Annotated in this window: 89 protein-coding genes and 1 pseudogene; 35 read left to right on the top strand and 55 right to left on the bottom strand. The window is 63.9% G+C overall.

The genetic code is table 11. The features are described 5' to 3' along the window. Nucleotides 1-742 precede the first annotated feature (742 nt). Both HMPREF2581_RS30990 and HMPREF2581_RS30995 read right to left on the bottom strand, forming a co-directional pair. A complete protein-coding gene (locus HMPREF2581_RS30990; RefSeq protein WP_004883050.1) occupies nucleotides 743-2,809 on the bottom strand; it encodes a ParB/RepB/Spo0J family partition protein in 2,067 nt (688 codons plus the stop codon). Nucleotides 2,810-2,889: 80 nt separating this feature from the next. Next, nucleotides 2,890-3,720 carry a DUF932 domain-containing protein gene (locus tag HMPREF2581_RS30995; RefSeq protein WP_004883049.1) on the bottom strand — a complete coding sequence of 277 codons (831 nt, stop codon included), beginning with the start codon at nucleotides 3,718-3,720 and terminating at the stop codon, nucleotides 2,890-2,892. 679 nt (nucleotides 3,721-4,399) lie between these two features. Between HMPREF2581_RS30995 and HMPREF2581_RS32775 the strand changes: the two genes are divergently transcribed. The 5 genes from HMPREF2581_RS32775 (at nucleotide 4,400) to HMPREF2581_RS31015 (ending at nucleotide 11,644) form a co-directional block, all read left to right on the top strand. Next, entirely contained in the window at nucleotides 4,400-4,591 is a 192-nt protein-coding gene (locus HMPREF2581_RS32775; RefSeq protein ID WP_004883046.1) for a type II toxin-antitoxin system RelB/DinJ family antitoxin, read from the top strand. Between the two features lie 61 nt (nucleotides 4,592-4,652). Beyond that, nucleotides 4,653-6,062, top strand: coding sequence for a Shedu immune nuclease family protein (locus HMPREF2581_RS32780; RefSeq protein WP_004883043.1), 1,410 nt, complete (start codon nucleotides 4,653-4,655; stop codon nucleotides 6,060-6,062). Between the two features lie 105 nt (nucleotides 6,063-6,167). Then, nucleotides 6,168-8,306, top strand: coding sequence for an AAA family ATPase (locus tag HMPREF2581_RS31005; protein ID WP_004883041.1), 2,139 nt, complete (start codon nucleotides 6,168-6,170; stop codon nucleotides 8,304-8,306). 2 nt (nucleotides 8,307-8,308) lie between these two features. After that, nucleotides 8,309-10,108 (top strand): UvrD-helicase domain-containing protein, encoded by a 1,800-nt coding sequence (locus tag HMPREF2581_RS31010; protein ID WP_004883039.1) that lies wholly within the window; start codon nucleotides 8,309-8,311, stop codon nucleotides 10,106-10,108. Nucleotides 10,109-10,396: 288 nt separating this feature from the next. Then, on the top strand, nucleotides 10,397-11,644 hold the full coding sequence (locus HMPREF2581_RS31015) for a hypothetical protein (RefSeq protein ID WP_004883036.1): 1,248 nt from the start codon (nucleotides 10,397-10,399) through the stop codon (nucleotides 11,642-11,644). Nucleotides 11,645-11,883: 239 nt separating this feature from the next. Here the strand turns inward: HMPREF2581_RS31015 and HMPREF2581_RS31020 are convergent, their stop codons facing one another. The 4 genes from HMPREF2581_RS31020 to HMPREF2581_RS31035 form a co-directional block, all read right to left on the bottom strand. Next, complete coding sequence (locus HMPREF2581_RS31020; protein ID WP_004883035.1) at nucleotides 11,884-12,951, bottom strand: PDDEXK nuclease domain-containing protein; 1,068 nt, start codon at nucleotides 12,949-12,951, stop codon at nucleotides 11,884-11,886. Next, on the bottom strand, nucleotides 12,948-14,147 hold the full coding sequence (locus HMPREF2581_RS31025; protein WP_004883034.1) for a tyrosine-type recombinase/integrase: 1,200 nt from the start codon (nucleotides 14,145-14,147) through the stop codon (nucleotides 12,948-12,950). The genes HMPREF2581_RS31020 and HMPREF2581_RS31025 overlap by 4 nt, the downstream gene beginning before the upstream one ends. A gap of 227 nt (nucleotides 14,148-14,374) precedes the next feature. Further along, nucleotides 14,375-15,403 carry an energy transducer TonB1 gene (gene tonB1, locus HMPREF2581_RS31030; protein WP_003142155.1) on the bottom strand — a complete coding sequence of 343 codons (1,029 nt, stop codon included), beginning with the start codon at nucleotides 15,401-15,403 and terminating at the stop codon, nucleotides 14,375-14,377. Between the two features lie 92 nt (nucleotides 15,404-15,495). Next, nucleotides 15,496-16,464, bottom strand: coding sequence for a CobW family GTP-binding protein (locus HMPREF2581_RS31035; RefSeq protein ID WP_003142156.1), 969 nt, complete (start codon nucleotides 16,462-16,464; stop codon nucleotides 15,496-15,498). 102 nt (nucleotides 16,465-16,566) lie between these two features. Between HMPREF2581_RS31035 and HMPREF2581_RS31040 the strand changes: the two genes are divergently transcribed. Further along, nucleotides 16,567-16,935 carry a hypothetical protein gene (locus HMPREF2581_RS31040; protein ID WP_003097081.1) on the top strand — a complete coding sequence of 123 codons (369 nt, stop codon included), beginning with the start codon at nucleotides 16,567-16,569 and terminating at the stop codon, nucleotides 16,933-16,935. A 152-nt stretch (nucleotides 16,936-17,087) separates the two neighbouring features. On the opposite strand, the gene HMPREF2581_RS31045 is transcribed toward HMPREF2581_RS31040, so the two are convergent. The 3 genes from HMPREF2581_RS31045 to dksA are packed head-to-tail and all read right to left on the bottom strand — an operon-like array spanning nucleotide 17,088 to nucleotide 19,347. Next, nucleotides 17,088-17,729 (bottom strand): DUF1826 domain-containing protein, encoded by a 642-nt coding sequence (locus tag HMPREF2581_RS31045; protein ID WP_003142157.1) that lies wholly within the window; start codon nucleotides 17,727-17,729, stop codon nucleotides 17,088-17,090. Further along, nucleotides 17,726-18,928: a zinc metallochaperone GTPase ZigA gene (zigA, locus tag HMPREF2581_RS31050; protein ID WP_003097084.1), complete on the bottom strand. Its 1,203-nt coding sequence runs from the start codon at nucleotides 18,926-18,928 to the stop codon at nucleotides 17,726-17,728. Before zigA ends, HMPREF2581_RS31045 begins: the two co-directional genes overlap by 4 nt. A gap of 14 nt (nucleotides 18,929-18,942) precedes the next feature. Continuing rightward, nucleotides 18,943-19,347 carry an RNA polymerase-binding protein DksA gene (gene dksA, locus HMPREF2581_RS31055; protein ID WP_003097086.1) on the bottom strand — a complete coding sequence of 135 codons (405 nt, stop codon included), beginning with the start codon at nucleotides 19,345-19,347 and terminating at the stop codon, nucleotides 18,943-18,945. Nucleotides 19,348-19,459: 112 nt separating this feature from the next. On the opposite strand from dksA, the gene HMPREF2581_RS31060 reads away from it, so the two are divergent. Then, nucleotides 19,460-19,876: a hypothetical protein gene (locus HMPREF2581_RS31060; RefSeq protein ID WP_003142158.1), complete on the top strand. Its 417-nt coding sequence runs from the start codon at nucleotides 19,460-19,462 to the stop codon at nucleotides 19,874-19,876. Here HMPREF2581_RS31060 and HMPREF2581_RS31065 read toward each other — a convergent pair. Then, nucleotides 19,854-21,047: an N-acetylmuramoyl-L-alanine amidase gene (locus HMPREF2581_RS31065; RefSeq protein WP_003097089.1), complete on the bottom strand. Its 1,194-nt coding sequence runs from the start codon at nucleotides 21,045-21,047 to the stop codon at nucleotides 19,854-19,856. The two genes, HMPREF2581_RS31060 and HMPREF2581_RS31065, sit on opposite strands and share 23 nt — an antisense overlap. Before the next feature lie 99 nt (nucleotides 21,048-21,146). On the opposite strand from HMPREF2581_RS31065, the gene folE2 reads away from it, so the two are divergent. The 3 genes from folE2 to HMPREF2581_RS31080 are packed head-to-tail and all read left to right on the top strand — an operon-like array spanning nucleotide 21,147 to nucleotide 23,940. Then, complete coding sequence (gene folE2, locus HMPREF2581_RS31070; protein ID WP_003142159.1) at nucleotides 21,147-22,043, top strand: GTP cyclohydrolase FolE2; 897 nt, start codon at nucleotides 21,147-21,149, stop codon at nucleotides 22,041-22,043. Then, on the top strand, nucleotides 22,040-22,600 hold the full coding sequence (locus HMPREF2581_RS31075; protein WP_003099663.1) for a gamma carbonic anhydrase family protein: 561 nt from the start codon (nucleotides 22,040-22,042) through the stop codon (nucleotides 22,598-22,600). Before folE2 ends, HMPREF2581_RS31075 begins: the two co-directional genes overlap by 4 nt. A gap of 2 nt (nucleotides 22,601-22,602) precedes the next feature. Continuing rightward, the gene (locus tag HMPREF2581_RS31080; protein WP_003142161.1) at nucleotides 22,603-23,940 is read left to right on the top strand and encodes a dihydroorotase; all 1,338 of its coding nucleotides are present in this window, start codon (nucleotides 22,603-22,605) and stop codon (nucleotides 23,938-23,940) included. A 44-nt stretch (nucleotides 23,941-23,984) separates the two neighbouring features. Here the strand turns inward: HMPREF2581_RS31080 and HMPREF2581_RS31085 are convergent, their stop codons facing one another. The 5 genes from HMPREF2581_RS31085 to cfaB form a co-directional block, all read right to left on the bottom strand. Continuing rightward, the gene (locus tag HMPREF2581_RS31085; RefSeq protein ID WP_003142163.1) at nucleotides 23,985-25,229 is read right to left on the bottom strand and encodes a serine hydrolase domain-containing protein; all 1,245 of its coding nucleotides are present in this window, start codon (nucleotides 25,227-25,229) and stop codon (nucleotides 23,985-23,987) included. A gap of 86 nt (nucleotides 25,230-25,315) precedes the next feature. Continuing rightward, nucleotides 25,316-25,714 (bottom strand): DUF1850 domain-containing protein, encoded by a 399-nt coding sequence (locus HMPREF2581_RS31090; protein WP_003142164.1) that lies wholly within the window; start codon nucleotides 25,712-25,714, stop codon nucleotides 25,316-25,318. Beyond that, nucleotides 25,711-27,735, bottom strand: coding sequence for a TRAP transporter permease (locus HMPREF2581_RS31095; RefSeq protein WP_003142167.1), 2,025 nt, complete (start codon nucleotides 27,733-27,735; stop codon nucleotides 25,711-25,713). Before HMPREF2581_RS31095 ends, HMPREF2581_RS31090 begins: the two co-directional genes overlap by 4 nt. A 74-nt stretch (nucleotides 27,736-27,809) precedes the next feature. Continuing rightward, the gene (locus HMPREF2581_RS31100; protein WP_003142168.1) at nucleotides 27,810-28,769 is read right to left on the bottom strand and encodes a TAXI family TRAP transporter solute-binding subunit; all 960 of its coding nucleotides are present in this window, start codon (nucleotides 28,767-28,769) and stop codon (nucleotides 27,810-27,812) included. 163 nt (nucleotides 28,770-28,932) lie between these two features. After that, complete coding sequence (cfaB, locus tag HMPREF2581_RS31105) at nucleotides 28,933-30,117, bottom strand: C17 cyclopropane fatty acid synthase CfaB (protein ID WP_003109143.1); 1,185 nt, start codon at nucleotides 30,115-30,117, stop codon at nucleotides 28,933-28,935. A 237-nt stretch (nucleotides 30,118-30,354) separates the two neighbouring features. On the opposite strand from cfaB, the gene HMPREF2581_RS31110 reads away from it, so the two are divergent. Together HMPREF2581_RS31110 and HMPREF2581_RS31115 are read left to right on the top strand one after the other, a co-directional pair. After that, on the top strand, nucleotides 30,355-30,978 hold the full coding sequence (locus HMPREF2581_RS31110) for an HAD-IB family phosphatase (RefSeq protein ID WP_003097106.1): 624 nt from the start codon (nucleotides 30,355-30,357) through the stop codon (nucleotides 30,976-30,978). Between the two features lie 359 nt (nucleotides 30,979-31,337). Further along, the gene (locus HMPREF2581_RS31115; RefSeq protein ID WP_011666796.1) at nucleotides 31,338-32,543 is read left to right on the top strand and encodes an MFS transporter; all 1,206 of its coding nucleotides are present in this window, start codon (nucleotides 31,338-31,340) and stop codon (nucleotides 32,541-32,543) included. A gap of 63 nt (nucleotides 32,544-32,606) precedes the next feature. Here HMPREF2581_RS31115 and glmS read toward each other — a convergent pair whose 3' ends face one another. From glmS to rpmH, 22 genes are all read right to left on the bottom strand, one after another. Beyond that, nucleotides 32,607-34,442: a glutamine--fructose-6-phosphate transaminase (isomerizing) gene (gene glmS, locus HMPREF2581_RS31120; protein WP_003097120.1), complete on the bottom strand. Its 1,836-nt coding sequence runs from the start codon at nucleotides 34,440-34,442 to the stop codon at nucleotides 32,607-32,609. A 15-nt stretch (nucleotides 34,443-34,457) separates the two neighbouring features. Continuing rightward, on the bottom strand, nucleotides 34,458-35,231 hold the full coding sequence (locus HMPREF2581_RS31125) for a DeoR/GlpR family DNA-binding transcription regulator (RefSeq protein WP_003097123.1): 774 nt from the start codon (nucleotides 35,229-35,231) through the stop codon (nucleotides 34,458-34,460). 67 nt (nucleotides 35,232-35,298) lie between these two features. Further along, nucleotides 35,299-35,808 carry a M23 family metallopeptidase gene (locus HMPREF2581_RS31130; protein WP_003097125.1) on the bottom strand — a complete coding sequence of 170 codons (510 nt, stop codon included), beginning with the start codon at nucleotides 35,806-35,808 and terminating at the stop codon, nucleotides 35,299-35,301. 13 nt (nucleotides 35,809-35,821) lie between these two features. Beyond that, nucleotides 35,822-37,186 carry a bifunctional UDP-N-acetylglucosamine diphosphorylase/glucosamine-1-phosphate N-acetyltransferase GlmU gene (glmU, locus tag HMPREF2581_RS31135; protein ID WP_003109147.1) on the bottom strand — a complete coding sequence of 455 codons (1,365 nt, stop codon included), beginning with the start codon at nucleotides 37,184-37,186 and terminating at the stop codon, nucleotides 35,822-35,824. Nucleotides 37,187-37,306: 120 nt separating this feature from the next. Then, nucleotides 37,307-37,732, bottom strand: coding sequence for a F0F1 ATP synthase subunit epsilon (locus tag HMPREF2581_RS31140; RefSeq protein ID WP_003097128.1), 426 nt, complete (start codon nucleotides 37,730-37,732; stop codon nucleotides 37,307-37,309). 41 nt (nucleotides 37,733-37,773) lie between these two features. After that, a complete protein-coding gene (gene atpD / locus HMPREF2581_RS31145) occupies nucleotides 37,774-39,150 on the bottom strand; it encodes a F0F1 ATP synthase subunit beta (protein WP_003097130.1) in 1,377 nt (458 codons plus the stop codon). 30 nt (nucleotides 39,151-39,180) lie between these two features. Then, complete coding sequence (gene atpG / locus HMPREF2581_RS31150; protein ID WP_003097132.1) at nucleotides 39,181-40,041, bottom strand: F0F1 ATP synthase subunit gamma; 861 nt, start codon at nucleotides 40,039-40,041, stop codon at nucleotides 39,181-39,183. Nucleotides 40,042-40,091: 50 nt separating this feature from the next. Further along, nucleotides 40,092-41,636, bottom strand: a complete 1,545-nt coding sequence (gene atpA / locus HMPREF2581_RS31155) for a F0F1 ATP synthase subunit alpha (RefSeq protein ID WP_003097134.1) — start codon at nucleotides 41,634-41,636, stop codon at nucleotides 40,092-40,094. 18 nt (nucleotides 41,637-41,654) lie between these two features. Continuing rightward, a complete protein-coding gene (locus HMPREF2581_RS31160) occupies nucleotides 41,655-42,191 on the bottom strand; it encodes a F0F1 ATP synthase subunit delta (RefSeq protein ID WP_003097135.1) in 537 nt (178 codons plus the stop codon). A gap of 11 nt (nucleotides 42,192-42,202) precedes the next feature. Further along, entirely contained in the window at nucleotides 42,203-42,673 is a 471-nt protein-coding gene (locus tag HMPREF2581_RS31165) for a F0F1 ATP synthase subunit B (RefSeq protein ID WP_003100235.1), read from the bottom strand. A 57-nt stretch (nucleotides 42,674-42,730) separates the two neighbouring features. Further along, complete coding sequence (gene atpE / locus HMPREF2581_RS31170) at nucleotides 42,731-42,988, bottom strand: F0F1 ATP synthase subunit C (protein ID WP_003097235.1); 258 nt, start codon at nucleotides 42,986-42,988, stop codon at nucleotides 42,731-42,733. Between the two features lie 49 nt (nucleotides 42,989-43,037). After that, complete coding sequence (gene atpB, locus HMPREF2581_RS31175; protein ID WP_003100237.1) at nucleotides 43,038-43,907, bottom strand: F0F1 ATP synthase subunit A; 870 nt, start codon at nucleotides 43,905-43,907, stop codon at nucleotides 43,038-43,040. 16 nt (nucleotides 43,908-43,923) lie between these two features. Beyond that, a complete protein-coding gene (locus HMPREF2581_RS31180) occupies nucleotides 43,924-44,304 on the bottom strand; it encodes a F0F1 ATP synthase subunit I (protein ID WP_003142186.1) in 381 nt (126 codons plus the stop codon). Nucleotides 44,305-44,467: 163 nt separating this feature from the next. Then, nucleotides 44,468-45,340 carry a ParB/RepB/Spo0J family partition protein gene (locus tag HMPREF2581_RS31185; protein WP_003142189.1) on the bottom strand — a complete coding sequence of 291 codons (873 nt, stop codon included), beginning with the start codon at nucleotides 45,338-45,340 and terminating at the stop codon, nucleotides 44,468-44,470. A 9-nt stretch (nucleotides 45,341-45,349) separates the two neighbouring features. Further along, a complete protein-coding gene (gene soj / locus HMPREF2581_RS31190; protein WP_003097243.1) occupies nucleotides 45,350-46,138 on the bottom strand; it encodes a chromosome partitioning protein Soj in 789 nt (262 codons plus the stop codon). 18 nt (nucleotides 46,139-46,156) lie between these two features. Beyond that, nucleotides 46,157-46,801, bottom strand: a complete 645-nt coding sequence (rsmG, locus tag HMPREF2581_RS31195) for a 16S rRNA (guanine(527)-N(7))-methyltransferase RsmG (RefSeq protein ID WP_003142190.1) — start codon at nucleotides 46,799-46,801, stop codon at nucleotides 46,157-46,159. Continuing rightward, entirely contained in the window at nucleotides 46,801-48,693 is a 1,893-nt protein-coding gene (mnmG, locus tag HMPREF2581_RS31200; RefSeq protein WP_003100244.1) for a tRNA uridine-5-carboxymethylaminomethyl(34) synthesis enzyme MnmG, read from the bottom strand. The genes rsmG and mnmG overlap by 1 nt, the downstream gene beginning before the upstream one ends. Nucleotides 48,694-49,166: 473 nt before the next feature. Beyond that, nucleotides 49,167-49,391: a hypothetical protein gene (locus HMPREF2581_RS33385; protein ID WP_003097251.1), complete on the bottom strand. Its 225-nt coding sequence runs from the start codon at nucleotides 49,389-49,391 to the stop codon at nucleotides 49,167-49,169. Between the two features lie 482 nt (nucleotides 49,392-49,873). After that, nucleotides 49,874-51,241 carry a tRNA uridine-5-carboxymethylaminomethyl(34) synthesis GTPase MnmE gene (gene mnmE / locus HMPREF2581_RS31210; RefSeq protein ID WP_003142192.1) on the bottom strand — a complete coding sequence of 456 codons (1,368 nt, stop codon included), beginning with the start codon at nucleotides 51,239-51,241 and terminating at the stop codon, nucleotides 49,874-49,876. A gap of 70 nt (nucleotides 51,242-51,311) precedes the next feature. Further along, nucleotides 51,312-53,048 carry a membrane protein insertase YidC gene (gene yidC, locus HMPREF2581_RS31215; RefSeq protein WP_003097255.1) on the bottom strand — a complete coding sequence of 579 codons (1,737 nt, stop codon included), beginning with the start codon at nucleotides 53,046-53,048 and terminating at the stop codon, nucleotides 51,312-51,314. Between the two features lie 240 nt (nucleotides 53,049-53,288). Further along, entirely contained in the window at nucleotides 53,289-53,696 is a 408-nt protein-coding gene (rnpA, locus tag HMPREF2581_RS31220) for a ribonuclease P protein component (RefSeq protein WP_003100251.1), read from the bottom strand. A gap of 14 nt (nucleotides 53,697-53,710) precedes the next feature. After that, nucleotides 53,711-53,845 carry a 50S ribosomal protein L34 gene (gene rpmH / locus HMPREF2581_RS31225; protein ID WP_003100258.1) on the bottom strand — a complete coding sequence of 45 codons (135 nt, stop codon included), beginning with the start codon at nucleotides 53,843-53,845 and terminating at the stop codon, nucleotides 53,711-53,713. Between the two features lie 525 nt (nucleotides 53,846-54,370). Between rpmH and dnaA the strand changes: the two genes are divergently transcribed. The 4 genes and pseudogenes from dnaA (at nucleotide 54,371) to gyrB (ending at nucleotide 60,583) form a co-directional block, all read left to right on the top strand. After that, nucleotides 54,371-55,915, top strand: a complete 1,545-nt coding sequence (gene dnaA, locus HMPREF2581_RS31230; RefSeq protein ID WP_003109151.1) for a chromosomal replication initiator protein DnaA — start codon at nucleotides 54,371-54,373, stop codon at nucleotides 55,913-55,915. A 28-nt stretch (nucleotides 55,916-55,943) separates the two neighbouring features. Further along, nucleotides 55,944-57,047, top strand: a complete 1,104-nt coding sequence (dnaN, locus tag HMPREF2581_RS31235; protein ID WP_003097262.1) for a DNA polymerase III subunit beta — start codon at nucleotides 55,944-55,946, stop codon at nucleotides 57,045-57,047. A gap of 9 nt (nucleotides 57,048-57,056) precedes the next feature. Beyond that, nucleotides 57,057-58,159 (top strand): annotated as a pseudogene (recF, locus tag HMPREF2581_RS31240) (DNA replication/repair protein RecF). Between the two features lie 3 nt (nucleotides 58,160-58,162). Further along, a complete protein-coding gene (gyrB, locus tag HMPREF2581_RS31245) occupies nucleotides 58,163-60,583 on the top strand; it encodes a DNA topoisomerase (ATP-hydrolyzing) subunit B (RefSeq protein WP_003097268.1) in 2,421 nt (806 codons plus the stop codon). Between the two features lie 322 nt (nucleotides 60,584-60,905). On the opposite strand, the gene HMPREF2581_RS31250 is transcribed toward gyrB, so the two are convergent. Together HMPREF2581_RS31250 and gmhB are read right to left on the bottom strand one after the other, a co-directional pair. Further along, a complete protein-coding gene (locus HMPREF2581_RS31250) occupies nucleotides 60,906-61,679 on the bottom strand; it encodes a lysophospholipid acyltransferase family protein (protein ID WP_003100265.1) in 774 nt (257 codons plus the stop codon). An 11-nt stretch (nucleotides 61,680-61,690) separates the two neighbouring features. Further along, the gene (gene gmhB, locus HMPREF2581_RS31255; protein WP_003142196.1) at nucleotides 61,691-62,227 is read right to left on the bottom strand and encodes a D-glycero-beta-D-manno-heptose 1,7-bisphosphate 7-phosphatase; all 537 of its coding nucleotides are present in this window, start codon (nucleotides 62,225-62,227) and stop codon (nucleotides 61,691-61,693) included. A gap of 331 nt (nucleotides 62,228-62,558) precedes the next feature. Here gmhB and HMPREF2581_RS31260 point away from each other — a divergent pair, with 331 nt between their 5' ends. Next, a complete protein-coding gene (locus HMPREF2581_RS31260) occupies nucleotides 62,559-64,265 on the top strand; it encodes a di-heme-cytochrome C peroxidase (RefSeq protein WP_003142198.1) in 1,707 nt (568 codons plus the stop codon). 56 nt (nucleotides 64,266-64,321) lie between these two features. On the opposite strand, the gene glyS is transcribed toward HMPREF2581_RS31260, so the two are convergent. Both glyS and glyQ read right to left on the bottom strand, forming a co-directional pair. Continuing rightward, nucleotides 64,322-66,376, bottom strand: coding sequence for a glycine--tRNA ligase subunit beta (glyS, locus tag HMPREF2581_RS31265; RefSeq protein WP_003100271.1), 2,055 nt, complete (start codon nucleotides 66,374-66,376; stop codon nucleotides 64,322-64,324). Then, nucleotides 66,376-67,323 carry a glycine--tRNA ligase subunit alpha gene (glyQ, locus tag HMPREF2581_RS31270; protein ID WP_003097276.1) on the bottom strand — a complete coding sequence of 316 codons (948 nt, stop codon included), beginning with the start codon at nucleotides 67,321-67,323 and terminating at the stop codon, nucleotides 66,376-66,378. The genes glyS and glyQ overlap by 1 nt, the downstream gene beginning before the upstream one ends. Before the next feature lie 104 nt (nucleotides 67,324-67,427). Between glyQ and HMPREF2581_RS31275 the strand changes: the two genes are divergently transcribed. From HMPREF2581_RS31275 to HMPREF2581_RS31290, 4 genes are all read left to right on the top strand, one after another. After that, nucleotides 67,428-67,979, top strand: coding sequence for a DNA-3-methyladenine glycosylase I (locus HMPREF2581_RS31275; protein ID WP_003097280.1), 552 nt, complete (start codon nucleotides 67,428-67,430; stop codon nucleotides 67,977-67,979). Nucleotides 67,980-68,123: 144 nt separating this feature from the next. After that, a complete protein-coding gene (locus tag HMPREF2581_RS31280) occupies nucleotides 68,124-69,011 on the top strand; it encodes a lysophospholipid acyltransferase (protein WP_003097282.1) in 888 nt (295 codons plus the stop codon). Between the two features lie 84 nt (nucleotides 69,012-69,095). After that, entirely contained in the window at nucleotides 69,096-69,362 is a 267-nt protein-coding gene (locus HMPREF2581_RS31285; protein ID WP_003114645.1) for a PilZ domain-containing protein, read from the top strand. A gap of 146 nt (nucleotides 69,363-69,508) precedes the next feature. Continuing rightward, nucleotides 69,509-70,162 carry a 7-cyano-7-deazaguanine/7-aminomethyl-7-deazaguanine transporter gene (locus HMPREF2581_RS31290; RefSeq protein WP_003142200.1) on the top strand — a complete coding sequence of 218 codons (654 nt, stop codon included), beginning with the start codon at nucleotides 69,509-69,511 and terminating at the stop codon, nucleotides 70,160-70,162. 61 nt (nucleotides 70,163-70,223) lie between these two features. On the opposite strand, the gene HMPREF2581_RS31295 is transcribed toward HMPREF2581_RS31290, so the two are convergent. The 6 genes from HMPREF2581_RS31295 to def form a co-directional block, all read right to left on the bottom strand. Further along, nucleotides 70,224-70,496 carry a hypothetical protein gene (locus tag HMPREF2581_RS31295; protein WP_003142201.1) on the bottom strand — a complete coding sequence of 91 codons (273 nt, stop codon included), beginning with the start codon at nucleotides 70,494-70,496 and terminating at the stop codon, nucleotides 70,224-70,226. A 314-nt stretch (nucleotides 70,497-70,810) separates the two neighbouring features. Then, nucleotides 70,811-71,128, bottom strand: a complete 318-nt coding sequence (locus tag HMPREF2581_RS31300) for a tetratricopeptide repeat protein (protein WP_003142202.1) — start codon at nucleotides 71,126-71,128, stop codon at nucleotides 70,811-70,813. A 148-nt stretch (nucleotides 71,129-71,276) separates the two neighbouring features. Further along, the gene (gene trkA / locus HMPREF2581_RS31305) at nucleotides 71,277-72,650 is read right to left on the bottom strand and encodes a Trk system potassium transporter TrkA (protein WP_003111375.1); all 1,374 of its coding nucleotides are present in this window, start codon (nucleotides 72,648-72,650) and stop codon (nucleotides 71,277-71,279) included. Between the two features lie 26 nt (nucleotides 72,651-72,676). Next, nucleotides 72,677-73,981 (bottom strand): 16S rRNA (cytosine(967)-C(5))-methyltransferase RsmB, encoded by a 1,305-nt coding sequence (gene rsmB / locus HMPREF2581_RS31310; RefSeq protein WP_003142203.1) that lies wholly within the window; start codon nucleotides 73,979-73,981, stop codon nucleotides 72,677-72,679. Next, complete coding sequence (gene fmt / locus HMPREF2581_RS31315; protein WP_003142204.1) at nucleotides 73,978-74,922, bottom strand: methionyl-tRNA formyltransferase; 945 nt, start codon at nucleotides 74,920-74,922, stop codon at nucleotides 73,978-73,980. The genes rsmB and fmt overlap by 4 nt, the downstream gene beginning before the upstream one ends. A 53-nt stretch (nucleotides 74,923-74,975) precedes the next feature. Next, nucleotides 74,976-75,482 (bottom strand): peptide deformylase, encoded by a 507-nt coding sequence (def, locus tag HMPREF2581_RS31320; protein ID WP_003097293.1) that lies wholly within the window; start codon nucleotides 75,480-75,482, stop codon nucleotides 74,976-74,978. A 138-nt stretch (nucleotides 75,483-75,620) separates the two neighbouring features. On the opposite strand from def, the gene HMPREF2581_RS31325 reads away from it, so the two are divergent. The 3 genes from HMPREF2581_RS31325 (at nucleotide 75,621) to HMPREF2581_RS31335 (ending at nucleotide 78,467) form a co-directional block, all read left to right on the top strand. Then, the gene (locus tag HMPREF2581_RS31325; RefSeq protein WP_003097294.1) at nucleotides 75,621-76,646 is read left to right on the top strand and encodes a LysM peptidoglycan-binding domain-containing protein; all 1,026 of its coding nucleotides are present in this window, start codon (nucleotides 75,621-75,623) and stop codon (nucleotides 76,644-76,646) included. A 134-nt stretch (nucleotides 76,647-76,780) separates the two neighbouring features. Continuing rightward, nucleotides 76,781-77,869, top strand: a complete 1,089-nt coding sequence (dprA, locus tag HMPREF2581_RS31330; protein WP_003142205.1) for a DNA-processing protein DprA — start codon at nucleotides 76,781-76,783, stop codon at nucleotides 77,867-77,869. A gap of 40 nt (nucleotides 77,870-77,909) precedes the next feature. Beyond that, nucleotides 77,910-78,467 carry an L-threonylcarbamoyladenylate synthase type 1 TsaC gene (locus HMPREF2581_RS31335; RefSeq protein ID WP_003097300.1) on the top strand — a complete coding sequence of 186 codons (558 nt, stop codon included), beginning with the start codon at nucleotides 77,910-77,912 and terminating at the stop codon, nucleotides 78,465-78,467. A gap of 9 nt (nucleotides 78,468-78,476) precedes the next feature. Here HMPREF2581_RS31335 and HMPREF2581_RS31340 read toward each other — a convergent pair whose 3' ends face one another. Beyond that, a complete protein-coding gene (locus tag HMPREF2581_RS31340) occupies nucleotides 78,477-79,454 on the bottom strand; it encodes an NADPH:quinone reductase (protein WP_003097303.1) in 978 nt (325 codons plus the stop codon). Between the two features lie 190 nt (nucleotides 79,455-79,644). On the opposite strand from HMPREF2581_RS31340, the gene hemF reads away from it, so the two are divergent. From hemF to HMPREF2581_RS31365, 5 genes are all read left to right on the top strand, one after another. Continuing rightward, a complete protein-coding gene (hemF, locus tag HMPREF2581_RS31345; protein ID WP_003097311.1) occupies nucleotides 79,645-80,562 on the top strand; it encodes an oxygen-dependent coproporphyrinogen oxidase in 918 nt (305 codons plus the stop codon). 57 nt (nucleotides 80,563-80,619) lie between these two features. Continuing rightward, entirely contained in the window at nucleotides 80,620-81,444 is an 825-nt protein-coding gene (gene aroE / locus HMPREF2581_RS31350) for a shikimate dehydrogenase (RefSeq protein WP_003097314.1), read from the top strand. Between the two features lie 110 nt (nucleotides 81,445-81,554). Further along, entirely contained in the window at nucleotides 81,555-82,541 is a 987-nt protein-coding gene (locus tag HMPREF2581_RS31355; RefSeq protein ID WP_003097316.1) for a phospholipase C/P1 nuclease family protein, read from the top strand. Continuing rightward, entirely contained in the window at nucleotides 82,522-83,808 is a 1,287-nt protein-coding gene (locus tag HMPREF2581_RS31360) for a peptidylprolyl isomerase (protein WP_003142206.1), read from the top strand. Before HMPREF2581_RS31355 ends, HMPREF2581_RS31360 begins: the two co-directional genes overlap by 20 nt. Then, the gene (locus HMPREF2581_RS31365) at nucleotides 83,805-84,407 is read left to right on the top strand and encodes a hypothetical protein (protein ID WP_003131389.1); all 603 of its coding nucleotides are present in this window, start codon (nucleotides 83,805-83,807) and stop codon (nucleotides 84,405-84,407) included. Before HMPREF2581_RS31360 ends, HMPREF2581_RS31365 begins: the two co-directional genes overlap by 4 nt. A gap of 3 nt (nucleotides 84,408-84,410) precedes the next feature. Here HMPREF2581_RS31365 and HMPREF2581_RS31370 read toward each other — a convergent pair whose 3' ends face one another. Genes HMPREF2581_RS31370 through betC form a run of 3 tightly spaced genes read right to left on the bottom strand, consistent with a single transcriptional unit; the run spans nucleotide 84,411 to nucleotide 88,420 of the window. Beyond that, on the bottom strand, nucleotides 84,411-85,964 hold the full coding sequence (locus HMPREF2581_RS31370) for a SulP family inorganic anion transporter (RefSeq protein ID WP_003097320.1): 1,554 nt from the start codon (nucleotides 85,962-85,964) through the stop codon (nucleotides 84,411-84,413). Between the two features lie 4 nt (nucleotides 85,965-85,968). After that, entirely contained in the window at nucleotides 85,969-86,892 is a 924-nt protein-coding gene (locus HMPREF2581_RS31375; protein ID WP_003097322.1) for a choline ABC transporter substrate-binding protein, read from the bottom strand. A gap of 16 nt (nucleotides 86,893-86,908) precedes the next feature. Beyond that, a complete protein-coding gene (gene betC / locus HMPREF2581_RS31380; protein WP_003142209.1) occupies nucleotides 86,909-88,420 on the bottom strand; it encodes a choline-sulfatase in 1,512 nt (503 codons plus the stop codon). A 112-nt stretch (nucleotides 88,421-88,532) separates the two neighbouring features. On the opposite strand from betC, the gene HMPREF2581_RS31385 reads away from it, so the two are divergent. Then, nucleotides 88,533-89,447 (top strand): choline sulfate utilization transcriptional regulator, encoded by a 915-nt coding sequence (locus tag HMPREF2581_RS31385; protein WP_003111194.1) that lies wholly within the window; start codon nucleotides 88,533-88,535, stop codon nucleotides 89,445-89,447. A gap of 10 nt (nucleotides 89,448-89,457) precedes the next feature. Then, nucleotides 89,458-89,835, top strand: a complete 378-nt coding sequence (locus HMPREF2581_RS31390) for a DOPA 4,5-dioxygenase family protein (RefSeq protein WP_003097328.1) — start codon at nucleotides 89,458-89,460, stop codon at nucleotides 89,833-89,835. On the opposite strand, the gene HMPREF2581_RS31395 is transcribed toward HMPREF2581_RS31390, so the two are convergent. The 4 genes from HMPREF2581_RS31395 to trpB form a co-directional block, all read right to left on the bottom strand. Continuing rightward, a complete protein-coding gene (locus HMPREF2581_RS31395) occupies nucleotides 89,814-90,179 on the bottom strand; it encodes an Hpt domain-containing protein (RefSeq protein WP_003097330.1) in 366 nt (121 codons plus the stop codon). The genes HMPREF2581_RS31390 and HMPREF2581_RS31395 overlap by 22 nt on opposite strands. 7 nt (nucleotides 90,180-90,186) lie before the next feature. Next, on the bottom strand, nucleotides 90,187-90,810 hold the full coding sequence (locus HMPREF2581_RS31400; RefSeq protein WP_003111192.1) for a response regulator transcription factor: 624 nt from the start codon (nucleotides 90,808-90,810) through the stop codon (nucleotides 90,187-90,189). Nucleotides 90,811-90,995: 185 nt separating this feature from the next. Continuing rightward, a complete protein-coding gene (trpA, locus tag HMPREF2581_RS31405) occupies nucleotides 90,996-91,802 on the bottom strand; it encodes a tryptophan synthase subunit alpha (RefSeq protein WP_003097337.1) in 807 nt (268 codons plus the stop codon). Beyond that, nucleotides 91,799-93,007 carry a tryptophan synthase subunit beta gene (trpB, locus tag HMPREF2581_RS31410; RefSeq protein WP_003142212.1) on the bottom strand — a complete coding sequence of 403 codons (1,209 nt, stop codon included), beginning with the start codon at nucleotides 93,005-93,007 and terminating at the stop codon, nucleotides 91,799-91,801. The genes trpA and trpB overlap by 4 nt, the downstream gene beginning before the upstream one ends. A gap of 103 nt (nucleotides 93,008-93,110) precedes the next feature. On the opposite strand from trpB, the gene trpI reads away from it, so the two are divergent. From trpI to HMPREF2581_RS33910, 4 genes are all read left to right on the top strand, one after another. Continuing rightward, on the top strand, nucleotides 93,111-93,998 hold the full coding sequence (gene trpI, locus HMPREF2581_RS31415) for a trpBA operon transcriptional activator TrpI (protein WP_003142214.1): 888 nt from the start codon (nucleotides 93,111-93,113) through the stop codon (nucleotides 93,996-93,998). A 100-nt stretch (nucleotides 93,999-94,098) separates the two neighbouring features. Further along, nucleotides 94,099-94,314 (top strand): dodecin, encoded by a 216-nt coding sequence (locus HMPREF2581_RS31420; protein ID WP_003097345.1) that lies wholly within the window; start codon nucleotides 94,099-94,101, stop codon nucleotides 94,312-94,314. 183 nt (nucleotides 94,315-94,497) lie between these two features. Then, nucleotides 94,498-94,725, top strand: coding sequence for a DUF1161 domain-containing protein (locus HMPREF2581_RS31425; RefSeq protein WP_003097347.1), 228 nt, complete (start codon nucleotides 94,498-94,500; stop codon nucleotides 94,723-94,725). A 295-nt stretch (nucleotides 94,726-95,020) separates the two neighbouring features. Further along, nucleotides 95,021-95,102 (top strand): hypothetical protein (locus HMPREF2581_RS33910; RefSeq protein ID WP_371859460.1); only part of this gene is annotated, 82 nt, incomplete at its 3' end.

Raw genomic sequence — 95,102 nt, forward strand, 5'->3', positions numbered from 1 at the left:
GATGGGCTGGCCGCACCGCGCAGCGGTCGCAACACCGTGGAGAACCTGGAAGCGAAAAGAATTTGTCCCGCGAGGAATGCGCGCAGCGCAGGGGGAATTGTTTTCGCTGGAAGGTTGCGGCCATGAAGCCCAGCCACCGCCAGGATTCACAACAACACAAGGACGTACTGGCCGCCCGCTCCCGAATGGAGGCATGGCCGACTCGGCATCCCCGCGCGACGGCTTCACCGGCCTGCGCCCTGACACGGGCAAGGACAATGCCCAGCGACAAGGTGAAAGCGTTCCTACCGCTGCTTGCGGCCCTTTGCGTGAGGCGTGGCGTGGAAGCTCCATTGCAAGGCCGGGCGGCGTGTCGGTGAACCGTCCTTCGTGACGTACAGGCGACGAACCGCCAGCGTCGAGGACGGCACGCTTTCGTGCAACCTGCGGCAGCAAGCCGGGGCGTAGCCCCACACGCCCGTCCATTGCGGTGGGGCGCGTTCGGAATGTCGTCGGCGCTGTGCGCCGACGCACTTATGGGCTTCGAGGGTTTCCCGCGCACAAGGTCACTTGTGCGCCGCCCCTTCGCCGTCCGCCCGAAGGCGGCGAAGGGGCGTTCTGGCTTTGGGCTTGGAAACCGGGCGCGGCCACCGCCGCGCCCGGATTTTTGACCATCGGCACCAGGGCGGAACGGCCTGGGGCCGATGCTGATGGAACAGCGAAGCGCCCCGGCCGAAACCGGGGCGCTCGGTGGTGGTGAAGGTCAGGCGGCGAGTGCGTGGGCCTGCTGCTCGTCGTCGTTGTCGATGGCTTCCGGCTCGTCGTTCGTCACCGCCTGCGGCGCATCCTGCGCCGTGGTGTCGTCGGTGCCTTCGGCCTTGAAGATGGCAGGCATCCAGCCGGTGCCATCGGCCAGCCGCTCGGCTTCGCTGGCAATGTCGGCCTTCTTCAACTTCGCCAGCCGGGTGACGTGCGCCGGGGCGTACTGCTCCACGGCTTCCAGAATCGCGGCCTTCGGCACATGCCGGAAATAACCCTCATTGGTGGGCTTCCACCATGCGGCCATGTCCAAGCCGACAGCCTGCGCCAGTTCCGCGCCCGGTTGCTGCGGCGTGGCGCGGGGTGTCACCACGTCCACCGTGACGGCCACGGATATCGCCAGCAGCCGCACCAGTTCATCTTGCGACTTCGCTAGCAGCACGGCGAACAGTTCGGCGCTGTCCTCCGGCAAGCCTTCGCCTGCTACCTGCTGCAACTCGCGCAGCGCCACGGCGGCGGGCGAATCCGGTATATCCGGGGCGATGCCTTCCAGCCGGTCTTGCGCTTTCAGGCTCACGCCCAGCGGCAAGTCGTGGCCGTAGTGGCTGCCCTGCAAGACGGTCTGCACCATGCCATGCACCAGCGCGGCCAGCGCCACTTGCGGATGCCGGGCGACTTCGATTTGCAGCGCGGCGGTGCGGTGGGCGCTCAACCGCTGCGCCAGCTTGTCGGACATGGCGGCGGTCTTGGGCTGCTCGTCGTCCTCGCCTTCGTCGTCGTTCCCGGCTTCGCTTTCGCTGCCGAAACCTTGGCGCAGGCGTTCCAGTGTGCGCAGCGCCTTGGCCTCGGCCTCGCGCATCAACCCGCGATGAATCACTGCCTGCCCGTTGCGGTCGATGGTGACGATGGCACCGGCTGCGGCCTTCACGGTCGTGCCGTAGTCCTGCAAGCCATCTTCCAGCGCCTGCAACTGCTCGCCCACGGCTTCGCCTTCTTCCTGCAAGGCATCGGCCTTTTCCTCGTCCTCGGTATCAAGCGCGTCATCCACGGCGGCGGCCAGTTCGTGCATCTTGGTTTGCAGCTTCTCGATGCGCTGCGCTTCGCGCTTGTTCGGTTCGCGGCGCTCCCTCGGCGCACGCTGGAAGGCGTGCAGGTCGGCATGGGTCACGGCGGGGGTGGCATCCACCCACGCCCAGCCTTCGTCCTTCACCTCGGCGGCGATACCTGCCAGCTTGTCTTGCGCCAGCCGTTCCAGCAGCGCGGCATCGGTCAGATACACGCCCGCGTCACCTTCCGCGAACAGGTCACGGCGCACACCACCGCCTGCGGCTCCGTAGGTATCCAGCCCCACGAAACGCACCAGCGGATGCCGGTATGCGTCAATCTCGCGCTCGGTGAGGCGGTCGCGCAATTGGGAAGGGTTGCGCTGCCACGTCGGCGCGTCGTAGAACGCGGTTTCCTGCGCGGCGTGGTCGTCGGTGATGGCAAGGGCCATCAACTGATCGAGCGTCACGGCTTCGGCGCGGTAGTCGGCCAGCAGCCGGGGCGAGACGTTCGCCAGCTTCAAGCGGCGCTGCACCACCAGCGGCGTGACGCTGAAATCGGCGGCTATGTCCTCGATGGGTCGGCCTTCGGCCACCAGCGCGGCGAATGCCTCGAACTGGTCGGCGGGGTGCATGGCTTCGCGCTGCACGTTCTCGGTGAGGCTGGCCGTGCGGGCGGTGCCATCGGCCACCAACAGGCAAGGCACTTCCCATTCCTTGCTGATGCGGCGCTTCTTCGCCAGCAGCTTCAACGCGGCCAGCCTGCGGCCACCGGCCACGACTTCGTAATGCTCGCCATCGGCGGCGGCAATGACGATGAGGTTTTGCAGCAGGCCGACACGCTGAATGCTCGCGGCGAGTTCGGGAATGGACATGCGCGGGGTCTTGCGCACGTTGCGGCCAGCAGGACGCGACACCAGCCGCGACAGCGGAACCAAAATCAGGTTCTTGGTCGGGTCGGCGGCTTCCAGCGGGATAGCGGCGGCGGTGTTGAGGGCGCGGGCTTCGGTTTGGGTAATGGCGTTCATGGTGATAACTCCTATCGGTTCAGGGATGCAGCAGCGAAGAAAGCGGCAAGGGCTGCTGCCTGCCCCTGCCGCGTGGGGAATCAGGCCTTCAACTGGCGCAGGCCATCGGCCAACATCCAGAGGGCGCGATTGAGGCGCACATCGGAATCAATGCCCTGCACGGGGCGGGTCTGCTGGCGGCGTCCGTTGGCGCTGCGGCCATGCAATCCGCCTTTGGTCAGGTTTTCTTGGGTGCGGTTGAACACGCTCCACAAGTCCGGGCGGCGGTCGTCGAACCGGCGCGGCATCAGGATTTGGCTTTCCGTGATGGGCGCGGGCTTGTTATCGGTGGGGTCGTACTTGAGGGCCAGCGCGGAACGGGCGAACACTTCGGCTTCGCCTTCGTCCAGCGTGATAGCGCGCATCAGGTCGCGGGATTCCTTCACGCGTTCGAAGCCGCTCAACACCTCGAAAGCGCCTTCGATGACAGAACCGGCCACGTCGCCCTTGTGCGGCACGCGCACATCGGCCACGGTATCGCCGCACACAAGGCCATTGCTGCAAACGAACCGGAACATTCCGGCCAGCATCTGATAGCTGCTGGTGCCGTCGTGCGAGTTCAGCAGCACGATTTCATTGGCTTCCGCGCCGTTGATCTGACTGGCATGGCGCAGGCGAATCATGTGTTTGGTGTAGTCGCGGCGGTCGTCGTGCCGCACGCGGGTTTGCGCTGCCATGAAGGGTTCAAACCCTTCCTTGCGCAGTTCCGCCAGCACGGCGGCGGTGGGAATGTAGGCGTACCGTTCGGAGCGGCTATCGTGCGGGGCCTCCGCGAAGATGGACGGGGCTACGCGGCGGATTTGGTCGTCGGACAGCGGGTAGTCACTGCGCAGCGTCGGGGAATGGGAAGCGAATCGAGATGCGAGTTGCATGGTTTTCTCCAATGAGTTGCTGTGGTTTCAAAGCTGACCGGATTCCAAGATTCGGAGCCCGTTGTGGCTTCGGTTGGTTCGGCGCAGAGACCTGGGCCGGTCCTGTTTGCCGCCGTCTTTCCTGAGTTCATCGCCCGCGAAAAACCGGGCCAGCGAGGGACTGGCCGTCAAGGGAGAAGCGCAGGGTTGGTGCGGCCCGCAGCGCAGCGAGGACTCGGCCCTGCGCGCCTTGACGGCCAGGCACCGCGGGCTACGGTCGCGGGAAAAAGCGATGAACTTGGGGAAAGACGAACAGCGGCCAATGGGCCAGGGGGTGCGCTGAAACCAACGCCGCGCGGCGAGCGCCCCTGCGTGCCAGCGGCACGCCTAGCTGGATGGCTGTTGGTCGATCAGGTGCAACCTGTTCGGTGCATGCGAGGGGCGCCAAGCAAGGCGCGGCGGGGATGGGCTGTCCAGCCGATCCCCTGGAGGGCAAGCGCCGCGCGCAGGCCAGGAGCGAAGAGACGGCCGGAGGCATCAGGGATCAAAGCCGCATGGCCGCGACTCGGCACGAGGCGCGGGGCAACGCCCGCGAGCCCGACGGCGGCACGCCGGGATGCTCTACTGTTCACAACAAAATGTAAGTGACGCAATAGTACTTATGAGCCACAATGTAGCTACATCTATTGTGAGCGCAACAATGGCAAGTAACGACGTCGTTCGTGCCCGGATTGACGGGCAGATTAAAGAAGCCGCAACTGTTGTTCTGGCTGAAATGGGGTTATCAATTTCGGATGCGATTCGGATGCTGCTGACCCGAATCGCGGCAGATAAGGCACTCCCCTTTGACATCAATCGTGTGTCGTCCGATTCTGATCGGAAGGCACCATAAGGTTGCGCTGAGGCAAGGCCCGCAAATCGTTTCTCTGAACAGTAGGGATCAAGAATAGTTCATGGCATCTATCAGACCTTCAGCATTCAATCAACGTGAGCGTTTGGACGGCGGCCCCTTCCTTGTCATTGAAGCAGCCGAACCGGAAGAGGAAGGCATTAACGTTTTCTTCACTGATATTCCCGCAGCGGAGCGCAAGCCGGATTCGCCAATAGCGAGACTGCTCAATGTGTGTCCAGACAGATTGACCATTTGGCCTCTTAATATTCGAGAAGATCGCGACGATTACCTGCAACCTAAATACGGCACCCTTGAACGCATCGTCGTCGCTCGGCCTGTTATCGAGCCCTACATACTGCCAGAGACTACTGACGATGTCGTTGGGCTTCTTGAGCAGTTGCCGGATGGGTTTGCCAAAGATTTTCGATTCGGTTTGGGGCTTCTGTGGGAATATCGGCAAATTTGCGAAACAGCCGCCAGCTTAGAAAACGTAAGCATACTCATTGTCCACAAAGGAAATGACGCGAAAATTGATTCGCCATTCTTTATTCTCGGAATAAGAAGATTTCATGAATTAAGAAAAGAATTAAATCGCATAGCCTCTCGCCACCAGAGAGACGCGCGCAAGGACAAGCAATTTCATGTCTACCAGACCTTATTACATGCTGCCGATTCAGCACAATTTCCCGCTCTAAAGAAGAGCGTAAGACCTGATGCACTAACGGAAATGACCGATGGTGGGCGGCAGCATGTGACGCTTTCCAAGCGTGATCGGCGCGCCGCTGTTCGCATGGTTCAAGACAATATAGAAGCACTGGCGGAATCTGAGCCGCGCTCGCTGCTGGCATTAAAGAATGATATTGAGCTCATCACACTGAATCAACTGATTGAGCGATACCAGGAAATGCTTGGAAAAGGACTGACGGAAAGCAAGTGGCAAAGCTTCTTTCTGGAAAATCCTTTCATACTTAGTCTTGCATTTGCCGTTCCAGCCATGCTGGTTCAGGGGCAAGCTTATGCAGGTGGCAAGCGACTTAACGGGTCCGGCGGAAAATTTTCAGATTTTCTATACGCATCCGCTTCCACGGGCAATCTTGGCCTCATTGAGATAAAAAAGCCGCAAACCGAACTGCTAGGAAAATCTCCCTATCGTGGAGATGATGTTTTTGGCCCATCGACAGAATTGGGTGGAGCGATTGCTCAAATTCTAGATCAGCGTTTCAAATTGCAGAGTGAACTACCCGTCATAAAAAATAACATGAACCGATACGACCTCCACAGCTATGCGGTTCGCTGCATAGTTGTCGCTGGCATGACGCCACAAGAGCATCAGCAAAGAAAGTCATTCGAGCTCGTTCGAAATGCGTTCGCAGAGATCGTGATCGTGACTTTCGATGAACTACTTGCAAGGCTAACCGAGATTAAAAATGCGCTCCAACCGATTCCTACCTTAGACACGGTGCCGTTCTAAAACCAACTGACAGTTGGCCATTCCGTAGTTGGGATCAATGGCTGCAGTGTTCAACCAATCCATCGGCCGATCGGCATGTGGATTTCAACAACAAGATTGAATCAAATGCATATATCCAAGCTCAGCCTGGTCAACTACCGGAACTTTCCCAACACGAAGCTGCTGTTCCAGAAGGGTATCAACACTGTCATCGGCGAAAATGGATCTGGCAAAACCAATCTCTTTCGCGCAATCAGATTGCTGCTTGATGACAACATGATTCGCTCTGCCTACCGGCTGGAGCATACCGACTTTCATCGCGGCCTAGGGCGCTGGCAGGGACATTGGATCATCATCAGTCTTGAGTTTGAGGAAATCTCTGCGGATGAATCAGTGCAGGCGCTCTTCCGACATGGGACGGGCGTAATTGAGGAAGAGGCGAACGGCAAGGCCACTTACAACCTGATCTTTCGTCCGAAGAAGGAAATCAGGCTGCGACTTTCTCAATTGAACGATGGTGATCAGGCAGGCCTCGACGCTATCCTGAACCCGGTCACCATCGACGACTATGAAACGATTTTCACAGGTCGGAGTGAAGCCGACTTCAACGACGAGGCCTTCTATAAGGATGTGGTCGGCGACTTCGCGAATGTTCGATTCAATGAAGAGGTTGAATTTCGTGTTATCGGCGCGAAGATTCCGAACGTGCTGTCCGTCTCCAAAGAAATTTCGTTCACTTTCGTCCAGGCGCTACGGGACGTCGTCTCCGAATTTCACAACAACCGGACAAATCCGCTCTTTTCGCTTCTGAAGGGCAAGAGCGGCGATATCGACCCCGTGGCGTTCCAGGCTATCACCGACGGGGTAAAGGCATTGAATGACTCCATCGAAGCGTTGCCAGACGTGCAGGTCGTCCGGACGGATATCAGAGACACCATCAAGGATGCGGCGGGTGAGGCGTATTCGCCGTCTTCTCTTTCTATCAAGTCGGATCTGCCAGACGAAGCTGACAAGTTGTTCCAGTCGCTCAAGCTGTTCGTTGGCGAATCGGGGGAGAGCCACGAAGGACCGATCCACGAGCTGAGCCTTGGTGGAGCAAACCTGATATTCCTCACGTTGAAACTGCTTGAATTCAAGTATCAAAAGGCTAAACAGTCGATCGCCAACTTTCTGCTTATCGAAGAGCCGGAAGCTCACATTCACACACATATCCAGAAAACACTGTTCGACAAGCTCAAATACGACGACACACAGATCATTTATTCGACCCATTCGACGCACATCTCTGAGGTCAGCAATGTTCAGAACGTGAACATCCTCGGCAGAGAAGGTGATCGTTGCGAGGCATACCAGCCTGCAATTGGCCTAAACCCAGAAGAGATCGGCAACATTCAACGCTACCTGGATGCTGTCCGTAGCAACTTGTTGTTTGCCAAGAGCGTCCTCTTAGTGGAGGGCGATGCAGAAGAAATTCTCGTTCCGATCCTGATCAAGAACGTGCTAGGCGTCAGCCTTGATGAACTCGGCATCAGTTTAATTAATATCCGCAGCACTGGATTTCAGAACGTCGCGGTTCTTTTCGATGATGCCCGAATCCGGAAGCGGTGCAGCATCGTCACCGACCTTGACAAGTCCATCATTGACACAACGCCGGCGGCGGGAGACTCCGAAGGGCTGCTCCGGCGCAAGGGCAAGTATCAGGCATCCCAGGAAAAAGGGGTCGCCAGGAAAGCGTTATTGGAAGACACCTTCAAAGATAACGGGTGGGTTTCTCCATTCTTTGCCCCCCATACCTTCGAGGTCGACTTCATTGCCGCCGGCAATGCGCGTAAGGTGGTCGGCATCCTTCCTGATGTCTACAAGGATGCACCAACCATCGCGACGGCCAAGGCGGAGCTCGAATCAGCGGACATCGCGTTGTTCGGTCAGCGCGCATTGACCATGGCGGACAACTACGGCAAGGGATGGTTTGCCATCTTGCTGGGAAAGAAGATCGATCCGCAGACCGCCATTCCGAAGTACATCTTGGACGCCATCGCTTTTGCGCATCCGGTGGTCACTAAGGAAGTCTGGTTTAACGTGCTGAGCTACCGCGTGAACTACATCGATGCAGAAGATATCTTCACTGCGTCTGCCGTATTCGACGACTTTAGGGCCAAGCTGCTGGCCTTCCGAAATGGAGACATCGACTTCGTCGGCATCCGAAACGAGATGCTTGCCACGTTCCCAGATGATCGCATCAACGATGTACTCGCGGTGTTCTGATCATGTTCATGTGGAACAAAGATGATCTGAATCCCGAGCAGGAAGCAGCCATTCTGAAGCCAGGGAGCGTCTTTCTCATCGCTTGCCCGGGCAGCGGGAAAACGCGCACGCTCACCTACAAAATCGCCTATGAGTTGTCCAGGCTGAAATCGAACAAGCAGTTTGTCGTTGCCATCACTTATACGCACCGTGCCGCCGACGAAATCCACGAGCGCATTGAGAGCCTTGGGGTGGATACATCCCGATTATGGATAGGAACGATACATTCGTTCTGTCTTGAATGGATATTGAAACCGTACGGCATCTATCACGAAGCGTTGGATCGAGGCTTCCGTGTGATCGATCAGCATGAGCGCGAGAAAATCCTGGAGGCATTGTGCAAGCCTTACCAGAAGCCAAAAATAACATTCTGGGATTGTGAGTTTTATTACACCGAAACTGGATATGTGCTCTCCTGCCCACAAGATTGGAAGCATTCGGGTCTTCACGTCATATTGGGCAAGTATTTTGAGATTCTGCACGAAAGTCGGCAGCTAGACTTTGAGCTCATTCTTTACTATGCGTACCAACTGATCGCACGTCATCCTGCGATCAGCACTCTTCTGGCACAGTTGTTCTCTTTCGTGCTGATCGACGAGTATCAGGACACCAAACGAATTCAGTATTCGATCATCACCGCCATTCTGAAAGCTGGTCAAGGTGCGACCAAGGCCTTTATTGTCGGAGATCCTAACCAGGCGATTTATCAATCGCTTGGCGGATATCCGATTGCCTTCGAGGATTTCAAGGCGATGGCCAATATCGATTTGGACGAACTCGAACTGTCGCGGAACTACCGTTCTTCTGAGCGCATCATTGAGTACTTCGGAAACTACAACGTTCACAACACACGCATCGAAGCCGCATCCGAGGACAAGGCGTACCCAAGCCTTATTTCATTCGACGACACAGTGAGCAAAAATGATCTGGACGCTGAGCTCATCCGGCTCATCCGTTTCAACATTGAGACTATGGGCATCTCACCTCACGAGGTGTGCATTCTCGCGCCACAGTGGACGCATCTTGCAAGCATGACACGTCGTTTGGTCGCCAGCATGCCGGAGTACTCATTCGATGGCCCCGGTATGGTTCCCTTTGCACGGGACACAGAGAATTTCTGGTACAGGCTTTCTAAGATTGCACTTACTCAGGCATCGCCGGGAATGTATGTGCGCAGACTGCGGTGGGCCGGGGAGATTCTGAATGACCTAGAGGCGGCCGGGGCTAGCGTGTCGAAGCTCACGCGGAGGTCCTTGTTGAGGGAGTGCAATGCAATTAAGATCGATGAAACAGATGGTCTTACCTACTTGAGCGCATTTTTCGAGCGTCTGTTTGCAAACTTAGCAATCGACTTTCGCCTTTTCACGCTGCTTCAAGAGCATCACGTTGCCTTCTTCGATAGTTCGCAAGCCCGGGTAAATCGATTGAAGAGTGAAGGTAGCGAATTTATAGGCGATATTGAGACATTCAGGAAGGTATTTCAGCATAGGACTGGAATCACCATCTCGACGATACACGGCGTCAAGGGAGCCGAGTTCGATGCAGTGATCGCTTATGCATTATTAGAAGATATGGTGCCGCATTTCAATGATCCGAACGGTCAAGAAAGCGCGATGAAATTGCTGTATGTCATTGGTTCGCGGGCAAGGAAGAACCTGCACCTTGTTTCGGAACGAGGTCGAGTTCGCCAGTATTCTGGCGAAGAGTATCAAGTAACTCGCAAGCTTGCCTCATGCAGTTTTGGATACGATCAAATTCCATAGAAATCACGAGTAGCGCAACCGCGCTCTCTATGGGATGCCCTACAGCTTTGTTTAGCGTTTGGCTGAATCATCTGCGCGCGGCTCGCTCTGCATGCCCTGCTGTCGCCAGCTCAACATGCAAGCGGAGCGCGCAGGCCCGGATCACAGTGTCGGGCCGTGGAGGGCTGGCGAATGCCAGTCCCGTCAGGGATGAGCGAATAGCGAACGTGGAGCAGCGCGATCCACAAAGTGGAGACGCTCAAGGTTCCGTCGCTTACTATTTGGACTACGGCGAGTTGAGTAAAAAATATGAAAAATATCTTTGAAGAAATCAATGAATTTTCTTCGGAAAAAATCGCGTTATTCAGCTTTGGGAAATTTTGCTACGTCTTTCTTAATAAAGACCCGATCTTTGTCAAGAAATTGCTTCCCCTCATCCAAACCTCTCTGGCAAATGAGAGCTTTCAGGCAGACGTAATGCGTGCTTATACGGAGGGCTGCATGAATGAAAAGGCGGCCATTCTGAAAGAATTTGAAGCCAAACGCGACCATCCAAACGCAGCCAAGTTTTATGGGCCACAGCTTGATCTAGTGGACAAGCGATTGGCTATAAAGACAATCCAGCATTTAATGGACTACTTAAATAATTATCTCAACGAGTATCCGGGATCGCTAGAAATTCTCAACAATTCCTACAAGCATATCCATGACGAAGATGGTGTTTCGTACATAAAAGAAAATTACGCAAATTATCGCATTGGCTGCATTTTTTATTCCAAGCACCAATCAATCATGGGGAGGGCTGAGATGCTGGAGCTAAAATATTCCAAGGTAGTTGAACGTGAGTACGAGAAAATTGGAATTGACATAAGAAAGGAAGATGCTCAGTTCTCTAAATATAGTCTTGTCAGCCTGAACGAGAATATTCAGATATTCAACGACAAGGATAGTCAGACAATACGCGATGAACGCATAGGGCGACACTTCTGGATAAAAGTTCCGAGGAAGCTGCTTACCTCTATCGAGGAACTCATTGAAAAAGGAATGCTGTCCGAAATAGCATTCAGGATTGATTACGTCTCCGATTATGTCCCTGCAATGGAGGAGATGGAGTTTGGCGCTCCGTTGCGATTGAAAATATCTTCCCTTCCTAGATTGTCAAAGTTCTACTCCACCGATAAATATGAGAACAATCTATGGATTCACCATGACGCAGAGAAGCTAAGTTTGACTTTTGAAGAATTGATGGAGGACTTTGAGGTGGCAGGCGACGACGTCGTAACGCAAGTCATCCATCTTGAATACAGTTCAAAAGGCGATGATTTTTTTATAACTCACTTGGATCACGAATTTATCGTATATACGTTGGATAGCTATCAAGAAAGATTGAGCAATGCCAACATCAAGGGGCATAGAAAAATAAAGACATTCAAAATAGATAACTCAATGATCCCGTTTGATATAAATATTAGCGGGGATCTTTTTCTGTTTCAGGTTCTCGATTCGTATTTAAAAAATGATGACTTGATTCGTGAATATTTTGAAAAAATTAACTGACTTTATAGTTTGAGATATTTAATTAAAACAGCGATCGGCATAGAACATGGCGCTGCTGCCCGCGATAATCATGTGATTGGGCGCTCGCGCCCACTAGCCCCAGCGCATCCTTGAGCCGCAGGCCAGTTCCTTATCGGCCTATGGCGATTCCACACTAGCATGGAGCCTCGATAGAGCAAGAGATCCGTTGCCACATGCTCGTGCTGTGGTTTGGGTGTACGGTTGGACAGATGCTGCTGTCAGGACTTCTCGCCAGGCTGCCGCTGCTCGATCTGCAACCGCGCCCGTTCGGTCGCCTGCTGCAACCGCTCCCCCAGCACCGCACGCGGCGGCAGGGTCGTCAGGTATTCGGCTACGTGGATGCCCGACTTGTCCAGCTCCAGCAACTCGATCTGCTCTGACTTCTTGCCGGTACAAAGAATGATGCCCAGCGGCGAGGCTTCCTCCGGTTCGCGTTCGTGCTTGTCGAGCCAACGCAAATAAAGCTCCATCTGCCCCTTGTATGCTGCCTTGAACTCGCCGATCTTCAACTCCACCGCCACCAGCCGCCGCAGCTTGCGGTTATAGAACAGCAGGTCCAGGTGGAAATCCTCGTCGTCGATCTGGATGCGTTTCTGCCGGGCTAGGAAAGAGAAGCCCGCGCCCAACTCCAGCAAAAAAGACTCCATTTCGCGGATGATCGCGGCTTCCAGGTCGCCTTCCTGCCAGGTATCGCGCAGGCCCAGGAAGTCGAGGATGTACGGGTCGCGCATGACCAGCGCCGGCGACATGCGCTGCGCATCGCGCATCGCCGCCAGCTCTTGCGTGATCGTCTCGTCCGGCTTCTTGGACAGCGCCGTGCGCTCGTATAGCATCGAGTCGATGCGCTCGCGTAGCGTCCGCACGCTCCAGCGTTCGGCGCTGGCCATTTGCACGTAGTAGTCCCGCTGGAGCGGGTCTTTTAGCGGCAGCAGCGCCACGAAATGCGACCAGCTCAATTGTCGTGACAGCGTCACGACAATTGGCTCGTCCGAGAAGGTGGCGGCGAACTGCACCATCCGGCGCAGGTTCTTGTCCGCGAAGCTACGTCCGTAGTCGCGGACAAGCTGCGCCGCCAGGGTCGGCAGGATTTCGTCGCCGTACCCGGCCCGCTGCCCGGCAAGCACTTCCGTATGGATGCGCTGGCCAATGCGCCAGAACAGCAATGTCAGCTCGGCATTGACCGCCGAGGCGACGCGCTGGCGCGACGCTTCGATCAGTGCCCGGATGTCGCCCAGCAGCGCGGGCGGCGCTGCTGGCGCTGAGACGGATGCCTTGCGCCGGGTCATGCGGCCACCTCCTTGGCTCCCTGCATCCCGGTGATCGTCTTACGCCGATTCGCCACCAGTTCGGCCGCCTCTCGCACCGGCTTATCCTCGGTGTGGACGTAGCGCATGAACATGACGACGGTCTTGTGCGCCGTTAGCGCCATGCCGACCTTGACCGGGATGCCCGAATTGGCAATGTCGGTCGCCGAACGGTGGCGGATGCCGTGCGTGCCCACGTGCGTAGCGCCAGCCGCCTTGAGCGCACGGCTCCAGCCACCGTAATACTCGCCCGTGGTTAGATGCTTGCCAGCGTGGCTAGGAGAAGGCAGCACATAGCGGCTACCCTCCTGCCGGGGTGCCGTCGAGAGTAGCCGATAGGCTTCCTCGCTCATGGGCTTAGACATGCCGCCTGTCTTGCTGTCAGGCCAGACGACGCGCCGGTTCTGCAAGTCAACCCAGTTCCATTCCAGCGCGATGATTTCCGAGCGGCGGCCGGCGAACTCGAACTGCAGGCGGATTCCCAAAGGGATGACGTAGTTCTCCAGCCCCTCCGACTCGATCTTGTCGAGCTGTCGGAACAGGTTGCCCATTTCTTCGTCGCTGATGAGGTGAGTCGATTTGCCGGCAGGGAACATCGGGACGTGACGGCAAGGGTTGGTACCGTCGGGCCGATAGCCCCATACCTCGGCCATGTTGAACATCTTGCGCAAGACGCTGAATACCTTGTTCGCCTCGGTCTGCTTGTACGAAAGCTTTTCCATCAGTCCGGCGATTTCAGGACGCTTCACGTCCTGAACTTTCTTGCGTCCCAGCAGCGGAATAATGTTGCGATTGATGACAGCCTGATAGCCGGCTTGGGTGCTGAGCTTGTTGCGCTTCTTGGAGTAGTCCTCCATGAACTTCGTGCATAGCTCCTTGACCGTAGGTGCCTGGCGCGCCTCCGCCTTCTCTGCGGCGGGATCTCCGCCTCGGCGGACTTGGGCCAGCCATTCCTGCGCCAGCGACCGCGCCTGTTCGACGGTCAGCTCCCCGTACAGTCCTAGCGAGGGCTTGCGGCGCTCGCCAGCGTTCGTCCGGTACTGGAGCATGAACACCTTGCGACCCGCCGGGGTAATCTTGCACAGGAAGCCGGGGACCAGCGTGTCCCGGAGTTCGACGGCCTCTGCCTGGGGTTGCGCCGCATCGACAGCGGACTTAGTGAGTTTGATCTTAGCCATGATGACTCCTTGGAAAGACCTGGATTCCAAGGGCCGGATAGGAGTCAGGCGGTCGGAAGTCAGGTCAGGTTTCGGAAAGCACCGGCATATGTTGAACTCGCTTAAGTCATTGATAAACCTGCTGTATCGGGCTGTAGCGTAGTCCAGCGAATTTCGGTGCTGGAGTCATGGTGAAATAAAAAAACCGCGCTCGAAGGCGCGGCTCTTTTCGTTGTCGGCGAACCGCCTCAGCGGCGCTTCTCGATCTTGAAGAAGAACATCTTGGTCGCCTGGCGGGCGACGATCTTGCCACCGCTGACACGCGGCTCGAAACGCCACTTGGCCATGGCCTGGCGCACCGAACGGTCGAACATGCCTGACGGCACCGACTCGAGTATCTGAATATCGTCGATGCGGCCATCGGTGGTAATGGTGAACAGCACCTTCACCCGGCCCTGAATTCCCCGTGCCTGGGCCATCCGCGGATAGACCGGTTGCGCCATGCCCAACGGCTTGATGTCGCTGTCGTTGAGGCTGCCGCTGGGCAGGCCGGCCGGGCCTTGCGAGCCGCTGGGCGCAGTCTGCGCGCCGGGCGTGCTCTGCCCGACGGTAGGCGCGGGCGGCGGCGCGGCGCTGGACGGGCTGGGCTGGCTGGATGCTTCCGTGCTCGGCTCGGGTTCCGGCTTGGGTTTGGGTTCCGGCTTCGGCTTGGCCTTGGGAATGGCGTTTTCCACCGGTTTGGGCTTGGGTTTCGGCTTGGGCTTGGGTTTTTCCACCGGCTTCGGCTTCGGCGGCTCCGGCTTGGGTTCCTCGATCTTCGGCGGCGTCGGTTCCGGCGCGGCAGCCGGCGGCTGCGGGGTCGGCTCGGCCTTCTTCTCGAGCTGGACGAAATTCACCTGCATGGTCTTCGGCAGTTCGCCGTGGCCAAGGTTGAGTTCGGCCGGGGTCGGCATCACCCACACCAGCGCACCGATGATCGCCACATGCATCGCCACCGCCGCGCCGGAGGACAACCACCAGCGCGACTTGGGCGGCTCGCCGGGGACGTCTTCGGGATCGCTGCCATGGGCGTAGGGGATCAGCACTTCCTCGACCGCCACTTCCTCGTCGCGGCGCGCACCGGAGCAGTCCACCACGCGCAGGTTGGGCTCTCCGCGCTGGGCATTCACGCATGGCAGGGACTCGCTTTCGTCTCCCTGGGCAGGAGCGGTGGGATGGTCTTCGGCGAGCGCGGCCAGCGAAAAACGGTCAGGCGACCGTGAAGGCTGTGGCGACATGAGGGCGACCTGCGGAGAAGTGAAAGGTAAGGAAGTAGAGTCTTCTGATAATTATTATCATTCAGTCGCGTCCTCAGGGCAACCTTGGCGGATCATTCCGCGACCATCCGACACGCCAGGAACGCCTCTTCGAGCGCCTCTTCATCCGCGCCTGCGGCGAGGATCAGTTCCAGCCGATTATTCCGTCGCCACGAGGACTTGCCCCAGTTATCCACAAACGGCGCGGCATTCGCTGCATACCAACCGTCCGCGCAATGCAGCACCGCCTTGGCCCGCCGCAGTCCGGACAAACGGCTCAGCCAGGCGTCCACTGCGACCCGATCGAAACGCACCGACGGCGCCAGCCGCCAGCCGATGGCCAACTGGCCGTCCTGCTCGCGCACGGCGCGCAGCGGTCGCTCGGCGGGCAGCACCGTTCCCAACTGAGCAGGCGCGTCCGGCAGGGCCGCCCAGGTCGTCGCGCTACCTTCCCCGGCAACGCTGGTCGGCAGATCGCGCAATGCCAGGTGGCCGCGCACGCTCCAGCGCAACGGCAGGACCGGCAGGCGCGCGCGCACGGCGCAGCGCTGCGTCGCGTCGAGCGCTTCGGATTTGTTCAGCAGCAACATGCCGGCCGCTTCCAGCGCCTGTTCCTGTGCCTCCGGCAGCGGTTGGCCGGAGGCCAGCGCGGCGGCATCCAGCACCACTACCAGGGGTTGCAGGGCCAGGACGCCGGACCAGGGAGGAGCCTGCAGCTGTTTCCACAGCGCCAGCGGATGTCCCAACCCGGAGGGTTCGATGAACAGCCGGTCCGGTCGTGCCCGACGCAACAAGCGACCGAGCCCCACCTGGAACGGCACGCCATTGACGCAGCAGAGGCACCCGCCCGCCACCTCGCCGATGGCCACGCCCTCGACGTCCGTGGCCAGCAGCGCGGCATCCAGGCCGATCTCGCCGAACTCGTTGACCAGCACCGCCCAGCGCTCGCCCGCCGGCTTCTGCGCCAGCAGCGAGCGGATCAGGCTGGTCTTGCCGGCCCCCAGGGGGCCGCCGATCAGGTGTGTGGGTATCTCTCGAAGCATCTGCGCAACCGGAATGTGAAAGCCTGTGGATCAATGCGGTCCTTGCCTGCGGGGAGCCAGGCCCCGTGCTAGAGTCGCGCCCGTCTGCAATGGAGTCCTCGCATGCGTCCGTTCCTGTTCTTCCTGTCCTGCCTGCCGGGCCTGGCCCTGGCCGAAGCCTGCATCGTCCATAGCCAGGCGAAGAATCTCGATGTGAAGGTCTGCCAGCAGAACCGCAGCATCCCGGCCAAGCTGTTCCGCGAAGGCTTCTGCCAGCCACAACTGCAGGGCCAGAAGGTCGAGGTGGCGTTCGCCGAGGAGTGTCCGACGGGCGCCTTCGGTGTCTGCCGCGACGCCAGGGTACCCAATGCGCCCTATCGGCAGGACATCTTCTACTACGGCATAGCGACCGACGCACGCTACCTGGAGCCGTTCTGCGCCAGCCAGAGCCAAGGCCGCTGGGAAGAGCCTAGCGCCGCGAAAAAGCCCTGAGCGCGTCATCAGCCTGTCACAGCGTCCGGGCTAAATGGGAGTCGGGTACCTCAGCACCCTTCGTCCCCATCCCCAAGGTAGGACGACTTTTTGGTGATAGGCCATCTGCGGATGGCCTTTTTTTATTCCTCGAAAGACACTTGTCCACAGGCTCAGGCAAGCCAGTCCAGGGTCAACAGCAGGCGCGCCAGCCCGGGCTCCGCTCGCGGCGAGCGATGCACCAGTCCGGCACCTTCGTTACCCTCCCAGCGTTCGCCCTTGAGCAGCGCCACGTCGCCTGTGGACAAGCTATGGATAAGCTGTTCATCGACAACTTCCGCCTGTGCTCCACCAAGCAGCCGACGGTCCAGGCCGGACTCGTCCAGCCATTCGCTGGCAGCGCCCTGGTAGGTGGTGACCAGCCGCAGCGGCACGTGGTCGACATGGAAACGCGGGCACATCGGTTTATCCAGAACGCGCAGGCGCAGGCCGATACGCCGCGCCCCGGTCAGGCAAAAGAAGGCCTCGACCAGCCAGCCCAGGTCGTCGAGGAAATCGGCTTGTCCCGGCAGTTGCCGCGCGTCGAGCAGGCCGTCCAAGGCGGGTAGCCGTTCCTCTTCCATCTCCAGCGTCTGGCTCAGCGCCAGTCCCGGCCGGTTGCGTACTAAGGCGGCGGCGAAGTCGCGCAGCGCCGGGTTCAACCGGCGTGTCCAGACCGCCAGGTTGACCCCGTCGCGAAGCACCTCGGCCAGCACCTGGGGGTCTTCGCCGAACGCCTGGCGCGGCAACGGACTTTCCTGTGGCAGTGCGCTCATGCGGCGTGCCCCCAGTCCTCGAAGGGGTCGTCCAGGCCCTGCCAGCCCGGAATGCCCAGGTTCATCTCGGCATCATCCAGCAGGCAAGCATCGAGGGCTGCGCGCAGGGCCGTGAAGTCCAGGTTCTGGCCGATGAAAACCAGCTCCTGGCGACAGTCGCCGACGCCTTCCTCCCAGTGCCGCATGATCGCCCGCAGGCCCTCTTCGTCCTGTGGCCACTGTCCGGTCGGCACGAAGCGCCACCAGCGGCCCGCCAGGCCGTAGCGCATCAGGCCGCCGGCCTGCGACCAGCTGCCAGCCTCGCGGGGCCGGCTGGCGAGCCAGAAGAAGCCCTTGGAGCGCAGCAGCCGCCCCTGCTTCAGCGGATTGTGCAGGAAGGCGTGGAAGCGCGCGGGGTGGAACGGACGGCGCGCCCGGTAGGCCATGGAGGCGATGCCATATTCCTCGGTTTCCGGCAGGTGCTCGCCGCGCAGTTCCTTCAGCCAGCCCGGCGCGGACGCCGCGCGATCGAAATCGAAGCGACCGGTATCGAGGATCTTCGCCAGCGGCACCTGACCCATCACCATCGGCAGGATCTCCGCCTCGGCATTGAGCTGGCGCAGGATCGCCAGCAGTTCCTCGCGCTGCTCGCTGGAGATCAGGTCGATCTTGCTGACCAGGATCACATCGGCGAATTCGACCTGGTCGATCAGCAGGTCGGTGATCGAGCGCTGATCCTCCTCACCGAGGGTTTCGCCACGGCTGGCCAGGCTGGCGGCCTCCTGGTAGTCGCGGAGGAAATTCATCCCGTCGACCACCGTGACCATGGTATCCAGTCGCGCCACGTCGGACAGGCTGCGGTCCAGCTCGTCGCGGAAGGTGAAGGTCTCGGCCACCGGCATCGGTTCGGAAATCCCGGTGGACTCGATCAGCAGGTAGTCGAAGCGGCCTTCCCGGGCGAGACGGCCGACCTCTTCCAGCAGGTCTTCGCGCAGGGTGCAGCAGATACAGCCGTTGCTCATCTCCACCAGGCGCTCTTCAGCGCGGTTCAGGCTGACATCGCGCTGGACTTCGCTGCCATCGATATTGATTTCACTCATATCGTTGACGATCACCGCAACCCGGCGGTTCTCGCGGTTCTTCAGCACATGGTTGAGCAGCGTGCTCTTGCCGGCGCCGAGAAAGCCGGACAGCACGGTGACAGGTAGGCGTTGGTTCACGGTTGGTAACCTCTTCAGTTGTGCCGCACGTGGCGTTCGCGCTTCTCCTGGCGCTCTTTCGCCTCGATGCAGAGGGTGGCGGTGGGACGCAACAGCAGGCGGCGCAGGCCGATCGGCTCGCCGGTTTCCTGGCACCAGCCGTAGTCGCCGCGGGCCAGGCGCTCCAGCGCTTCGTCGATCTTGTCGAGCAGCTTCTTCTCCCGCTCCAGCAGGCGAAGTTGCCATTGCCGCTGTTCCTCGCGGGAAGCCAGGTCGGCCTCGTCGCTGGGGCGTTCGAGATCGCGCAGCTCGCCGAATTCGCCTTCGATGCGCGCCTGAAGTTCCTGGCGCTGACGCAGCAGCAGGTCGCGGAAGAAGTCCTGCTGGGCTTCGTCCATGTAGGCAGCGTCGGGCTGGGCAAGCAGTTCCTGTTCGGTCATGGGCTGAACCTGGGAAATTTAAAACGTTATACTATAACAGTTAACACCACAATCGATGGCCCGCCAATCGCCTTCCGGCTACCCTGGGCCCACGTCATCCCGGGATCCACCGATGCGCCGCGTCCTCCACCTTTACTGCCTGGCCCTCCTGCTGCTCGCTCCGGCGGCACAGGCGCAGGGCTTTCTTCCCGGCACCCGCCCGGCGGAATGCGCTTACCTGCGCACCGTTCTGGCCTGCATGGATCGGCTGGGCAACCACTACAGCGTCGCCACCGGCGGCAACGACACCTGGCTGCGCGGATACGACGCGGCAAGCGGACGACGCTGGGCCCAGACCAATACGCGCTACGGGCGCCTGACCTTCTTCAGCGGCATCGCCAGCGACGGGGAAATCTGGGTCGGCCTCAGCCGCAACATCGGCTGGACCAGCGTCAGCCGCCTGAGCAGTTCATCGGGCCAGCGCCAACGCCTGACCTGCGGGCGGGTCAGCGGCTGCAGCGAAGGCCCTAGCCGGGAGGCTGCGCGCTGAGCGCCGCCAGGTAGCTGCCGGCGGGAGGGCGTTGCCGGAAGTAGCCCTGCACGCCAGCGAAGATCGCCTCGGCCAGGCGCTGGCGATGGCGTTCGTCCATCAACCGGCGACAATCGCCGCGATTCGAGATGAAGCCGGTCTCCACCAGGATCGAAGGGATGTCCGGCGACTTGAGCACGGCGAAGCCGGCCTGCTCGACACGCTTCTGGTGCAGCGCGGTGACGTCCGACAACTGGCCGAGAACGCTGTGGCCGAGGTCCAGGCTGCTGGCGATGGTCGAACTCAGGGCCATGTCGAGGATCACCCCGGCGAGTACCTTGTCGCGGCCCTGTAGCGGCAGGTTGCCGCTGTTGCCGATCAGGTCGGCGCCGTTCTCGCGGTCGGCCATCCAGCGCGCCATGGTCGAGCTGGCGCCATGCTCGGAGAGGGCATATACCGATGCGCCGGAGGCGGTCAGTCGCGGCGCCGCGTCGGCGTGCACCGAGACGAACATGTCGGCGTTGTAGCGCCGAGCCACTTCCGGCCGCTTGCGCAGCGGGACGAACACGTCGCCGTTGCGCACCAGGCGCGCCTTGAAGCCTTTCTCGCGGTCGATCCGCCGCGCCAGCAGGCGGGCGATGGCCAGCGCCACGTCCTTTTCGCGCTCGCCCTTGCTACCGACCGCGCCGGGGTCCTTGCCGCCATGGCCGGCATCGACCACCACGAGGATGTCGCGGCCCGTCGAGGGTAGCGGGCGGGCCAGCGCCAGCATCGGCTCGGGGGGAGCCGCCAGCGCCTGTGGATAAAGGTCCAGGACCAGGCGATGGCCCTTTCCTGCCTGCGGTTCCAGGGCGAAGCTGCGCGGCCTGACCGCCTGGCGCAGGTCGAGGACGATGCGCGTCCCGCCGCCACCCAGTTGGCCGCTGCGGATGGCGCGCACGGGGCCGTCCAGCGGCAGCTCGGAGAGCGTTGCGAGCAATTGCGCGTCGGGCAGGTCGAGGATCAACCGCTCGGGGGCCTGCAGGGAAAAGGTTCGATAACGCGGCGGACCGTCCAGTTCCAGCACCAGGCGCCAGCTTTCCGAGGAATTCCAGGCGCGGGCCTGGCGGATTCGTACATTGGCGCTGGCGGCCAGGAACGGCTGGAGGGCCAGGCCGGCGAGCAGGCTTTGCAGGAGGCGACGGCGCTTCATCGACGAAATACCCGATTGCAAGGGTCGGCATTAGCTAATACGTTATATTATAACATTCAAGCCATTTCCAGGCCTTGCCTGCCCTTCTTCGAGTTCTCCATGAATGCCTTGACGCTTCCCGATATTGCCCGCCAGACCACCACCGCCGATCTTCCCCTGGACTGGGTCGGCATGCAGGGCATCGCCCTCCCCGTGCAGATCGGCGGGCAGAGGGTCGCCGCCGAAGCCGATGCCGGTGTCAGCCTGGACGACCCGCAGGCCCGCGGCATCCATATGTCGCGCCTCTACCTGGCGCTGGCCGAACTGGAACAGGGCGAGCTAGACCTTTCCCGCCTGCGCGCCGTCCTGCAACGCTTCCTCGACAGCCACGCCGGCCTGTCGCGTCGCGCCTACCTGCGCCTGCGCCTCGCGCCGCTGCTGCGGCGTCCGGCGCTGGTCAGCCCGCTGAGCGGCTGGAAACGTTATCCACTGGTGCTGGACACGCGCCTGGAAGGCGATGACTTCCAGGCCGAAGTCCATCTCGAGCTGACCTACTCCTCGACCTGCCCCTGTTCGGCGGCACTGGCCCGGCAATTGATCCAGGAGCGCTTCGACCAGGACTTCGCCGGACAGCCGCTCGATCATGCCAGCGTGCTCGCCTGGCTCGGCAGTAGCGCCGGCATCGTCGCCACCCCGCACAGCCAGCGCAGCAGCGCGCACCTGCGCATCGGCCTGGCGGAAGACTGCATCGGACTGCCCCTGGAAGAGCTGGCGGATCTCGGCGAAAGCGCCCTCGGCACCGCGGTGCAGACTGCGGTGAAACGCGCCGACGAGCAGGCCTTCGCCCTCGCCAACGGACAGAACCTGATGTTCTGCGAAGACGCGGTGCGCCGGCTGCACCGCGCCCTGCAGGGTTATCCACAGGCGAGCCGGTTCTCCATACGGGTCGTCCATGCGGAAAGCCTGCATGCCCACGACGCCGTCGCCGAAAGCCACTGGCAACGAGGTGCCGCATGATCCGCAAGAATCCCTCCGGCGACCTGCCGGTGATCGACGAATCGGCCTATGTGGACAAGACCGCGATCATCTGCGGCAAGGTGATCATCCAGGCCAACGTCTTCGTCGGTCCCTACGCAGTGATCCGTGCCGACGAAGTCGACGCCGACGGCGGCATGCAACCGATCGTGATCGGCGCCAACTCGAACATCCAGGACGGCGTGGTGATCCATTCTAAGTCGGGTGCCGCGGTGACCATCGGCGAGCACAGCTCCATCGCCCACCGCTCCATCGTCCACGGTCCTTGCGAAGTCGGCGACCGGGTCTTCATCGGCTTCAACAGCGTGCTGTTCAACTGCCGGGTCGGCGATGGCTGCGTGGTCCGCCACAACGCGGTGGTCGACGGCTGCGACCTGCCAGCGGGTTTCTACGTCCCGTCCACCGAGCGCATCGGTCCGCGCACCGACCTGGCGAGCATGCCGCGGGTCAGCGTTTCCGCCAGCGAGTTCTCGGAAGACGTGGCGCGCACCAACGTCGACCTGGTACGCGGCTACAAGTCACTGCAGAACGAGTTCTGAACATGCAAAGCCTGCTGATCCGCAATGCCCGGATGGTCAACGAGGGGCAGGTACGCGAAGGCGATCTGCTGGTCCGCCACGGTCGCATCGAACGCATCGCCGGCTGCCTGGAAAACTGCGGCGCCAGCCGGGAGATCGATGCCGCCGGACGCTACCTGCTGCCGGGAATGATCGACGACCAGGTGCACTTCCGCGAGCCGGGTTATCCACAGAAGGGCTCGATCGCCAGCGAATCCCGCGCCGCCGTGGCGGGCGGCATCACCAGTTTCATGGACATGCCCAATACCCGCCCGGCGACGCTGAGCCTCGAAGCGCTGGCGGAAAAGAAGCGCCTCGCCGCCGCCCATAGCGTGGCCAACTACGGTTTCCACTTCGGCGTCAGCCGCGACAACCTCGACACCGTGGCCGCCCTCGATCCACGCGATGTCGCCGCGGTGAAGGTGTTCATGGGCGCCTCCACCGGCGACATGCTGGTGGACGACCTGCCGACCCTGGAGCGCCTGTTCGCCAGCGTTCCGACCCTGCTGCTGAGCCATTGCGAAGACACGCCGCGGATCGAAGCCAACCTCGCGCGCTGGCGACAACGCTTCGGTGAACGTATTCCGGCAGCCGCCCACCCGCGCATTCGCGACGCCGAGGCTTGCTACCGTTCCACCGCCCTGGCGGTGGAACTGGCGCAACGGCATGGCACGCTGCTGCATGTCCTGCACTTATCCACAGCGCGTGAACTGGCCCTGTTCGAGGACAAGCCGCTGTGCCAGAAACGCATCACCGCGGAAGTCTGCGTCCACCATCTGCTGTTCGACGACAGCGACTACGCCCGCCTCGGCCATCTGCTCAAGTGCAACCCGGCGATCAAGAGCCGCGAGGACCGCGACGCCCTGCGCAGGGCGCTGGCCGGCAACCGCCTGGACGTGATCGGCACCGACCACGCGCCGCACGCCTGGGCCGAGAAGCAGCAGGCTTATCCACAGGCGCCGGCCGGCCTGCCACTGGTCCAGCATGCGTTGCCGGCACTCCTAGAGCTGGTCCGCGAAGGCTGGCTGTCGCTGGCCACCCTGGTGGCGAAGACCAGCCACCGGGTCGCCGAACTGTTCGCCATCGCCGATCGCGGTTTCCTCCGCGAAGGCTACTGGGCCGACCTGGTGCTGGTCAGCGAACTGGAGCACCCGGCGCTGGCCAGCGCCATGCCGCTGCTGTCGCGCTGCAACTGGACGCCGTTCCGCCACCGGGCATTCCACCATCGGATCGATACCACCATCGTCTCCGGGCAGCTCGCCTGGCACGCGGGACGCCTGTCCGACGATTGCCAGGGACTGCCCCTGCGGTTTTCCCGCTGAAGACCTGTCCACAGCCTGCTGTGGATATCCGCTCGCCCACGGCCCTAGCGCAGGGCTTTCACCGCCGCGCCAAGGAAGGCATAGGTCTCCTCCTCGCGATCGTCCATCTCCGGCTTCGGCCAGGCGCTCCAGACCACCGCCACGATCTTCTCCTTGCGGTTGATGTAGAGGTACTGGCCGAAGATGCCCTGGGCTTCGAAGGCCCCGCCGTCATGCTCGGGCAGGGCCTTGGCGCCCACCGGGAAGGTCCACCACTGGTAGCCGTAGCCGAGCGCGTATTCGCCATCGTAGAGCTTGCCCGGGGCCAGGTGGGAAGAAGCCTCGACGCGACTGGCACGATCGACCCAACCCTCGGGAAGGATACGTTCGCCATCGATCACCCCATCCTCGAGGACGAACTGGCCGAAGCGGCCATAGTCGCGCAGGGTCGCGCTCAAGCCGCTGCTGCCGATCTCTTGCCCGGCCGGCGATTCCAGTTGCCAGAAGCCGTCGCTCTCCATGCCCATCCGCGCCCAGATCCGCTCGGACAGGTAGTCGCTCACCGGAATGCGGGTCGCCGCGTGCAGCAGCTCGCTCTGCAGGTGCGACTCGCCGGTGCTGTAGGTGAAGTGGGTACCGGTCGGGTACTGCCGCGGCAGGCTCGCCAGCAGCCGCAGGATGCCACCGGGACGTTCGGCGAGCTGGGCGTCGAACATCTGCCGGCGGTCGGACTTCGGATCGCGATAGGTCTCGTTCCAGCGGACCCCGGAACTCATCTGCAGGACCTGCTCCACCGTCACCCCCTGGTAGGCGGAGCCGGCCAGGCTCGGCAGGTACTTGTCCACAGGCTGGTCGAGAGCCAGCAGGCCCTGCTGCACGGCGGCGCCCACCAGGGTCGAGGAGATCGACTTGACCACCGAGAACGAGGTCCAGCGCGTGCGTGCGTCGTTGCCCAGGCCGTAGCGCTCCAGGGCGACCTTGCCATCCTTGAGGACCAGCACGCCGCCAACGTGGTTGCGCCACATGAAATCGTCGACGCCGTATTCCTCGCCGCCGATCCGGTAGCGCGGCGCGATGGCCACACCCGCCGGCAGCGGACGGACCTTGGTCCCCTTGTGGATAACCCGGGTCGGATAGACCTTGTCCATGTTCCGGTAGGTGTCCGGCTGGTATTCCGGGATCAGTTCATAGAGATCGGCGGCACGGCCGATCCGCGGGTTTTCCACAGCCGCGTCGGCGCCGGCCGAGCCGCTTGCCGAGACGAACAGTGCCAGCAGGGCCGGCCGGAAGACTGATATACAGCTACGCATGGACGTTTTCCTTATGACCGGAAGCAGCTCCGGCTTCGTCGTTTTTATGGATGTGGACTGGCGTCGCAGGGTTATCCACAGGACGTTCAGTCGCTCGGGCCCCGTATCGGACACGCCCAGAGTTCGACCGCCGGGCGCTCAGGGTCCGGCGGACCGATCCAGCGCGCCAGCGCATCGCAGCGCCCCTGACGGCAGATCCGGTAGTCGCCGGCCTCCGGTGTGCGCCCCAGCCGCAACGGTTGCAGCGGCGGCACCCCACGGTGGTAATGCCAGGCGCCGTCACGCAGCACGGCGCCCTCGGGAATCTCCATCCCCGCCCCGCTGCCCCGCACCCGGGCCTCTTCCAGCAGCAGGCCGCGCTCGCTCAGGCGATAGTCTTCTTCCCAGAGCACCTTCTCGACCGTGTGTTGCCAGGCCAGGGTGAACGACTGCAGCGGCAGCGTCGCCCAGACGCTGCCGGCCATGCCCAGGCACAGCGCGATCACGCCACCGCCTCGCGCGCACGCTGGCGCCAGAGGTGCCAGCCGATCACCAGCGCGCCGAGGACGAAGCCCAGCTCGTCGCTGATCGGCAAGGCCAGGACCAGGCTGGCTCCCGCGGCGAACGCCACCAGGCGCTCCCACCAGGCCAGCGGCCCCTGCAGGTAGCCGATGGAAGCCATGCCCCACAGGCCGATGGCCAGCACCGCCTTGCAGGTGACATAGAGCGTCGCCCCCCAACCGCCTTCCTGCAGCATCAGCGCCGGGGAATACACCGCCATGAACGGCACCACGAAACCCGCCAGGGCGATGCGCACCGCCCAGAAGCTGATCTTCAATCCCCTTTCCTTGGCGATCGGCGCCGCCGCGAAGCAGGCCAGCGCCACCGGAGGGGTGAGGTCGGCGAGGATGCCGAAGTAGAAGACGAACATGTGCGAGACGATCAGCGGCACCCCCAGTTCCAGCAGCGCCGGCGCGGCGATGGAGCTGGTGATGATGTAGTTGGGGATGGTCGGGATGCCCATTCCCAGGACCAGGCAGGTGACCATGGTCAGGACCAGCGACAGCAGCAGGTTCTCCCGTCCCAGGTCGAGCACGTAGCTGGCGAAGGTGGTGGCGATGCCGGTCAGCGAAATCACCCCGATGATGACTCCCACCAGGGTGCAGGCGATGCCCACCGGAATCGCATGTCGCGCACCTTCTGCGAGGGCGCGGACGCAGATGCGCAGGGTTTCCCGGCCGCCACGGACGAACCAGCAGGCCAGGGCCAGGGCCGCGATCACAACGAAGATCACTCCGATGCCGAGGCGGAAGAACCCCGCGCAGAGCAGCCCCAGCGCCACCCAGAAGGCGATGCGCAGGCCGAGCGAGGACACCCGCAGGATGATCGCCGAACCGAGGATGACGATGGCGGTCAGCGCCAGACCAATGGTTCCGGAGAACAGCGGCGTGCGCCCGGAGAACAGCAGCGCGATCAGCACCAGCAACGGAATCAGCAGGAACCAGCGCTCGCGGACGGCACCCCAGGCGCTCGGACACTGCTCGCGCGGCAGGCCCTTGAGGTCGGTCCGGCGGGCCTCGAGATGGACCATCCAGTACACCGAGCCGAAATACAGCAAGGCCGGGATCAGCGCCGCCTTGGCGATCTCCACGTAGGGGACGTTGATGGTCTCGGCCATGATGAACGCCACCGCCCCCATCACCGGCGGCATCAGTTGGCTGCCCATGCTCGCGGTCGCCTCGACGCCGCCGGCGAACGCCGGCTTGTAGCCGAAACGCTTCATCAGCGGGATGGTGAACTGTCCGGTGGTGACCACGTTGGCCACGCCGGAGCCGGTGATGGTGCCCATCAGCGCCGAGGAGAATACCGAGACCTTGGCCGGCCCGCCGACCCGGTGGCCGAACAGGCCCATGGCGAAATCGGTGAACAGGCGGATCATGCCGGCCTGCTCGAGGAAGGCGCCGAACAGGATGAACAGATAGATGTAGGTTGCCGACACGTAGGTCGGCGTGCCGTAGAGACCTTCGGTACCGAACGACAGCTGGTTGACGATCTGGTCAAAGCCGTAGCCGCGGTGGGCCAGGTCGCCCGGCAGGTGTTCGCCGAACAGGCCATAGGCAAGAAACAGCGCGCAGATGATCGGCAAGGCGATGCCCATCACCCGTCGCGCCGCCTCGAAGACCAGGACGATCAGCACCACGCCGACGACCATGTCGGCCTGGGTCAGCTCTCCGGAGCGCTGGATCAGGTCGGCCTCGAAAACCCACTGGTAGACCGCCGTGCCCAGGCCGGCCATGCCCAGCAACCAGGCCAACGGCTGCCAGGGGCGACGTATGCCGAAGGCGGGATAGCTGATGTACACCACCAGCAACAGCAGTCCGACGTGCATTGCCCGCAGGACCTGGGTGGAAATCAGGGGAAAGGCCGCGGTGACGACCTGGAACACGGAAAAGGCCAGGGCCACGGCGAACAGCGCGCGCGGCCAGTTTTCCGCCTCGAGGTGCAGCCCGTTCTGATGATCGCTCATGCATCGACTCCCTACAGCCGGAAACGCGGGGAACCCGGTCCGCCGCACGGACCGGGGCTACGGAGAAACGGGCCTCACTCGGGCAGTACGCCCTTCTCCTTGTAGAAGCGCTCGGCGCCGGGATGCAGCGGAATCGGCAGGTTCTTCGCCGCCTTGTCCAGGGCGATGTCCTTGGCGGCAGCATGGGCGGTGACCAGGCGCGGAAGGTTGTCGAACATCAGCTTGGTCATCTGGTAGGCCAGCTCGTCGCTGACCCCGGAGTGGCTGACCAGGATATTGTCGATCGCCACCGTCGGCACGTCCTGCTCCTGGCCGTCGTAGGTGCCGGCGGGAATGCTCGCGGCGTGGTAGGCCGGGCTGTCGATCTTCGCCACCACGTCCGCCGGGATCGCGACGAAGGTGATCGGCATGGTCGAGGCCAGGTCGCGGATGGCCGCCATGCCCAAGCCGGAGGATTGCAGCGTAGCGTCGAGCTGGCGGTTCTTGATCAGCTCCACCGACTCGGCGTAGGGCAGGTACTCCACCTTGCCCATGTCCTCGTAGCTCAGGCCGGCGGCCTTGAAGATCGCCCGAGCGTTCAGCTCGGTACCGCTCTTGGGCGCGCCCACCGAAATGCGTTTGCCTTTCAGGTCGGCCAGGGTCTTGATGCCCGAGGCTTGGCTGGCCACTACCTGGATATAGTTCGGATAGGTATTGCCGATAGCCCGCAGCTTTTTCAACGGCGCCTTGAAACCGGCGTCGGCGACCCCGTTCCAGGCGTCGGCGACCGAGTCGCCCAGCGCCAGCGCCAGTTCTCCACGCCCGGCCTGCAGCAGGTTGAGGTTCTCGACCGAGGCCTTGGTGGCCTGCACCGAGGTTTTCGCGGCCTGGATATCGTGCCCGTAGATCTGCGAGAGGCCGACCCCTATGGGGTAATAGACCCCGCTGGTGCCGCCGGTGAGGATATTGATGAAGGTCGGCGCGGCGAAGACCGCGGTACTGAAGGTCACCGTTGCGGCAAGCGTGAAAAGACCGAAGCGTCTGCTCAGCGACATGGGAAGTCTCCTGTTCTTATCGTTGTTGTCGCGCTGTCGCGGAAGCGTCCCGGCTTCCCTCGACCGCGCAGGACTTCGTGCAGACTAGACCGCCCCGCCACGCAGGACAATCCGCAAGGACCGATTGCGCGACCGGCTCCGCAAGGGAGCCGGTCGCCGGCGTTCAGGCGTACAGGTCGCGCCGCGACCAGGGCAGCTCGTGGGAGCCATCCTCGTGGGGGCGAATGGCGAGGATCTGGTGCAGGTTGATCCAGCCGCGCTTGAAGCCGTAGGCACATCCGGCCAGGTACAGCCGCCAGATCCGCAGGGTTTCCTCGGGCACCAGGCGAGCCGCCTCCTTCAGCCTGGCTTCCAGGTTGGCGCTCCAAAAGTCCAGGGTCCGGGCGTAGTGCAGACGCAGGCTTTCCACGTCGACTACTTCCAGCCCGGCTTCGCTCATCCGCGCCACCGCCAGCGACAGGTGCGGCAGCTCGCCGTGGGGAAACACGTAGCGATCGATGAAGTCGCCGGCCCCCTTGCCCACCGGGCGGCCGTCGGTGTAGCGCGAGGTGATGCCGTGGTTCATCACCAGGCCGCCGGGACGCACCGCATCGTACAGTTGCTGGAAGTACAGCCCCAGGTTGGCGTGCCCGACGTGCTCGAACATGCCGACGCTGACCACCTTGTCGAAGCGACCATCGCGCGGCAGGTCGCGGTAGTCCAGCAGCTTGAGGGTGACCCGGTCCTCCAGGCCTTCGGCCTTGACCCGCTTCCGCCCGAGCGCCAGCTGCTCCTTGCTCAATGTGATGCCAGTGACCTCGACGCCGAACTCGCGAGCGGCCAGGCGCGCCAGGCCCCCCCAGCCGCAACCGACATCGAGCAGCTTCTCGCCCGGCTGCAAACGCAGCTTGCGGCACAGGTGACGGAGCTTGGCCAGTTGCGCGGTGGCGAGGTCTTCCTTGCCGGTCTCGAAATAAGCGCAGGAATAGACCATTTCCGGATCCAGCCAGAGCTGGTAGAAATCGTTGGACAGGTCGTAGTGGTAATGGATGGCTTCGGCGTCGGTGTCCTTGTCGTGGCTTTCGCGAACCGGCGGCGCGCCGCCATCGGGTTCGCCGAGCGCTTCGCTGAGGGCATCGCCGATACCAATGACCTGGCTGATCGGTCCTTCGATGTCGAGACGCTTCTCGACGTAGGCCTTGCCCAGCGCATCGAGGCTGGGATGGGTGATCTCGGTTAGCAGCGAGGGATCGCGAATGACCATGGTTACCTGTGGATCCGGCCCCAGATCGAACGCCTGAGCATCGCCGATGCGGATCCGCAACGGCAGTTGCAGGGACAGCAACTCAGAGGGGAGCTGTGCAATCATGCCAAACCTCCTGGTCACAAGACGGAATCACTATAGTCCAGTACCTTGATAGAGTTTTGCTATCGGCTACTTAGCCTCCTATCTATCGATGCAAAACCCCTGAACACTCGGATTCAGGTTAGCAGCCAGTCTGCCTATGAATAATTGACAGTTTTGATATACAAACTTTCCCTTGCTGCAATAACGGAACGACGCATAGTCCGTGTCAAAGGAAAGGAAGCGATATAAGGAACGCCGATGAACGAGACCGTGTCCCTCGAAACACGCGAAGTACGCTTTCTCTCCGTGTTCGACTTCGACGGTACGCTGACATACCGAGACAGCTTCGTGCCCTTCCTGCGCTTCGCCTTCGGCAACCGAGTGTTCGTCCGCCGCATGCTGCGCATGGCAGGACCCAGCCTGGCCTATCTCTGCCGGCGTATCGGCCGCGACGACCTGAAGGCGCGCCTGATCGCCACCTTCCTCACCGATGTGCCCGTACATGTGCTGGAAGAACGGGCGCTGGCCTACCAGAACCGCTTCTGGGAAACACTGATGCGTCCCCACGCATTGACCGCGGTGGCCGACCAGGTCAGCAGCGGCAGCACCGTGACCATCTGTTCCGCCTCCCCTTCGCTGCTACTCAGGCCGTTCGCCGAGAAGCTCGGCGTGCACCTGATCGCCACCGAGCTGGAAGTGGTAGACGGCGTACTGACCGGCAGGATCGTCGGCCGCAACTGCCGGCGCGACGAGAAAGTCTGCCGCCTGGAGCGGCACTACGGTCCGCTGACCCAATACTCCCTACGCGCCTGGGGCGACTCGCGCGGCGATACGGAACTGCTGGCGGCGGCGCTGGAGCGCTTCTGGAAACCGTTCCGCTGACCTGTTGCCGGGTATGGTCTGGTCCGAGTATCAATCCAAAGTGGGAACCAAACCGGGGCGAATGTCGCGATATCCGGCAGGAGAGCAAAATTCGGCTAACGTTCCGATAGGGTAGTTTCTCCTGCGCTCCCAAGCCCGGGCGGTTCCGCTTGCGGCGATACTCCGAAGCCTTCTTCGATGAAATCGTGCACTGGCGCCCGGAATCTCGCTTCGTTCCCTTCTTTTCTCCCCGCCGTTCCCGCACCAGCCACACAACCATCCCTTCCATAGCCCGAGCGGTTCATCCCTGGCCCTGGCGCCGGCTCCGCGAGCCGGCGCCCCCTTGGCGTTCGTCCGCTCATTCAGCCAAAGAGAACATCATGAACCAGAAAATTTCCCCGCCTTCACAGAAGCTCGACGGCCTGTTCCTGCTGGCCCTGTCGATGGCCGTGTTCTTCGTCGGCGTGACCGAGTTCATGCTGTCCTCCATGCTCGGGCCGCTGGCGCAGGCGTTCCACACCACTACCAGCGGCGCCGCCTGGCTGATCTCCAGCTACGCGTTCTCCTATGCGATCGCCGCGCCGTTGCTGGGCTACTTCTCCGACCGCATGCAACGCAGGAAGCTGCTGCTGCTCGCCCTGATCCTCTTCGCCGTCGATACCCTGGCCATCGTCATCGCCCCGACCCTGGAAATTGCCGTTGTCCTGCGGGTAATCGGGGGCATCGCCTCGGCAATCATCATTCCGACCACCTTCGCCCTGGTCGCGGAGGTGGTCGCCCCGCAAAGACAGGCCGGTGCCATGGGCCAGGTGATGCTCGGCATGACCCTCGGCATTGCCGCCGGCCCGGCACTGGCCGGCCTCCTCTCGGACTTCTTCGGCTGGGCGACGCCCTTCCTGATGGTCTCGTGCGGTTGCGTGCTGGTCTTCCTGATGGCGCGCCAGCGCCTTCCCGTGCAAGCCGTGGCACCGCGCGCCGAGGGCCACGCGCTGGGCTGGTGCAGGCAATGGAGCATCCTCAGGCCACTGATCGCCAAGGGTGCCTGGAACGGCACCGGGGTCGCCGGCCTGCTTCTCTCGGGAGAGGTGCTGCGCCAGCGCTACGGCTTCAGCACCGCGCAGATAGGCATCAGCATCGCCGCCTTCGGCGTGGGCCTGGCCGTGGGGAACCTCGCCGCGGGTTACCTGCGGCGCTACCTGAAGCGCGACGAAGACATGCTCCTGCTGGTGCTGGCGCTCCTGGTGCTATCGATGTCGACCTTCATGCTCCTGCCGCTACCGTTGCCCGTGGCGCTCTTCTGCCTGGGCGCCTGGGGCGCCGCGCTGGGCCTGGGCGCGCCGGCGGGCACGGTGGTACTCGCCTCGCGCTCCGGGCCGGACAAGGGCATGGTGCTGTCGTTCGCCGAGACGTTCAACAACATCGCCATTCTCGCCAGCGTGCCCCTGGCTGTGCGACTGCTGGAGCTGAAGGGGCCGCCCGCCACCCTGTGGGTATTGGGCATCGGCCTGGGGATCGGCGCCTGGTTCACCGTGCTGGACTGGTTCGCCAGCCGCAGGAGCGACGAGGCGCTGCCGTTGCGCGATTGACGGCGGGCGTCGCGATCGCCGGGGCCGCATGACTGCCCCGGCTTCTCGGGTACGCGGCCGGCGTTACTCGACGGTGACCGACTTGGCCAGGTTGCGCGGCTGGTCGACGTCGGTGCCCTTGAGCACGGCGACATGGTACGAGAGCAATTGCAACGGGATGGTGTAGAGGATCGGCGAGAGCACGTCGCCGATGTGCGGCATGCCCACCACATGGGTGCCCTCGCCGGCCTCGATGCCCGCGCCTTCGTCGGCGAACACCACCAGTTCGCCGCCGCGGGCGCGGACTTCCTGCAGGTTCGACTTGAGCTTCTCCACCAGCTCGTTGTTCGGCGCCACGGTAACCACCGGCATGTCGCTGTCCACCAGCGCCAGCGGGCCATGCTTGAGTTCGCCGGCCGGGTAGGCTTCGGCATGGATATAGGAAATTTCCTTGAGCTTCAGCGCGCCTTCCAGGGCCACCGGGAACTGCGCGCCACGGCCGAGGAACAGGGTGTGGTGCTTCTCGGCGAACAGCTCGGAAACCTTCTCCACCGTCCGGTTCATCGCCAGCGCCTCGCCCAGCCGGGTCGGCAGGCGACGCAGTTCGTCCACCAGCTCGGCTTCGACGCCATCGGCCAGGCGCTTCTGCACCTGGCCGATGCCCAGGGTCAGCAGCAGCAGGGCGACCAACTGGGTGGTGAAGGCCTTGGTCGAGGCCACGCCGATTTCCGGGCCGGCCTGGGTCAGCAGGGTCAGGTCGGATTCGCGCACCAGCGAACTGGTGGCAACGTTGCAGATCGCCACGCTGGAGAGGAAGCCCAGCTCCTTGGCGTTGCGCAGGGCAGCCAGGGTGTCGGCGGTCTCACCGGACTGGGAGATGGTGACGAACAGGCAATCCGGCTGCACCGCGACCTTGCGGTAGCGGAACTCGCTGGCGACCTCCACCTGGCAGGGAATCCCGGTCAGGCTTTCCAGCCAGTAACGGGCGACCATGCCGGCGTGGTAGCTGGTACCGCAGGCGACGATCTGCACGTTGCGAACCTTGGCGAACAGCTCCGCCGCCTGCGGGCCGAAGCTTTCCACCATTACCTGGTTCTGCCCGAGGCGGCCTTCCAGGGTGCGCTGCACGACGCTGGGCTGCTCGTGGATTTCCTTGAGCATGAAGTGCCGGTACTCGCCCTTGTCGGCGGCTTCGGCGCCTTCGTGGTACTGCACGGTCTCGCGCTGCACGTCGTTGCCCTGGACATCCCACAGGCGCACGCTGTCGCGACGGATCTCGGCGATATCGCCTTCTTCCAGGTAGATGAAGCGGTCGGTCACCTGGCGCAGCGCCAGTTGGTCGGAAGCGAGGAAGTTCTCGCCAAGCCCGAGGCCGATCACCAGCGGGCTGCCGCTGCGGGCGGCGACGATGCGGTCCGGCTGCGCCGCGCTGATCACTGCCAGGCCATAGGCCCCGTGCAATTCCTTGACCGCGTCCTTCAGCGCCAGGGTCAGGTCGCCGATGGACTGCAGCTTGTGATGCAGCAGGTGGACGATGACCTCGGTGTCGGTCTGCGAGGTGAACACGTAGCCCAGGCCCTTGAGCCGCTCACGGAGAGGTTCGTGGTTCTCGATGATGCCGTTGTGCACCACCGCCAGTTCGTCGCTGGAGAAATGCGGGTGGGCGTTGCCTTCGGTTGGCGCGCCGTGGGTCGCCCAGCGGGTATGGGCGATGCCCAGGCGGCCGAGCAGCGGCGTACCGGCCAGGCCTTCCTCCAGGCTGGCGACCTTGCCGACCCGGCGGCAGCGCTGCAGCCTGCCTTCGTTATCGAAGACCGCCACGCCGGCGCTGTCGTAGCCGCGATACTCGAGGCGCTTGAGGCCTTCGATGAGGATGGGGGTGATGTTGCGCTCGGCGATCGCACCTACGATTCCACACATGGGGTCTTTCTCCTTTCAGGGCTCGACCGGGGCGCAGATCAGCGTGACGCCCCGGGCGGTTATCTGTTCGCGCGCGGAAGGTTCCAGGCGCTCGTCGGTAATCAGGGTATGGATGCTGCTCCAGGGCAATTCCTGGTTGGGAATGCGCCGACCGACCTTGTCGGCCTCGGCCATGACGATCACCTCGCGGGCGACCTCGGCCATCACCCGGCTCAGGCCCAGCAATTCGTTGAACGTGGTCGTCCCGCGTTCGAGATCGATGCCGTCGGCACCGATGAATAGTTGGTCGAAGTCATAGGAACGCAGCACCTGCTCGGCAACCTGCCCCTGGAACGACTCGGAATGCGGATCCCAGGTCCCCCCGGTCATCAGCAGCACCGGCTCGTGCTCCAGTTCGCGCAGGGCGTTGACCACGTTCAGCGAGTTGGTCATCACCACCAGGCCCGGCTTGTGCCCAAGCTCGGGGATCATCGCCGCGGTGGTGCTGCCACTGTCGATGATGATCCGCGCATGCTCGCGGATGCGCGCCGCGGCGGCGCGACCGATAGCCTGCTTGTAGGGCGAGACGGGCTGTGCGGCTTCGCCGATCAGTTCCTGGGGCATCGGCACCGCACCGCCGTAGCGACGCAACAGCAGGCCGTGGCTTTCCATGGCGGCGAGGTCCTTGCGGATGGTCACTTCCGAGGTGGAAAAGCGCTTGGCGAGTGCGTCCACGCTGACCTCGCCCTGCTCGGAAAGCAGCGCGAGGATGGCATGGCGACGTTGCGGCGTATTACGTTTCGAGATCACTTAAGTTTCGTTTCGAAAGAAAAGTGTGCGAATCAAAACTTATCCGGCGATTTCCGTCAATGACTTTTCATCGGCTCGGCAGCACCGTATTGGGATCGAGGTAGAACATTTTCTTCCAACCCTGGGTGCTGGCGTCGGCCAGCCAGGGATAGGGCAGCAAGGTGATGATCGCGTAGTGCAGGTGGGCCGGCTTGCCGCGCGCGTTGCCGGTGGTTCCGACCGCACCCAGGCGGGAACCGGCGAGGACCGGCTGGCCCGGATAGGCGTCGAGGCTATCGAGATGGGCGTAGTAATGCAGGCGCCACTTGGGCGCCAGCACCAGGACGACCTTGCCGCCGAGGGCGATCTCCCCGCGATAGAGCACCAGGCCGTAGCTGGCGGAGCGTACGGGGGTGCCGCTGCGGGCGAAGATGTCGATGCCCTTGTGCACTCCGGAGCGCCCCCAGGGCTCGAACCAGAAGGTTCGCGGATTCCAGTCGCGGGCACTGGCGCCTTCGACGGGTATCCGCGGCCATTCGGGTAGCACCGCCCCGGCTATGAGCAGCCCCAGCACGATCCATTTCGCAGGCTTCGGCATCCGTGCCGCTCCGTTACTTCTTGATTTTTTCCGGGCGCTTCCAGTTTTCCAGGTTCTTCTGCCGGGCGCGGCCGAAGGCCAGGTTCTTCGCCGGAACCTCATGGGTGATGGTGGAGCCGGCCGCGGTCGTCGCGCCATCGCCAATCTTCAGCGGCGCCACCAGCGAGTTGTTCGAGCCGATGAACACATCGTCGCCCAGCTCGGTGCGGAATTTGTTCGCGCCATCGTAGTTGCAGGTGATGGTGCCGGCGCCGATATTGCAGTTGGCGCCCAGCTCGGCATCGCCCAGGTAGCTCAGGTGGCCGGCCTTGCTGCCCTCGCCCAGGCGGGCATTCTTCAGTTCGACGAAGTTGCCGACATGGGCCCGAGCGCCGAGCACGCTGCCCGGACGCAGGCGGGCGAACGGACCGGCATCGCTACCCTCGCCCAGCTCCGCGCCTTCCAGGTGGCTGTTGGCCTTGATCACCGCGCCACGCCGCAGGACGCTGTCGCGAATCACGCAGTTCGGTCCGATGTGCACGTCGTCCTCGATCACCACGCGGCCTTCCAGCACCACGTTGACGTCGATCAGCACGTCGCGGCCGACCGAGATTTCGCCACGGACATCCAGGCGCTGCGGATCGAGCAGGGTCACGCCCTGGCGCATCAGCTCCTCCGCGCGCAGGCGCTGGTAGTGACGCTCCAGCTGGGCCTGTTGCATGCGGTCATTAACACCCTGCACTTCCATCGCGTCCAGCGGTTGGGCGCTGGCTACCACCAGGCCGTCGCCGACCGCCATGGCGATCACGTCGGTCAGGTAGTACTCGCCCTGGGCGTTGTCGTTGGACAGGCGGCCGAGCCAGTCGGCAAGGCGCTTGCCCGGCACCGCGAGGATGCCGGTGTTGATCTCGCCGATCTGGCGCTGCGCCGGGGTCGCGTCCTTGTGCTCGACGATGGCCTGCACCGCGCCCTGATCGTCACGGACGATGCGGCCGTAGCCGGTGGGGTCGAGCATGTCGACGGTGAGCAGCGACAACTGGTCCGGGGTGACTTGCGCCAGCAGGCGCTGCAAGGTGTCCAGCTGGATCAGCGGCACGTCGCCGTAGAGGATCAGCACCTGGTCTGCACTGAGGAACGGCAGGGCCTGGGCCACCGCATGGCCCGTACCGAGCTGTTCGGCCTGGAGCACGAAATTCAGGTCGTCGGCGGCCATCCGCTCACGCACCAGATCCGCGCCGTGGCCGATCACCACGTGGATCCGTTCCGGCTGCAACTGGCGCGCGCAGTCGATGACGTGGCCGAGCATCGGCTTGCCGGCAATGGGATGGAGGACCTTGGGCAGGGCCGAACGCATGCGGGTGCCCTGGCCGGCGGCGAGAATCACGATTTCAAGGGACATGGACTGGACTACCGTTCCTGGTGGTCACAGGCAAAACCTGTGAGTGAAGATGCAAAACGAAAAAAGGGTAGCCCACAGGCTACCCTTTTCCCTGACACCGCTAGAAGTACCGGCTGGAAATCAGCCGCCGAACTTCTTGCGCAGTTGCTGGACGGTGCGCAGCTGGGCTGCGGCTTCGGCCAGACGCGCGGCAGCGGCGCTGTAGTCGAACTCGGCGCCCTTGCCCTGCAGCGCCTTTTCGGCAGCCTTCAGGGCTTCCTGGGCGGCCGCTTCGTCGAGGTCGCCGGCACGAACCACGGTGTCGGCGAGGACCTTGACCATGTTCGGCTGGACTTCGAGGAAACCGCCGGAGATGTAGTACACCTCCTGCTCGCCGCCCTGCTTGACCAGGCGGATGGGGCCCGGTTTCAGGTCGGTGATCAGCGGCGCGTGGCCCGGGGCGATACCCAGGTCACCCAGAGCGCCGTGCGCGATAACCATCTCGACCAGGCCGGAGAAGATCTCCGCCTCGGCGCTGACGATGTCGCAATGGACTGTTATGGCCATACGCTTGCCTCACATGAGCGCCCGTCGCCGGGCGCACAGGATTACAGTTTTTTGGCTTTCTCGACCGCTTCTTCGATACCGCCGACCATGTAGAACGCCTGCTCCGGCAGGTGATCGTAGTCGCCGTTGAGAATGCCCTTGAAGCCAGCGATGGTGTCCTTCAGGGAAACGTACTTGCCCGGCGAGCCGGTGAAGACTTCCGCTACGAAGAACGGCTGGGACAGGAAGCGCTGGATCTTACGAGCGCGCGCCACCAGCAGCTTGTCGGCTTCGGACAGTTCGTCCATGCCCAGGATCGCGATGATGTCCTTCAGCTCCTTGTAGCGCTGCAGAACATACTGGACGCCGCGAGCGGTGTCGTAGTGATCCTGGCCGATCACCAGCGGATCGAGCTGACGGGAGGTCGAGTCCAGCGGGTCGACCGCGGGGTAGATACCCAGCGAGGCGATGTCACGGGACAGTACGACGGTCGCGTCCAGGTGGGCGAAGGTGGTCGCCGGGGACGGGTCGGTGAGGTCGTCCGCGGGAACGTATACGGCCTGGATCGAGGTGATCGAGCCTTTCTTGGTGGAGGTGATGCGCTCCTGCAGAACGCCCATCTCTTCGGCCAGGGTCGGCTGATAACCCACCGCGGACGGCATACGGCCCAGCAGTGCGGACACTTCGGTACCGGCGAGGGTGTAACGGTAGATGTTGTCGATGAACAACAGAACGTCACGGCCTTCGTCACGGAACTTCTCGGCCATGGTCAGGCCGGTCAGTGCGACGCGCAGACGGTTGCCCGGCGGCTCGTTCATCTGGCCGTATACCAGGGCTACCTTGTCCAGTACGTTGGAGTCCTTCATCTCGTGGTAGAAGTCGTTACCCTCACGAGTACGCTCGCCCACACCCGCGAACACGGAATAACCGCTGTGCTCGATGGCGATGTTACGGATCAGTTCCATCATGTTGACGGTCTTGCCCACGCCGGCGCCGCCGAACAGGCCTACCTTGCCGCCCTTGGCGAACGGGCAGACCAGGTCGATCACCTTGATGCCGGTTTCCAGCAGCTCGTTGCCGCCAGCCTGGTCGGCATAGGACGGAGCTTCGCGGTGGATGCCCCAGCGCTCTTCTTCGCCGATGGGGCCGGCTTCGTCGATCGGGTTGCCCAGTACGTCCATGATCCGGCCCAGGGTCGCTTTACCGACCGGCACGGAGATGGCAGCACCAGTGCTGTCCACGTTCAGGCCACGCTTGAGGCCTTCGGTGGAACCCATCGCAATGGAACGAACCACGCCGTCGCCCAGCTGCTGCTGGACTTCCAGGGTGGTTTCAACGCCCTGAACCTTCAGGGCTTCATAGATGCTCGGCACGGCATCGCGCGGGAATTCCACGTCGATCACGGCGCCGATGATTTGAACGATACGTCCGCTACTCATGTCTGGTTCCTCTGAATTTTGAACCTGTTCTTACACCGCGGCAGCGCCGCCGACGATTTCCGAGATTTCCTGGGTGATCGCCGCCTGACGCGCCTTGTTGTAGATCAGCTGCAAATCGCTGATCAGCTCGCCGGCGTTGTCGGTAGCGTTCTTCATTGCAATCATCCGGGCCGCCTGCTCACAGGCGTTGTTCTCAACCACGGCCTGGTACACCTGGGATTCCACGTAACGCACCAGCAGCCCGTCGAGGAGCGACTTGGCGTCGGGTTCGTAGAGATAGTCCCAGTGGTGCTTCAGCTCCTGATCGTCATCGGCCACCAGCGGAATCAGCTGTTCCACGGTCGGCTTCTGGGTCATGGTGTTGACGAACTTGTTGGAGACCACGAACAGGCGATCGATACGGCCTTCGAGGTATGCGTCGAGCATCACCTTGACACTGCCGATCAGGTCGTTGATCGAAGGCTCTTCGCCGAGGTGGCTGATAGCTGCCACGACGTTGCCGCCGAAACTGCGGAAGAACGAAGCGCCCTTGCTACCGATCACGCAAAGGTCGATTTCCGCCCCTTGCTCGCGGTAGCCGCTCATGTCCTTGACGAGGGACTTGAACAGGTTGATGTTCAGACCGCCGCACAGACCACGGTCACTGCTCACCACGATGTAGCCGACGCGCTTGACTTCACGCTCGACCATGAACGGGTGACGGTATTCCGGGTTGGCGTTGGCCAGATGGCCGATCACCTGGCGAATACGCTCCGCGTAGGGACGGCCGGCCGCCATGCGCATTTGTGCCTTGCGCATCTTGCTCACCGCCACTTTTTCCATGGCATTGGTGATCTTTTGCGTGCTTTTGATGCTCGCAATCTTGCTGCGAATCTCTTTTGCGCCTGCCATTTGACACCTATCGGGTTAGCAGGCGGGAGCCTCGCGGCTCCCGCTGCGGCTTACCAGGTTTGGGTGGCCTTGAACTTCTCGATGCCGGCCTTGATGCCCGCGTCGATTTCGTCGTTGAAGTCACCTTTCTCGTTGATCTTCGCCAGCAGAGCGGCATGCTCGCGCTGGAAGTAGGAGATCAACGCCTGCTCGAAGCTACCAACCTTGGCGATTTCGACGTCCTGCAGGAAGCCACGCTCGGCGGCATACAGGGACAGCGACATCTCGGCGATCGACATCGGCGCGTACTGCTTCTGCTTCATCAGCTCGGTAACGCGCTGACCATGCTCCAGCTGCTTGCGGGTCGCTTCGTCCAGGTCCGAGGCGAACTGGGCGAAGGCCGCCAGTTCACGGTACTGGGCCAGAGCGGTACGAATGCCGCCGGACAGCTTCTTGATGATCTTGGTCTGGGCCGCGCCACCTACGCGGGATACCGAGATACCGGCGTTGACGGCCGGACGGATACCCGAGTTGAACATGGCGGATTCCAGGAAGATCTGGCCGTCGGTGATCGAGATCACGTTGGTCGGAACGAACGCGGAAACGTCGCCGGCCTGGGTCTCGATGATCGGCAGCGCGGTCAGCGAGCCGGTCTTGCCGGTCACGGCGCCGTTGGTGAACTTCTCGACATACTCTTCGGAAACGCGGGAAGCGCGCTCCAGCAGACGGCTGTGGAGATAGAACACGTCGCCCGGGTAGGCTTCGCGGCCCGGCGGACGGCGCAGCAGCAGGGAGATCTGGCGATAAGCCACGGCCTGCTTGGACAGGTCGTCGTAGACGATCAGGGCGTCTTCACCGCGATCACGGAAGTATTCGCCCATGGTGCAACCGGAGTACGGCGCCAGGTATTGCAGGGCGGCGGACTCGGAAGCGCTGGCGGCGACCACGATGGTGTTGGCCAGGGCGCCGTTCTCTTCCAGCTTGCGTACGACGTTGGCGATAGTGGACTGCTTCTGGCCGATGGCCACGTAGACGCACTTAATGCCGCTGTCTTTCTGGTTGATGATGGCGTCGACCGCGAGGGCGGTCTTGCCGATCTGGCGGTCGCCGATGATCAGCTCGCGCTGGCCACGGCCTACCGGGATCATGGCGTCGACCGACTTGTAGCCGGTCTGTACCGGCTGGTCTACCGACTTACGCCAGATCACGCCCGGAGCGACCTTCTCGACCGCGTCGGTGGCCTTGGCGTCGATCGGGCCTTTGCCGTCGATCGGATTGCCCAGTGCATCGACTACGCGACCCAGCAGTTCCGGACCAACCGGAACCTCCAGGATGCGCCCGGTGCACTTGGCGTTCATGCCTTCGGCGAGGCCCTGGTATTCACCCAGGACCACGGCACCCACGGAATCCTGCTCCAGGTTCAGCGCCATACCGTAGACGCCGCCCGGGAACTCGATCATCTCGCCGTACATGACGTCGGCCAGACCGTAGATGCGCACGATACCGTCGGACACGCTGACGATGGTGCCTTCGTTTCGTGCTTGGGAGGCGACGTCGAGTTTCTCGATGCGCCCCTTGATGATTTCACTAATTTCGGAAGGATTGAGTTGCTGCATGCCGCTGCCCCTTCAAACTCAAGATTTCAACGCTTCGGCCAGTTTCGCGAGCTTGCCGCGCACCGAGCCATCGATTACCAAGTCACCGGCGCGAATGATCACGCCGCCGATCAGGCTCGCGTCTTCCGACGCATGTAGCCGCACTTCGCGACTGAGCCGGGCGCTGAGAGCCTTGGCGAGTTTGTCCTGCTGTTCTTTGCTCAAGGTGAAGGCACTGGTGACTTCTACCTCGACCGACTTTTCCTGCTCGGCCTTCAACTGCTCGTACATCTCAGCGATGGTCGGCAGCAGTTCGAGCCGCTTGTTCTCAGCCACAGTCCGGACGAAGTTCTGGGCTGGTGCATTCAGCTTGTCGCCGCACACATCGATCAGGCTCTGGGCCTTGGCCGAAGAGGTCAGCTGAGGCTCTTTGAGCAGCTGGCGCACGGTGTCGTCCTGCGACACTGCGGCCAGCACACCCAGCGCAGCCGACCAATCGGCCAGTTGCTGATGAGCCTGGGCGTACTCGAAAGCCGCCTTTGCGTAGGGACGAGCCAACGTGGTCAGTTCTGCCATAGCGCCCTCGCTTAGATCTCGGCTGCCAGTTTGGAAACCAGCTGCTCGTGCGCGTTTGCGTCGATCGAAGCACCCAGGATCTTCTCTGCGCCGGTGACGGCCAGGGCACCCACTTGGGCACGCAGGGCGTCCTTGACGCTGTTCAGTTCCTGTTCGATTTCCGCTTGGGCCTGGGCCTTCAGGCGTTCGCCTTCGGTACGGGCCTGGTCGCGGGCTTCATCGACGATCTGGTTAGCGCGTTTCTTCGCCTGTTCGACGATTTCGGCTGCCTGAGCCTTGGCTTCGCGCAGTTGCTGGCCCGCTTTCTCATGAGCCAGCTCCAGATCACGAGCCGCGCGGTTGGCAGCGTCCAGGCCGTCAGCGATCTTCTTCTGACGCTCTTGCAGAGCCGCGATGACCGGAGGCCACACGAACTTCATGCAGAACAGCACAAAGATGAAGAACGCAACGGACTGGCCAATCAGGGTTGCATTAATGTTCACGCCAACACCTCGCTCGTTCGTTGTCCGTCAAACACTCAAATCGAATGATTCGAGTGATTAGCCGGCGATTTGACCAACGAAGGGATTCGCGAAGGTGAAGAACAGGGCGATACCCACACCGATCATGGTCACGGCGTCCAGCAGGCCGGCGACGATGAACATTTTCACCTGCAGCATCGGAACCATTTCAGGCTGACGAGCTGCGCCTTCCAGGAACTTGCCACCCAGCAGACCGAAACCGATGGCGGTACCCAGGGCACCCAGGCCAATCAGCAGAGCAACGGCGATAGCAGTCAGTCCAACTACAGTTTCCATTTTTCCTCCCGACTTTTTGTCGTGTTGGTTAAAGGTTGAAGCGAATCGATTAATGGTTGTCTTCGTGCGCCATCGACAGGTAGACGATGGTCAGCATCATGAAGATGAAGGCCTGCAGGGTGATGATCAGGATGTGGAACACAGCCCACGCCCAGTTCAGGGCTACGCCCAGGGCACTCAGCAGGAACATTCCGCTACCGAACATGACGGCGATCAGAATGAAGATCAGTTCGCCGGCATACATGTTGCCGAACAGACGCAGCGCCAGCGAAACCGGCTTGGCGATCAGGGTCACGAACTCGAGCAGGAAGTTCACCGGAATCAGCAGGATCTGAACGACGATGTTCTTGCTGCTGAAGGGGTGCAGGGTCAGTTCACCGAGGAAGCCGCCGATGCCCTTGACCTTGATGCTGTAGAAGACGATCAGGGCGAACACCGAGATCGACAGGCCGAGGGTGGCGTTCGGGTCGGTGGTGGCCACCGCGCGGAAGAACAGGTGCTCGTCGCCGGTGATCTTCGCGGCCAGCATCGGCAGGTAGTCCACCGGAACCAGGTCGATCAGGTTGAGCAGGAAGATCCAGACGAACACGGTCAGGGCCAGGGGCGCGATCAACGGGTTGCGCCCGTGGAAGGTGTCCTTGACGCTGGTGTCGACGAACTCGACCATCACCTCGACGAAGTTCTGCAGTCCACCCGGCTGGCCGCTGGTGGCCTTCTTGGCTGCCAGGCGGAAGATGAACAGGAACACCACGCCGAGCAGTACCGACCAGCCCAGGGTGTCTACGTGGAATGCCCAGAAGCCCATTTCCTTGGCTTGCTCGGCGGTGTGGGCGAACCCCCAATCACCATTAGGCAGACGCCCGAAGGTCAGGTTCTGCAAGTGGTGCTGGATGTAACCCGAAGCGGTTTCTGCTGCCATGTTTGCCTCAATCGCTCTAAGGTCTTGTAAATGTTTTTCCCATCAGCAGGGGTGCGCACCAGCTGACCATCAGGGTCAGCAGATAGACACCGAACAGAGCCGGCGCCATCAGTGGCTTCACGCCTGCGAACGCCAGTGCGAAGAGCACCGCCGTCAGAATCAGTTTCCCGGCTTCGCCCGCATAGAAAGAGCGAACGATTTCCCGGGCAGCCCGCGCTCCGCTGAAACGGAACGCCTTGAAGGCGAAATAACAATTCGGCAACCAGGCGATCATCCCTCCCAGCAGTCCGGAATATCCGGCTACCGGTCCCCAAGAAATCCACAGGGAGATCGCAGCAACAAGCACTACTACCAGTTGGACGAGCAGCAATCTGAATGCCGGCAGGCGACTTGGCATGCGGGACTCCATCGCGCTCTCAGTCTTCTGGTGTCGGCACTGCCAAATCAACGACTTGGCATAAAAAGTGCCCACAAAATAGCGCGCAGAGTATAGGGGGGGAGTCCCCCCTGTTCAACTGGCTGGTAGTGATTTCCGACTACCCGCTACAACCCAAAGTGTGTCAACGGATGTGGGCGAGAACGCCCTGCAGTTCATCCAGGGAGCTGTAGCGGATGACCAACTGTCCCTTGCCCTTCTGACCATGCCGGATCTGCACCGAAGCGCCCAGGCGCTCGGCCAGGCGCTGTTCCAGGCGGGCGATGTCCGGGTCGCTCTTGACCGGTCCCGCAGGCTTGCCCGGGGCATGCGTCCACTGCCGAACCAGGGCTTCGGTCTGACGTACGGTCAGCCCATGTGCGACAACATGTCGCGCCCCTTCCACCTGCCGTTCTGCCGGCAGACCGAGGAGCGCACGGGCATGGCCCATTTCCAGGTCGCCATGGGAAAGCAGGGTCTTGATCTCTTCCGGCAGGCCGATCAGGCGCAGCAGGTTGGTAATGGTCGCGCGCGACTTGCCGACCGCTTCCGCGACCTGCTGCTGGGTCAGCTGGAACTCCTGCTGCAGGCGTTGCAGGGCAGCGGCTTCCTCGATCGGATTGAGGTCCTCGCGCTGGATGTTCTCGATCAGCGCCATGGCGATGGCCGCTTCGTCCGGCACGTCGCGCACCAGCGCCGGGATCTTTTCCAGTCCGGCCTGCTGGCTGGCCCGCCAGCGCCGCTCGCCGGCGATGATCTCGTAGCGGCCATTGCCGATCGGCCGTACCACGATGGGCTGCATCACGCCCTGGGCCTTGATCGACTGCGCCAGTTCCTCCAGCGCCTGAGGGTCCATGTCGCGACGCGGCTGGTACTTGCCGCGCTGCATCAGGTCGAGGGGGATCTGCTGCAACTCGCGGCGGTCGGCCTGTACGGCTTCTTCCTGCAGTTTGGCGGGACTCGAGCCGCCCAGCAGGGCATCGAGCCCGCGTCCCAGTCCACGTTTCTTGGCTGCCATGCGGGTTCCTTATGCGGTTGCGGCGCGGCCTTTGGCGCGCTGGCGGCGGACCAGCTCGCCGGCCAGCGCCAGGTAGGCGATGGCGCCGCGGGATTGCTTGTCGTAAACCAGCGCCGGCATGCCGAAGCTGGGGGCTTCGGCGAGGCGCACGTTACGCGGGATGACGGTGCTGTAGAGGGTGTCGCCGAAATGCTCCTGCAACTGCGCGGAGACATCGTTGGTCAGGCTGATGCGCGGATCGTACATGGTCCGCAACAGACCCTCGATCTTCAGCGTCGGGTTGAGCAACTGGCCGATGCGCTGGATGCTGTTCATCAGGTCGGTCAGCCCCTCCAGCGCGTAGTACTCGCACTGCATGGGGATGATCACGCCGTCGGCGGCGGTCAGCGCGTTGACGGTGAGCATTGACAGCGACGGCGGGCAGTCGATGAGGATGTAGTCGTAGTTCTCGCGGATCGGCGCCAGCGCGTTGCGCAGGCGATTTTCCTTCATGTCCATTTCCAGCAGCACCACTTCCGCGGCGGTCAGGTCGCGGTTGGCCGGCAACAACTGGTAGCCGCCGTGTTCGGAGAACTGCATGGCCTCGGCGAGGTTGCACTCGCCGGTGAGCACGTCGTAGATGGAGTGCTCCAGGTTGTGCTTGTCGATGCCGCTGCCGGTGGTGGCGTTGCCCTGGGGATCCAGGTCCAGCAGGAGGACGCGGCGCTTGGTCGCCACGAGGGAGGCCGCGAGGTTGATACAGGTCGTGGTCTTGCCGACACCGCCTTTCTGGTTGGCGATCGCGAATACCTTAGCCATGGTTATCCCTGTTCCCCCTCATGCTGTGCACCGCAGTATCAGCAGATGCCGCTGACCTTGGCAACCGGGTACCGCCAGCGCGTGCTCGGCTTCGACCCGGAAATCCTCCGGGAGTGCCGCCAGCTCTTCGTTCGGATGCACGCCCTTCATCGCCAGCCAGCGGGTTTCCTGGCCACCGAGGTGGCGGGTCCAGTTGGCGAAGTCCTCCAGGCTGCTGAAAGCGCGGGAAACGATGCCATCGAAGGGGCTCTCGGGACGGAAGGCTTCCACCCGGCTGTGCACGACTTCGAGGTTGGCCAGCTTCAGCTCGAGCTTCACCTGGGTCAGGAAGCGGGTTTTCTTGCCGTTGCTGTCGAGCAGGGTCAGGCGCTTTTCCGGGAACAGGATGGCCAGCGGCACGCCGGGCATGCCGCCGCCGCTGCCGACATCCAGCCAGTTATCCCCAGCCTCGGCATAAGGCACGATGCTCAGGCTGTCGAGCAGGTGGCGCGAAACCATCTCGTCCGGGTCGCGTACGGCGGTCAGGTTGTAGGCCTTGTTCCATTTGATCAGCAGGGCCAAGTAGGCCAGCAGCTGGCGTTGCTTGTCGGCGTCGAGGGCGACGCCTAGCTCGTCAGCACCGCGCGCGAGTTCGTCGGCGTGGTGTTGGGTTACCGCAGACATCAAGCGCTCTGCTCCAGTTGGCGGCCAGAGGCACGCTTCTTCAGGTGGATCAACAACAGCGAAATCGCAGCCGGCGTGACGCCGGGGATTCGCGAAGCCTGTCCGAGGGTTTCCGGACGGGCCTGGTTCAGCTTGTTCTGGATTTCCTTCGACAGGCCGGAAATCCCCAGGTAATCGATATCCACAGGCAGGCGGGTATCTTCGCTGGCGCGCAGCCGGGCGATTTCCTCCTGCTGGCGGTCGATGTAGCCGGCGTACTTGGTGCGAATCTCCACCTGCTCGGCCACCTGGGGGTTATCCACAGCGTCGCCGGTGATCTCCACCAGGCCGGCGTAATCGATCTCGGGGCGGCTCAGCAGGTTGAGCAGGTTGTATTCATGGGTCAGCGGCGTACCGAAGCGCTCGGCGATGGCGTCGCCCTGCGGGGTATTCGGCCGCACCCAGGTGCTCTTCAGCCGCTGTTCCTCGCGTTCGATACCTTCGCGCTTGGCTTCGAAGGCAGCCCAGCGCCGATCGTCGACAAGGCCCAGCTCGCGTCCCTTCTCGGTGAGACGCAGGTCGGCGTTGTCCTCGCGGAGGATCAGGCGGTATTCCGCCCGCGAGGTGAACATGCGGTACGGCTCCTGGGTGCCGAGCGTGATCAGGTCGTCCACCAGCACGCCGATGTAGGCCTCGTCGCGGCGCGGGCACCAGCTGTCCTTGCCTTGCGAACGCAACGCAGCATTGGCGCCGGCCAGCAGGCCCTGGGCGCCAGCTTCCTCGTAGCCGGTGGTGCCGTTGATCTGGCCGGCGAAGAACAGGCCGCCGATGACCTTGGTCTCCAGGCTGTACCTGAGATCGCGAGGATCGAAGAAGTCGTACTCGATCGCATAGCCCGGCCGCACGATGTGGGCGTTTTCCATGCCACGGATGGAACGCACGATCTGCAGTTGCACGTCGAACGGCAGGGACGTGGAAATGCCGTTGGGATACAGCTCGTGGGTCGTCAGGCCTTCCGGCTCGAGGAAGACCTGGTGGCTTTCCTTGTCGGCGAAGCGATGGATCTTGTCTTCGATCGAAGGGCAGTAGCGCGGGCCGATGCCTTCGATCACACCGGAATACATCGGCGAACGATCGAGATTGGCGGCGATGATCTCGTGGGTCCGGGCGTTGGTATGGGTGATCCAGCAACTGACCTGCTCGGGATGCTGTTCCTTCGAACCGAGGAAGGACATCACCGGGATCGGCGTGTCGCCCGGCTGCTCGGTCATCACCGAGAAGTCCACGCTGCGCCCGTCGATCCGCGGCGGCGTACCGGTCTTCAGCCGGCCGACCCGCAGCGGCAATTCACGCAGACGCCGCGCCAGTGCGATGGACGGCGGGTCGCCGGCGCGTCCGCCGGAGTAGTTCTCCAGGCCGATGTGGATAAGTCCGCCGAGGAAGGTGCCGGTAGTCAGGACCACGTTGTCGGCATGGAAGCGCAGTCCCATCTGGGTCACTACGCCGCGGACCTGATCCTGCTCGACGATCAGGTCGTCGCAGGCCTGCTGGAATATCCACAGGTTCGGCTGGTTTTCCAGTGTATGGCGGATAGCGGCCTTATAGAGCACGCGATCGGCTTGTGCACGAGTGGCGCGCACTGCCGGCCCCTTGCGGCTGTTAAGGATGCGGAACTGGATACCGCCCTTGTCGGTGGCTTCGGCCATGGCGCCGCCAAGGGCGTCGATTTCCTTGACCAGATGGCTCTTGCCGATGCCGCCGATGGCGGGGTTGCAGCTCATCTGCCCCAGGGTTTCCACATTGTGGGTCAACAGCAGGGTTTTCACACCCATGCGCGCAGCCGCGAGTGCGGCTTCGGTGCCTGCATGGCCACCGCCGATCACGATTACGTCAAAACGGGTAGGGAAATCCACCACGCACCTCGGCCTGTTCAGAAGCAGGAATTCAGGAAAGCCGGACAGTATAAGGATTTAGCGAACCTGAATGAAGACTCCTGGACAAAAAATAGCCAATCCAGATCGAGGGAGCAAAACGGCTCGGCGGGCTTACAAAAAATAAAAGGAAAGGAATGTTTATATCTTTTTAGAACTTGTGTTTATTACTTAGCAGCGGCTTTTCTGTTGATAAGTACTTCGAGCCCAGTAAAGACATAGCCTGTAGCGAATGATAAGGCTGTCCCAAACCCTATCTGGGCCCTGTTGATAAGCGTTTTTTAGCTGTGGATGGAATGGCTCGTTATCAACATGTGGAGTTATGCACAGAGCTTCGGCGGGTTTATCTACCCTCCTGTCCCTGGGGTTTTCCACAGGTTTCAGGCGAGCGTATCCGGGCCGCGGCAGGACTGCAGCCAGGTAGGAAGAAGGAGGTGGAAAGGCGTGGGAAAGGCTCAGTCGTTGCCGCTTTCCAGCGTATCGATGGATGACGACAGGCGCTCGAAGCGGCGCTTGGCGGAGACCTGGAAATCCCGCTCGGAGCCCTCGTTAGCGGGTTTGCGCAGCAGTAGCCGAGCACTGAGCCCGCTAGTGCGGTCGTAACTGCCGAACCAGTCGATCATCTGTCCGACATGGCATTCGCCGCCGAGCCATACCGCCAGGTTGGCTACGATCTCCATGTTGTAGTGTCCGAGTGCTCGCCCTGGGACGCCTTGGGAGCCGAAGGCGAGGGCCGCGCCTGGCCGGTATCGACGGAGTCCAGGGTCTGCAACAGCTCTTTTCGCAGAATCTCTTCCAGGCTTGTGGGTAAATCGCTTACCGGGTTGTCTTGCGTGCACGGAACGTCCCGGCGCGTGGCGATAGCGCCAGGCGAGACAACGGGATAGATACGCCGTTCGAGAGGGAGATTGACCACAGCGCAGCGCCTTCGCGGACTCCGGATCGGAGCGCGGTGCCTGTGCATAAACCTCTCCCAGGTGGATATCCATCCCATGCAGACCGACATCGGCGCAGATGGTTTTCTCGGGGACGAAGCGGCGCGCCGGCAATCCATGCCTGCGTGGTTGAGTGCCGGCGGCAAGGGGCACAGTGAAAGGAAAGTACGCAGAACCGGAGCGAACCTTGCCCTGGTTATCCACAACTCGGCGTGGGCCGAGCCCCATTACTTGCCGATGCAGAAACTCGAGAAGATGCGACCCAGCAGGTCGTCGGGGGTGAATGCGCCGGTGATTTCACCCAGGTGCTGCTGGGCCTGGCGCAGATCCTCGGCCAGCAGCTCGCCTGCGCCATTGTGGATAAGTTGGCTGTGGCCATGCTCCAGCGCCTGGCCAGCCTGGCGCAGCGCCTCCAGGTGGCGCCGGCGGGCGCTGAAACCGCTTTCCGCGGTCTGTTCGAAGCCCATGCAGGCCTTCAGGTGTTCGCGCAGCAGCTCCAGGCCGGCGCCGGTGCGCGCCGAGAGGGTGATGGTGACGTGGCCGTCCGCGCTTTCCTCGAGGCCAATGGACTCTGTGGACAAATCCGCCTTGTTGCGGATCAGGGTGACCTTGCCCGGTTCCGGTCGCTGGTCGAGGAACTCCGGCCATAGGGAAAACGGGTCCGCTGCTTCCGGGGCGGTGGCGTCCACCACCAGCAGCACACGATCGGCTTCGCCGATGGCTTTCAGCGCACGTTCCACGCCGATCTTTTCCACATGGTCCTCGGTATCCCGCAGGCCTGCGGTGTCCACCACATGCAGGGGCATGCCATCGATGTGGATATGTTCGCGCAGTACATCGCGGGTGGTGCCGGCTATGTCCGTGACGATGGCCGCCTCGCGACCGGCCAGGGCATTCAGCAGGCTGGACTTGCCGGCATTCGGTCGTCCGGCGATGACCACGGTCATGCCGTCGCGCAGCAGGGCGCCTTGGGAAGCTTCGCGCTGCACTGTGGATAACTCTGTGCGTACTTTTTCCAGAAGCCCCAGTACATGGCCATCGGCGAGGAAGTCGATTTCTTCCTCGGGGAAGTCGATGGCGGCTTCGACATAGATGCGCAGGGAAATCAGTTGCTCGGTCAATGCATGTACCCGGCGCGAGAATTCGCCCTGCAGGGAACGCAATGCATTGCGCGCGGCCTGCTCCGAGCTGGCCTCGATCAGATCGGCGATGGCTTCGGCCTGGGCCAGGTCGAGCTTGTCGTTGAGGAACGCGCGCTCGCTGAACTCGCCCGGTCGCGCCTGGCGGGCGCCCAGTTCCAGACAACGCTGCACCAGCAGGTCGAGTACCACGGGGCCGCCGTGCCCCTGCAGTTCGAGTACGTCTTCGCCGGTGAACGAGTTCGGGCCGGGGAAATACAGTGACAGGCCTTCGTCGATCACCTGCCCACCGGCATCGAGGAACGGTCCGTAATGCGCATGCCGGGCTTTCAGCTGGCGTCCGCTCACGGCCACTGCGATCTGTCCGGCGAGAGGTCCGGAGATGCGGACGATTCCCACGCCGCCGCGGCCCTGGGCGGTAGCGATCGCGACGATGGTTTCGGTGGCGGCTTGCATGTGGATATCTCCGGATAGCAAGACGCCCCTCGAGGGGGCGTCTTGTTGTGGACAGTTTTCGCGATAGACGTCAGGCGGTCTTCGCGGCTGCCTCGATCTTGCGGGTAATGTACCACTGCTGTGCGATCGACAGGCAGTTGTTGACTACCCAGTACAGCACCAGACCGGCTGGGAACCAGAGGAAGAAGAAGGTGAAGATGATCGGCATCAGTTTCATCACCTTGGCCTGCATCGGGTCCGGCGGGGTCGGGTTGAGCATCTGCTGGATCAGCATGGTGCCGCCCATGACGATCGGCAGGATGAAGAACGGATCCTTCACCGACAGGTCGGTGATCCAGCCGAGCCAAGGCGCCTGGCGCATTTCCACGCTTTCCAGGAGTACCCAGTAGAGGGAGAGGAAGACCGGCATCTGGACCAGGATCGGCAGGCAGCCGCCCAGCGGATTGATCTTCTCCTTCTTGTACAGCTCCATCATCGCCTGGGACATCTTCTGCCGATCGTCGCCGTGCTGTTCCTTGATCGCCTGCATCTTCGGCGACACCGCGCGCATGCGCGCCATCGAACGGTAGCTGGCGGCGGACAACGGGAAGAAGGCCAGCTTGATCAGGACGGTCAGGGCGATGATCGACCAGCCCCAGTTGCCGATCAGGCTGTGGATATGTTGCAGCAGCCAAAAGATCGGCTGGGCGATGAACCAGAGGAAACCGTAGTCGACGGTCAGTTCCAGGCCCGGGGAGAGTTCCTTCAGGTGCTTCTGGAGTTTCGGGCCGGCATACAGGGTCAGGTCGGTTTCCACCTTGCTACCCGCCGGAACGCTCAGGGTCGGGCCGGTGAAACCGACGATGTAGTTGCCCTGGCCGTCCTTGCGGGTCATGACCTGGTGCTGCTCGCCCTTGGTCGGAACCCAGGCGGTCACGAAATAGTGTTGCAGCCAGGCGACCCAGCCACCCTGCACGGACTCCTTGAACTGTTCCTTGTCCATGTCCTTGGTGGAGATCTTCTTGTACGGCGAATCCGGGGTCCAGACCGCGGCGCCGAGGTAGGTGGACACCCCGGTGGCGGTGGTCGAGGACGGGTCGGCGCTACCGTCGCGCTTGAGCTGGGCGAACAGGTTGCCGCTCCAGGTCTTGCCGCTCTGGTTGTCGATCAGGTAGCTGACGCCGACCTGATAGGCGTTTTCATTGATGCACTCGATCTTCTTCTGGGCCTTTTCCTTGTCCGAGCAATCGGCTTTCAGGCCACGGTGGAAGGTGAAGCGCTTGATGTAGTTGACACCGTCGTGGCTGAAGCTCAGGTCCACGACCAGTTCGTTCTGGCCGTCGGCCAACTGGTAGCTGCTTTGCGCACTGTGGAACAGCGGGCGGCCGGCGCTGCTGGCGTCCGGGCCGTCGGCACCGGTGAGGCCGCTCTGCGCCAGGTAGGTACGTTCGCGACCGTTGTCGAACAGCGGGAACGGCACGTCCGGACGGTCCAGGCGGCGCGGATACTGCAACAGGCCGAGCTGGACGATATCGCCGCCACGGGGATCGATGGCCAGGTCGAGGACGTCGGTCTTCACCTGGATCAGCTTGTCGCTGACCGCAACCGGCTTGTCGGCGGCTTCGCTGCCGGCCGCGCTGCTCTGGGCAGTGGGAACGTCACTGCTGGTGCCCGAGGCGGACGGAGTGTCCGGCAGGCCTTGCGTGGTGTTCATCGAAGCGCTGGCGGCGGGCAGCTCAGGCTGACCGTAATCCTTGTTCCACTGGAGAACCAGCAGGTAGGACACGACTGCAAGGGCGACGATGAGAATCGAGCGTTGAATGTCCATGGTTACTCGGCCATCGAGAAAGGGCGGTGCTTGAAGGAAACTGACAGTAGCAGATCGCGGCTACGGGATTGCCAGTGATGGAGCCGAGTGGAGGAAACCGCACTCGGGCGACCATTGCGTCGCGGGCCATGCTGCGCGATAGCCTCGTACGCTAGGGAAGTACAACTTGGCTGGGAACGACGGTGCCGGGTCATCGAAGGGGGGATGACACTACAGGGATCGGGATGCGCGGGCATCGACCTATGCATGAGTACCGTCGGCCACGCCAGGGGCGTCAGCAGGGCTTTCCGTGCGAGGTCGATTGCGCAACAGGCGTTTCCAGAGCTTGCCGAACTGCTGGTGCAGCTCCGGATTTTCCAGTTCGCCCAGGCCTTTGCGCGCGATCACCACGATATCCCAGCCAGCCAGGGTTTCCTGGTTATGGCGGAACGATTCGCGGATCAGGCGTTTGAGGCGATTGCGCTGGACGGCGAGCTTGACGTTCTTCTTGCCGATCACCAGGCCCAGGCGGGGGTGATCGAGACCGTTCTCGCGCGCCAGCAGCAGGACGTGCTTGCCGGGGACCTTGCCGGTCGGAGAGTCGAAGACTGCGCTGAATTGCCGGGCTGTCAGTAGACGCTTGTCCCGGTCGAAGTCCCGACTCACCACCCGTACCGGATAAATCAGACGGTCAGACGCTTACGGCCTTTGGCGCGACGACGCGACAGAACCTGACGGCCGTTCTTGGTGGCCATACGGGCGCGGAAACCGTGGACGCGAGCGCGCTTGAGGGTGCTGGGTTGGAAAGTACGTTTCATGATTCGGTACCTGGGTTGACGACTTGAGGTCGCAGTGACCCCGTTTAAAGAGACCGGCGATTCTAGTGAAATCGAACGGGCAGGTCAATTTCCAACCAGCGATGACGTAATAGATAGATACAAGGAAGTCATTTTTCTTTTAAAGGATAGAAACGGTTAATGCTCTTGGGACGGCGCTTTTCTGTGCATAACTCGACGAAGCCCAGCAACTGCGTGTTTCTCCGGCAGGCAAAAGGTTGTCGAGAACCGGTGTCGAGGCTGTTTCCTTCCTGAGCGAAGCCTGGGGATGAACGAGATGGTTATCCACAGCGGTTTTTTCCACACGGCTGTGCGCAGGGATGTCCCCCCTTCAAAGCAAGGGTTATCCACAAAGTCCAGGACGACCGTCCGTCGGCCTGCCTGCTTTTATTAAGGTCTTGATTTGCTTGGGGCCTCAGCGCATCGGCATGTGGATAAGTCCGGCCCGTCCGGCTACAATAGGCGCTTATTTCGTTGTGCCGCCTTTCCAATCTTTGGGGGATATCCGTGTCCGTGGAACTTTGGCAGCAGTGCGTGGATCTTCTCCGCGATGAGCTGCCGTCCCAACAATTCAACACCTGGATCCGTCCCTTGCAGGTCGAAGCCGAAGGCGACGAATTGCGTGTGTATGCACCCAACCGTTTCGTCCTCGATTGGGTGAACGAGAAATACCTCGGTCGGCTTCTGGAACTGCTCGGTGAACGCGGCGAGGGTCAGTTGCCCGCGCTTTCCTTATTAATAGGCAGCAAGCGTAGCCGTACGCCGCGCGCCGCCATCGTCCCATCGCAGACCCACGTGGCTCCCCCGCCTCCGGTTGCTCCGCCGCCGGCGCCAGTGCAGCCGGTATCGGCCGCGCCCGTGGTGGTGCCACGTGAAGAGCTGCCGCCAGTGACGACGGCTCCCAGCGTGTCGAGCGACCCCTACGAGCCGGAAGAACCCAGCATCGATCCGCTGGCCGCCGCCATGCCGGCCGGAGCCGCGCCTGCGGTACGCACCGAGCGCAACGTCCAGGTCGAAGGCGCGCTGAAGCACACCAGCTATCTCAACCGTACCTTCACCTTCGAGAACTTCGTCGAGGGCAAGTCCAACCAGTTGGCCCGTGCCGCCGCCTGGCAGGTGGCGGACAACCTCAAGCACGGCTACAACCCGCTGTTCCTCTACGGTGGCGTCGGCCTGGGCAAGACCCACCTGATGCATGCGGTGGGCAACCACCTGCTGAAGAAGAACCCGAACGCCAAGGTGGTCTACCTGCATTCGGAACGTTTCGTCGCGGACATGGTGAAGGCCTTGCAGCTCAACGCCATCAACGAATTCAAGCGCTTCTACCGCTCGGTGGACGCACTGTTGATCGACGACATCCAGTTCTTCGCCCGTAAGGAGCGCTCCCAGGAGGAGTTCTTCCACACCTTCAATGCCCTTCTCGAAGGCGGCCAGCAGGTGATCCTCACCAGCGACCGCTATCCGAAGGAAATCGAAGGCCTGGAAGAGCGGCTGAAATCCCGCTTCGGCTGGGGCCTGACGGTGGCCGTCGAGCCGCCGGAACTGGAAACCCGGGTGGCGATCCTGATGAAGAAGGCCGAGCAGGCGAAGATCGAGCTGCCGCACGATGCGGCCTTCTTCATCGCCCAGCGCATCCGTTCCAACGTGCGTGAACTGGAAGGTGCGCTGAAGCGGGTGATCGCCCATTCGCACTTCATGGGTCGGCCGATCACCATCGAGCTGATTCGCGAGTCGCTGAAGGACCTGTTGGCCCTTCAGGACAAGCTGGTCAGCATCGACAACATCCAGCGCACCGTCGCCGAGTACTACAAGATCAAGATATCCGATCTGTTGTCCAAGCGGCGTTCGCGTTCGGTGGCGCGCCCGCGCCAGGTGGCCATGGCGCTCTCCAAGGAGCTGACCAACCACAGCCTGCCGGAGATCGGCGTGGCCTTCGGCGGTCGGGATCACACCACGGTGTTGCACGCCTGTCGTAAGATCGCTCAACTTAGGGAATCCGACGCGGATATCCGCGAGGACTACAAGAACCTGCTGCGTACCCTGACAACCTGACGCAGCCCACGAGGCAAGGGACTAGACCATGCATTTCACCATTCAACGCGAAGCCCTGTTGAAACCGCTGCAACTGGTCGCCGGCGTCGTGGAACGCCGCCAGACATTGCCGGTTCTCTCCAACGTCCTGCTGGTGGTCGAAGGCCAGCAACTGTCGCTGACCGGCACCGACCTCGAGGTCGAGCTGGTTGGTCGCGTGGTACTGGAAGATGCCGCCGAACCCGGCGAGATCACCGTACCGGCGCGCAAGCTGATGGACATCTGCAAGAGCCTGCCGAACGACGTGCTGATCGACATCCGTGTCGAAGAGCAGAAACTTCTGGTGAAGGCCGGGCGTAGCCGCTTCACCCTGTCCACCCTGCCGGCCAACGATTTCCCCACCGTAGAGGAAGGTCCCGGCTCGCTGAACTTCAGCATTGCCCAGAGCAAGCTGCGTCGCCTGATCGACCGCACCAGCTTCGCCATGGCCCAGCAGGACGTGCGTTACTACCTCAACGGCATGCTGCTGGAAGTGAACGGCGGCACCCTGCGCTCCGTCGCCACCGACGGCCACCGACTGGCCATGTGCTCGCTGGATGCGCAGATCCCGTCGCAGGACCGCCACCAGGTGATCGTGCCGCGCAAAGGCATCCTCGAACTGGCTCGTCTGCTCACCGAGCAGGACGGCGAAGTCGGCATCGTCCTGGGCCAGCACCATATCCGTGCCACCACTGGCGAATTCACCTTCACTTCGAAGCTGGTGGACGGCAAGTTCCCGGACTACGAACGCGTACTGCCGCGCGGTGGCGACAAGCTGGTGGTCGGCGACCGCCAGCAACTGCGCGAAGCCTTCAGCCGTACCGCGATCCTCTCCAACGAAAAGTACCGCGGCATTCGCCTGCAGCTTTCCAACGGTTTGCTGAAAATCCAGGCGAACAACCCGGAGCAGGAGGAGGCCGAGGAAGAAGTGCAGGTCGAGTACAACGGCGGCAACCTGGAGATCGGCTTCAACGTCAGTTACCTGCTCGACGTGCTGGGTGTGATCGGTACCGAGCAGGTCCGCTTCATCCTTTCCGATTCCAACAGCAGCGCCCTGGTCCACGAGGCCGACAATGACGATTCTGCCTATGTCGTCATGCCGATGCGCCTCTAATCACACTGAATGTCCCTGACCCGCGTTTCGGTCACCGCGGTGCGCAACCTGCACCCGGTGACCCTCTCCCCCTCCCCTCGCATCAACATCCTCTACGGCGATAATGGCAGCGGCAAGACCAGTGTGCTCGAAGCCATCCACCTGCTGGGCCTGGCGCGTTCATTCCGCAGTGCGCGCTTGCAGCCGGTGATCCAGTATGAGGAAGCGGCCTGCACCGTATTCGGCCAGGTGATGTTGGCCAACGGCATCGCCAGCAACCTGGGGATTTCCCGTGAGCGCCAGGGCGAGTTCACCATCCGCATCGATGGGCAGAACGCCCGGAGTGCGGCTCAATTGGCGGAAACTCTCCCACTGCAACTGATCAACCCGGACAGCTTTCGGTTGCTCGAGGGAGCGCCGAAGATCCGCCGACAGTTCCTCGATTGGGGAGTGTTCCACGTGGAACCTCGGTTTCTGCCCGTCTGGCAGCGCCTGCAGAAGGCGCTGCGCCAGCGGAACTCCTGGCTCCGGCATGGTAAACTGGACCCCGCGTCGCAAGCGGCCTGGGACCGGGAATTGAGCCTGGCCAGCGATGAGATCGATGCCTACCGCAGAAGCTATATCCAGGCGTTGAAACCGGTATTCGAGGAAACACTCGCCGAATTGGTTTCACTGGATGACCTGACCCTTAGCTACTACCGAGGCTGGGACAAGGACCGGGACCTCCTGGAGGTTCTGGCTTCCAGCCTGTTGCGCGACCAGCAGATGGGCCACACCCAGGCGGGACCGCAGCGTGCGGATCTTCGCATACGGTTGGCAGGTCATAACGCCGCGGAGATTCTCTCGCGCGGTCAGCAGAAGCTGGTGGTATGCGCCCTGCGCATCGCCCAAGGCCATCTGATCAATCGCGCCAAGCGCGGACAGTGCGTCTACCTGGTGGACGACCTGCCCTCGGAATTGGATGAGCAGCATCGAATGGCTCTTTGCCGCTTGCTTGAAGATTTGGGTTGCCAGGTATTCATCACCTGCGTGGACCCGCAACTATTGAAAGACGGCTGGCGCACGGATACGCCGGTATCCATGTTCCACGTGGAACATGGAAAAGTCTCTCAGACCACGACCATCGGGAGTGAAGCATGAGCGAGAACAACACGTACGACTCTTCCAGCATCAAGGTGCTGAAGGGGCTGGATGCCGTACGCAAGCGCCCCGGCATGTACATCGGCGACACCGACGATGGCACCGGTCTGCACCACATGGTGTTCGAGGTGGTGGATAACTCCATCGACGAAGCGCTGGCCGGTTACTGCAGCGAAATCAGCATCACCATCCATACGGATGAGTCGATCACTGTCCGCGACAATGGACGCGGTATTCCGGTGGATATCCACAAGGAAGAAGGGGTTTCTGCGGCGGAAGTGATCATGACCGTCCTCCACGCCGGCGGCAAGTTCGACGACAACACCTACAAAGTGTCCGGCGGCTTGCACGGTGTGGGCGTCTCGGTGGTGAACGCGCTGTCCCATGAGCTGCGCCTGACCATCCGTCGCCACAACAAGGTCTGGGAACAGGTCTACCACCACGGCGTTCCGCAGTTCCCACTGCGCGAAGTGGGCGAGACCGATGGCTCCGGTACCGAAGTTCACTTCAAGCCGTCCCCGGAGACCTTCAGCAACATCCACTTCAGTTGGGACATCCTGGCCAAGCGCATCCGCGAACTGTCCTTCCTCAACTCCGGCGTCGGCATCCTGCTGCGCGACGAGCGTACCGGCAAGGAGGAGCTGTTCAAGTACGAAGGCGGTCTGAAGGCCTTCGTCGAGTACTTGAACACCAACAAGACCGCGGTGAACGAGGTATTCCACTTCAACGTCCAGCGTGAAGAGGACGGCGTGGGTGTGGAAGTCGCCTTGCAGTGGAACGACAGCTTCAACGAGAACCTGCTCTGCTTCACCAACAACATCCCGCAGCGTGATGGCGGCACCCACCTGGCCGGTTTCCGTTCGGCGCTGACGCGTAACCTGAACAACTACATCGAGGCCGAAGGCCTGGCGAAGAAATTCAAGATCGCCACCACCGGCGACGATGCCCGCGAAGGCCTCACCGCGATCATCTCGGTGAAGGTACCGGACCCGAAGTTCAGCTCGCAGACCAAGGACAAGCTGGTCTCCTCCGAGGTGAAGACCGCGGTGGAACAGGAGATGGGCAAGTACTTCGCCGACTTCCTGCTGGAGAATCCCAACGAAGCCAAGGCCGTGGTCGGCAAGATGATCGACGCCGCCCGTGCCCGTGAAGCCGCGCGCAAGGCGCGCGAGATGACCCGCCGCAAGGGCGCGCTGGACATCGCCGGCCTGCCCGGCAAACTGGCCGATTGCCAGGAAAAGGACCCGGCGCTCTCCGAACTGTACATCGTGGAGGGTGACTCCGCGGGCGGTTCCGCCAAGCAGGGCCGCAATCGCCGGACCCAGGCGATCCTGCCGCTCAAGGGCAAGATCCTCAACGTCGAGAAGGCACGCTTCGACAAGATGCTCTCCTCCCAGGAGGTCGGTACGCTGATCACCGCCCTGGGCTGTGGCATCGGCCGCGAGGAGTACAACATCGACAAGCTGCGCTACCACAACATCATCATCATGACCGATGCTGACGTCGACGGTTCGCACATCCGCACCCTGCTGTTGACCTTCTTCTTCCGCCAGATGCCCGAGCTGATCGAGCGTGGCTACATCTACATCGCCCAGCCCCCGTTGTACAAGGTCAAGCGTGGCAAGCAGGAGCAGTACATCAAGGACGACCAGGCCATGGAAGAGTACATGACCCAGTCGGCCCTGGAAGACGCCAGCCTGCACGTCAACGAGCACGCTCCGGGCCTGTCCGGGGCAGCGCTGGAGAAACTGGTCAACGAGTATCGCGGGGTGATCGCCACCCTCAAGCGCCTGTCGCGCCTGTACCCCCAGGAGCTGACCGAGCACTTCATCTACCTGCCTACCGTGTCGGTGGACGACCTGGCTAACGAGTCGGCCATGCAGGGCTGGTTGGAGAAGTTCCAGGCGCGCCTGACCGCCGCCGAGAAGTCTGGCCTGACCTACAAGGCCAGCCTGCGCGAAGACCGCGAGCGCCACCTGTGGCTGCCCGAGGTGGAACTGGTGGCCCACGGCCTGTCCAGCTACGTCACCTTCAACCGTGACTTCTTCGCCAGCAATGACTACCGCTCGGTGTCGCTGCTCGGCGACCAGCTGAACAGCCTGCTGGAAGACGGCGCCTACGTGCAGAAGGGTGAGCGCAAGCGCCCGATCAGCGCCTTCAAGGACGGCCTGGACTGGCTGATGGCCGAAGGTACCAAGCGCCACAGCATCCAGCGATACAAGGGGTTGGGCGAGATGAACCCTGAGCAGCTGTGGGAAACCACCATGGATCCGAACGTCCGGCGCATGCTCAAGGTGACCATCGAGGACGCCATCGCCGCCGACCAGATCTTCAACACCCTGATGGGCGATGCCGTGGAGCCGCGCCGCGACTTCATCGAAAGCAACGCGCTGGCGGTGTCGAACCTGGACGTGTGACAGGTCGGCAGACCGACCCTCATGGAAACCCCGGCCTGGCGCCGGGGTTTTCTTTTTGCGCCAGGTAGCCTGGATACGGGCGCCAGGGGTGCCTTGCCAAGGTGTGGTCGAGCCCCGGTTGCTCGCCGGCATTGGCACCCTGGGCCCGGGCCTCCTGGCGGCGTTGCACCGCTCCTGTGGGCAGCGGACGCCGGTCAATTCGGTCGATCGTTGCCAACCGGCCTTGCTTTGCGCCTCGCGTGAAAACAAGAAGCCCCGCTATGGCGGGGCTTCTTTTATCGAATCGGCGCACAGTGCGCCTTGCAGGGGGCTTTGCGGCCCTTCACGAGACCACCGACGGCTCCGGATGGCTGACCCGCTGCTGGATGGGGCTGATCTCGGCCATGGTCTCGCTGACCCAGGCTTCGGCGCGCTGGTTTAGCTCGGCGATGGCGCGCGGGCCTTCGCCTTCGGCGTGCATCGCCGGGCCGATCACCACCTGGATGGTACCCGGGTACTTGGCCCAGCCGGCCTTGGGCCAATACTGCCCGGCGTTGTGGGCGATCGGCAGTACCGGTAGCCCGGCGTTGACCGCCAAGGCGGTGCCGCCGCGGGAGAACTTGCCCATCTGCCCCACCGGAATACGCGTGCCTTCCGGGAAGATCAGCACCCAGGCGCCTTTCTTCAGGCACTCGTCGCCCTGCTTGGCCAGTTGCTTGAGGGCCAGCTTCGGCTGGCTGCGGTCGATGGCGATGGGCTTGAGCAGGGCCAGGGCCCAGCCGAAGAACGGCACGTAGAGCAGCTCGCGCTTTAGTACCTGGCTGAGTGGCTCGAAGAAGCCGGAGAGGAAGAAGGTTTCCCAGGTGCTCTGGTGCTTGGAGAGGATCACGCAGGGCTTTTCCGGGATGTTCTCCAGTCCGCGCACCTCGTAGCGGATGCCGGCGACCACGCGGGTCAGCCAGATCGCGAAGCGGCACCAGTTCTGTACCACGAAGCGGTAGCGGGCGCGGAACGGCAGGATCGGCGCGATGAAGAAGCTGAGGGTGCCCCAGACGAACGCGCTGGCGGACAGCAGCAGGTAAAAGAGGACGGTTCTGATGGCCTGCACTGTCGACATGTATTCTGACCTTACTGAAGTAATGCGCTGGCGACTGCCGCCAGATCGTCGAATATCAGGGTGCCCTCTGGCAAGGGCTTGCCCAGCGTACGTACACCTTTTCCGGTCTTTACCAACACCGGCTGACAATCGACGGCCCGCGCCGCCTCCAGGTCACCGATGCTGTCGCCGACGAACCAGATACCCGACAGATCGACCCCGTAGTGCTTGCCGATCTGCCGCAGCATACCCGGCTTCGGCTTGCGGCAGTCGCAACCGTCGTCCGGTCCATGCGGACAATAGACGATGAGGCCGACCTCGCCGCCCTGCTCCGCGACCAGTTCGCGCAAGCGCGCATGCATGGCCTCGAGCACTGCCAGGTCGTAATAGCCACGGGCGATGCCGGACTGGTTGGTAGCCACCGCGACGGTCCAGCCGGCCTGGCTCAGGCGGGCGATGGCCTCGATCGAGCTGGGGATGGGGATCCACTCGTCGAGGGTCTTGATGTAATCGTCGGAGTCGAGGTTGATGACTCCATCGCGGTCGAGAATCAGCAGGGAACGGGACATCGATGCGCAGTTGGCCATGAACGGAAAGGATCGATTCTACCTCAGCCAGCCGGAGCATCGCGGATGGATCGACGAGCCCCCTACGCTGGACAATCTGTACTAGATTCAATAATGGCAATGGAATGGCAATCCCAGGCCAGGGAGTCATTTGGCACGCAGCAGTGGGTGTCTCGGAGTACGTGCGAACCCCTTGGCGGGTGGATCACCGGAGTAACGCAGTAAGCGCCTATCGCATGCCAGCACGGCCGACCGGCCGTGTTTCCACCACAGGTGGAGCGGGCATGACGACGGGGAGTTCCGGGGCGTCTGCCCGTTCCCAAGGACGGTAACCGTGAAACGCCTGAAAAAGACACTGCACCTTTCAAGCTTGTCCCTCGTTTCCCTGGCTCTTTCTTCCGCCGCCCTGGCGGCCGCTCCGGTCATGCTCGACCAGGGCAAGGAATGGACCGAAAGCCACCGCCAGGACTTCTACAGCCGCGACCAGGGCTCGCAGGTGATGCCCCTGCCCTGGCTCAAGGCGTTGCGACAGCCGGATGGAACGCCTTTCCTCGCCGACAGCCTGGCCCGCTACGGCTATTTGCCCAATCCCAAGGCGCCCGCGGAAGGCCTGCCGGTGGGCTTCACCGTAGCCGGCACGGGCGCCCGGCAGATGGTCGGCATGACCTGTTCGGCCTGCCATACCCGGCAGATCGAGGTGAAGGGCACGGCCTATCGGATCGACGGCGGTCCGGCGATCGTCGACTTCCAGGCATTCCTCGCCGACCTCGATCGGGCCGTGGGACCGCTGACCAGCGATGACGCCGCCTTCGACGCCTTCGCCAAGCAGATCCTCGGGGCCAATCCGCCTCCCGGTGCGCGCGACGCCCTGCTCGCGGCGGTGAAGGAATGGTACGAGCCCTATCACACGCTGATCGAGCGCGCGCTGCCCAAGGACACCTGGGGACCGGCGCGGCTGGACGCGGTATCGATGATCTTCAACCGCCTTACCGGGCTGGATATCGGCACCGCGCCGCCCTATCTGATTCCCGACAACATCAAGGCGGCGGATGCGCCGGTGCGCTACCCGTTCCTGTGGAACGCGGCGCGGCAGAACAAGACCCAGTGGCCCGGCTTCGCCGCCAACGGCAACGACCTGCTCGGCCTGGCGCGCAATGTCGGCGAGGTCTACGGGGTGTTCGCCACCTTCCACCCGCAGAAGAGCAAGTTCCACCTGCTGGGCATGGACTACCTGAAGGTCAACTCGGCCAACTTCCACGGGTTGGGCAAGCTGGAGGAGCTGATCAAGAAGATCGGCCCGCCGAAGTGGCCCTGGGCGGTGGACAAGCACCTGGCCAGGAAAGGCGCGCTGATCTTCGCCCGCAAGACCGACGAGGGTGGCTGCGTGGAGTGCCACGGCATCCGGATCAAGGACCTGGTGCTTTGGGACACTCCGCTGAGGGACGTCGGCAGCGACAGCCGCCAGCACGCCATCCTCGATGGCCAGGTGCAGACCGGCGTGATGGAGGGCGCGCGGATGCCGTTCGGCCAGCCGCTGAAGGCGACCGACGAAGCCTTCGATGTACTCGCCGTAGCGGTGGCCGGTTCGATCCTGCAGCACTTCGTGCCGATCCTCGGTGAGAAGCACGATGCCAAGGCGGCGGCGGTCAAGCCGGAAAGCGTGATGACCGACGAAACCCGGCAACTGCTGACCGCCTTCCAGAAGCCGGTGCGTACCCAGGCCGACCCCTACCCCTACGAGTCGCGGGTCCTGCAGGGGATCTGGGCGGCGGCGCCGTACCTGCACAACGGCTCGGTGCCGACCCTGGAAGAGTTGCTGAAGCCGGCCGCGGAGCGGGTGGAATCCTTCCCGGTGGGCTCGGCCTACGACGTGGACAAGGTCGGCCTCGCCGCCCAGCAGACCCAATTCGGCAGCTATGTGCTGAAGACCACCGGCTGCGAGCAGCGTGCTTCCGGCAACAGCCGCTGCGGCCATGAGTACGGCACCAGCCTGTCGGCCGAGGAGAAGCGCGCGCTGCTGGAGTATCTGAAGGTCCTGTAGTGAAAAAGGCCCGGTGTCGCGAGGACGCCGGGCCTTTTCTTCGAGGCGGGACTGGCTCAGCCGAGCAGCGAGATGTCCGCCACCCCGAGGAACGACCCGCGCAGCTTGGCCAGCAGCGCATAGCGGTTGGCGCGCACCGCCGCGTCGTCGACATTGACCATCACATCGGCGAAGAACGTATCCACCGGCTCGCGCAAGGCCGCCAGGCGGGCCAGCGCGGCGCGATAGTCGCGTGCCGCTGCCAGCGGCGCGACTTCGCTCTCGGCGTTCGCCACGGCGCTGCCCAGGGCCTTCTCGGCAGCTTCCACCAGCAGGCTGGCATCCACGTTCGGCGGAACCTCGTCCTCGGACTTGGCGAGAATATTCGACACCCGTTTGTTCGCCGCGGCCAGGGCCTCGGCTTCAGGCAACTGGCGGAAGGCCTGGACGGCCTGTACGCGCTGGTCGAAGTCCAGCGGCGAGCTTGGCTTGAGCGCGCGCACCGACTGGTACACGGCCACGTCCACGCCTTCGTCCTCGTAGCGCGCGCGCAGGCGGTCGAACACGAAGTCCAGCACCTGCTCGGCCAGGCCGGCGGCCTTGACCTTGTCGCCATATTGCTCGACGGCGGCGTTGACCGCGGCTACCAGGTCCAGGTCGAGCTGCTTCTCGATGAGGATGCGCAGCACGCCCAGCGCAGCGCGGCGCAGCGCGTAGGGGTCCTTGCTGCCGGTGGGAAGCATGCCGATGCCGAAGATACCGACCAGGGTATCGAGCTTGTCGGCCACCGCCACGGCGGCGCCGGTCAGGGTCGAGGGTAGCTCGGCGCCGGCGCCGCGCGGCATGTACTGCTCGTTGAGGGCCAGGGCGACGTCTTCCGCTTCGCCGCCGTGGGTGGCGTAGTAGTAGCCGGCGATGCCCTGCATCTCGGGGAACTCGCCGACCATCTCGGTCGCCAGGTCGCACTTGGACAGGATGCCGGCGCGCGCGGCGTTCTGCGCATTGCCGCCTATACGTTCGGCGATGTAGGCGGCCAGGCCGGAGACGCGCTGGGCCTTCTCGAACACGGTGCCGAGCTGGGCCTGGAACACTACGTTGCGCAGGCGCTCGTTGAAGCTTTCGAGCGGCTGCTTCTTGTCCTGCTTGAAGAAGAACTCGGCGTCGGTGAGGCGCGGACGAACCACCTTCTCGTTACCGCTGACGATGTTCTCCGGCGCCTTGCTCTCGACGTTGGCGACGGTGATGAAGCGCGGCAGCAGCTTGCCGTTGGCGTCCAGCAGGCAGAAGTATTTCTGGTTGTCCTGCATGGTGGTGATCAGGGCTTCCTGCGGGACCTCGAGGAAGCGCTCCTCGAAGGAGCAGACCAGCGGCACCGGCCACTCGACCAGTGCAGTCACTTCGTCGAGCAGGCTCGGCGGCACGATGGCGCTGCCCTGTTGCTCGGCGGCCAGTTCTGCCACGCGCTTGGCGATCAGCTCGCGGCGCTCGGCGAAATCGGCCAGCACATGAGCGCCGCGCAGGTCTTCCAGGTACGCTGCCGGGCTGGAAATACGCACATTGTCCGGATTGTGGAAGCGGTGGCCACGGGATTCGCGCCCGGCTTTCTGGGCGAGGATCTCGCACTCGACCACGTCGTCGCCGAACAGCATCACCAGCCATTGGGTCGGACGCACGAACTCCTCGCGGCGAGCTGCCCAGCGCATCCGCTTGGGAATCGGCAGTTCGTTCAACGAGGCCTCGACGATGCCCGGCAGCAGGCCGGCGGCCGGTTGGCCGGCGATGGTCTGGCTGAAGCGCAGCTTCGGACCGCTCTTGTCGATCTGCTGTAGATCCACGCCGCACTTCTTGGCGAAGCCCAGGGCGGCCTGGGTCGGGTTACCGCTGGCGTCGAAGGCGGCCTGTAGCGGCGGACCGTCTAGGTTGACGGTACGGTCGGGCTGCTGCACGGCGAGTTGCTCGACCAGCACGGCGAGACGGCGCGGCGCCGCATAGAAACGCGCAGCGGCGTAACTCAGACCGGCAGCCTTGAGGCCCTTCTCGATACCGCTGAGGAAGGCTTCGCCGAGGCTGTTGAGGGCTTTTGGCGGCAGCTCTTCGGTGCCCAGTTCGACCAGGAAATCCTTGGCGCTCATCATTCGGCCTCCTTCAGCTTGGCCAGTACTTCGTCACGCAATTCGGGGGTGGCCATGGGGAAGCCGAGGCGCGCGCGGGCCTGCAGGTAGCTCTGCGCCACGGCGCGGGCCAGGGTACGCACGCGAAGGATGTAGCGCTGGCGCTCGGTGACCGAGATGGCGCGCCGCGCATCCAGCAGGTTGAAGGTATGCGAAGCCTTGAGGACCATCTCGTAGGTCGGCAACGGCAGCTCCAGCGCGATCAGGCGGTTGGCTTCGCTTTCGTAGAAGTCGAACAGTTCGAACAGCTTCGGCACGTTGGCGTGCTCGAAGTTGAAGGTGGATTGCTCCACCTCGTTCTGGTGGAACACGTCGCCATAGGTGACCTTGCCGAACGGGCCGTCGGTCCAGACCAGGTCGTAGACCGAATCCACGCCCTGCAGGTACATGGCCAGGCGCTCCAGGCCGTAGGTGATCTCGCCGGTGACCGGATAGCACTCGATGCCGCCGACCTGCTGGAAGTAGGTGAACTGGGTGACTTCCATGCCGTTCAGCCAGATTTCCCAACCCAGGCCCCAGGCGCCGAGGGTCGGCGATTCCCAGTTGTCCTCGACGAAGCGGATGTCGTGGACCAGCGGGTCGATGCCGATGGCTTTCAGCGAGCCGAGATACAGCTCCTGGAAGTTCTCTGGGTTCGGCTTCAGGACCACCTGAAACTGGTAGTAGTGCTGCAGGCGGTTGGGGTTCTCGCCGTAGCGGCCGTCGGTGGGGCGGCGGCTCGGCTGGACGTAGGCGGCGTTCCAAGTCTCCGGGCCAATGGCGCGGAGGAAGGTGGCGGTGTGGAAGGTGCCGGCGCCCACTTCCATGTCGTAGGGCTGCAGCACCACGCAGCCCTGCTCGGCCCAGTAGTTCTGCAGGGCGAGAATCAGGTCTTGGAAGGTGCGCACGGCGGGCGTAGTCTGGCTCACGAAATTCACCTGTGCTGAGGCTTCGATACAAAACGCGGAAGTATACCCGATTCCCGCGCCGCCTCGCCCGTCCCCCCGATCCCTGGAAAACCACGGAAAGCCTTATGCCACGCTGCTTCTGGTGCAACGACGATCCTCTCTACATGGCCTACCACGACGAGGAGTGGGGTGTGCCGCAGCGCGATCCCGACGCGCTGTTCGAACTTCTGCTGCTGGAGGGCTTCCAGGCCGGGTTGTCCTGGATCACCGTGCTGAAGAAGCGCGAGCGCTACCGCGAGGTGCTGTTCGGCTTCGACGTGCAGCGGGTGGCACAAATGAGCGACGCTGAGATCGACGAACTGATGCTCGACCCCGGCATCATTCGCAATCGGGCCAAGCTCAACGCTGCGCGGCAGAACGCCCAGGCCTGGCTGGAGCTGGATGACCCGGCTGGGTTCCTCTGGTCCTTCGTCGGCGGCCAGCCGAAGATCAACCATTTCGCTGGTCGTGCCGAGGTGCCGGCGATTACCCCGGAAGCCGAGGCCATGAGCAAGGCGCTGCGCAAGGCCGGCTTCAACTTCGTCGGGCCGACCATCTGCTACGCCTTCATGCAGGCCAGCGGCATGGTCATGGACCATACCCAGGACTGCGACCGTTACGCCCAACTCGTCGGCTAGCCGGGCGCTCCCTGATGGATGCGTTCGGATGTTCCACGTGGAACATCGGCGCGCAGCATAGCTGGTCGCCCCGCTTCCTTGGCTGCCGCCCTCGCCCTTCTTCCTGGCGTACAATGCGCGTTCGAGTCGAGCGAGGAGTGTTTCGTGGAGAAATTCAAAGGTGCCCTGGTGGTGGGGGCCCTACGCCTGTTCGCGCTATTGCCCTGGCGTGCCGTGCAAGGCGTCGGGGCCGGCATAGGCTGGCTGATGTGGAAATTGCCGAATCGATCCCGCGAGGTAGTGCGGATCAACCTGTCCAAGTGCTTCCCCGAGTTGTCCGAAACCGAACTGGAAAAGCTGGTCGGACAAAGCCTGATGGATATTGGCCGTACCCTCACCGAAAGTGCCTGTGCCTGGATCTGGCCGCCTGAAAAGTCGCTGAGGTACATCCGCGAGGTCGAAGGCATGGAAGTGCTGGAGGAAGCGCTGGCTTCCGGCGATGGCCTGGTCGGCATTACCAGTCACCTGGGAAACTGGGAAGTACTCAACCACTTCTATTGCTCTTACGCCAAGCCGATCATCTTCTATCGTCCGCCCAAGCTGAAGGCAGTGGACGAGTTGCTGAAGAAGCAACGCGTGCAATTGGGCAATCGCGTCGCACCTTCCACTCCGGAGGGTATCCTCAGTGTCATCAAGGAAGTGAAGAAAGGCGGTTGCGTAGGGATTCCCGCCGACCCCGAGCCCGCGCGTACCGCTGGGCTCTTCGTGCCCTACCTGGGCACCACTGCATTGATCAGCAAGTTCGTCCCGCAGTTGCTTTCACGCGGCAAGGCGCGTGGAGTGTTCTTCCATGCGGTGCGCCTGCCCGATGGTAGCGGTTACAAGGTGATCCTCGAAGCGGCTCCGGCGGACATGTACGACAAGGACCTGGAAGTGTCTGTAGCAGCCATGAGCCGCGAGTTGGCGAAGTATGTACGAGCCTATCCCAGCCAGTACATGTGGAGCATGAAGCGCTTCAAGAACCGCCCGGATGGCGAGAAAAAATGGTACTGAGGAAAGGGCGTCGGAAGACGCCTTTTTCATATCCGGGTACTATGCTCAGCTCTGCCGCCTCCTCCGCAGGTCCCGAGGGACTCGATGGATAATCAACGACAATACCCACGAACCCCGCTCAAGTGCCGAATCCGTATCAGTCACCCGTTATTTGGCGAGCTGATGGCGCAGACACGCGACCTCTCCGACACCGGGGTCTATGTCAAACACCCGGATCTGACCCAGCTCCCAACAGGCAGTGTCGTTACTGGCCAGGTACAGGATCTGCCGATCGACGCGCCGATCCTGCAGATGGAAGTCGTGCGAGTCGATGCGGAAGGCGTCGGCCTGCGCTTTCTCAGCGAAGCCTGAACGGTGATGTTCCACGTGGAACCCCAGGCATGAGCCACTGATCACAGAGTGGGCGAAACTGCTGCCGGTTATCGGCTAGAATGCGCGCCGCTCGGCATGGTGCCGGGCATGGGTTCCCTCACCCCATCGCGCAAAAAGGACAGTACATGTCAGCCTCTTCTCCGGCGGCCTGGCGCGGCACCCTGGCCGGCCTGATCGCCTTCCACATCGTCATCATCATCGCCAGCAACTACCTGGTGCAGTTGCCGATCACCCTGTTTGGCTGGCACACCACCTGGGGCGCCTTCAGCTTTCCGTTCATCTTCCTGGCTACCGACCTCACCGTGCGCTTGCTGGGCAAGGGCCCTGCCCGGCTGGTCATCGCCCGGGTCATGATCCCGGCGTTGATCGCCTCCTACGTGGTCTCGGTGTTGTTCCAGGAAGCGGCGTTCCGTGGTTTCTCCGCGCTGCTCGAGTTCAACACCTTCGTCGCACGGATCTCCCTGGCAAGCTTCCTCGCCTATGTGCTCGGGCAGATCCTCGACATCCAGGTATTCGACCGCCTCCGTCGTTCCCGGCACTGGTGGACCGCGCCAGTCGCCTCGACCATCCTCGGCAACCTGCTGGACACCTTCACCTTCTTCTTCGTGGCGTTCTGGCGCAGCGACAATCCGTTCATGGCGCAGCACTGGGTGGAAATCGCCACGGTGGACTACGGAGTGAAGCTGAGCATCAGCCTTCTGCTGTTCGTGCCGCTCTACGGCATGCTACTCAACGGCATCCTGAAGATGCTGCCGGGGCGGCCGCAGAGCAACGCTTGAGGCTCATCGAGGCAGTCTGGAGGAAGGGCGCAACGGCCGTGACCGTTGCGCCCTTCTTCGTTCAGGAGGTGGTAGCCCGGTGCGCGGCCGTGAGCAGCGTCAGGGCATCGCCGCCGAGCGTGACCAGGATGTGCGCCACGCGCTGAATGGGAACGCCCTGCCCTGTCCGCACTTCGATCCTTTCCAAGGCATGGAGGAGACCGAGGAGAGCCCTCAGGCGCTCCTGTACGGATTCGAGCATCTCATTGGCGGAGGCGTTCCGGTGAACGTAGAGAATCGCTTGCTCGTATGGGTATTCGACATAGGACGGGACTGAACGCTCGTGCTTCGACATGTTGGCTCCGGAAAAGTAGTTGAAGTCGGGTGTCGCGTTCGGGCTTGGACCGAAGCGATGAGTCGAAGCTAGAGGGCCGGCAGCGGTCGCTCAATGGGGTGTTGGGCGTTCGGGATGCAGGCTACATCGTTGACAGAAGTTGCCTACGAATGTGTGGAACAGGTCTTTGTAAAAGTGTCGTCGGGGCGTGCTCGAACCGTTCCGCCAGCGCTGGATGAGGACGCCCGACCCGTCTGCCGGAACTCCGGCCTACGGGTGGAGAGAACGCGCTGTACTCCGTCCTGGCCGGGGAAGCGCGAGCCTCGGCCGGACGCTCAGGTTCTCGCCCTATCGAGCTTGCGCAGGAACACCGTCATTTCCTTTTCGGCCTGCTTGTCGCCATGCGTCGCGGCAGCTGCCAGGCCTTGCTCCCAGGCCTGCCGGGCGCCCGCGAGATCGCCGGCAGCCTGGCGCGCCTTGCCCAGCAGTTTCCAGCCAGCGGAATACGTCGGGTCCTGCTCTACGCAACGCTGGAGGTGTTCCGTCGCGCGTTCGGCGTCGCCCGCGTCCAGGTAGCCCTTGCCCAGGCCGAAGCGCAGCAGCGCATTGTCCACGCCTTTGGCCAGCATCTTTTCCAGACCTTCGATCATCATCCTGCCCTCTTCCAACGATGTCGGCCATTGTGCCCGGCTCCGGCCAGGCTTTGCACGGAACAGGGGGCTTCGGCCGTTGCGAAGGAGGCACGCGGCCCCTTCGTGTTCGTAGGCCGAAGCCCTATCGCCGTTCGCGATAGGGCGTGCCTCAGAAGAACGTCAGGCCGGCCTGGAACAGTCGTTCGACGTCGCGGATGTATTTCTTGTCGACCAGGAACAGCAGCACGTGGTCGCCGCTCTCGATGTGGGTGTCGCCGTGGGCGATCAGCACTTCCTCGTCGCGCACCAGCGCGCCGATGGTGGTGCCCGGCGGCAGCTTGATCTCGTTGATCGAGCGACCGATCACCTTGCTCGACTTGGCGTCGCCATGGGCCACCACCTCGATCGCTTCGGCTGCGCCGCGGCGCAGCGAGTGTACGCTCTCGATGTCGCCGCGGCGAACGTGGGCCAGCAGGGTGCCGATGGTCGCCAGTTGCGGGCTGATGGCGATGTCGATCTCGCCGCCTTGCACCAGGTCGACATAGGCCGGGTTGTTGATCAGGGTCATCACCTTGCTCGCGCCGAGCCGCTTGGCCAGCAGCGAGGACATGATGTTGGCCTCGTCGTCGTTGGTCAGGGCGAGGAACACGTCGGTCTCGCCGATGTTCTCCTCCAGCAGCAGGTCGCGGTCGGAAGCGCTGCCGTTGAGCACGATGGTGCTGTCCAGGGTATCCGAGAGGTGCCGGCAGCGCAGCGGGCTGCGCTCGATGATCTTCACCTGGTAGCGGCTCTCGATGGCCTCGGCCAGGCGCTCGCCGACATTGCCGCCGCCGGCGATGATGATCCGCTTGTAGCTGTCGTCGAGCCTGCGCATCTCGCCCATTACCGCGCGGATATGGGCCTTGGCGGCGATGAAGAAGACTTCGTCGTCGGCCTCGATCACCGTGTCGCCCTGGGGAATGATCGGCCGGTTGCGGCGGTAGATCGCGGCGACGCGGGTATCCACGTTCGGCATGTGCTCGCGCAACTGGCGCAGCTCCTGCCCTACCAGAGGGCCGCCGTAGTAGGCCTTGATGCCGACCAGTTGCGCCTTGCCTTCGGCGAAGTCGATCACCTGCAACGCGCCGGGATGTTCGATCAGGCGCTTGATGTAGTTGGTGACCACCTGCTCCGGACTGATCAGCACGTCCACCGGGATCGCCTCGTTGTCGAACAGGCCGGTACGGGTCAGGTAGGCCGGCTCGCGGACGCGGGCGATCTTGGTCGGGGTGTTGAACAGGGTGTAGGCGACCTGGCAGGCGACCATGTTGGTCTCGTCGCTATTGGTCACCGCCACCAGCATGTCGGCGTCGTCGGCGCCGGCCTGGCGCAGCACCGTGGGGAACGAGGCCTTGCCTTGTACGGTGCGGATGTCGAGGCGGTCGCCGAGGTCGCGCAGGCGGTCGCCGTCGGTGTCGACCACGGTGATGTCGTTGGCTTCGCTGGCCAGGTGCTCGGCCAGTGTGCCGCCGACCTGGCCGGCACCTAGGATGATGATTTTCATGGCAGGAACGGCTCGTCAGGTTTCGATCAACGGGCGGATATCTTGATCAGCTTGGCATAGTAGAAGCCATCGTGGCCTTCCACCTGCGGCAACAACTGGCGGCCGTGGGGCTGTTTCATGCCCCAGGGGCCGGGAAGGTCCAGTTCGCGGGCGCCGGGCGTACGGGCAAGGAAGGCGGCGATGCTGTCGCTGTTTTCCGCCGGCATCACCGAACAGGTGGCATAGAGCAGCACGCCGCCGACTTCCAGGGTAGGCCACAGTGCGTCGAGCAATTCACCTTGCAGGTGCGCCAGGGCGGCGATGTCTTCCGGCTTGCGCGCCAGCTTGATGTCCGGGTGGCGGCGGATCACCCCGGTGGCCGAGCACGGCGCGTCGAGGAGGATGCGCTGGAACGGCTTGCCGTCCCACCACTCCCCGGTGGCCCTGGCGTCGGCGGCGACCAGGCTGGCTTGCAGGCCGAGCCGCTGGAGGTTTTCCCGAACCCTTACCAGGCGGCTCTCCTCGAGGTCGACGGCGACCACTTCGGCCAGTCCCGGCTGGGTTTCCAGCAGGTGGCAGGTCTTGCCGCCAGGCGCACAGCAGGCGTCGAGGACACGCTGGCCGGGCGCGCTTTCGAGCAGCTCGGCGGCCAGTTGCGTGGCTTCGTCCTGGACGCTGACGCGGCCCTCCGCGAAGCCCGGTAGTTCGCGTACGTCGCGCGGCGCGGCGAGCTGGATGCCGTCGCGGCTGTAGTCGCAGGCGCGGGCCTCGATCCCGGCTTCGGCGAGTTCGGCCAGGTAGGCATCGCGCTCGCCGTGGCGCCGATTGACCCGCAAGGTCATCGGCGGGTGTGCGTTGTTCGCCGCGCAGAGCGTGTCGAGTTGCTCCGGCCAGGCCTGCTTGAGCGCTTTCAGCAGCCAGCGCGGATGGCCCAGGCGCGCCGAGGGATCGCGGTCGACCTCGGCCAGCAGCGTCTCGCCTTCGCGCTGCGCGCGGCGCAGCACGGCGTTGAGCACGCCCTTGGCCCAGCCCTTCTTCAGCTTGTCGGCGCAGCCGACGGTCTCGCCGATCGCGGCGTGCGGCGGAATCCGCGTGTAGAGCAACTGGTAGAGGCCGATCAGCAGCAGGGCGTGGATATCGGTGTCGGCGGCCTTGAACGGCTTCTGCAACAGGCGCGCGGCCAGGGCCTGCAGGCGCGGTTGCCAGCGCGCCGCGCCGAAGGCCAGCTCCTGGGTCAGGCCGCGATCGCGCGGGGCGACCTTGTCCAGTTGCGGCGGCAACGCGCCAGACAGCGAGGCGCGTCCGGCGAGCACCGCGGCCAGTGCCTGGCAGGCGGCGAGACGCGGGTTCATTGGCCGAGCACCTGGCCGGTGGCGAATTGCTCGCGACGGCTGTTGTAGAGGTCGGCGAAGGCCAGTGGCTTGCCGCCCGGCACTTGCAGGCGGGTCAGGCGCAGGGCGCCTTCGCCGCAGGCGACCAGCAGGCCGTCGCGGCTGGCCTCGAGGATGGTTCCGGGCGCCCCGCTGCCCTGCCCCAGGCTGGCACCGAGGACTTTCAGCGGCGCATCGGCGAGGCTGGTGTGGCAGACCGGCCAGGGGGTGAAGGCGCGGACCTGGCGCTCCAGTTCGACGGCCGGACGGCTCCAGTCGAGGCGTGCCTCGTCCTTGTTCAGCTTGTGCGCGTAGGTGGCCAGGGCGTCGTCCTGGTCCTCGCCATGCAGGGTGCCGGCGGCCAGGCCGGCGATGGCTTCGACCACCGCTTTCGGGCCGAGCGCGGCGAGCCGGTCGTGCAGGCTGCCGCCGGTGTCCGCGGCGGAAATCGGCGTGCTCACCTTGAGCAGCATCGGGCCGGTGTCGAGCCCTGCTTCCATCTGCATCACGGTGACGCCGCTCTCCGCGTCGCCGGCTTCCACCGCGCGCTGGATCGGCGCGGCGCCGCGCCAGCGCGGCAGCAGCGAGGCGTGGCTGTTGATGCAGCCCAGGCGCGGGATATCGAGTACCGCCTGGGGCAGGATCAGGCCATAGGCGACCACCACCATCAGGTCCGCGCGCAGCGCCGCCAGCTCCGCCTGGGCCTCGGCATTGCGCAGGCTCTGCGGCTGCATGACCGGTAGGCCATGCTCCAGGGCCAGGCTCTTCACCGCGCTGGGCATCAGTTTCTGCCCGCGGCCGGCCGGCCGGTCGGGCTGGGTGTAGACGGCGACGATCCGATGTGGGGTGTCGAGCAGGGCCTTGAGATGCTCGGCGGCGAATTCCGGGGTTCCGGCGAAGACGATGCGCAATGCTTGGCTCATGCGGGGCTCGCTAAAAGAAAAGGCTTGCCGGGGCAAGCCTTTGGGGGATGGGGTCACGCCTGCTGTCGATGCTGCTTTTCCAGCTTCTTGCGGATGCGGTCGCGCTTGAGGGTGGACAGGTAGTCGACGAACAGCTTGCCGTTGAGGTGGTCGCATTCGTGCTGGATGCATACCGCCAGCAGGCCTTCGGCGACCTCCTCGAAGGGGTTGCCGTCGCGGTCGAGGGCCTTGATCCGGACCTTCTGCGGTCGGTCCACGTTCTCGTAGAAGCCGGGTACCGACAGGCAGCCTTCCTGGTACTGGTCCATTTCCTCGGTCAGCGGTTCGAACTCGGGGTTGATGAATACCCTCGGCTCGGACTTGTCTTCGCTGAGGTCCATGACCACGATGCGCTTGTGCACGTTCACCTGGGTCGCGGCGAGGCCGATGCCCGGGGCTTCGTACATGGTTTCGAACATGTCGTCGATCAGCTGGCGCACCGCGTCGTCGACCACCTCCACCGGTTTGGCGATGGTCCGCAGGCGCGGATCGGGGAATTCGAGAATGTTCAGGATGGCCATATGCGTTTGTGATGCACTTGTGGAATCGATTGAAAATCCGCTGCTAAGATGGCGCGCAGCTTGAAAACGGCTTCAGACCGCGTTTCTCGCGGGCTTCGGGCGTTTCGCGTATGTCGACATGATAAAGGGATTCACTGCATGAGGAAATCACTAGTCGCCCTTCTGCTCCTTGCCGCGAGCGGTCTGGCGCAGGCCCAGGTCGACCTCAGGGAAGGGCATCCGGACCGCTACACGGTGGTCAGGGGCGATACCCTGTGGGACATCTCGGGGAAATTCCTCCGCCAGCCATGGAAGTGGCCGGAACTCTGGCACGCCAACCCGCAGATCCAGAATCCCCACCTGATCTACCCCGGCGACACCCTCAGCCTGGTCTACGTCGATGGCCAGCCGCGCCTGGTGCTGAACCGTGGCGAATCGCGCGGGACCATCAAGCTGTCGCCGAAGATCCGCAGCACGCCGATCGCCGAGGCTATCCCGACCATCCCGCTGGACAAGATCAACAGCTTCCTGCTGGCCAACCGCATCGTCGATGACGAGAAGACCTTCACCAGTGCGCCGTACATCGTCGCCGGCAACGCCGAGCGGATCGTCAGCGGCACCGGCGACCGCATCTACGCCCGCGGCAAGTTCGCCGACGGCCAGCCGGCCTATGGCATCTTCCGCCAGGGCAAGGTCTACATCGATCCGAAGACCAAGGAAGTCCTCGGCATCAACGCCGACGACATCGGCGGCGGCGAGGTGGTGGCCACCGAAGGCGACGTCGCGACCCTGGCGCTGACCCGCACCACCCAGGAAGTGCGCCTGGGCGACCGCCTGTTCCCCACCGAGGAGCGTGCGGTGAATTCCACCTTCATGCCCGGCGAGCCGAGCCGCGAGGTGAAGGGCGAAATCATCGACGTACCGCGCGGCGTGACCCAGATCGGCCAGTTCGACGTGGTCACCCTGAACCGTGGCCAGCGCGACGGGCTGGCCGAGGGCAACGTGCTGGCGATCTACAAGGTCGGCGAGACGGTGCGCGACCGCGTTACCGGTGAGTCGGTGAAGATTCCCGACGAACGCGCCGGCCTGCTGATGGTGTTCCGTACCTACAAGAAGCTGAGCTACGCCCTGGTTCTGATGGCCAGCAGGCCGCTCTCGGTAACCGACAGGGTGCAGAATCCCTGACTCGAAACCCCCGCCTCGGCGGGGGTTTCGCGTTTCTGGGGGAAGGAAATTTCATACGACGGTTTCCAGGATGGAAGCCGGACCCTTCCCCTCTTCCTGTCAGCGATGGACCTGCCTGCTATGGATGAGTCGCGATGAAGAACCATTCTCCAGCCGAACTGGAAGCACGGCTGCGCCTGCATGGCCTGCCCGAACTGGGGCCCATGCGCTTCCTGCGCTTGATCGAGGCCTTCGGTTCGGCCTCTTCCGCGCTTGCCGCGCCAGCCGGCGCCTGGCGCACCCTGGGAGTGCCTGCCGAGGCCGCTGCCGCGCGGCGCAGCCCGGCGGTGCGGGAAGCGGCGGGTGAAGCCCTGCGCTGGCTGGAAGGTCCGCGCAGGCACCTGCTGATGTGGGACGACCCGGGATACCCGGCACTGCTCGCCGAAGTCGCCGATGCCCCGCCGCTGCTGTACGTCGAAGGCGCTCCGGAGACTCTGGAACGGCCGCAACTGGCGATGGTCGGCAGCCGCCGCGCCAGCCCCGCCGGGCTGGGCACCGCCCGGAGCTTTGCGCGCAGCCTGGCGCAGGGCGGCTTCGCCATCACCAGCGGGCTGGCCCTGGGCATCGATGGCGCCGCCCACGAGGGCGCGCTGGAGGTTGGCGGCGTGACCGTGGCAGTCCTCGGCACCGGCCTGCGCAGGCTCTATCCGCGCCGCCACGAGGCGCTGGCGCGGCGCATCGTCGAGGGTGGCGGCGCGCTGGTTTCGGAACTGCCGCTGGACAGCCCGCCGCTGCCGGCAAACTTTCCCCGGCGCAACCGCATCATCAGCGGACTCTCGCTGGGTGTGCTGGTGGTCGAGGCAAGTCCCGCCAGCGGCTCGCTGATCACCGCGCGGCTGGCGGCGGAACAGGGTCGCGAGGTATACGCCATCCCGGGCTCCATCCACCACCCCGGCGCACGTGGCTGCCACCAGCTGATTCGCGATGGCGCGCTGCTGGTGGAAAGCGTCGGGCACGTGCTCGAAGCACTGCGCGGCTGGGCGCAGGCGGAGCCAGCGGAAGCGCCGGCGCAACCCCTGCCCCACCCTTTGCTGGCGCTGCTGCGCGCCGCGCCCTACACCAGCGAAGGCCTGGCCGCCGCCAGCGGCATGACGCTGCCCGACGTGCTGGCGACGCTCAGCGAACTGGAACTCGACGGCCGGGTCGCCTGCGAGGCCGGCACCTGGGTGCATCGCTCCGGCTGAAACCGTACACTTCGCGCACCCTGTCCGCTGGAGTGAGTCGATGATCAGCAGCTTTCGTGCGCAATGCGCCGCCCGGGTCGTCCGCGAGGGCGGCGTGATCGCCTATCCCACCGAGGCGGTATGGGGGCTCGGCTGCGACCCGTGGAACGAGGATGCGGTGTATCGCCTGCTGGCGCTGAAGGCGCGGCCGGTGGAAAAGGGCCTGATCGTGGTGGCGGCGAACATCCACCAGCTCGACTTCCTTCTCGAAGACCTGCCGGACGTCTGGCTGGACCGCCTGGCCGGTACCTGGCCGGGGCCGAACACCTGGCTGGTGCCGCACCAGGAGCGCCTGCCGGAGTGGGTCACCGGCGTCCACGACAGCGTCGCCGTGCGGGTCACCGACCATCCCCTGGTACAGGAACTGTGCCATCTCACCGGTCCGCTGATCTCCACCTCGGCCAATCCGGCCGGGCGCCCGGCGGCGCGCACGCGGCTGCGGGTGGAGCAATACTTCCACGACGAGCTGGACGCCATCCTCGGCGGCGCCCTTGGCGGGCGCCGCAACCCCAGCCTGATCCGCGACCTGGTGACCGGGCAGGTCATCCGCCCGGCCTGAGTACGCGCTTCAGGGCAACAGTACGGTCGAGCCGGTGGTTCGCCGTGCGGCCAGTTCGGTATGCGCCCTGGCTGCTTCGGCCAGGGCGAAGCGCTGGTTGATCTCGATGCGGATGTCACCGCGCTCGATCAGGCCGAACAGCTCGTCGGCCATCGCCTGGAGTTTTTCCGGGGTATCGGCGTAGCTGCCCAGGGTCGGCCGGGTCACGTACAGCGAACCCTTCTGCGAGAGGATGCCGAGGTTGACCCCGGTCACCGGCCCCGAGGCGTTGCCGAAGCTGACCAGCAAGCCGCGCGGCGCCACGCAGTCCAGCGAGGTTTCCCAGGTATCCTTGCCCACCGAGTCGTAGACCACCGGGCACTTCTTCCCGTCGGTCAGTTCGAGCACCCGCCGCGCCACGTTCTCGTGGCTGTAGTCGATGGTCTCCCAGGCACCGTGCTGCCTGGCCAGGCGCGCCTTTTCCGGCGAGCTGACGGTGCCGATCAGTTGCACTCCAAGGGCCTTGGCCCATTGGCAGGCGAACAGGCCCACGCCGCCCGCGGCGGCATGGAAGAGAATGGTTTCGCCGCCCCGCAGTTCGTAGGTCTGGCGCAGCAGGTATTGGGTGGTGAGCCCCTTGAGCATCACCGCGGCGGCCTGTTCGAAGTCGATGCCGTCGGGCAGGTGGACCAGCTTCTCCTCCGCCAGCACATGCAGTTCGCTGTAGGCGCCCAGCGGGCCGGTGGCGTAGGCGACGCGGTCGCCGACCTTGAAACGGGTCACTTCGCTGCCCACCGCCTCGACCTCGCCGGCCCCTTCGCTACCCAGCCCCGAAGGGAAGCCGGGGGCTGGATAGAGGCCGCTACGGTAGTAGGTGTCGATGAAGTTCAGGCCGATGGCGCGATTACGCACGCGGACTTCCCGGGGGCCCGGCTCGGCGGGTTGGTAGTCGCGGTATTCGAGGACTTCGGGGCCGCCGTAGGCAGCGAACTGGATGCGCTTGGCCATGCTGGAACTCCTGCTTCGTCAGGGTTTCGGACGGTCGCGCCGGGTGGGCGACCCTGGGTAAAGGCCTTCATCCAAGCCTTCCCCTTGACGGCCGTCAAGCGCCGGCTACCCATCCAGGGTGGTATGCTTGCGCCCTCGTTTCGTCGCCAGCCCGCGCCCCGCGCGGCCTCCCCGCTCCAAGGTGAACTCCGTGACCGACCGTATCGCCGCTGTCAAAACCTACCTGCTCGACCTGCAAGACCGCATCTGCGCCGCCCTCGAGGCGGAGGACGGCAAGGCCCGCTTCGCCGAGGACGCCTGGGAGCGTCCGGCCGGTGGCGGCGGACGGACGCGGGTAATCGGCGACGGCGCATTGATCGAGAAGGGCGGGGTGAATTTTTCCCACGTCTTCGGCGATAGCCTGCCGCCCTCGGCCAGCGCCCATCGGCCGGAACTGGCCGGGCGCGGTTTCCAGGCGCTCGGCGTGTCGCTGGTGATCCATCCGGAAAACCCCCACGTGCCGACTTCCCATGCCAACGTGCGTTTCTTCTGCGCCGAGAAGGAAGGCGAGGAGCCGGTCTGGTGGTTCGGCGGCGGCTTCGACCTGACCCCCTACTACGCCCACGAGGAAGACTGCGTGCATTGGCACCGGGTCGCTCGCGACGCCTGCGCGCCGTTCGGCGCGGACGTCTATCCGCGCTACAAGGAATGGTGCGACCGCTACTTCCATCTCAAGCACCGCAACGAGCCGCGCGGCATCGGCGGCCTGTTCTTCGACGACCTCAACCAGTGGGACTTCGACACCTGCTTCGCCTTCATCCGCGCTATCGGCGACGCCTATATCGACGCCTACCTGCCGATCGTCCAGCGCCGCAAGCACACGCCGTTCGATGAACGGCAGCGAGAGTTCCAGGCCTATCGTCGCGGTCGCTACGTGGAGTTCAACCTGGTCTTCGATCGTGGCACCCTGTTCGGCCTGCAGTCCGGCGGCCGTACCGAATCGATCCTGATGTCGTTGCCGCCGCAGGTGCGCTGGGGCTATGACTGGAAACCCGAGCCGGGCAGCGAGGAAGCGCGCCTGACCGAGTATTTCCTCGCCGACCGCGATTGGCTCGCCGGCCAGCCCTGACCCGCCCGCAGGGGACGAGTCCGCTCGTCCCGTCCCACCCCGGCAAAGGAACGACCCATGGACCGCTACTGCGTATTCGGCAACCCCATCGGCCACAGCAAGTCGCCGCTGATCCACCGCCTGTTCGCCGAGCAGACCGGCGAGGCGCTGGTCTATGACGCGCAGCTGGCGCCGCTGGACGATTTCCCCGGGTTCGCCCGGCGCTTCTTCGAGCAGGGCAAGGGCGCCAATGTCACCGTGCCGTTCAAGGAAGAGGCCTATCGTCTGGTGGACGAATTGAGCGAGCGGGCCACCCGGGCCGGGGCGGTGAACACCCTGATCCGCCTGGCCGACGGTCGCCTGCGCGGCGACAACACCGACGGCGCGGGCTTGCTGCGGGACCTGACGGCGAACGCCGGGGTCGAGCTGCGCGGCAAGCGGGTTCTCCTGCTCGGCGCCGGCGGTGCGGTGCGCGGGGTGCTCGAACCCTTCCTCGGCGAGTGCCCGGCGGAGTTGCTGATCGCCAACCGCACGGCGCGGAAGGCCGTGGACCTGGCCGAGCGATTCGCCGATCTCGGCGCGGTGCGCGGCTGCGGTTTCGCCGAGGTCGAAGGGCCTTTCGACCTGGTCGTCAACGGCACCTCGGCCAGTCTTGCCGGCGACGTGCCGCCGCTGGCGCAGAGCGTGATCGAGCCCGGCCGTACCGTCTGCTACGACATGATGTATGCCAAGGAACCGACCGCCTTCAACCGCTGGGCCGCCGAACGCGGTGCGGCGCGTACCCTGGATGGCCTGGGCATGCTGGTGGAGCAGGCCGCCGAGGCATTCTTCCTCTGGCGTGGCGTGCGTCCTGCCTCGGCGCCGGTGTTGGAGACGCTGCGCCGGCAATTGGCAACTGTCTGAGTTGTCAGGCCGCATTTGAGACGTACGTCTCAAATCGGTTTCCATCTGACATGTAGGAATCACAAAACCGGGTTAAGACTTCAGGCTTCACTCACTCTCGAGCGCTGCCGATGAAAACCTTCGCCCGCCTGGCCGCCGGTCTCTGCATCTGCGCCATCGCCAGCCAGGCCAACGCCTGGTCGCAACCGACCCACAAGAACATCGTCAAGGACGCCCTGGCCTTCATGAACTCCTCCTACGCCACCGAGGAGATGCGTCAGGCCTACCGGTTCTACGTGAGCGCCGCCGGCAGCGAGGCGCAGGCCGGGGAGATCCTCGGCCAGGCGGCCTTCGACGTGGACGACTTCAAGGACACCCGTCTCGGGGGCTGGTGGGTCGGCTACGAACACGCGCCGCTGTGGGGCGCGGCTTCGGGCATCGTCAACTACACCTCGTACTGGCACTTCCTCAACCTGGCCCGCGACGGCGATTCCCATGGCAACCCCCACGGCGGCTACGACTACCGCTACCACAAGGTCGACGGCGGCATCGCCGACGTCGACTGGTACGCCATGGTCTATCTCTACAACCGCGAGCTGAAGCGCGAGGACTTCGACACCACCGAGGCGCACTACCGCCAGGGCACCCGCTCGGACTGGCAGGAGCACTACGGCGACTTCCAGACCGCCGCCTTCCAGCCGATCGACAACCTCGCCACCTACTGGTTCGAGCAGTTCCGCGCCGCGCCTTCGCTGCAAACCATCGGCTATGCCCTGCACGCCACCGGCGACGTGGCCCAGCCGCACCATGTGTGGATCACCTCGGCCAACGGCCATTCCAGCTGGGAAGGCTGGGTCGACGACCACTACGCCAGCGAGAAGCTCAACGACCCGGCGGCGGTGGCCAACCTGGTGGGGCGCTACGATCCGAGCAAGAGCATCCGCGACCTGCTCACCCAGACCGGCCAGGTCGCCTACGCGCGTCCCGAGCCGCTCTACGACACCAGCTACGAGACGCGCCTGCGGGTGGCGAAGGAGCTGATTCCCGAGTCCATCGCCCTGACCGTCACCGTACTGACCAAGGGCGCCAACAGCTTCGATGCACAGACTGCTCTCTGACCGCGCTCGGGGCTGGCGTCGCGCACTGTGCGGGGTCGCCTTCGGGCTGCTGGCGTGGAGCGCCCATGGCGTCCCCGCCAAGGCGCCGCAGGATCTGCGGATCGACGGCGAGGTGCTGCCGGGGAAAAGCGTCGACCTGCTCGAGCAGGCCTTGTCGCGGGTCAAGTTCAACACCGACCCGCAGCAGTTGCGCCGTGGCCTGGTGGAAAACCGCCTGCTGGCACGCGCGGTGGAAGACCAGCTCACCGCGCAGAGCCGCGCCGATCTCGACGCCAGCGTGGAGATCGAGGCCGGCAACCTGCTCGAACAGGTATACGGCAGGCGCTACCGCGAGGACCTCGGGCCATACCTGCGCCAGCCCCGGGCCCTGAGCGCGGAGCGTTTGCGCGAGGTGCTGGCGCCGAGGAGCCGCGGCCTGGTGGAAAACAGCCTGCTGCTGGACGAGACGCAGCGCCGCGAGGCGGCCGGGGTCGAGCTGATCGGCTGGCAGTTTCCCGGCCAGCCGGCACAGGTCCTCGACCTGCTATCGCTGTACGAAGGCGACAACGTCCAGGGCCAGGTCGAATTGCAACAGGGCAACCTCGCCTACCTGGCGCGCCAGGTCCAGACCCGCATCCGCCGCGACTACCTCTGGTACCGCCTGGCCCGGGACGGCTTCGGCCCGGCAGAGCGGCAGGGCGTGAGGACCCTGGTGCGGGACAAGCTGGTGCGCCATCGCTATCTGCACCAGATCGGCCTCTACAGTGATTTCCACCATGAGTCCGATGCGCTGCGGGAACTCGCCGGCAAGGTCAGCGACAAGGACGCCGAGGCCTACTATCGGCGCAACCTGGAGCGTTACCGCAACGTCGCGCAGGTGCAGGCGGCGCATATCCGCCTGGCCGACCAGGCGAGCGCGGACAAGGTCTACGCCGAGTTGCGCAACGGCCTGGCCTTCGACGAGGCGGTACGCCGCTATTCCCTGGCCGACGACAGGGACCGCGACCCGCCCGGCGACCTAGGCCTGATACGGCCCCAGGACGGCCGGCTCGACCTGCTGCGCAAGACTGCGCTGATCCAGAAGGCCGATACGGTTTCCCAGCCGATGCGCATCGACGGCGCGTTCGAGATCGTCCGGGTGCGTAGCCGCGAGGATCGCCAGTTGCCCCTCGACGACCGCAGCGTGCGCTTCGAGGTGAACCAGGCGGTGGCGCGCGAGCAACTGGCAGCACAGTTCGAGACGCGCCTGCGCAACCTGCTGGCCGGCGCCAGGGTGGAAGGCCTGTGAAGCGCTGGCTCGGCGTTGCCCTCGGCTGCAGCGGGCTGGCGATCGCCCTGGCCTGCGCCGGCGTGTTGCTGGCGCCCGCCGATATGGCCGCTTCCTCGTCTTCTCCGCCGCCAGCCAGGACGGTTGCGGCGCTGCCCGCGGTCGACGACCGTCCGCCGCCGCTGGCGCCGGTACGATCGCAAGCGGTGGCACCGGCGTACGAGGCGGAGCCGCCGGCGGCGGAACTGGATCGCGAGCAGGCGATCCAGTTCATGCAGATGCTGCGCGACGAGGGCGACCCGCGCAGCCCGCCGCTCGGCGGCCTGCAACCACGCCAGGGCGCGACGGCTCAGGAGCTGGCCGATCCGAAGCAGTACCAGGCCTTCGAGGAACGACAGACCCGCGAACTGGTACAGGCCTACACCAGCGGCGTACAGCAGATACCGGAAATCCGCGCGCGGATCGAGGCGGCCGAACAGGGTGGCGAGCGCAGCGCCGAGGAAATCGACGAGGCTCGCGCCGCCCTTGGACAGTTGGAGATGATGCGCGACAAGCTGCAGCGGGAATCGCCGCAACTGCTGCCCGGCGACAGCGCACCGACATCGCCGGCGGCGCCCTGAGCGTCAGCCTTCGTAGTGCAGGCGGCAGCCTTCGTCGGCCTGCCGGCCCAGCGCTTCGCGGACCTGCGGGCGAGCGTGGCGCAATACCAGGCGGCGTCCCTCGGCGTGCAGGCGGCGGGCTTCCTGCTGCAACAGCACTGCGCCGGCGAAGTCGATGAAGTTCACCTGGCGGGCGTCCAGCACCAGCCGTGGCCTGTCGCATTGGCGCATGAGGCGTTGCAGGTAGTCGCAGGCGCCGAAGAAGATCGAGCCTTCGATGCGCAGCACCTCTTCCTCGTCGTTGCGCTGGCGCAGTACGCGTGGTGTCGAGGTGCGCCGCAGGTAGAAGAACAGCGACGCCAGCACTCCCGCGTAGATGGCGTTCTGCAGCGGCAACAGCAGCGTGGCCAGGGCGGTTAGGCCGGCCACCAGGCATTCGGCGCGGCCGCTGCGGTAGAGCGCGCGGAGCGCCGGGCGGTCGATCAGGCCCCAGGCGATCAGCAGGATGCCTGCGGCCATCGCCGGCAACGGTACATGCTCGATCAGGCGCGCACCGAGCACGGCCAGCAGGGCCACCCAGAGCGCCGAAAACGCACCCGCCAGCGGGGAGCGCGCACCGGCTTCCAGATTGAGCCCGGAGCGGGTGAAGGAACCCGCCGACAGGCTCGCCGACAGCCAAGGCCCGAGCAGGTTCGACAGACCCTGGGCGCGGACCTCCTGGTTGGCATCGAACGCGTCTCCCTGGCGCGCGGCCAGGGCGCGGGCGATCGACAGGCTGGTGACCAGCCCGAGCATGCCGCAGGCCACCGCCGCAGGTAGCAGGTCGAGGATCGATCGGGAATCGAAGACCAGCGGATTCCAACCCGGCAGTGCACTCGATAAGGCCTGCACATGGGCTACCGAGGCGAAGGTCCCGGGTAGCGCCCAGACCAGCGTGGCACCGCCCAGCAAGCCAAGCAGCAGGGCCGGCCAGCGCGGTCGGAGGCGCCTGACCAGCAGGCTGAGCGCGAAGCTGAAGCCGCCCACCAGCAGCGATGGGCCATCGAACTCGGCGAACCGCGCCAGCAGCCGCCAGCCGTTTCCCGGCGCTGCGCCCTCCCCGCTCGCGGCCAGGCCGAGAAGATAGGGCAGTTGGCCGAGGACGATCAGCAGCGCCGCGCCAAGGGTGAAGCCGAGCATCACCGAATGCGAGACGAAATTGACCAGCGACCCGACGCGCAGGACGCCGAGCAGCCACTGGAAGGCGCCGGCGAGAAAGGTCAGCAGCAGCACGGCCTGGACGTATTGCGGGCTGCCCAGCGGCGCCAGGGGGGCCACCGAACTGAACAGCAGCACCGAGATCGCCGCGGTGGGACCGCTCACCAGGTAGCGCGACGAGCCCCACAGGCAGGCGATCGCCACTGGCAGCATCGCCGCGTACAGGCCGTACTCCGCTGGCAGGCCGGCGATCAGCGCATAGGCCATCGATTGCGGCAGTGCCAGGATCGCGCCATTCAGGCCGACCCAGGCCTCGCGCCTGAGCGTGCCCCGGCGTAGCCCCGGTAGCCAGGCGAGGAACGGCAGCAGGCGCGTCCACATGGCGCTATGGCTGGCCGCGAACCGCGGCCAGGGCGTCGCCGCCGTCGCGGCTGGTCACCCCTTGCAGCCAGGCCTCGAGCACCCGCGGGTTGGCCTTGAGCCAGGCGCGGGTCGCCGAGGCCGGAGTCGCCGTGCCTTCCAGCGCGTCGCTCATCAGGCGGTTCTCCATGTCCAGGTCGAAGCGCAGGTTGGCCAGCAGCCGCGCCGGGTTCGGGCACTGCGCGGCGTAGCCCTTGCGTGCCAGGGTATAGACCTGGCCGCGGTCGCCGAAGTACTGCTCGCCGCCTTCCAGGTAGCGCAGGTCATGGCGGATGTTCATCGGGTGCGGCGTCCAGCCGAGGAACACCAGCCAGCGCTGGCGCTTCTCGGCCCGGCCGAGTTCGGCGAGCATCGCCTGCTCGCTGGACTCCACCAGCTTCCAGTCGCCGAGGCCGAACTGGTTGGCGTCGATCATCTTCTGGATCGACTGATTGGCCGGCGCGCCGGAGCCGATCCCGTACAGCTTGCGGTTGAAGCGTTGCCCTTGCGCGGCGAGGTCTTCGAAGCGGTGTACGCCGGCGTCCCAGACGTAGCGCGGCACCGCCAGGGTGAAGCGGGTGCCATCGAGGTTGCGAGCGAGGCGTTCGACCTGGCCGCTGGCGACGAACTTGTCGTGATAGTCCTGGTGCGCGGGCATCCAGCCGCCGAGGAAGGCGTCCACCTGGCCGTCGCGCAGGCCGCCATAGATGATCGGCACCGACAGGGTATCGATCTTCACCTGGTAGCCGAGGCTTTCCAGGAGAAACGCGGCGGTGGCGTTGGTCACCGCGATATCGCTCCAGCCTGGATCGGCCAGCCTGACGCGGGCACAGGCGGGGTCTTCGGCGTATAGCGAGGCGCTGCCCAGGAACAGGGTGGCGGCCAGCAGGCAGGTGGGAAGCCGGTTCATGGAAGTGCCCTCGTGCTCAGGGTTGCGGGAAGCGCGCGCGGCGCTCGAGATCGTCCAGGTCGATATGGTTGCGCATGTACTGCTGGCTGGCGTCGATCCACGGCTGGTGGTCCCAACTGGCCAGCCGCCCTCGCGCCAGCGCGGCGGCCACCAGGCGTCGGCGGCGCTGGCTGTCGAGTACGGCGCGGGTGATCGCGGGGATGTCCCAGCGTCGCCGGGCCTCGTCGAGGAACGCCTCGAACGTTCCGCGATGGGCCGGACTGGCGGCGAGGTTCTCGCGCTCCTGCGGGTCGTTGCGCAGGTCGTAGAGCAGGCAGGGGTCCTGCTCGGAGTAGATGAACTTGTAGTCGCCGCGGCGGATCATCATCAGCGGGCTGAGGGTGCCCTCGGCGGTGTATTCGCCGATCACCTCGTCATGCCCGCTGCCGTCGCGCAGGTGCGGCAGCAGCGAGCGGCCTTCCAGCGGCAGGCGTGGATCGACCTGGCCGCCGGCCAGCTCCACCAGGGTCGGCAGCAGGTCCACGGTGGATACCGAAGCGCCGATGCGGCGCGGCGCGAAGCGCGCCGGCGCATGGACCAGCAGCGGCACGCGCGCGGCCATCTCGAACCAGTGCATCTTGTACCAGAGGCCGCGCTCGCCGAGCATGTCGCCATGGTCGCCGGAGAACACCACGATGGTGTCGTCGGCCAGCCCGCATTCCTCCAGGGTCGCCAGCAGCGCACCGATCTGCGCGTCGACGTAGCTGCAGGCGCCGAAGTAGGCACGCCGGGCGGCGCGGATGCGCTCCTCGGGCAACGGCTTGTCCCACAGGTCGATGACCTTCAGCAGGCGTTGCGAATGAGGGTCCTGCTCCTCCTGGGCGAAGCGCTGGCGCGGCAGCGGGATGTCCTCGTCGCGGTAGAGATTCCAGTAGCTCGCCGGGATGCTGTAGGGGTCGTGCGGATGGGTCATCGACACGGTCAGGCAGAATGGCTGGCCGGCGTGCTGGCGAACATGGTCGTAGAGGTACTGGCGGGCCTTGAACACCACCTCCTCGTCGAAGTCCAGCTGGTTGGTGCGCACGCAGGGACCGGCCTGCAAAACCGAGGACATGTTGTGGTACCAGCTCGGGCGCACCTCCGGCTCGTCCCAGTTCACCGCCCAGCCATAGTCCGCCGGATAGATGTCGCTGGTCAGGCGTTCCTCGTAGCCGTGCAACTGGTCGGGACCGCAGAAGTGCATCTTGCCCGACAGCGCCGTGCGATAGCCGAGGTTGCGCAGGTAGTGGGCGTAGGTGGGGGTATCGGCGGCGAAGTCGGCGGCGTTGTCCCAGGCGCCGATGCGAGTAGGCAAGCGACCGCTGACCAGGGTGAAGCGCGACGGCGCGCAGAGCGGGCTGTTGCAGTACGCCGAGTCGAACACCACGGCCCGTTCGGCGAGGCGCGAGAGGTGAGGCATGCGCAGCACCGAGCGCGGATCGTGAAGCGGCAGCAGCGGCGCGGCCATCTGGTCGGCCATGATGAACAGGATGTTCGGCGAGGTCTTCATCGGGCGGCTTATCCCATGCGATTGGGTTATGCGATAGTGCTGCGTCGATCATCAGTGCATCGAAATCCCTGGTAAACCGCATGGGGCTGGATGCGTTGGATAAGCCTGGCTTATGGGAGAACGCCTCATGCCGCCATCCCTCGACCTGCTCCGGGTATTCGAGTCCGCCGCCCGCCAACTCAGCTTCACCGCTGCCGCCGAGGAGCTGGGGACCACCCAGCCTGCGGTCAGCCAGCAGATCAAACGCCTGGAGAAGGAGCTGGCGACCCCTCTGTTCCAGCGCGTTCATCGAGGCATCGTGCTCACCGACGCCGGCCAGCTCCTGCTCCGCCACGTGGCCGCCGGCCTCGAGACGATCGATGCCGGCATCGCCGCGCTGGGCGCGCGCCAGCGCCACGAGGTGCTCCAGGTGGCCACCGACTACGCCTTCGCCGCCTACTGGCTGATGCCGCGCCTTCCGCGCTTCCACCAGGCCCATCCGCACCTGGACGTGAGCCTGGTGACCAGCGAGCGCGGCCTGGCCGGCCAGCGCGGCGATATCGACGTGGCGATCCTGTTCGGCGACGGTCGTTCCAAGCACGGCGAAGCGCACCGGCTGTTTCGCGAGGAGGTGTTCCCGGTCTGTAGCCCGCGCCTGGTCGAGGGATTGCAGTTGCCGCTGGCCAAGGCGCACCTGGCGCGCCTGCCGATGCTGCATCTGAAGCCGGCGCAGCACGCCCGCTGGTTCGACTGGCCGGCATTGTTCGAAGCGTTGGCCATCGATCGGCAGCCGATTCCGGCGGTGCTCAGCTTCGACAACTACACCTTGCTGATCCAGGCGGCCATCGCCGGCCAGGGCGTGGCCATCGGCTGGCGCCACCTGGTCGACGGCCTGCTCGAACAGGGGCTGCTTTGCCGGCCCATTGGCGAGAGCTGCCTGTCGCGATACGGGTACTATGCGGTATTGCCGGAGCGCAAGCGGCGCCAGCGGCTGGTCGACGGTTTCGTCGACTGGCTGCAGGCCGAGTTGCAGGCCGGCGGCGCTTGAAGAGGTGACGATGAACGAGTATTCCACCCCCCGCATCCAGGGCTTCCATGCTCACGTCTATTTCGATGCGCAGAGCATCGAGCGAGCCCGCGCCCTTTGCGAAGAGGCGGCGCGGCGCTTTCCGCTGAAGATGGGGCGGATCCATGAGCGGCCGGTAGGGCCGCATCCGGACTGGAGCTGCCAGCTGGCATTCGCTCCCGAGGTGTTCGGCGAGCTGGTGCCCTGGCTGGCCATCCATCGGCAGGACCTGGTGGTGTTCATCCACCCGGTCACCGGCAACGATCTGCTCGACCATCGCGACCGGGCCATCTGGATGGGAGCCATTCGCCCGCTGGACCTGTCGATCCTGGACGAAGGCCCGCAACGCTATGACTTCGCCGTGCCTTGAGGCGCGGTCATCGTCATCCAGTCGTGCAGTTCGCATTGCAGCTCGCCCAGTGCCGTCACCAGGTCGTCGACGGCATCGGCGAGCTTGCGCACGGAGCTTTCGCCGCAGGCGATCTCCAGTTGGTGGCAGGCGCGTTCCACGGCGTGGGCGTGGATCAGCGAGGCCATGCCCGCCAGGCGGTGCGCCAGCTCGTTGAGTTCCTGGGTCTGCTCGCGCTCCTGGGCGCGCCGCAGCTTGCGGGTGTCTTCGTTGTTGCTGGTCATCAGCTGCGCGACGAGCAGGCGGCTGATTTCCGGTTGGTTGGCGCGGTCGCCCAGGGCGGCGGTCAGGTCGAACGTTCGCATGGGATCCTCAGATCAGCTCGTGGCGGCGGGCGAAATCGATCAGGCCGGCCAGGGAATGGGCGTTGAGTTTCAGCATGATGCGTGACTTGTAGGTGCTCACGGTTTTCTCGCTGAGGAACAGCTGCTGGGCGATGGCCTTGTTGGTGTTGCCGTTGGCCAGGTACTGCAGCACGGTCATCTCGCGGTCGGAAAGGCTTTCCAGCATGCGGGCCTCGTTGTCGCGGCTCTGCTGGTTGATGCTGCGCAACGCCCCGGTGGGGAAGTGGATGTAGCCGGCCAGCACGGCCTTGGCGGCGAGCAGCAGCTCGGAGAGGTTTTCCCTTTTGCTGACGAAGCCCATGGCGCCGGCCTGCAGGCAGCGCGGGGCGAACTGCGCCGGATTCTGCCGGGTCAGGACCAGGACCTTGGTGTCCAGCTTCAGGGACTTCAGGCGGGCTATCACTTCGAGACCGTCGATCTTGGGGATGCCGATGTCCAGGATGGCCAGGTCGGGAGACTTCTTGCGGGCTACCTGCAGGGCTTCGGCACCGTTGTCGGCCTCGCCGACGATGGTGAAACCGTCGCGCTCGAACAGCAAGCGCACGGCCAGGCGGATAGCGGGATGATCATCGACGATCAGCACCTTACTCATGCGAACCTTCTTTGAATGCGTTGGCTATTTGGGTGAGGCGCTATTCAAGGCTTCGGCAGAGTCGGCGGACAATAAGACGTTTCTGAAAGTGACCGTGAATTTTTCCTCACGGTTCTGGCAGCGTGCAACGCAAGGCCAGGCGCAGCGGGTTGCCTGCGCCTGGCGAATGCCGCTGTCAGGGTCTGTCAGCGTGCGTTGCGCACGCCTTCGGCCAGCTCGCCGCACAGGGCGAGGACATCCTTGACCGCCTGGGCATTGTCGCGGGCCTTGGCGATCCGGTCGATCAGCGCCGAGCCGACCACCACGCCGTCGGCCAACCGCGCGACCGCGGCGGCGTGTTCGGCGCTGCGGATGCCGAAGCCGATACCGATCGGCAAGTCGGTATGCCGGCGCAGGCGCGCCACCGCTTCCTCGACGTGTTCCAGGGTCGCCGCGTTGGCGCCGGTGACGCCGGCCACCGACACGTAGTAGACAAACCCGGAACTGCCTTCGAGCACCGTCGGCAGGCGCTGGTCGCCGGTGGTCGGGGTGGTCAGGCGGATGAAGTCGAGGCCGGCGGCCTGGGCCGGGTGGCAGAGGTCTTCGTTGTGCTCCGGCGGCAGGTCGACCACGATCAGGCCGTCCACCCCCACCTCCTTCGCCTCGGCGATGAAGCGCTCGACGCCGTAGTGGTGGATCGGGTTGAAGTAGCCCATCAGCACCAGGGGTGTCTCGCTGTCGCCGCTGCGGAATTCGCGGACCATCTGCAACGTCCTGGCCAGGGTCTGGCCGCCGTCGAGGGCGCGGATGTTGGCCAACTGGATGGCCGGGCCGTCCGCCATCGGATCGGTGAACGGCATGCCCAGTTCGATCACGTCGGCTCCGGCCGCCGGCAGGCCTTTGAGGATTTCCAGGGAAGACGCGTAGTCCGGGTCGCCGGCGGTGACGAAGGTCACCAGGGCGGCGCGGTTTTCCTGCTTGAGCTGGGCGAAGCGGGTCTGCAGGCGGCTCATGCTTTCGACTCCTGTTGCATGTGGTGCATGACGGTCTGCATGTCCTTGTCGCCGCGACCGGACAGGTTCACCACCATGATGTGCTCCTTGGGCAGGCTGGGCGCACGCTTGAAGACCTCGGCCAGGGCATGGGAGCTTTCTAGTGCCGGGATGATGCCTTCGAGGCGGCAGCAGGTGTGGAAGGCCTCCAGGGCTTCGTCGTCGGTGATCGAGGTGTACTCGACGCGGCCGGTGTCGTGCAGCCAGGCGTGTTCCGGGCCGATGCCGGGATAGTCGAGGCCGGCGGAGATGGAGTGTGCGTCGATGATCTGGCCATCCGCATCCTGCAGCAGGAAGGTGCGGTTGCCGTGCAGCACGCCGGGAACCCCGCCGTTCAGGCTGGCCGCGTGCTTGCCGGTGTCGATGCCGTGGCCGGCGGCTTCCACGCCGACGATCTGCACCCCGGCGTCGTCGAGGAACGGGTGGAACAGGCCCATGGCGTTGGAGCCGCCGCCGATGCAGGCGATCAGCGAATTGGGCAGGCGCCCTTCCTTCTCGGCCAGTTGCTCGCGGGTTTCCTTGCCGATCACCGCCTGGAAGTCACGGACCATCGCCGGGTACGGATGCGGGCCGGCGACCGTGCCGATCAGGTAGAAGGTGCTGTCGACGTTGGTCACCCAATCGCGCAGCGCCTCGTTCATGGCGTCCTTCAGGGTACCGGTGCCGGCGGTCACCGGGATCACCTCGGCGCCCAGCAGCTTCATGCGGAAGACGTTGGCCTGCTGCCGGTCGATGTCGGTGGTGCCCATGTAGATCACGCACTGCAAGCCGAAGCGCGCGGCGACGGTGGCGGTGGCCACGCCGTGCATGCCGGCGCCGGTCTCGGCGATGATGCGTTTCTTGCCCATGCGCCGGGCCAGGAGGATCTGGCCGATGCAGTTGTTGATCTTGTGCGCGCCGGTATGGTTCAGCTCCTCGCGCTTGAGGTAGATCTTCGCCCCGCCGCAGTGCTCGGTCAGGCGCTCGGCGAAGTACAGCGGGCTCGGCCGGCCGACGTAGTCGCGCTGGAAGTAGGCCAGTTCCTCCTGGAACGCCGGGTCGTCCTTGGCCTTCTCGTACTCGCGGGCGAGGTCGAGGATCAGCGGCATCAGGGTCTCGGCGACGTACTGGCCGCCGAAGCGGCCGAACAGGCCCTTGGCGTCGGGGCCGTTGCGATAGGAAGTCATGGAGGGCTCCAGGAAATGACGTATGGGCAGAATCTAATCCCCCCGCCGGGCAAAAGAAACCGATAAGATTGCGCAAACCTGTCAGGAAAACTCACGAATAGCCATGAGCCGCGACCTGCCCTCCCTGAATGCCCTGCGCGCTTTCGAAGCCGCTGCCCGGTTGCACAGCATCAGCCTGGCGGCCGAGGAACTGCACGTTACCCATGGCGCCGTGAGCCGGCAGGTGCGGTTGCTCGAGGACGATCTCGGGGTGGCCCTATTCGGCAAGGATGGACGCGGCGTAAAACTCACCGATTCCGGCGTTCGCCTGCGTGACGCCTGCGGCGATGCGTTCGAGCGACTGCGTGGCGTCTGTGCCGAGCTGCGCCGGCAGACCGCCGAGGCCCCGTTCGTCCTCGGCGTACCCGGCAGCCTGCTGGCGCGCTGGTTCATCCCGCGGCTGGACCGGCTCAACCGTGCCCTCCCCGACCTGCGCCTGCAACTGTCCACCAGCGAGGGCGAGTTCGATCCGCGTCGTCCCGGCCTGGACGCCATGCTCTGGTTCGCCGAGCCGCCCTGGCCGGCGGACATGCAGGTCTTCGAACTGGCGCCCGAGCGCATGGGCCCGGTGGTCAGCCCGCGCCTGGCGCAGGAAACCGGCCTGGCCCAGGCGCCCGCCGCGCGGCTGTTGCAGGAGCCGCTGCTGCATACCGCCTCGCGGCCCCAGGCCTGGCCGGCCTGGGCCGCGAGCCAGGGGCTGGCGGCGGAGGCGCTGCGCTATGGCCAGGGGTTCGAGCATCTCTACTACCTGCTGGAAGCGGCGGTGGCGGGCCTCGGCGTGGCCATCGCCCCGGAGGCGCTGGTCCGCGACGATCTCGCCGCGGGCCGCCTGGCGGCGCCCTGGGGCTTCATCGAGACCGATGCGCGCCTGGCCCTGTGGGTACCGGCGCGCCTGCACGATCCGCGTGCCGGGCGCCTGGCGCATTGGTTGCGGGAGCAGTTGGCAGGCTGAGCGCTGGCGATTTGCTGCACTTTTCCGGCTCGGCTAGTGTCCATTGAACAGAGGCGCCCGTCGGGCGCGAAGAACCAGGCATCGTCCGGGGAGAGAGTTCATGTCCAATCACCACACCTACAAGAAGATCGAACTGGTCGGCTCGTCCAAGACCAGCATCGAGGACGCCATCAACAACGCCCTCGCCGAAGCGGCGAAGAGCATCCAGCATCTGGAATGGTTCGAGGTGGTGGATACCCGCGGGCACATCGAGAACGGCGCCGTCGGCCATTACCAGGTGACCCTGAAAGTAGGGTTCCGTATCGCCAATAGCTGATGGCACCCTGGAAACCTGTCCACGATCGCCAGCGCCCTGGGAAGGCCACCGCGTCTTTCCGCTTCGCCGGATCATGCACAGGCTATGAGGGCGGCGTGCCTCCATGGGCGGCGCGCTCGTCTCAACCTTGCCGCATTTGGCAAGCCTGACCCGTTCGGGTCTTCATCCATGCAACGAGGGAATGTGTTCATGAAGAAGTTGATGTTGGCAGTCGGCCTGTTTGCCGTGGCGGGCAGCGCATTCGCCGCCAAGCCCTGTGAGGAACTGAAAGCCGAGATCGATGCGAAGATCAAGGCCAACGGCGTTCCTGCCTACACCCTGGAAATCGTCGACAAGGGCAGCGTCACCGACAAGAAGGTAGTCGGCACCTGCGACGGCGGCACCAAGGAAATCGTCTACCAGCGCGGCTGATGCAGCGCCTGCGACGAGCAGTATCCGGGGCCGGCTTTCCCATGGGAGCCGGCCCTTTCTTTTTGCCGCGATGAGTACCCTACCAACGATGGGTCTTGTTGCAGTTCGTCGAGAAAGCGTGCCATCTAACGGATTAATCCAAAAGTCTGTGTTAGGTTTTTCGGCGCGCCCAGATGGCCTTGTGCCTTACTCCCGGATTGTCCGACTCATGGAAGACGGATTTCGGAATATTCCTGCTTACCCGCTGTAGCCGCTGGGCCAGTATCGCGCCTCTCTGAATTCAAGGAATGAACTCGTGGCTCTCCATCGCCTGGCCTTTATCTTCCTGTGCCTGCCGCTCATGGCCAGCGCCGCCCCCTTCACCTCCCCCGGCGACC

Source organism: Pseudomonas sp. HMSC057H01, from assembly GCF_001836405.1.
Lineage (GTDB): Bacteria > Pseudomonadota > Gammaproteobacteria > Pseudomonadales > Pseudomonadaceae > Pseudomonas > Pseudomonas aeruginosa.

Coding starts and splice junctions, on each gene's coding strand:
- cfaB (WP_003109143.1), bottom strand. CDS start 30,117: ATGATTGCACAGCTCCCCTCTGAGTTGCTGTCCCTGCAACTGCCGTTG.
- HMPREF2581_RS31060 (WP_003142158.1), top strand. CDS start 19,460: ATGCGCCGCGTCCTCCACCTTTACTGCCTGGCCCTCCTGCTGCTCGCT.
- HMPREF2581_RS31040 (WP_003097081.1), top strand. CDS start 16,567: ATGCGTCCGTTCCTGTTCTTCCTGTCCTGCCTGCCGGGCCTGGCCCTG.
- atpB (WP_003100237.1), bottom strand. CDS start 43,907: ATGGCAGCAGAAACCGCTTCGGGTTACATCCAGCACCACTTGCAGAAC.
- HMPREF2581_RS31340 (WP_003097303.1), bottom strand. CDS start 79,454: ATGGCCAAGCGCATCCAGTTCGCTGCCTACGGCGGCCCCGAAGTCCTC.
- HMPREF2581_RS31390 (WP_003097328.1), top strand. CDS start 89,458: ATGAACGAGTATTCCACCCCCCGCATCCAGGGCTTCCATGCTCACGTC.
- glmS (WP_003097120.1), bottom strand. CDS start 34,442: ATGTGTGGAATCGTAGGTGCGATCGCCGAGCGCAACATCACCCCCATC.
- soj (WP_003097243.1), bottom strand. CDS start 46,138: ATGGCTAAGGTATTCGCGATCGCCAACCAGAAAGGCGGTGTCGGCAAG.
- rsmG (WP_003142190.1), bottom strand. CDS start 46,801: ATGTCTGCGGTAACCCAACACCACGCCGACGAACTCGCGCGCGGTGCT.
- HMPREF2581_RS31015 (WP_004883036.1), top strand. CDS start 10,397: ATGAAAAATATCTTTGAAGAAATCAATGAATTTTCTTCGGAAAAAATC.
- HMPREF2581_RS31140 (WP_003097128.1), bottom strand. CDS start 37,732: ATGGCCATAACAGTCCATTGCGACATCGTCAGCGCCGAGGCGGAGATC.
- HMPREF2581_RS31385 (WP_003111194.1), top strand. CDS start 88,533: ATGGGAGAACGCCTCATGCCGCCATCCCTCGACCTGCTCCGGGTATTC.
- HMPREF2581_RS31370 (WP_003097320.1), bottom strand. CDS start 85,964: ATGTGGACGCGCCTGCTGCCGTTCCTCGCCTGGCTACCGGGGCTACGC.
- HMPREF2581_RS31335 (WP_003097300.1), top strand. CDS start 77,910: ATGATCAGCAGCTTTCGTGCGCAATGCGCCGCCCGGGTCGTCCGCGAG.
- aroE (WP_003097314.1), top strand. CDS start 80,620: ATGGACCGCTACTGCGTATTCGGCAACCCCATCGGCCACAGCAAGTCG.
- HMPREF2581_RS31025 (WP_004883034.1), bottom strand. CDS start 14,147: ATGGCTAAGATCAAACTCACTAAGTCCGCTGTCGATGCGGCGCAACCC.
- HMPREF2581_RS31130 (WP_003097125.1), bottom strand. CDS start 35,808: ATGCCGAAGCCTGCGAAATGGATCGTGCTGGGGCTGCTCATAGCCGGG.
- atpG (WP_003097132.1), bottom strand. CDS start 40,041: ATGGCAGGCGCAAAAGAGATTCGCAGCAAGATTGCGAGCATCAAAAGC.
- HMPREF2581_RS30990 (WP_004883050.1), bottom strand. CDS start 2,809: ATGAACGCCATTACCCAAACCGAAGCCCGCGCCCTCAACACCGCCGCC.
- trpA (WP_003097337.1), bottom strand. CDS start 91,802: ATGAGCCGCCTGCAGACCCGCTTCGCCCAGCTCAAGCAGGAAAACCGC.
- HMPREF2581_RS31010 (WP_004883039.1), top strand. CDS start 8,309: ATGTTCATGTGGAACAAAGATGATCTGAATCCCGAGCAGGAAGCAGCC.
- folE2 (WP_003142159.1), top strand. CDS start 21,147: ATGAATGCCTTGACGCTTCCCGATATTGCCCGCCAGACCACCACCGCC.
- HMPREF2581_RS31325 (WP_003097294.1), top strand. CDS start 75,621: ATGAGGAAATCACTAGTCGCCCTTCTGCTCCTTGCCGCGAGCGGTCTG.
- glyS (WP_003100271.1), bottom strand. CDS start 66,376: ATGAGCGCCAAGGATTTCCTGGTCGAACTGGGCACCGAAGAGCTGCCG.
- glmU (WP_003109147.1), bottom strand. CDS start 37,186: ATGTCCCTTGAAATCGTGATTCTCGCCGCCGGCCAGGGCACCCGCATG.
- HMPREF2581_RS31400 (WP_003111192.1), bottom strand. CDS start 90,810: ATGAGTAAGGTGCTGATCGTCGATGATCATCCCGCTATCCGCCTGGCC.
- HMPREF2581_RS31080 (WP_003142161.1), top strand. CDS start 22,603: ATGCAAAGCCTGCTGATCCGCAATGCCCGGATGGTCAACGAGGGGCAG.
- HMPREF2581_RS31420 (WP_003097345.1), top strand. CDS start 94,099: ATGTCCAATCACCACACCTACAAGAAGATCGAACTGGTCGGCTCGTCC.
- trpI (WP_003142214.1), top strand. CDS start 93,111: ATGAGCCGCGACCTGCCCTCCCTGAATGCCCTGCGCGCTTTCGAAGCC.
- trpB (WP_003142212.1), bottom strand. CDS start 93,007: ATGACTTCCTATCGCAACGGCCCCGACGCCAAGGGCCTGTTCGGCCGC.
- HMPREF2581_RS31110 (WP_003097106.1), top strand. CDS start 30,355: ATGAACGAGACCGTGTCCCTCGAAACACGCGAAGTACGCTTTCTCTCC.
- HMPREF2581_RS31035 (WP_003142156.1), bottom strand. CDS start 16,464: ATGCTTCGAGAGATACCCACACACCTGATCGGCGGCCCCCTGGGGGCC.
- HMPREF2581_RS31275 (WP_003097280.1), top strand. CDS start 67,428: ATGCCACGCTGCTTCTGGTGCAACGACGATCCTCTCTACATGGCCTAC.
- def (WP_003097293.1), bottom strand. CDS start 75,482: ATGGCCATCCTGAACATTCTCGAATTCCCCGATCCGCGCCTGCGGACC.
- HMPREF2581_RS31160 (WP_003097135.1), bottom strand. CDS start 42,191: ATGGCAGAACTGACCACGTTGGCTCGTCCCTACGCAAAGGCGGCTTTC.
- HMPREF2581_RS31045 (WP_003142157.1), bottom strand. CDS start 17,729: ATGAGCGCACTGCCACAGGAAAGTCCGTTGCCGCGCCAGGCGTTCGGC.
- dksA (WP_003097086.1), bottom strand. CDS start 19,347: ATGACCGAACAGGAACTGCTTGCCCAGCCCGACGCTGCCTACATGGAC.
- fmt (WP_003142204.1), bottom strand. CDS start 74,922: ATGAGCCAAGCATTGCGCATCGTCTTCGCCGGAACCCCGGAATTCGCC.
- mnmE (WP_003142192.1), bottom strand. CDS start 51,241: ATGCAAGCCGCCACCGAAACCATCGTCGCGATCGCTACCGCCCAGGGC.
- HMPREF2581_RS31085 (WP_003142163.1), bottom strand. CDS start 25,229: ATGCGTAGCTGTATATCAGTCTTCCGGCCGGCCCTGCTGGCACTGTTC.
- HMPREF2581_RS31355 (WP_003097316.1), top strand. CDS start 81,555: ATGAAAACCTTCGCCCGCCTGGCCGCCGGTCTCTGCATCTGCGCCATC.
- HMPREF2581_RS31075 (WP_003099663.1), top strand. CDS start 22,040: ATGATCCGCAAGAATCCCTCCGGCGACCTGCCGGTGATCGACGAATCG.
- HMPREF2581_RS31185 (WP_003142189.1), bottom strand. CDS start 45,340: ATGGCAGCCAAGAAACGTGGACTGGGACGCGGGCTCGATGCCCTGCTG.
- HMPREF2581_RS31065 (WP_003097089.1), bottom strand. CDS start 21,047: ATGAAGCGCCGTCGCCTCCTGCAAAGCCTGCTCGCCGGCCTGGCCCTC.
- tonB1 (WP_003142155.1), bottom strand. CDS start 15,403: ATGTCGCCACAGCCTTCACGGTCGCCTGACCGTTTTTCGCTGGCCGCG.
- gyrB (WP_003097268.1), top strand. CDS start 58,163: ATGAGCGAGAACAACACGTACGACTCTTCCAGCATCAAGGTGCTGAAG.
- rpmH (WP_003100258.1), bottom strand. CDS start 53,845: ATGAAACGTACTTTCCAACCCAGCACCCTCAAGCGCGCTCGCGTCCAC.
- HMPREF2581_RS31375 (WP_003097322.1), bottom strand. CDS start 86,892: ATGAACCGGCTTCCCACCTGCCTGCTGGCCGCCACCCTGTTCCTGGGC.
- HMPREF2581_RS33385 (WP_003097251.1), bottom strand. CDS start 49,391: ATGGAGATCGTAGCCAACCTGGCGGTATGGCTCGGCGGCGAATGCCAT.
- gmhB (WP_003142196.1), bottom strand. CDS start 62,227: ATGTCCCGTTCCCTGCTGATTCTCGACCGCGATGGAGTCATCAACCTC.
- rsmB (WP_003142203.1), bottom strand. CDS start 73,981: ATGAACCCGCGTCTCGCCGCCTGCCAGGCACTGGCCGCGGTGCTCGCC.
- dnaN (WP_003097262.1), top strand. CDS start 55,944: ATGCATTTCACCATTCAACGCGAAGCCCTGTTGAAACCGCTGCAACTG.
- HMPREF2581_RS31295 (WP_003142201.1), bottom strand. CDS start 70,496: ATGTCGAAGCACGAGCGTTCAGTCCCGTCCTATGTCGAATACCCATAC.
- HMPREF2581_RS31290 (WP_003142200.1), top strand. CDS start 69,509: ATGTCAGCCTCTTCTCCGGCGGCCTGGCGCGGCACCCTGGCCGGCCTG.
- HMPREF2581_RS31095 (WP_003142167.1), bottom strand. CDS start 27,735: ATGAGCGATCATCAGAACGGGCTGCACCTCGAGGCGGAAAACTGGCCG.
- HMPREF2581_RS31180 (WP_003142186.1), bottom strand. CDS start 44,304: ATGCCAAGTCGCCTGCCGGCATTCAGATTGCTGCTCGTCCAACTGGTA.
- HMPREF2581_RS31395 (WP_003097330.1), bottom strand. CDS start 90,179: ATGCGAACGTTCGACCTGACCGCCGCCCTGGGCGACCGCGCCAACCAA.
- HMPREF2581_RS32775 (WP_004883046.1), top strand. CDS start 4,400: ATGGCAAGTAACGACGTCGTTCGTGCCCGGATTGACGGGCAGATTAAA.
- dprA (WP_003142205.1), top strand. CDS start 76,781: ATGAAGAACCATTCTCCAGCCGAACTGGAAGCACGGCTGCGCCTGCAT.
- HMPREF2581_RS31250 (WP_003100265.1), bottom strand. CDS start 61,679: ATGTCGACAGTGCAGGCCATCAGAACCGTCCTCTTTTACCTGCTGCTG.
- yidC (WP_003097255.1), bottom strand. CDS start 53,048: ATGGACATTCAACGCTCGATTCTCATCGTCGCCCTTGCAGTCGTGTCC.
- HMPREF2581_RS31115 (WP_011666796.1), top strand. CDS start 31,338: ATGAACCAGAAAATTTCCCCGCCTTCACAGAAGCTCGACGGCCTGTTC.
- HMPREF2581_RS31020 (WP_004883035.1), bottom strand. CDS start 12,951: ATGACCCGGCGCAAGGCATCCGTCTCAGCGCCAGCAGCGCCGCCCGCG.
- HMPREF2581_RS31285 (WP_003114645.1), top strand. CDS start 69,096: ATGGATAATCAACGACAATACCCACGAACCCCGCTCAAGTGCCGAATC.
- HMPREF2581_RS31100 (WP_003142168.1), bottom strand. CDS start 28,769: ATGTCGCTGAGCAGACGCTTCGGTCTTTTCACGCTTGCCGCAACGGTG.
- atpE (WP_003097235.1), bottom strand. CDS start 42,988: ATGGAAACTGTAGTTGGACTGACTGCTATCGCCGTTGCTCTGCTGATT.
- trkA (WP_003111375.1), bottom strand. CDS start 72,650: ATGAAAATCATCATCCTAGGTGCCGGCCAGGTCGGCGGCACACTGGCC.
- HMPREF2581_RS31360 (WP_003142206.1), top strand. CDS start 82,522: ATGCACAGACTGCTCTCTGACCGCGCTCGGGGCTGGCGTCGCGCACTG.
- atpA (WP_003097134.1), bottom strand. CDS start 41,636: ATGCAGCAACTCAATCCTTCCGAAATTAGTGAAATCATCAAGGGGCGC.
- HMPREF2581_RS30995 (WP_004883049.1), bottom strand. CDS start 3,720: ATGCAACTCGCATCTCGATTCGCTTCCCATTCCCCGACGCTGCGCAGT.
- betC (WP_003142209.1), bottom strand. CDS start 88,420: ATGAAGACCTCGCCGAACATCCTGTTCATCATGGCCGACCAGATGGCC.
- atpD (WP_003097130.1), bottom strand. CDS start 39,150: ATGAGTAGCGGACGTATCGTTCAAATCATCGGCGCCGTGATCGACGTG.
- HMPREF2581_RS32780 (WP_004883043.1), top strand. CDS start 4,653: ATGGCATCTATCAGACCTTCAGCATTCAATCAACGTGAGCGTTTGGAC.
- HMPREF2581_RS31300 (WP_003142202.1), bottom strand. CDS start 71,128: ATGATGATCGAAGGTCTGGAAAAGATGCTGGCCAAAGGCGTGGACAAT.
- HMPREF2581_RS31005 (WP_004883041.1), top strand. CDS start 6,168: ATGCATATATCCAAGCTCAGCCTGGTCAACTACCGGAACTTTCCCAAC.